At 60.4% G+C, this 92,714-nt stretch carries 87 protein-coding genes, 1 tRNA gene and 1 pseudogene (1 of these 89 only partly in view); 27 read left to right on the forward strand and 62 right to left on the reverse strand.

From position 1 onward, the window contains the following. Together recJ and ACI77I_RS08335 are read right to left on the reverse strand one after the other, a co-directional pair. Window positions 1-161: the start of a single-stranded-DNA-specific exonuclease RecJ gene (gene recJ / locus ACI77I_RS08330; protein WP_406997308.1), read on the reverse strand. Its footprint begins 1,549 nt before the window's first position; 161 of the gene's 1,710 nt are visible here — the first part of the coding sequence; the start codon lies at window positions 159-161; its stop codon lies beyond the left edge, outside the window. Window positions 162-334: 173 nt separating this feature from the next. Next, entirely contained in the window at window positions 335-877 is a 543-nt protein-coding gene (locus ACI77I_RS08335) for a YaeQ family protein (protein ID WP_003193952.1), read from the reverse strand. A gap of 148 nt (window positions 878-1,025) precedes the next feature. Between ACI77I_RS08335 and ACI77I_RS08340 the strand changes: the two genes are divergently transcribed. After that, window positions 1,026-2,225: a CaiB/BaiF CoA transferase family protein gene (locus tag ACI77I_RS08340; protein ID WP_406997309.1), complete on the forward strand. Its 1,200-nt coding sequence runs from the start codon at window positions 1,026-1,028 to the stop codon at window positions 2,223-2,225. Then, on the forward strand, window positions 2,225-3,109 hold the full coding sequence (locus ACI77I_RS08345) for a TIGR02285 family protein (protein WP_094951954.1): 885 nt from the start codon (window positions 2,225-2,227) through the stop codon (window positions 3,107-3,109). Before ACI77I_RS08340 ends, ACI77I_RS08345 begins: the two co-directional genes overlap by 1 nt. 182 nt (window positions 3,110-3,291) lie before the next feature. On the opposite strand, the gene ACI77I_RS08350 is transcribed toward ACI77I_RS08345, so the two are convergent. Next, complete coding sequence (locus tag ACI77I_RS08350; protein WP_094951953.1) at window positions 3,292-3,576, reverse strand: DUF3509 domain-containing protein; 285 nt, start codon at window positions 3,574-3,576, stop codon at window positions 3,292-3,294. A 296-nt stretch (window positions 3,577-3,872) separates the two neighbouring features. Between ACI77I_RS08350 and ACI77I_RS08355 the strand changes: the two genes are divergently transcribed. Continuing rightward, window positions 3,873-4,526: a response regulator transcription factor gene (locus tag ACI77I_RS08355; protein ID WP_094951952.1), complete on the forward strand. Its 654-nt coding sequence runs from the start codon at window positions 3,873-3,875 to the stop codon at window positions 4,524-4,526. Here the strand turns inward: ACI77I_RS08355 and ACI77I_RS08360 are convergent. The 12 genes and pseudogenes from ACI77I_RS08360 to ffh all read right to left on the reverse strand — a co-directional run bounded on the left by ACI77I_RS08360 (window position 4,495) and on the right by ffh (window position 18,420). Then, window positions 4,495-5,739 carry an EAL domain-containing protein gene (locus ACI77I_RS08360; RefSeq protein ID WP_242152350.1) on the reverse strand — a complete coding sequence of 415 codons (1,245 nt, stop codon included), beginning with the start codon at window positions 5,737-5,739 and terminating at the stop codon, window positions 4,495-4,497. The two genes, ACI77I_RS08355 and ACI77I_RS08360, sit on opposite strands and share 32 nt — an antisense overlap. A gap of 71 nt (window positions 5,740-5,810) precedes the next feature. After that, window positions 5,811-9,362, reverse strand: coding sequence for a transporter substrate-binding domain-containing protein (locus tag ACI77I_RS08365; protein WP_406997332.1), 3,552 nt, complete (start codon window positions 9,360-9,362; stop codon window positions 5,811-5,813). A gap of 139 nt (window positions 9,363-9,501) precedes the next feature. After that, window positions 9,502-10,911, reverse strand: coding sequence for a threonine synthase (gene thrC, locus ACI77I_RS08370; protein ID WP_094951950.1), 1,410 nt, complete (start codon window positions 10,909-10,911; stop codon window positions 9,502-9,504). A 103-nt stretch (window positions 10,912-11,014) separates the two neighbouring features. Next, window positions 11,015-12,319 (reverse strand): homoserine dehydrogenase, encoded by a 1,305-nt coding sequence (locus ACI77I_RS08375; protein ID WP_094951949.1) that lies wholly within the window; start codon window positions 12,317-12,319, stop codon window positions 11,015-11,017. 122 nt (window positions 12,320-12,441) lie between these two features. After that, window positions 12,442-13,179: a thioredoxin fold domain-containing protein gene (locus ACI77I_RS08380; RefSeq protein WP_094951948.1), complete on the reverse strand. Its 738-nt coding sequence runs from the start codon at window positions 13,177-13,179 to the stop codon at window positions 12,442-12,444. A 152-nt stretch (window positions 13,180-13,331) separates the two neighbouring features. Further along, entirely contained in the window at window positions 13,332-14,228 is an 897-nt protein-coding gene (gene xerD, locus ACI77I_RS08385; protein WP_094951947.1) for a site-specific tyrosine recombinase XerD, read from the reverse strand. A 124-nt stretch (window positions 14,229-14,352) separates the two neighbouring features. Beyond that, window positions 14,353-14,767, reverse strand: a pseudogene (locus ACI77I_RS08390) (acyl-CoA thioesterase). Between the two features lie 81 nt (window positions 14,768-14,848). After that, complete coding sequence (gene rplS, locus ACI77I_RS08395) at window positions 14,849-15,199, reverse strand: 50S ribosomal protein L19 (protein ID WP_003175895.1); 351 nt, start codon at window positions 15,197-15,199, stop codon at window positions 14,849-14,851. A gap of 45 nt (window positions 15,200-15,244) precedes the next feature. Next, window positions 15,245-16,018, reverse strand: a complete 774-nt coding sequence (gene trmD / locus ACI77I_RS08400) for a tRNA (guanosine(37)-N1)-methyltransferase TrmD (protein WP_016977714.1) — start codon at window positions 16,016-16,018, stop codon at window positions 15,245-15,247. After that, window positions 16,000-16,536: a ribosome maturation factor RimM gene (gene rimM / locus ACI77I_RS08405; RefSeq protein ID WP_003175898.1), complete on the reverse strand. Its 537-nt coding sequence runs from the start codon at window positions 16,534-16,536 to the stop codon at window positions 16,000-16,002. Before rimM ends, trmD begins: the two co-directional genes overlap by 19 nt. A gap of 5 nt (window positions 16,537-16,541) precedes the next feature. After that, the gene (gene rpsP / locus ACI77I_RS08410) at window positions 16,542-16,793 is read right to left on the reverse strand and encodes a 30S ribosomal protein S16 (protein ID WP_003238923.1); all 252 of its coding nucleotides are present in this window, start codon (window positions 16,791-16,793) and stop codon (window positions 16,542-16,544) included. 250 nt (window positions 16,794-17,043) lie between these two features. Then, window positions 17,044-18,420 (reverse strand): signal recognition particle protein, encoded by a 1,377-nt coding sequence (gene ffh, locus ACI77I_RS08415; protein ID WP_406997310.1) that lies wholly within the window; start codon window positions 18,418-18,420, stop codon window positions 17,044-17,046. Window positions 18,421-18,654: 234 nt separating this feature from the next. Here ffh and ACI77I_RS08420 point away from each other — a divergent pair, with 234 nt between their 5' ends. The 3 genes from ACI77I_RS08420 (at window position 18,655) to ACI77I_RS08430 (ending at window position 22,399) form a co-directional block, all read left to right on the forward strand. Next, the gene (locus ACI77I_RS08420; protein ID WP_406979764.1) at window positions 18,655-19,467 is read left to right on the forward strand and encodes an inner membrane protein YpjD; all 813 of its coding nucleotides are present in this window, start codon (window positions 18,655-18,657) and stop codon (window positions 19,465-19,467) included. Window positions 19,468-19,479: 12 nt separating this feature from the next. Further along, the gene (locus ACI77I_RS08425; RefSeq protein WP_406997311.1) at window positions 19,480-20,718 is read left to right on the forward strand and encodes a transporter associated domain-containing protein; all 1,239 of its coding nucleotides are present in this window, start codon (window positions 19,480-19,482) and stop codon (window positions 20,716-20,718) included. A gap of 370 nt (window positions 20,719-21,088) precedes the next feature. Beyond that, the gene (locus ACI77I_RS08430) at window positions 21,089-22,399 is read left to right on the forward strand and encodes an MFS transporter (RefSeq protein ID WP_094951942.1); all 1,311 of its coding nucleotides are present in this window, start codon (window positions 21,089-21,091) and stop codon (window positions 22,397-22,399) included. 121 nt (window positions 22,400-22,520) lie between these two features. Here ACI77I_RS08430 and purT read toward each other — a convergent pair whose 3' ends face one another. From purT to ACI77I_RS08455, 5 genes are all read right to left on the reverse strand, one after another. Continuing rightward, window positions 22,521-23,702 carry a formate-dependent phosphoribosylglycinamide formyltransferase gene (gene purT / locus ACI77I_RS08435; RefSeq protein ID WP_094951941.1) on the reverse strand — a complete coding sequence of 394 codons (1,182 nt, stop codon included), beginning with the start codon at window positions 23,700-23,702 and terminating at the stop codon, window positions 22,521-22,523. 69 nt (window positions 23,703-23,771) lie between these two features. Further along, on the reverse strand, window positions 23,772-24,239 hold the full coding sequence (locus ACI77I_RS08440; protein WP_056858699.1) for a VUT family protein: 468 nt from the start codon (window positions 24,237-24,239) through the stop codon (window positions 23,772-23,774). 163 nt (window positions 24,240-24,402) lie between these two features. Continuing rightward, the gene (locus ACI77I_RS08445; protein ID WP_263273929.1) at window positions 24,403-24,618 is read right to left on the reverse strand and encodes a DUF1289 domain-containing protein; all 216 of its coding nucleotides are present in this window, start codon (window positions 24,616-24,618) and stop codon (window positions 24,403-24,405) included. Continuing rightward, window positions 24,615-25,139, reverse strand: coding sequence for a gamma carbonic anhydrase family protein (locus ACI77I_RS08450; protein ID WP_406997312.1), 525 nt, complete (start codon window positions 25,137-25,139; stop codon window positions 24,615-24,617). Before ACI77I_RS08450 ends, ACI77I_RS08445 begins: the two co-directional genes overlap by 4 nt. A gap of 36 nt (window positions 25,140-25,175) precedes the next feature. Next, window positions 25,176-25,778, reverse strand: coding sequence for a CoA pyrophosphatase (locus tag ACI77I_RS08455; protein WP_094951938.1), 603 nt, complete (start codon window positions 25,776-25,778; stop codon window positions 25,176-25,178). Window positions 25,779-25,923: 145 nt separating this feature from the next. Here ACI77I_RS08455 and ACI77I_RS08460 point away from each other — a divergent pair, with 145 nt between their 5' ends. From ACI77I_RS08460 to nagE, 7 genes are all read left to right on the forward strand, one after another. Next, the gene (locus tag ACI77I_RS08460) at window positions 25,924-26,472 is read left to right on the forward strand and encodes an NUDIX hydrolase (protein WP_406997313.1); all 549 of its coding nucleotides are present in this window, start codon (window positions 25,924-25,926) and stop codon (window positions 26,470-26,472) included. Between the two features lie 40 nt (window positions 26,473-26,512). Continuing rightward, a complete protein-coding gene (locus tag ACI77I_RS08465; RefSeq protein ID WP_094951936.1) occupies window positions 26,513-27,016 on the forward strand; it encodes a murein L,D-transpeptidase family protein in 504 nt (167 codons plus the stop codon). A 263-nt stretch (window positions 27,017-27,279) separates the two neighbouring features. Continuing rightward, a complete protein-coding gene (locus ACI77I_RS08470) occupies window positions 27,280-28,038 on the forward strand; it encodes a GntR family transcriptional regulator (protein ID WP_094951935.1) in 759 nt (252 codons plus the stop codon). Window positions 28,039-28,048: 10 nt separating this feature from the next. Further along, entirely contained in the window at window positions 28,049-29,155 is a 1,107-nt protein-coding gene (nagA, locus tag ACI77I_RS08475; RefSeq protein ID WP_406997314.1) for an N-acetylglucosamine-6-phosphate deacetylase, read from the forward strand. After that, entirely contained in the window at window positions 29,136-30,158 is a 1,023-nt protein-coding gene (locus ACI77I_RS08480; protein WP_094951933.1) for an SIS domain-containing protein, read from the forward strand. The genes nagA and ACI77I_RS08480 overlap by 20 nt, the downstream gene beginning before the upstream one ends. Before the next feature lie 29 nt (window positions 30,159-30,187). After that, window positions 30,188-32,698 (forward strand): phosphoenolpyruvate--protein phosphotransferase, encoded by a 2,511-nt coding sequence (gene ptsP / locus ACI77I_RS08485; RefSeq protein ID WP_263273931.1) that lies wholly within the window; start codon window positions 30,188-30,190, stop codon window positions 32,696-32,698. 27 nt (window positions 32,699-32,725) lie between these two features. Next, window positions 32,726-34,432: an N-acetylglucosamine-specific PTS transporter subunit IIBC gene (gene nagE / locus ACI77I_RS08490; protein ID WP_094951931.1), complete on the forward strand. Its 1,707-nt coding sequence runs from the start codon at window positions 32,726-32,728 to the stop codon at window positions 34,430-34,432. A 198-nt stretch (window positions 34,433-34,630) separates the two neighbouring features. On the opposite strand, the gene ACI77I_RS08495 is transcribed toward nagE, so the two are convergent. From ACI77I_RS08495 to purL, 3 genes are all read right to left on the reverse strand, one after another. Beyond that, window positions 34,631-35,098 (reverse strand): Rid family hydrolase, encoded by a 468-nt coding sequence (locus tag ACI77I_RS08495; protein WP_242152370.1) that lies wholly within the window; start codon window positions 35,096-35,098, stop codon window positions 34,631-34,633. 197 nt (window positions 35,099-35,295) lie between these two features. Beyond that, window positions 35,296-35,607 carry an NGG1p interacting factor NIF3 gene (locus ACI77I_RS08500; RefSeq protein ID WP_406997315.1) on the reverse strand — a complete coding sequence of 104 codons (312 nt, stop codon included), beginning with the start codon at window positions 35,605-35,607 and terminating at the stop codon, window positions 35,296-35,298. 4 nt (window positions 35,608-35,611) lie between these two features. Then, complete coding sequence (purL, locus tag ACI77I_RS08505; RefSeq protein WP_094949454.1) at window positions 35,612-39,508, reverse strand: phosphoribosylformylglycinamidine synthase; 3,897 nt, start codon at window positions 39,506-39,508, stop codon at window positions 35,612-35,614. A 286-nt stretch (window positions 39,509-39,794) separates the two neighbouring features. Between purL and mltF the strand changes: the two genes are divergently transcribed. Next, window positions 39,795-41,255: a membrane-bound lytic murein transglycosylase MltF gene (mltF, locus tag ACI77I_RS08510; RefSeq protein ID WP_094949453.1), complete on the forward strand. Its 1,461-nt coding sequence runs from the start codon at window positions 39,795-39,797 to the stop codon at window positions 41,253-41,255. 134 nt (window positions 41,256-41,389) lie between these two features. Here the strand turns inward: mltF and ACI77I_RS08515 are convergent, their stop codons facing one another. The 5 genes from ACI77I_RS08515 to treP all read right to left on the reverse strand — a co-directional run bounded on the left by ACI77I_RS08515 (window position 41,390) and on the right by treP (window position 48,801). Then, window positions 41,390-41,668, reverse strand: coding sequence for a PTS glucose transporter subunit IIB (locus tag ACI77I_RS08515; protein ID WP_406997316.1), 279 nt, complete (start codon window positions 41,666-41,668; stop codon window positions 41,390-41,392). A 2-nt stretch (window positions 41,669-41,670) separates the two neighbouring features. Further along, window positions 41,671-44,202 (reverse strand): phosphoenolpyruvate--protein phosphotransferase, encoded by a 2,532-nt coding sequence (gene ptsP / locus ACI77I_RS08520; protein WP_242152382.1) that lies wholly within the window; start codon window positions 44,200-44,202, stop codon window positions 41,671-41,673. Between the two features lie 152 nt (window positions 44,203-44,354). Continuing rightward, a complete protein-coding gene (locus ACI77I_RS08525) occupies window positions 44,355-45,575 on the reverse strand; it encodes a maltoporin (RefSeq protein ID WP_406997317.1) in 1,221 nt (406 codons plus the stop codon). A gap of 72 nt (window positions 45,576-45,647) precedes the next feature. Continuing rightward, window positions 45,648-47,294: an alpha,alpha-phosphotrehalase gene (treC, locus tag ACI77I_RS08530; protein ID WP_094949449.1), complete on the reverse strand. Its 1,647-nt coding sequence runs from the start codon at window positions 47,292-47,294 to the stop codon at window positions 45,648-45,650. Between the two features lie 64 nt (window positions 47,295-47,358). Further along, on the reverse strand, window positions 47,359-48,801 hold the full coding sequence (gene treP, locus ACI77I_RS08535) for a PTS system trehalose-specific EIIBC component (protein WP_406997318.1): 1,443 nt from the start codon (window positions 48,799-48,801) through the stop codon (window positions 47,359-47,361). A gap of 253 nt (window positions 48,802-49,054) precedes the next feature. Between treP and treR the strand changes: the two genes are divergently transcribed. The 3 genes from treR to ACI77I_RS08550 all read left to right on the forward strand — a co-directional run bounded on the left by treR (window position 49,055) and on the right by ACI77I_RS08550 (window position 51,066). Then, a complete protein-coding gene (gene treR, locus ACI77I_RS08540; RefSeq protein ID WP_406997319.1) occupies window positions 49,055-49,759 on the forward strand; it encodes a trehalose operon repressor in 705 nt (234 codons plus the stop codon). Beyond that, window positions 49,756-50,550, forward strand: coding sequence for an APH(3')-II family aminoglycoside O-phosphotransferase (locus ACI77I_RS08545; protein ID WP_406997333.1), 795 nt, complete (start codon window positions 49,756-49,758; stop codon window positions 50,548-50,550). Before treR ends, ACI77I_RS08545 begins: the two co-directional genes overlap by 4 nt. A 204-nt stretch (window positions 50,551-50,754) precedes the next feature. Further along, window positions 50,755-51,066: a hypothetical protein gene (locus ACI77I_RS08550; protein WP_094949460.1), complete on the forward strand. Its 312-nt coding sequence runs from the start codon at window positions 50,755-50,757 to the stop codon at window positions 51,064-51,066. 182 nt (window positions 51,067-51,248) lie between these two features. Here the strand turns inward: ACI77I_RS08550 and guaA are convergent, their stop codons facing one another. The 4 genes from guaA to ACI77I_RS08570 form a co-directional block, all read right to left on the reverse strand. After that, on the reverse strand, window positions 51,249-52,826 hold the full coding sequence (guaA, locus tag ACI77I_RS08555; protein WP_094949445.1) for a glutamine-hydrolyzing GMP synthase: 1,578 nt from the start codon (window positions 52,824-52,826) through the stop codon (window positions 51,249-51,251). A gap of 82 nt (window positions 52,827-52,908) precedes the next feature. Further along, entirely contained in the window at window positions 52,909-54,378 is a 1,470-nt protein-coding gene (guaB, locus tag ACI77I_RS08560) for an IMP dehydrogenase (RefSeq protein WP_094949444.1), read from the reverse strand. 272 nt (window positions 54,379-54,650) lie between these two features. After that, window positions 54,651-55,199, reverse strand: a complete 549-nt coding sequence (locus ACI77I_RS08565) for a hypothetical protein (protein ID WP_015885727.1) — start codon at window positions 55,197-55,199, stop codon at window positions 54,651-54,653. 144 nt (window positions 55,200-55,343) lie between these two features. After that, window positions 55,344-56,111 (reverse strand): sulfite exporter TauE/SafE family protein, encoded by a 768-nt coding sequence (locus ACI77I_RS08570; RefSeq protein ID WP_242152388.1) that lies wholly within the window; start codon window positions 56,109-56,111, stop codon window positions 55,344-55,346. Window positions 56,112-56,210: 99 nt separating this feature from the next. Here ACI77I_RS08570 and ACI77I_RS08575 point away from each other — a divergent pair, with 99 nt between their 5' ends. The 4 genes from ACI77I_RS08575 (at window position 56,211) to leuA (ending at window position 61,420) form a co-directional block, all read left to right on the forward strand. Further along, a complete protein-coding gene (locus ACI77I_RS08575; protein ID WP_406997320.1) occupies window positions 56,211-57,101 on the forward strand; it encodes a LysR family transcriptional regulator in 891 nt (296 codons plus the stop codon). Window positions 57,102-57,111: 10 nt separating this feature from the next. Beyond that, the gene (gene xseA, locus ACI77I_RS08580; protein ID WP_094949441.1) at window positions 57,112-58,491 is read left to right on the forward strand and encodes an exodeoxyribonuclease VII large subunit; all 1,380 of its coding nucleotides are present in this window, start codon (window positions 57,112-57,114) and stop codon (window positions 58,489-58,491) included. A 3-nt stretch (window positions 58,492-58,494) separates the two neighbouring features. After that, window positions 58,495-59,316: a peptidoglycan DD-metalloendopeptidase family protein gene (locus ACI77I_RS08585; protein ID WP_406997321.1), complete on the forward strand. Its 822-nt coding sequence runs from the start codon at window positions 58,495-58,497 to the stop codon at window positions 59,314-59,316. Between the two features lie 424 nt (window positions 59,317-59,740). Next, entirely contained in the window at window positions 59,741-61,420 is a 1,680-nt protein-coding gene (gene leuA / locus ACI77I_RS08590) for a 2-isopropylmalate synthase (RefSeq protein WP_083356880.1), read from the forward strand. A gap of 179 nt (window positions 61,421-61,599) precedes the next feature. Here the strand turns inward: leuA and ACI77I_RS08595 are convergent, their stop codons facing one another. The 21 genes from ACI77I_RS08595 to trmJ all read right to left on the reverse strand — a co-directional run bounded on the left by ACI77I_RS08595 (window position 61,600) and on the right by trmJ (window position 80,360). After that, window positions 61,600-62,391 (reverse strand): amidohydrolase, encoded by a 792-nt coding sequence (locus ACI77I_RS08595; RefSeq protein WP_094949438.1) that lies wholly within the window; start codon window positions 62,389-62,391, stop codon window positions 61,600-61,602. Next, window positions 62,379-63,527 (reverse strand): pyridoxal phosphate-dependent aminotransferase, encoded by a 1,149-nt coding sequence (locus tag ACI77I_RS08600; protein WP_242152392.1) that lies wholly within the window; start codon window positions 63,525-63,527, stop codon window positions 62,379-62,381. The genes ACI77I_RS08595 and ACI77I_RS08600 overlap by 13 nt, the downstream gene beginning before the upstream one ends. 134 nt (window positions 63,528-63,661) lie before the next feature. After that, complete coding sequence (gene der, locus ACI77I_RS08605) at window positions 63,662-65,131, reverse strand: ribosome biogenesis GTPase Der (protein WP_094949436.1); 1,470 nt, start codon at window positions 65,129-65,131, stop codon at window positions 63,662-63,664. A 134-nt stretch (window positions 65,132-65,265) separates the two neighbouring features. Then, complete coding sequence (bamB, locus tag ACI77I_RS08610; protein ID WP_094949435.1) at window positions 65,266-66,417, reverse strand: outer membrane protein assembly factor BamB; 1,152 nt, start codon at window positions 66,415-66,417, stop codon at window positions 65,266-65,268. Next, on the reverse strand, window positions 66,410-67,051 hold the full coding sequence (locus ACI77I_RS08615; protein WP_094949434.1) for a YfgM family protein: 642 nt from the start codon (window positions 67,049-67,051) through the stop codon (window positions 66,410-66,412). The genes bamB and ACI77I_RS08615 overlap by 8 nt, the downstream gene beginning before the upstream one ends. Before the next feature lie 41 nt (window positions 67,052-67,092). After that, window positions 67,093-68,382: a histidine--tRNA ligase gene (gene hisS, locus ACI77I_RS08620; RefSeq protein WP_242152394.1), complete on the reverse strand. Its 1,290-nt coding sequence runs from the start codon at window positions 68,380-68,382 to the stop codon at window positions 67,093-67,095. Between the two features lie 21 nt (window positions 68,383-68,403). Next, the gene (gene ispG, locus ACI77I_RS08625; RefSeq protein WP_094949432.1) at window positions 68,404-69,513 is read right to left on the reverse strand and encodes a flavodoxin-dependent (E)-4-hydroxy-3-methylbut-2-enyl-diphosphate synthase; all 1,110 of its coding nucleotides are present in this window, start codon (window positions 69,511-69,513) and stop codon (window positions 68,404-68,406) included. A 2-nt stretch (window positions 69,514-69,515) separates the two neighbouring features. Then, window positions 69,516-70,514 carry a RodZ domain-containing protein gene (locus ACI77I_RS08630; protein WP_406997322.1) on the reverse strand — a complete coding sequence of 333 codons (999 nt, stop codon included), beginning with the start codon at window positions 70,512-70,514 and terminating at the stop codon, window positions 69,516-69,518. Beyond that, entirely contained in the window at window positions 70,514-71,272 is a 759-nt protein-coding gene (pilW, locus tag ACI77I_RS08635; protein ID WP_406997323.1) for a type IV pilus biogenesis/stability protein PilW, read from the reverse strand. The genes ACI77I_RS08630 and pilW overlap by 1 nt, the downstream gene beginning before the upstream one ends. 12 nt (window positions 71,273-71,284) lie before the next feature. Beyond that, entirely contained in the window at window positions 71,285-72,433 is a 1,149-nt protein-coding gene (rlmN, locus tag ACI77I_RS08640; protein ID WP_242152399.1) for a 23S rRNA (adenine(2503)-C(2))-methyltransferase RlmN, read from the reverse strand. Window positions 72,434-72,462: 29 nt separating this feature from the next. Further along, a complete protein-coding gene (ndk, locus tag ACI77I_RS08645) occupies window positions 72,463-72,888 on the reverse strand; it encodes a nucleoside-diphosphate kinase (RefSeq protein WP_083356869.1) in 426 nt (141 codons plus the stop codon). Between the two features lie 91 nt (window positions 72,889-72,979). Next, window positions 72,980-73,180: a Fe-S cluster assembly protein IscX gene (gene iscX, locus ACI77I_RS08650; protein WP_083356868.1), complete on the reverse strand. Its 201-nt coding sequence runs from the start codon at window positions 73,178-73,180 to the stop codon at window positions 72,980-72,982. Between the two features lie 14 nt (window positions 73,181-73,194). After that, on the reverse strand, window positions 73,195-73,536 hold the full coding sequence (gene fdx, locus ACI77I_RS08655; RefSeq protein ID WP_083356867.1) for an ISC system 2Fe-2S type ferredoxin: 342 nt from the start codon (window positions 73,534-73,536) through the stop codon (window positions 73,195-73,197). Window positions 73,537-73,539: 3 nt separating this feature from the next. Then, window positions 73,540-75,402 carry a Fe-S protein assembly chaperone HscA gene (gene hscA, locus ACI77I_RS08660; protein WP_406997324.1) on the reverse strand — a complete coding sequence of 621 codons (1,863 nt, stop codon included), beginning with the start codon at window positions 75,400-75,402 and terminating at the stop codon, window positions 73,540-73,542. A gap of 48 nt (window positions 75,403-75,450) precedes the next feature. After that, window positions 75,451-75,972: a co-chaperone HscB gene (gene hscB / locus ACI77I_RS08665; protein WP_094949427.1), complete on the reverse strand. Its 522-nt coding sequence runs from the start codon at window positions 75,970-75,972 to the stop codon at window positions 75,451-75,453. 8 nt (window positions 75,973-75,980) lie between these two features. Further along, complete coding sequence (gene iscA / locus ACI77I_RS08670) at window positions 75,981-76,304, reverse strand: iron-sulfur cluster assembly protein IscA (RefSeq protein WP_003209680.1); 324 nt, start codon at window positions 76,302-76,304, stop codon at window positions 75,981-75,983. A gap of 28 nt (window positions 76,305-76,332) precedes the next feature. Further along, complete coding sequence (gene iscU, locus ACI77I_RS08675) at window positions 76,333-76,719, reverse strand: Fe-S cluster assembly scaffold IscU (protein WP_003175965.1); 387 nt, start codon at window positions 76,717-76,719, stop codon at window positions 76,333-76,335. 99 nt (window positions 76,720-76,818) lie between these two features. After that, entirely contained in the window at window positions 76,819-78,033 is a 1,215-nt protein-coding gene (locus ACI77I_RS08680; RefSeq protein ID WP_242152402.1) for an IscS subfamily cysteine desulfurase, read from the reverse strand. Window positions 78,034-78,083: 50 nt separating this feature from the next. Continuing rightward, window positions 78,084-78,575: a Fe-S cluster assembly transcriptional regulator IscR gene (gene iscR, locus ACI77I_RS08685; RefSeq protein ID WP_003194020.1), complete on the reverse strand. Its 492-nt coding sequence runs from the start codon at window positions 78,573-78,575 to the stop codon at window positions 78,084-78,086. 226 nt (window positions 78,576-78,801) lie between these two features. Beyond that, window positions 78,802-79,587 carry a serine O-acetyltransferase gene (gene cysE / locus ACI77I_RS08690; RefSeq protein ID WP_406997325.1) on the reverse strand — a complete coding sequence of 262 codons (786 nt, stop codon included), beginning with the start codon at window positions 79,585-79,587 and terminating at the stop codon, window positions 78,802-78,804. A gap of 2 nt (window positions 79,588-79,589) precedes the next feature. Next, entirely contained in the window at window positions 79,590-80,360 is a 771-nt protein-coding gene (gene trmJ, locus ACI77I_RS08695; protein WP_003210307.1) for a tRNA (cytosine(32)/uridine(32)-2'-O)-methyltransferase TrmJ, read from the reverse strand. Window positions 80,361-80,505: 145 nt separating this feature from the next. On the opposite strand from trmJ, the gene suhB reads away from it, so the two are divergent. Next, complete coding sequence (gene suhB, locus ACI77I_RS08700; RefSeq protein ID WP_003175971.1) at window positions 80,506-81,321, forward strand: inositol-phosphate phosphatase; 816 nt, start codon at window positions 80,506-80,508, stop codon at window positions 81,319-81,321. Window positions 81,322-81,526: 205 nt separating this feature from the next. On the opposite strand, the gene ACI77I_RS08705 is transcribed toward suhB, so the two are convergent. From ACI77I_RS08705 to queA, 6 genes are all read right to left on the reverse strand, one after another. Beyond that, window positions 81,527-82,069, reverse strand: a complete 543-nt coding sequence (locus tag ACI77I_RS08705) for a glycine zipper 2TM domain-containing protein (protein WP_065908615.1) — start codon at window positions 82,067-82,069, stop codon at window positions 81,527-81,529. 123 nt (window positions 82,070-82,192) lie between these two features. Then, window positions 82,193-83,107, reverse strand: a complete 915-nt coding sequence (gene secF / locus ACI77I_RS08710; RefSeq protein ID WP_094949424.1) for a protein translocase subunit SecF — start codon at window positions 83,105-83,107, stop codon at window positions 82,193-82,195. Window positions 83,108-83,116: 9 nt separating this feature from the next. After that, window positions 83,117-84,988, reverse strand: a complete 1,872-nt coding sequence (gene secD / locus ACI77I_RS08715; protein ID WP_406997326.1) for a protein translocase subunit SecD — start codon at window positions 84,986-84,988, stop codon at window positions 83,117-83,119. Window positions 84,989-85,050: 62 nt separating this feature from the next. Then, on the reverse strand, window positions 85,051-85,389 hold the full coding sequence (gene yajC, locus ACI77I_RS08720; RefSeq protein ID WP_003175975.1) for a preprotein translocase subunit YajC: 339 nt from the start codon (window positions 85,387-85,389) through the stop codon (window positions 85,051-85,053). Window positions 85,390-85,432: 43 nt separating this feature from the next. Beyond that, window positions 85,433-86,548, reverse strand: a complete 1,116-nt coding sequence (gene tgt / locus ACI77I_RS08725) for a tRNA guanosine(34) transglycosylase Tgt (protein WP_162490598.1) — start codon at window positions 86,546-86,548, stop codon at window positions 85,433-85,435. Between the two features lie 5 nt (window positions 86,549-86,553). Next, window positions 86,554-87,603: a tRNA preQ1(34) S-adenosylmethionine ribosyltransferase-isomerase QueA gene (queA, locus tag ACI77I_RS08730; RefSeq protein ID WP_094949422.1), complete on the reverse strand. Its 1,050-nt coding sequence runs from the start codon at window positions 87,601-87,603 to the stop codon at window positions 86,554-86,556. Window positions 87,604-87,711: 108 nt separating this feature from the next. Here queA and ACI77I_RS08735 point away from each other — a divergent pair. Both ACI77I_RS08735 and ACI77I_RS08740 read left to right on the forward strand, forming a co-directional pair. Continuing rightward, window positions 87,712-87,796: transfer RNA gene (locus ACI77I_RS08735), tRNA-Leu, on the forward strand. A 94-nt stretch (window positions 87,797-87,890) separates the two neighbouring features. Beyond that, the gene (locus ACI77I_RS08740) at window positions 87,891-88,220 is read left to right on the forward strand and encodes a hypothetical protein (RefSeq protein WP_406997327.1); all 330 of its coding nucleotides are present in this window, start codon (window positions 87,891-87,893) and stop codon (window positions 88,218-88,220) included. Here the strand turns inward: ACI77I_RS08740 and ACI77I_RS08745 are convergent. Together ACI77I_RS08745 and ACI77I_RS08750 are read right to left on the reverse strand one after the other, a co-directional pair. After that, window positions 88,170-88,829 carry a LysE/ArgO family amino acid transporter gene (locus tag ACI77I_RS08745; protein ID WP_094949420.1) on the reverse strand — a complete coding sequence of 220 codons (660 nt, stop codon included), beginning with the start codon at window positions 88,827-88,829 and terminating at the stop codon, window positions 88,170-88,172. The genes ACI77I_RS08740 and ACI77I_RS08745 overlap by 51 nt on opposite strands. A gap of 24 nt (window positions 88,830-88,853) precedes the next feature. Next, entirely contained in the window at window positions 88,854-89,660 is an 807-nt protein-coding gene (locus ACI77I_RS08750) for a 2OG-Fe(II) oxygenase (RefSeq protein WP_406997328.1), read from the reverse strand. A gap of 231 nt (window positions 89,661-89,891) precedes the next feature. Here ACI77I_RS08750 and ACI77I_RS08755 point away from each other — a divergent pair, with 231 nt between their 5' ends. After that, a complete protein-coding gene (locus ACI77I_RS08755; protein WP_094949419.1) occupies window positions 89,892-90,584 on the forward strand; it encodes an NBR1-Ig-like domain-containing protein in 693 nt (230 codons plus the stop codon). A gap of 112 nt (window positions 90,585-90,696) precedes the next feature. Here ACI77I_RS08755 and ACI77I_RS08760 read toward each other — a convergent pair whose 3' ends face one another. After that, window positions 90,697-91,332 carry a LysE family translocator gene (locus ACI77I_RS08760; RefSeq protein WP_406997329.1) on the reverse strand — a complete coding sequence of 212 codons (636 nt, stop codon included), beginning with the start codon at window positions 91,330-91,332 and terminating at the stop codon, window positions 90,697-90,699. A gap of 134 nt (window positions 91,333-91,466) precedes the next feature. On the opposite strand from ACI77I_RS08760, the gene ACI77I_RS08765 reads away from it, so the two are divergent. Continuing rightward, a complete protein-coding gene (locus ACI77I_RS08765; RefSeq protein ID WP_094949417.1) occupies window positions 91,467-91,838 on the forward strand; it encodes a PH domain-containing protein in 372 nt (123 codons plus the stop codon). A gap of 261 nt (window positions 91,839-92,099) precedes the next feature. Continuing rightward, the coding region (locus tag ACI77I_RS08770) for a peptidase M12 (RefSeq protein WP_406997330.1) at window positions 92,100-92,714 on the forward strand (615 nt) is incomplete at its 3' end.

Genomic DNA, 92,714 nt, shown 5'->3' on the forward strand with positions numbered 1-92,714 from the left:
TCGATGCCCTTGAGCTGCTGGTAAGGAATCAACCGCGCCAGGCTCTTGTCCAGCTCGGCTTCAGACTGCACCCCGCGCGCGGCGTAGAGACGGGTCAACAGCGGTGGCAGTTCACCGAGAAACGGCAGGACGGCGGGCAACGGGCGAGGATCGATACGCATGAGGTGGCGGGTGCTTCTCTTCTAATACAACGGTTAAACAGGGATGTTGAAATGCAGTGGATCAAATGTGGGAGCTGGCTTGCCTGCGATGCAGGCGCCTCGGTCAAGCAGTTACGCGGCGTTGATGCTTTCGCGAGCAAGCCCGCTCCCACACAAGCCAGCTCCCACAGTTTTCAACCGCGCTCGCCAACCAGCCATTGCAGTTGCACTTCGTGCTGGCCGCGATCATCAGTCACAAAAATCGTGCCTTCACTGATCATCACGTCCCACTTGATCACGCGCGGCATGTCCTTGGCCAGGGTCTCGAGGACTTCCTGCGGCACGGCGGCGATGTGTACGTTTTTCAGGTTGTTGGCCACCGGCACCACTTTGCCTTCCCATACACGCAGGCTGCCATAGGCCAGCAGGCTGGTGCGTTCGGTACGGCGCGAGCACCAAGTCAGGCGGTCGGCGTCAGGCTGGCCGACTTCAATCCAGTGCAGAACCCGATCATCCAGGCTTTTTTCCCACAGGGCTGGTTCATCCACATCGGACAGACCACGACCAAACGCCAGTTGCTCGTTGTACCAGAGGGCATAGGCCAGCAGGCGCACGGTCATGCGTTCTTCGGTTTCCGAAGGGTGGCGGGCGATGGTCTGTTTGACGCTCTCGTACACCGAACGATCGAGGTCGGTGAGATTGAGTTCGAATTTGTAGGTCGTGGACGGCTGGGCCATGAACGGGCTTCTAGAGACAGGGAAAGGCGGCCAGTCTAACCGATGGCGGGGCCAATCAACGAATACTGCGCTGCATCATCCTTATCCCAAGGGGGCTCGCCTATGTTAAAAGGCATCACACCACCGCCCACGCTTGCTAAGGATCCTCATGTCGCTTAATGCCAAACCGCTTGCCGGCCTGAAAGTCATCGAACTGGGCACCCTGATCGCCGGCCCGTTTGCGTCGCGAATCTGCGCCGAGTTCGGCGCCGAGGTGATCAAGGTTGAATCCCCGGACGGCGGTGACCCGTTGCGCAAATGGCGCAAGCTGTATGAGGGCACCTCGCTGTGGTGGTTTGTGCAGGCGCGCAATAAGCAGTCGCTGACCCTCAACCTCAAGCACCCCGATGGCCTGGCGATCCTTAAACAGCTGTTGGCAGACGCCGACATCCTGATCGAAAACTTTCGCCCCGGCGTGCTGGAAAAACTCGGCCTGAGCTGGGAAACCCTGCATGCACTGAACCCCAAGCTGGTGATGGTGCGCCTTTCGGGCTTTGGCCAGACCGGGCCGATGAAAGACCAGCCGGGGTTCGGCGCGGTGGGCGAGTCGATGGGCGGTTTGCGCTATATCACCGGTTTTGAAGACCGCCCGCCGGTACGCACCGGGATCTCCATCGGCGATTCGATCGCCGCCTTGTGGGCGGTGATCGGCGCGCTGATGGCGCTGCGTCACCGCGAGGTCAACGGCGGGCTTGGCCAGGTGGTGGACGTGGCGCTGTATGAAGCTATTTTCGCAATGATGGAGAGCATGATCCCGGAGTTCGACGTGTTCGGCTTTATCCGCGAGCGCACCGGCAACATCATGCCCGGCATCACGCCTTCGTCGATCCATACCAGTGCCGATGGCAAGCACGTGCAAATCGGCGCCAATGGCGATGCGATCTTCAAGCGTTTCATGTCGGCGATTGGCCGTGAGGACCTGGCCAATGACCCGGTCTTGGCCAGCAATGACGGGCGCGACAGCCGCCGTGACGAGCTGTACGGCGTGATCGACCGCTGGGTCAACTCACTGCCGCTGGAGCAAGTGGTTGAGCAGCTCAACAAGGCTGAGGTCCCGGCCAGTCGTATCTACAGCGCCGAAGACATGCTCGGTGACCCGCAGTTTCTGGCGCGGGAAATGTTTCTGAAGGCCAAGTTGCCGGGCGGCAAGGATTTCAAGATGCCGGGGATCGTGCCCAAGCTCTCGGACACGCCAGGCAGTTGTGAGTGGGTCGGCCCGCAGCTGGGTGAACACAACAGCGTAGTGCTCAATGCGTTGGGCTATGACACGACCGCCATTGCCCGCTTGCGTGAGGACGGCGCGATCTGATGGCTCACCCGCGCACGCGTCGGTTCATTCAGCTGTGCCTGCTCGGCTCAGTATTCGGCGTATGGCCGCTCACCTCGCATGCTCAGGACACCTTGACCTGGCTGCTGCGCGACCTGCCGCCAGTGACCATCTTCGAGGGGCCAAAAAAAGGCCAGGGCGTACTGGATCAGTTGCTACCGATACTCAGCGAGCGCCTGCCGGAGTACCGTCATACCATGATGCACGTCAACCGCGCCCGCAGCATTCAAATGCTGCGCGCAGCCTCGCTGACCTGCGACCCGGCGCTGCTATGGACGCCGGAACGCGCGACATACGTTGTGTTTTCGGCCCAGGCCTTCGTGGTGGCGAGCAACGGGGTGACCCTGCGACGAAGCCAGTATCAGCAAATGGCGCCCTTTATTGCCGAGGGCCAATTTGACCTGCAAGCCTTTCTCGACTCGCATAAAGCACGCATTGGCGCGACCGCCGAACGCAGCTACGGCCCGGTCATCGATGCACAGCTAAAAGGCGTCGACTCACACATCCTGGCACTGCATTACGGCAATGACGCGCTTGGCAGTCTGCTGCAAATGCAGCGCCTTGGGCGGCTGGAAGCGGTGCTGGGCTACTGGCCGGAAATCCGCTATCACGCCACACAGCAGGGCATTGCGCCGCAGGACTTGATGTTCTATCCCATCAAGGGCTCAGCGCCTTACCAGCGTACGCATATCGGTTGCTCGGACACGCCCCAAGGTCGCCAGGCGATCGCGCGGATCGACCAGGTACTACGCGAAATCCCACAGGAACAGCTTCTGCAGTCCTACTTGTTGTGGTTGGACCCGGTCATGCGCGAGCAGTATTTGCGCGACAACCCGAGCTTTTTCCAGGATTCGCCGGAGCGCTGAGCAATCACAAGGCAAATCGCAGGCAAAAAGAAACCCCGAAGAGTGGGGAGACACTTCGGGGTTAAACGTGGCCTACAAAGACCAGTACAACAAGCCACAAACACCGGAGCACAATGTTCGCTCTTGCTGTTACAAAATCTGACCGGCCATGCTGTAGGAAGTTTCCCTAGATAAACAATTCTTCATGCAGCGGCGCCATTGCGCGTCTGGGCAGCGTTGCGCAATGCCGCGATGACGGAAGGCTCCAGGCGCCCTTCGGCGATTTTCAGGTCGCGCAGCAGGCAATCCACCACATCCACCAGCACGCGTTTATCAGTCAATTGCGCGCGGTCGACTTCACGCTCGACAACGATGGCGCCGGCCGGGTTCTTCACGGTCACCAGGCATTCGCCCTGCACACCTGCGGTGGTCAATGTCACCTGATAAGGGCTCAGTGCTTCTTCGAGCAATAGGCTGATACTTTCCATCTCGATCACCACTCAATAGTTCGGGAACAATCGTTTCAACGGCAGCTGCCTCTATCCTAAGTGACTGGTTATGACGTAGGAAAGTTCGCTTTATCGTCTTTATGGGGTCGTCAGGGAGTGACGTGAACCAGCATGCGCTTGCAACATGACAAGCAAAAAACGGCCGCACCTAACTGCTTACGCAAAGGGTGGCTGTTTTGCGGGGAAAACGGCGTTTTACACAGTGCTTGACCCTGCCCTCATGCCGCTCCTGCGCTTTACAGGCTAAAATCCCCGAATTATCCCGGGAGCCTGTCTTGAGAGCTGCGTCTGAATCGCCACTTCGCATCGTCTTGGCCGATGACCACCCGATTTTCCTCATCGGCCTGCGGGCGGTGCTGGAGCGCGACGAACGGCTGACGATCGTCGGTGAAGCCAATTCCCCCGAGGCCCTTGCCGAGCTGTTGCGACAGTGCGCCTGCGATGTGCTGGTCACCGACTTCATGATGCCCGCCGCCCCACACGCAGACGGCTTGCGCCTGATTGAACAGGTGCGCCGACATTACCCGGCTCTGCCGATTGTGGTGGTGACCATGCTCAATAACGCGGGGTTGTTTCATGCCATCCTCGAACTGGGCGTCATGGGCCTGTTGAGCAAGGCCAGCCTCGCCGATGAGCTGCCGCAAGCCATCCGCCACGTGCGGCAGCGGCGACGCTACGTAGCCCACGCGATCCGTCAGGCATTGAACCTGGGCGGTGACGATCGTGTGCACTCCCTGGACGCGCTGTCACCCCGCGAATTGGAAGTCATCCGCCTGCTCGCGGGAGGGTTGACGGTGGGCGAGATCGCCGCGCACCTTCATCGCAGCAAACAAACCGTCAGCGCGCAAAAAGTCAGCGCCATGCGCAAGCTTGGCTTGAACAACGATGCGGCCCTGTTCATCTACGTACAGGAACACGGGCTGGCCTAGCCTGAGACGCAATCCATTGTTTCAGTGCCTCAGCGCCCATGGGCCGGGCAATAAAGCAGCCTTGCAGCCATGCCGCGCCCAGTTCACCCACCGCGTGATAATCGGCAGCGCTTTCAACCCCGGTGACCACCACACCGATGCCCAGTCGCCCGGCCATGCTCATGGCGCCGGCAACCACCGCCGCCTTGCGATCGTCACTGGCCATGCCGCTGGCAAACGCCGGGGGAATTTTCAGCTCGCTGAAGGGCAACTCCAGTAAGCGTTGCAGGCTGGTACCGCCCACGCCGAAATCACCGATGGACAGCTTGCACCCCATCATCCGCAACCGCAGCAAGCCGGTGACGTGGGCGCTGTCGGTCTTCAACCGCGAGGTTTCCACCAGTTCCAGGGTCAAGCTATGCGCGGGTACACCATGAAGCTGCAGCAAGCCTTGCAACACCTCGGGGAAGTGCGAGCGCTCCAGCATTCGCCCCGGAATGTTCACCGCCACCGGCAGCACTTGGCCGGTCTCGTGCTTCACTTGGCAGGCCAGGCCCAGCGCTTGTTCCAGCACGTGCCAGGTAAACGCCTCTTCCATTCCGGCAAATTCCAGCACCGGCAGGAATTCGTCAGGTAACAGCAACTCGCCTTGCGGGGCCTGCCAACGTGCCAGCGCCTCCACACCTTGCAACGCGCCTGCCTGGCTGACGATTGGCTGATACCAGACAGTGCCAGAGCGTGCGATCGCAACCTGGCTCACGTCCGCAGAGGGCGGCAACGGCTCGATGTCGCTCACCCCCAATAACTGGCGCACCCGCTCCCAGGACGTCCCCGGCAACCCCGGCCGCAAGCGTGCCTGGCAAGCCGTCAGCATTTGCCCGATCAGTGTTGCCGACGCAGGCTTGGGCAAGCAGCCGAGCACGTTGAGCCCCAACTGCCGCGCCATGTTCGCCACCCCGTCCAACACATCCGGCTCGGCGTTGCTCAGCAGGATCAATACTTGAGCCTGGCGGCGTTCGGCCATTTCGCGAATCAGCTCCAGACCATCGCCCTGCTCCAGGTACAGATCACATATCGCAATGTCCACCGCGCCCTTGCTTTCCAGGGACTGACGGGCAGCGTCAACCGTTTCGGCGGTGAGCACATTGAACACGCCGTTGGCATTGAGCATCTGATGCAGGGCCATCAGCTGGAAAGGGTTGTCTTCGAGAATCAGGACTTTGAGTGAGCGCATGGACACGTAACCGGGGAAAGCGAGAGTCTACAGACTAGTCAAAAACCCGCGCCTTCCCCATAGGACATGTCCTATTCAGGCTGATTCAGACAGGCGTCCAGCTCGCGCCGGAACTCGACCAAGGCTTCGCACAGCGTCACCCAGTGCACGTTGATCTGTGCGTTACGCGGATCCCGGATACAGGCTTCAAGCGCCACGCAGGCCTTGGCCAGCGGCAATGCATCCACCAGGCAGCAAATCCCCTTCAGCCGGTGCAAAGAGGCCGACAGCCGGGCCAGGTCGTGTTCCGTCATGGCGGCGGCCATCACGTTGTGTTCCTGCTCAAGGCTCCTGGCCAGTTCCTGCAACATGCGCTGCAACACTGGCCCGTCGGCCTGGGTCATGGCCCGCAGGGTCTGGATACTGAACGAGCGCGAAGGCGCCAAGCGGGCAAGCACGCGCGTCCAGTGTTCAAGGGTCACGGGCTTGACCAGCAGTTCATCCATTCCTGCCTCGCGGCAGCGCTGCTGTTCGTCATCGAAGGCATTGGCCGTGCAGCCCACCAGCGCACTGCGCGGTCGTTGCTCGCGCGCTTCAATTTGGCGGATCGTCTCGCTCAAGGCGTAGCCGGACATGCCCGGCATGTTGCAATCGGTGACCAGCACGTCAAACACCTCCCGTCGCCAGCACTGCAAGGCGGCCTCCGCCGAGTCGACGGCCACGACCTGATGGCCCAGAAACTGTAGCTGCTGAACCAGCACCAGACGATTGGCCGGCAGGTCATCGACCACCAGCACCGAAAGGCTGCGGCCAGCGACAGGCAACGACGCAGCAAGTGCCGCAGGCACATCGTCACTGCTGACCCGGTCCAGATACAGGTCGATACACACTGCCGTGCCTTCCCCCACCACACTGTTCAAGGTGATGCGCCCGCCCATCAATTCCACCAGCTGCTGGCAGATGCTCAAGCCCAGGCCGGTCCCACCGTGCTCGGCAGCCGTCAGCGCGCTGACCTGTATAAACGGCTTGAACACCCGCGCCTGCTGCTCAATACCGATGCCGGGGCCGCTGTCTTCCACACACAGATGCAAGTATTCAGCACCCACCGGATCACGCTTGCACTCGACACTGACGCGAACCTCACCGCGCTGGGTAAATTTGAGCGCGTTACCCAACAAGTTATGGAGGACTTGGCGCAGGCGCAGCGGGTCGAACCAGTAGTGCCCTTGCGCAGCGGGATCAAAAGCCAGTGTCAAATGCAGGCCTTTTTTTTGCGCCATGGCTTCAAACAGCCGCTGTATGCCCTCAAAGAAACTTCTCAAGTCCGTGGTCTGCGGCGCCAGTTGCAGATGGCCGGCTTCAATCTTCGCCAGGTCCAGGCTGTCACCGATCAGGGCAATCAACTCTCGTGCAGAACGATGGGCCACCTGCAGTGCCTCGGACACGGTATTACCTTCGGCCAGTGCCCGTTCTTGCTCCAACTCAAGCAAACCAATAATGGCGGTCATCGGTGTGCGAATCTCGTGGCTCAGGGTCGAAAGAAAGGCGCTTTTGGCGTAGTTCGCTTCGTCAGCGGCCTGGCGTGCGTCCATCAACTGGTGTTCCAGGAGTTTGCGCTCGTTGATGTCGATCCAGCCACCGAGCAACCCCTGCAATTGGCCCTTCGCGTCAAAGAACGGCACCGTCCATTGGTAGACATGAAAGGTCCCACCGTTGAACTCCAATTGCCGGTCTACGAACAGCGACTGTTGCGTTGCCAACTGCTCCATGTGCTCGGCGTGCAAGCGCGCAGCAACGGCTTCGGGCAACAGGCCGCTCTCCATCAGCGTCAGGCCCTTGATCTGTTCACGCGTGGTCGCCAATTGCTGCTCATAGCGGGTGTTGCAGGTCACCAGCCGCCCGGCCAGGTCGCGAACGAACACCGGGTTGGGCATCCCGTCCAGCAGTGCGCTCTTGAACGCTAACTGGTCGTTAAGCCGTTGCTCGGCCTGCAGGCGCTGACGAATCTGGCGCTTAAGCCGGCTGTTCCATGCCAGCGACACCAGCACAAACAACAACGCCATGGCGACCGTCCAATAGGCCCAGGGCGGCACACGTTGCCAGGCGGGCACCAGGACCGGCAAGGCCCCAAGCCAACGCATACGCAGGGCGCTCAACTCCGCTACCGGAAGCGCCTCCAACGCTTTGTTCAGAATGCTCAGCAGTTCGGGCTGATCCTTACGCACCGAGAAGCAGTTGGCCGACCACTTGCCCTCGACACTGCGACCGATGCGCAACTCATCGGCCGGGTAGCTCTGTACTTCCACTTCACTCTGGATAGTCGCCGCCGCATCGCCCCGCGATACCAGTTCGCGGGCCTGGGCGTAAGTATCGACCGAGCGCAGCTCGATCCCAGGGTGTTCGCGACGAATGTACCCTTCCAGGACATGCCGTGACGGCAGCGCCAGCACCCTGCCTGAAAGCTCGCTCAAACTGGCCACTGGCGGCTCGTCCGCGCGCTGGATAAACACCCAGCCGGAGCCACCAAAACCATGGCTGAAATTGAGGAATGCCTTGCGCTCCTGACTCTCGGCCAGGGTGGTGTTCATGTCCGCCCTGCCCGTTTCCAGCAACGCCAGGGATTGTGCCGTGGACGCCACTTCCTCCATGACAAACTGCAAGCCGGTCGTGCGTGAAATGCGGTTGAGCAAGTCCACATTCAGCCCCACCCACTGGCCGTCCTTGTCCTTGAATAGGTACGGCGAGAGTGGCAGGGACGCCACCACCACATGGGGATGCTGGAGCACCCATGCGCGTTCCGAGGCCGACAGCGCTATGCGCTCAGCGACCACCCCGACGCCCAGGCCGGTGGTCCAGCGCGCGAGGATTTCGCGCTGCACGGACTCGTCGATACTCGACAGCGCCTGGTCCATCATCGCCCCCAACTGCGGGTCGGCCTCGCGCGTGGCAAAGGCAAAACCAATGGGCGCCAGCCGGCTTTCCACTTTGATCTGCAAGCCCAGATGGGGCCGCAGCGACGTGTACGCACGCACGATCACTTCGTTGCCGATAAACGCATCGGCATCGCCTTGTGCCAACGCTTCCAAACCGCTGTAGAGATTCGGCGCCAGCATGATGTGGCTGCCGGGATACGCCTGATGGACGTTCTTGACGTTGGCGTAGCCGTCCAGCAACACCACCTTCTTGTCCTCAAGGCTCTCGTTCTGGGTGGTGTCATCCCGACGCACAACCACCACCGAACGGTCCGGCATATAGTCTGCGGTAAAGCGCAGCCCCGGCACGTCACGCTCGTAGCCATTGGCGCTGGTGAGGATATCGATGGCACCGGTCCGCAACGCTTCTACCGCCTGCGCCCGTTCGGAAAAACCCAGTACTTGCATCGGCGCATTCAAACGCGCGCCGATCAGGCTCAGGTAATCGGCGCTGATGCCTTGGTAGCGATTGCGGTCGCGTGTGATATCAATCGGTTGATAGTCATCAATCGAGATGCCCACTTTTAATGGCCGATGCGCTGCAAGCCATTGTTGCTCGCTGGCCGTCAGGGGCATGGGCTCCATGGCTATAAACGCCGGCACCAGTTTGAACGGCAGGCTGACAGCGGCCAGGCTTGCCGAGACCGGCAATAGCAACAACACGCACGTCATCCACACGCGTGCTCGGGTCGATATACTCACCGGTTGGGTTTCCTTGATTGTTCTTGTCAGTCGCCGCGCAAGTATGGCTCGCCAGAATGAAAAAGCCCGTCACGAAGACGGGCTTGGTCCACCACGCAAAACCGCTGGGTCAGAGTGGCTTGCCGCGGTTGCCATGCTGGCTGACAAACGCCTGCACGGCCTTCAAGTCATTGGCCAACACCGTACAGCGCTCTTCGCGTTCGAACAGGTCGGCCAAGTGCTCCGGCAATTCCAACGCTTTGCCCACACCCGCCTTCTCTACCGCTTCCGGGAACTTGACCGGGTGAGCCGTACCGAGGATCACCATCGGGATGTCCAGGCTGCGTCGGCATTCGCGTGCGGCCTTCACGCCGATAGCGGTGTGCGGGTCCAGCAGTTCGCCGGTCTGCGCAAAGACCTCAGCAATGGTTTCACAGGTCTGTGCATCGTCCACCGCCAAGGAGTCGAACAGTTTGCGGGTTTCGGTCCAGCGCTCTTGCTCGACGCTGAAGCCGCCACCGCTCTTGAAGCTGCTCATCAGCTCGGCCAGCGCGGCGCCGTTGCGACCGTGCATGTCGAACAGCAGGCGTTCGAAGTTCGACGACACCATGATGTCCATGGACGGCGACAGCGTGGCGTGCAGGGTTTCCTTGACGTACTGGTTGCCGCTCATGAAGCGGTGCAGGATGTCGTTGCGGTTGGTGGCGACGATCAACTGGTTGATCGGCAGGCCCATGTTGCGCGCCAGGTAGCCGGCAAAGATGTCGCCGAAGTTGCCGGTCGGCACCGAGAACGACACCGAACGTGCCGGGCCGCCCAACTGCAGGGCTGCGTGGAAGTAGTAAACGATCTGGGCCATGATCCGCGCCCAGTTGATCGAGTTTACGGCGACCAGGCGCGTGCCTTTGAGGAAGCTCTGGTCAGCGAAACTGTTCTTGACCATTTCCTGGCAGTCATCGAAGTTGCCTTCGATGGCGATGTTGTGGATGTTCTCGCCAAAAATGGTGGTCATCTGGCGACGCTGCACTTCCGACACGCGCTTGTGCGGGTGCAGGATAAAGATGTCGACGTTTTCGCAATGCTTGCAGCCTTCGATGGCCGCCGAGCCGGTATCACCTGAGGTAGCGCCGATGATCACCACGCGCTCGCCGCGCTTTTCAAGCACGTAATCGAGCAGGCGACCGAGCAGTTGCAGGGCGAAGTCCTTGAACGCCAGGGTTGGCCCGTGGAACAGCTCAAGCACCCACTCGTTGCCGTTCAGTTGGCGCAACGGGGCAATGGCGCTGTGGGAAAACACGCCGTATGTCTCTTCCAGAATCTTCTTGAAATCCGCATCCGGAATGCTGCCGGTGACGAACGGGCGCATCACCCGGAACGCCAGCTCGTGGTATGGCAGGCCAGCCCACGAAGCGATTTCTTCCTGAGTAAAACGTGGCAGGTTTTCCGGCACGTACAGGCCGCCGTCAGTGGCAAGGCCGGCGAGCAAAACGTCTTCGAAATTCAGGGCCGGTGCCTGGCCGCGGGTGCTGATGTAACGCATAGGGGCAAACCTTCGGTTTGGGCTTCAAGCTTCAAGTGACAAGCTTCAAGTTAAAGCAGCTCTGCTTTTACTTGCAGCTTGCAGCTTGGCGCTTGCAGCTGAATTAATTTAGATGTTCGACGCGAATACGAACGACCGGCCCAACCACGCCCTGAAGAGATTCGAGCGCCCGGATGGCATCGTTCATGTGCTGCTCGAGCACGCGGTGGGTCAGCAGGATCATCGGCACTTGGCCGTTTTGCTCCTCGACTTCCTTCTGCATGATCGACTCGATGTTGATACCGCGCTCCGAGAGGATGCTTGCGACCTGAGCCAACACGCCCGGATGGTCTTGGGCCTGGATGCGCAGGTAGTAGGCGCTTTCGCAGGCCTCGATCGGCAGGATCGGGTGAGCCGACAGCGAATCCGGCTGGAAAGCCAGGTGCGGCACGCGGTTTTCCGGGTCGCTGGTCATGGCGCGAACCACGTCCACCAGGTCGGCGATCACCGAGGAAGCGGTTGGCTCCATGCCGGCGCCGGCGCCGTAGAACAATGTAGAACCGGCAGCGTCACCGTTGACCATCACCGCGTTCATCACGCCGTTGACGTTGGCGATCAGGCGGTCGGCCGGGATCAGCGTCGGGTGCACACGCAGCTCGATACCAGCCGCAGTGCTGCGCGCCACGCCCAGGTGCTTGATGCGGTAGCCCAGGGCCTCGGCGTAGTTCACGTCGGCAGTGGTCAGTTTGGTGATGCCTTCGGTGTAGGCCTTGTCGAACTGCAGCGGGATACCAAAGGCGATGGATGCCAGGATGGTCAGCTTGTGCGCAGCGTCGATGCCTTCCACGTCGAAGGTCGGGTCGGCCTCGGCGTAACCCAGGGCCTGGGCTTCGGCCAGCACGTCTTCGAAGGTACGGCCCTTCTCGCGCATTTCAGTGAGGATGAAGTTACCGGTGCCGTTGATGATGCCGGCTACCCAGTTGATACGGTTGGCCGACAGGCCTTCACGGATCGCCTTGATCACCGGGATGCCACCGGCCACGGCGGCTTCGAACGCAACGATCACGCCCTTCTCGCGCGCCTTGGCGAAGATCTCGTTGCCGTGCACGGCGATCAACGCCTTGTTGGCGGTGACCACGTGCTTGCCGTTCTCGATGGCCAGCAGCACCAGATCACGGGCCACGGTGTAGCCGCCGACCAGTTCGATGACAATATCGATTTCAGGGTTGGTGGCCACAGCGAAGACATCGTTGGTAATCGCAATACCGGTCGTTTGGAACTGAGGCTTTGGCGTACGCGTGGCAATTTGCGCCACTTCAATCCCACGCCCTGCACGGCGGGAAATTTCTTCAGCATTACGCTGAAGTACGTTGAAGGTGCCGCCACCGACGGTCCCTAACCCACAGATGCCTACTTTGACCGGTTTCACTGAAGAACTCCCCATGAAACGGCCGACTCAAGGCCGGCCGTGAAAAACAGCCGCACAACTGCGGCTCTCAATTAATGCCCCGCCGACTGTTCGACGGGGCAAGATCGTCAAAGGCTCGACGATTACTGCTTACTCGCACCCAGTGCCAGTTTGGCAACTTGTGGCGCCGGCTGGTAGCCCGGAATCACTTGGCCGTCAGCCAACACGATGGCCGGTGTACCGTTCACACCAATGGACTGGCCCAAGGCAAACTGCTTGGAAACCGGGTTGGCGCATTTGGCCGCCTTGATTTCCTTGCCATCGACCATTTTGTCCAAGGCGGCTTTCTTATCGGCCGAGCACCAGACTGCCTGCAACTGTTCGTCACCCGGCGAGCCCAGGCCCTGGCGCGGGAACGCTACGTAACGCACTTCCACACCCAGCTTGTTCAGCGCAGGCACTTCGGCGTGCAGCTTGTGGCAGTACGGGCAGGTGGTGTCGGTGAACACGGTGATGTGGGTCTTGGTCTCGCCGATGGCCGGATAAACCACGGTTTCAGCCACCGGAATACCATTGATCAGCTTGGACACGCCCAGGCGCTCGGCTTTCTCGGTCAGGTTGACCGGCTTGCCGTCTTTCAGCTGGAACAGGTAGCCCTGGACGATGTACTGGCCATCGGCGCTGGCGTACAGCACGCGGCTGCCCTTGAGCTTGACTTCATACAGGCCCGCCATCGGGCTGGCACTGATGCTTTCGATTGGCGTGTCGAGCGCCAGGTTGGCCAAGCTCTTGCGAATCGTTTGCTCGGCGGCGTCATCGGCGACAACAAAGGTGGAAACCAACGCAATCGCTGCGGCGGCAATAATCTGGGTCAAGCGCATGGGAACTCCTGAAGGCAGATACAGGGACGGGTGTGGAACACCGATCTGGAAATACGGGCTGAGGCCGTCCCCTTTGCTAACCGGCAAAGCCTACCACAGTTGGGCCGCAGGGCAGACTGCGGTGGGTAAATAGGGCCTTTTCCGACATTATTTTATCCGCGTGGGTGGTGCTTGGCGTGCATATCCTGCAAGCGTGCGCGTGCCACGTGGGTGTAGATCTGGGTTGTGGATAAGTCACTGTGACCCAGCAGCATTTGTACGACGCGCAAGTCCGCACCGTGGTTGAGCAAATGGGTGGCAAACGCGTGGCGCAATGTGTGCGGCGAAAGCGCCTTGCCGATCCCAGCCACCTTGGCCTGGTGCTTGATACGGTGCCAGAAGGTCTGGCGGGTCATCTGCTCGCCGCGCAGGCTGGGGAACAGCACATCGCTGGGCCGTCCACCGAGCAACTCACCGCGGGCATCACGCATGTAGCGCTCGACCCACACAATCGCCTCCTCGCCCATGGGTACCAAGCGCTCCTTGCTGCCCTTGCCCATCACCCGGAGCACGCCCTGGCGCAGGTTGACTTGCTCCAGGGTCAGGCTGATCAGCTCGGTCACGCGCAGGCCGCAGGCGTAGAGCACTTCGAGCATGGCGCGGTCGCGCTGGCCGATGGCTTCGCTCAGGTCGGGGGCGGAGAGCAAGGCGTCGACGTCGGCTTCCGACAGGGATTTGGGCAATGGCCGACCCAGCTGCGGCATGTCGATTTGCAGAGTTGGGTCGACGGCGATGAGTTTTTCCCGCAGCAGGTAGCGATAAAAGCCACGCACGCCGGAGAGAAAGCGCGCCGTGGAGCGCGGTTTGTAGTTCTGTTCCAAGCGCCAGGCCAGGTGATCGAGGATCAGCTCACGACCGGCATTGATCAGTTCGAGGTTTTTTTCCTGCAACCAGCCATTGAACAGCGCCAGGTCGCTGCGATAGGCCTGGCGGGTGTTGTCCGACAGGCCTTTTTCCAGCCAGAGGGCGTCGAGGAAGCGGTCGATCAAAGGGTGGTCAATGGCGGGCATAGGGGCTCAGGCGAATGAAGGTGGTGGCTGGTAGATCCTATCGCAGGCACGCCAGCGCCCACACTGAAAATGCATTTCCTTGTGGGCGCTGGCGTGCCTGCGATGGCTGCGACTCGGTCTCGGATCAGCCCACAAACCCAGGCAACACCGGCACCGGCCGCTTGTCGGCATCGATCGCGACAAAGCTAAACACGCCTTGGATGGCTTTTTCGCGGCCATCAGCACTCATGCTTTTCAACAAACACTTCGACTTCGACCTTGAGGCTGGTATTGCCCACCTTGATCACACGGCCAATCAACTCAACGATGGAGCCGGCCGGGATCGCATGGTTAAAGTCGATACGATCGGTGGAGACCGTCACCAGCGGCAAACGGCAAAACCGCGTAGCGGTGATGAACGACACTTCGTCCATCCAGGCTAACGCAGTGCCGCCGAACAGCGTGTTGTGGTGGTTGGTGGTCGGCGGAAACACGGCCTTGGTCACGTGGGTCACGGACAGGTCGGTGCGACGCTGGATTTCTTCGAGGCGGGTGGTCATGGGCAAATACCGGCAATGGACAAATTTCAGGCACAAAAAAGCAGCCCGTAGGCTGCTTTTTTCTGCATCGGGAAGCTGGACTTAAGCCAGTTTTTCCTTGATGCGAGCTGCTTTACCGGACAGGTCACGCAGGTAGTACAGCTTGGCTTTACGTACGTCACCGCGACGCTTAACGGCCATGCTGTCGATTTGCGGGCTGTAGGTCTGGAAAGTACGCTCTACGCCAACACCGTTGGAGATTTTACGAACAGTGAAAGCACTGTTCACACCACGGTTACGCTTGGCGATTACCACGCCTTCGAACGCTTGCAGACGCGAACGGTCGCCTTCCTTCACTTTCACCTGAACGACAATAGTGTCGCCCGGGGCAAAGGTAGGGATCTCTTTGGTCATCTGCTCTGCTTCGAGTGCAAGGATGATTTTGTTAGTCATGCTGTGCTCCTAAGGTAAGTCGTCGGACCTACCATCGATACGTTGTTAACTATCGTCCCGCGCGAGGATGTATTCCTCGAGCAGCTTCTTCTCTTCTCCAGAAAGCGAGCGGCTTTCCAGAAGATCGGCGCGTCGTTCATAGGTCCGACCAAGGGACTGCTGTAAACGCCAACGCCGGATGTGTGCGTGATTGCCACTTAGCAATACGTCGGGAACACGCTGATCCGCATACACCTCCGGTCGGGTGTAGTGCGGGCAATCCAGCAAACCATCCGTGAAGGAATCTTCCTCCGCGGAGTCCGCATGCCCTAAAGCTCCAGGCAGCAGTCGTGTAACCGCATCTATCAGGACCATCGCCGGCAGCTCGCCGCCAGACAGGACATAGTCCCCAATCGACCACTCTTCATCGACATGAGCTTCAATAAACCGCTCGTCAATGCCTTCATAGCGACCGGCAATCAGGATCAGTGCTTCCTCATTCGCCAGTTCGCGGACCCCAGCCTGTTTCAGCTGACGGCCTTGAGGGGACAGGTAAATTACCTTCGCCTTCTCCCCGGCGGCAGCCTTGGCCTGAACCAACGCGTCTTCCAGGGGCTTGATCTTCATCACCATGCCCGGGCCACCGCCAAATGGGCGGTCATCCACAGTGTGATGTCGATCTGTCGTGTAGTCTCGCGGGTTCCAACAGGTGAGCTGCAACAGCCCCTGTTTCACCGCCCGACTGGTGATGCCGTACTCGCTGATGGCGGAGAACATCTCGGGAAACAAACTGATCACTTCAATGCGCAAATTAGCCACGCTTAGAAGTCCGCGTCCCATTCCACCTTCATCTCGCCCGCTGCCAGGTCGACGGCCAACACGCATTGCTCGGTATACGGCAACAAGCGTTCGCGATCATCCAGGCTGCCAGCGCAAGGCTTGACCACCATTACATCATTGGCGCCGGTTTCCAGAAGATGATCGATTTTCCCGAGCAATTGCCCGAGTTGATCAATAACCTTCAGACCTTCCAGCTGGTACCAGTAGTACTCGCCGTCGGTCAATTCAGGGAACAGGTTGCGCGGCACGCAGATCTCATAACCGGCCAGAAGACGCGCTTCTTCACGATCATCAAGACCCTTGAGCTTTGCGACCAGGAACTTATCGCTCCCGCGTCCACTGACCAGCTCGACCTGTTTCACACTACCTTCGCGCTTGAGCGTCCAGGTTTTGTACTGCAACAGGTTTTCAGTCGGATCAGTAAAGGAATACACCTTCACTTCGCCGCGAACGCCATGAACAGAGTAAATCTTGCCGATAACGATCAAATCATCAGCAACAGCTGGCGTCGCGTTCATATTGCTCAGGCTGCGGCCTTAGCCGAGTCCTTCAACAACTTAGCAACACGCTCAGACGGTTGTGCACCAACGCTCAGCCAGTAGGCTACGCGCTCTTGGTTCACGGACAGACGAACTTCTTGACCACGAGCGATCGGGTTGAAGAAGCCAACTTGTTCCTTGTGAGAGCCGTCACGTGGGTTGCGGCTGTCAGTTACGGTCAAGTGGTAAAACGGGCGCTTTTTGGAGCCGCCAAGGGCAAGACGGATTGTTAGCATGTGAACATCGTTCCTGTAGTCGGTGCTGCAAATCTAAATGCACAGCGGGCATAGGTGCCCGAAAGGCCGCATATTCTAAGGAATATCCGGACTTTTGCAAATGTCTTTTTCTGGCGCCTATCAGCGTGCCACTCAGATCTGCTATAGAGCCGTCGGTTAAAACGGCGAGTCAGCTCCCGCCAATGGCGGGTTTGCTGGAGATCCCACTTCCTTGTGGGTCGGAGCGCAAGCGTGCTTGCGCTCGAATACTTTACATTTTCGGCATGCCGCCGCCGGGCGGCATACCGCCCATGCCGCGCATCATCTTGGCCATTCCGCCTTTCGCGGAGAATTTCTTCATCATCTTCTGCATCTGCTTGTGCTGCTTGATCAAGCGACCGATGTCCTGCACCTGGGTGCCGGAGCCCATGGCGATCCGACGTTTGCGCGAACCGCTGATCAGCTCAGGGTCGCGGCGCTCGGCCGGGGTCATGGAATTGATGATGGCTTCCATCTGCTTGAACTGCTTCTCTGCCGCGCCCTGGGCATTGCCCATTTGCGCCAGGTTCACACCGCCGATGTTCGGCAGCTTGTCCATCAGGCCGCCGAGGCCGCCCATGTTCTTCATTTGTTGCAGCTGGTCACGGAAGTCTTCGAGGTCGAAGCCCTTGCCCTTCTTCAGCTTCTTGGCCAGCTTGTCGGCCTTGTCTTTGTCGAGCGTAGCTTCGGCCTGCTCGATCAGGCTGAGCACGTCGCCCATGCCGAGGATACGCGAGGCGATCCGCTCAGGATGGAACGGCTCGAGCGCGTCGCTCTTCTCGCCCATACCAATAAACTTGATCGGCTTGCCGGTGATGGCGCGTACCGACAGCGCGGCGCCGCCACGGGCGTCGCCGTCAACCTTGGTCAGGATCATGCCGGTCAGCGGCAGTGCGTCGCCGAAGGCCTTAGCGGTGTTGGCCGCATCCTGGCCGGTCATGGCGTCGACCACGAACAGCGTCTCGACCGGGTTGATCGCGGCATGCAGCGCCTTGATCTCGCCCATCATCTCTTCGTCGATGTGCAGGCGACCGGCGGTATCGACGATGACCACGTCGATGAATTTCAGCTTGGCTTCTTTAATGGCCGCGTTGGCAATGTCGACCGGCTTCTGGCTCAGGTCGGACGGGAAGAAGGTCACACCCACTTCGCCCGCGAGCATTTCCAACTGCTTGATGGCCGCCGGACGGTACACGTCGGCCGACACCACCATCACGGATTTCTTCTTGCGCTCTTTAAGGAAGCGCGCCAGCTTGCCGGCGGTGGTGGTCTTACCCGCACCTTGCAAACCAGCCATCAGCACGACGGCCGGTGGCACGGCGCTGAGGTTCAAATCTTCGTTGGCCGCGCCCATCAGGCTTTCGAGTTCGGCCTGCACGATCTTCACAAAGGCCTGGCCCGGGGTCAGGCTGCGGGACACTTCGGTGCCGACCGCACGCTCCTTGACCGAGTTGACGAAGTCCTTCACCACCGGCAAGGCCACGTCGGCTTCCAGCAACGCCATGCGTACTTCACGCAGGGTGTCTTTAATATTGTCCTCGGTCAGCTTGGCCTTGCCGGTTACGTGGCGCAGCGTCTGCGAGAGACGGTCAGTCAGGTTTTCAAACATGCGCGATCCTTTCAGGCCCTATTCATCGAAATGCATTGGTAGACCGAGGTAATGGCAGCCCAGGCTGTGGTAAATCGCTATTAAAAACAGCGCTCGGCGAGCCTGCGGCGTGGGCAGGTCGCGGATTATAGCGAAGACTGCGCCTGTGCACACCCGCTGTCTGGCCCGGGAGTCTTTCGTGCAGCGTTGGTGTGTGCCAAACTCAGCGCCTTTCGGGCTTGTCTATCAGGATTTATGGTCCCCTTGTCACCCAGTTTGCTACCCAGCCTCGCCGCCGCACTCTTGTATGCCGCTGCGACTCTCTATCAGGGCACTCGCCTGGCCCAAGGCACCAAGGCGGACAAACGCCTGCTGGTGAGCCTTGGCGTCGTGGCCCTGCTGGCCCACGCCGCCAGTCTGTTCACCCACCTAATGACGCCGGTTGGCCTGGGCCTGGACTTTTTCAGCGCCGCCAGCCTGATCGCTGCTGCCGTGATCGCGCTAACCCTGCTGGCCTGCTACCGCATTCCGGTGGAAAACCTGCTGGTGCTGCTATTCCCGCTGGGAATGCTGACGGTGCTGCTGGCGCAATTCACCCCGACCGGCACCGTGCAGGTGATCGACGAGGAGCCGGGCATCCTCGCCCACATCCTGTTGTCGATCCTGGCCTACGGCATGTTCACCATCGCGGTGTTCCAGGCGTTGCTCCTGCTGCTGCAGGACCACCAGCTTAAAAACAAGCACCCGTCCGGGCTGATCAAGAACTTCCCGCCGCTGCAAACCATGGAAAGCCTGCTGTTCGGTTTCCTGTGGGCCGGCTGGACCCTGCTGTCGCTGTCGCTGATTTCCGGCTGGCTGTTCGTCGAAAACCTCTTCGCCCAACACCTGGTGCACAAAACCCTGCTGGCGTGCCTGGCCTGGGTGGTGTTCAGCGTGTTGCTGTGGGGGCGTAACCGCCTCGGCTGGCGTGGGCACAAGGCGATCCGCTGGACCCTGGCCGGTTTCTGCCTGCTGATGCTGGCCTATTTCGGCAGCAAGCTGGTTCGCGAATACATCCTGCATATCTGACGGGCAGCGATCATGGACAACTTGCCCCTTGGGCCGATGCTCGCCGTAATCGCCTTGCTGGTGTTATGGGCGGCGCTGTTTACCGCCATCGAAGCCGCGCAACAACACTTGCTGGCCCTGCGCCCCGGTACACGCCAGGGCGACAAGGCCGCCGCCCGCCTGAACTTCCCGCGTCACAGCCTGATTCTGTGCAACAGCCTGTGTCGCGCCGCCGTGGTAATTCTCTGCACGCTGCTGGCGATCTACGCCTGGGCTTTGAACGGCCCGTGGCTCGGCTGGCTGATCTCCTGCGCAATCTTGCTGGTGCTCGCCGACTACCTGCCCCGCGCCCTCGCGGTTCGCCACCCGCAAGCCGTGCTGGGCTTTGGCAACACCCTGCTGGGCGTGCCGCTGAAAGTGCTCTACCCCGTGGCCTGGCTGCTCAATGGCATCAGCCTGTTGCTGCTGCGCCCATTCGCGCGCAAATCCGGCGTGGTGAAAAAGAGCGACGAGCCGCTGCCTGACCATGACGACGAACCGGAGTCCGAGGCCGACGACAATCGCACGCCCGGTATGCCCGGCATCCATGCCCTCGACAACATCACGGTCAACGACATCCTGGTGCCGCGCAGCGAAGTGGACGGCATCAACCTGGATGACTCGATCAAAGAGATCATCGAGCAACTGCGCACCTCCCAGCGCACCCGCCTGCCGGTGTTCCACAGCGATATCAACCAAGTCGAAGCGGTGCTTAATACGCGGCAGATCCAACACCTGCTGCCCGACGCCAGCCTGACCAAAGAAGCCCTGCTCGCCGCCTGCCACGAGCCCTACTTCGTCCCCGAAAGCACGCCCCTGCAACTGCAATTGCTGAACTTTCACAAGCAGCAGCGGCGCCTGGGCATGGTGGTGGACGAATACGGCGAAGTGCTCGGTATTGTCACCCTGGAAGACATCCTCGAAGAGATCGTCGGTGAATTCGAAAGCGATCAGGCGGCGGACAACCCCCATGTCGAAGCGCAGCCGGATGGCCGCTACATCATCGACGGCGCCGCTTCGATCCGCGAACTGAACAAGAGCCTGGGCTGGCACCTGCCCAGCGACGGCCCCAAGACCCTCAATGGCTTGGTCACCGAGGCGCTGGAGACCATTCCTGACTGCGCGGTGTGCCTGAAAATCGGCCGCTATCGCCTGGAAATCCTTGAGACCGAGGACAACCGCGTGAGCAAGGTGCTGATCTGGCACACCAGCCGCGTGCCGGTCGCCGCATAACTTTCTGGCACAGCACACTCCAATGTGGGAGCAGGCTTGTGTGGGAGCTGGCTTGCCTGCGATGGCATCACCTCGGTACTCCTGATGCACCGAGGCGCCTGTATCACAGGCAAGCCAGCTCCCACATTTAGCTTATCTGCGTGCCAGCACCCCTTGTTGGATCCGCAACCCCCTTCCTATAATCGGCACGGCTTACCCAAGCCCCGCCCGACCGCGTGCTACCCGCACTCAGCGCGTCCAGGCACTGCGTTACCATGTCTTACCGGTGTTTGCTCCCATCCCGAGCCGCTCCGCCTACGCCCCTGATCCATGGGTGTTCGACCAATAATAATCCGCGTCCAAACGCGCAATGACCGTCAGGGATACCTCCATGAGCACCACCTATAACGAGGCCGCGACCGCCGCCCCGCTCAACTCGACCGCACGGGTCGCCACGGCGAGCATCGTCGGCACCGCCATCGAGTTCTACGATTTCTATATCTATGCCACCGCTGCGGCGCTGGTGATCGGCCCGGTATTCTTCCCGCAAACCTCCGGCACCGCACAGATGCTGGCGTCGTTCCTGACCTTCGGCATCGCCTTCATCGCCCGCCCGCTGGGCTCGGCGCTGTTCGGCCACTTCGGTGACCGTATCGGGCGTAAATCCACCTTGGTGGCATCGTTGCTGCTGATGGGCGTGTGTACCACCCTGATTGGCCTGCTGCCGGGCTATGACAGCATCGGCGCCTGGGCACCGATCCTCTTGTGTGTGCTGCGTTTCGGCCAGGGCCTGGGGCTTGGCGGGGAATGGGGCGGCGCGGCGTTGCTGGCAACCGAAAACGCGCCGAAGGGCAAGCGCGGCTGGTTCGGCATGTTCCCACAACTGGGGCCCTCGATTGGCTTTCTGGCGGCCAACGGGCTGTTCCTGATCTTGGCCATGAGCCTGAACGACGAACAGTTCCGCAGTTGGGGCTGGCGTATTCCGTTCATCCTCAGCGCCGCGCTGGTAATGGTCGGCCTGTATGCACGCCTTAAACTGCATGAAACCCCGGTATTCGCCAACGCCGTGGCCAAAGAAGCCCCGGTGAAAGTGCCGTTGGTGGAGTTGTTCAGCCAGCATTGGCTACCAGTGCTGCTGGGCGCCGCGTCGATGGTGGTGTGTTATGCGCTGTTCTACATCACCACCGCGTTCTCCCTGAGTTATGGCGTGTCGACGCTGGGCTACAGCCGCGAGACGTTCCTCGGTTTGCTGTGCTTTGCGGTGCTGTTCATGGGCTTGGCTACACCGCTGGCGGCCTTGGCCAGTGACCGTTACGGGCGCAAGCCGGTGCTGATCGTCGGCGCGGTCCTGGCCATTCTGTCGGGCTTTACCATGGAGCCGCTGCTCACCCACGGTTCGACTTGGGCGGTGGCGTTGTTCCTGGCGCTGGAGCTGTTCCTGATGGGCGTGACCTTCGCCCCAATGGGCGCGATGCTGCCGGAGCTGTTCCCCACGCGCGTGCGTTATACCGGTGCTTCGGCGGCGTATAACCTGGGTGGGATCGTCGGGGCGTCGGCCGCACCGTTCTTCGCGACCAAGCTGGTGGCGATGGGCGGGCTGAGTTATGTCGGCGGGTATGTGTCGGCGGCAGCGTTACTCAGCTTGATTGCTGTGCTGTGCCTGAAAGAGACGCGGGATAACGATTTGAACAAGGTCGCCTGAGCGCAGATCGTTCCCACGCTCGGCGTGGGAACGCCTCTTGTGACGCTCCGCGTCACGCTTTGGGACGCAGAGCATCCGGGGCTGCATTCCCACGCAGAGCGTGGGAACGATCTGCGTGGGGTTACAGCTCTACAACAACAGCCTTCGAAGCACGAGTCGCCTTAGCCCGAGCCGCCTCAATCGACTCATCCCGCGCCAACGCCACACCCATCCGACGCTGACCATTAACTTCTGGCTTACCAAACAGACGCAACGCCGTGTCCGGCTCGCTCAAGGCCGCGCCGAGGTTGGCAAAGGCGGTCTGGGTCGACTGCCCTTCCACCAGAATCACCGCCGAAGCCGAAGGCCCGAACTGACGGATCAACGGAATCGGTAGGCCCAGGATGGCGCGAGCGTGCAGCGCGAACTGCGACAGATCCTGAGAAATCAACGTCACCAAACCGGTGTCATGCGGGCGCGGCGACACTTCGCTGAACCACACCTGATCGCCCTTGATGAACAATTCCACGCCAAACAGGCCACGGCCACCCAGGGCCTCGGTCACGGCTTTGGCAACCCGCTCGGATTCCGCCAGGGCAATCGGGCTCATGGCTTGCGGCTGCCAGGATTCCTGGTAGTCGCCCTTCTCCTGACGGTGGCCGACCGGCGCGCAGAAGGTGGTGCCACCGATGTGGCGTACGGTCAGCAGGGTGATTTCGTAGTCGAAGTCGATAAAGCCTTCGATGATCACCCGGCCTTTACCAGCACGGCCGCCTTCCTGGGCGTAATCCCAGGCTTTGCGCACATCATCAGCGCTGCGCAGCAGGCTCTGGCCCTTGCCCGAGGAGCTCATCACCGGCTTGACCACACACGGGAAGCCCAGGTCTTGCACGGCCTTGCTGTAGTCTTCGAAGGTGTCAGCGAAGTGGTACGGCGAGGTCGGCAGGTCCAGCTCTTCAGCGGCCAGGCGACGGATGCCTTCACGGTTCATGGTCAGCGAGGTGGCGCGCGCGGTCGGGATCACGGTGAAGCCTTCGGCCTCCAGCTCCACCAGCGTAGCGGTGGCGATGGCTTCGATTTCCGGCACGATGAAGTGCGGTTTCTCGGCTTCGATCACGGCACGCAGGGCGGCGCCGTCGAGCATATTGATCACATGGCTACGGTGCGCGACCTGCATGGCCGGGGCGTTGGCGTAGCGATCCACGGCAATCACTTCAACGCCCAGGCGTTGCAGTTCGATTACCACTTCCTTGCCCAGCTCACCGCAGCCACACAGCAAAACGCGGGTCGCGGTTGGCGACAGTGGAGTTCCGATTCGGGTCATCTCAGGTCCTCAGGGGAGCGGATCATGGGGAGAAAGGCCGGCATTTTACATGAACTGTAAGAATTGGCCTCAGTTGGCGACGGCGCGTTTGCGCATACGCCAGGCCATGATCAGCCACACCACCGTGACCCCGGCGAATTTCGACACCAATGCAGTGCCCGCGACCGCCGGTGTCAGGGCACCGATCAGGCCGAAGAAAATGAAGGTATCAAGGGGAATGCTCAGCGCCGAACTTATCCACAGGCGATCGTGCAACGGGCGCTTGGTAATGCTGAAGACCAGCCAGTCAATGCACTCGGACACCGCAAATGCCGTGGCGCTGGCCAGGGCGATGGACGGGTCAGAGGTGATATACGACAGCACCAGCGCCGCCAGCATGGCGATGATTGCGCCATGGCCGAAGCGGGTTTGCACCATGTCGCGCAGGATAAACACCAGGCCACCCCAAGCCGACCAGATGACATCCAGGTGCGGGGCGGTGGAAAAGGCGAAGTTGATCAGCACGACGCTGCTGATGTAGGCGATCAGGAAGAGCATGGCGGATGGACCTGTGAGCAATCGGCACAGGTTACTTCACATTTGGAAATATGTCGTCTCGCCGGGCCTCATCGCAGGCAAGCCAGCTCCCACATTTTGGCCGCATTCCTACAGGTTCAACGCGGCCACCTGTGGGAGCTGGCTTGCCTGCGATAGCGGTGGTTCAGGCGCCCGATTTCCCCGGCATCATCCACACCAACCCACTTACTTTCGCCCGCTCATGGCACAACCCCAGCACCACCCGGCGCTCGGCATTGTCCATGCGGCTCCACCGCGTGATCTCATCCACCGTACGCTGGCAACCGGTGCAAACGTCGTCATCGTCCAGCGCGCAAATGTTCACGCACGGCGAGGCGACGGGGCGTTCAATCGGGTTCATTCTGCCTGCTCAACCAAATCGCGCGCATAGCGCTGCGCGTTATGCACATAGTGCGCGGCGCTGGCTTCGAGCATGCGTTTTTGCGCCTCGGTCAGCTCACGCACCACCTTGCCCGGCGAGCCCATTACCAGCGAACCGTCGGGAATTTCCTTGCCTTCGCCGATCAGCGAGTTGGCGCCGATGATGCAATGCTTGCCGATCTTGGCACCGTTGAGGATCACCGCGTTGATGCCGATCAGGCTGTAGTCGTCGACGGTGCAACCGTGCAGCATCGCGTTGTGGCCGATGGTCACGCCGGTGCCCAGGGTCAGCGGGTAGCCCATGTCGGTGTGCATCACGCTGCCGTCCTGCACGTTGCTGTTCTTGCCGATCAGGATCAGCTCGTTGTCGCCACGCAATACCGCGTTGAACCACACGTTGGCTCCCTCTTCAAGCTTGACCTTGCCGACCAGCGTGGCATTCGGCGCCACCCAGCTGTGCGGATGAGTCTCGACGCGGGCGTCGCCCAGGCGGTATTTCATGGTGTGTCCTCACGGCGGTGCCATTCAAACGATGGCTTACGTATTGATGAAGCTCTTGGGTGGCTGGTGCAGGCTGATCTTGGCGTCGTCATAGAGCAGGTTGATCAGCTCGACAATCATGATCGCCGTCAGCCCCCAGATCTTGTATTCGCCAAACCGATAGCTGGGCACATACCAACTGCGGCCCTGGTAATCGATGCGGTGGGTATGTTCGCGCGGGTCCTGGCGGAAAAACTCCAGGGGCACGCTGAACACGGCGGCGATTTCGGCGTCATTGGCCAGGTATTCGACGTAATCGGGGATAACACCGACATAGGGCGTTACACGAATGCCGTGCAAGGAGATCAGTGGGCTCAACGGGCCGATGACTTCCACCAGGCCGGGCGGCAGGCCGATTTCTTCTTCGGCCTCACGTAGCGCGGTAAAGATCAGGTCCGGGTCTTCGGGGTCACGCCGCCCGCCCGGGAACGCCACTTCGCCGCCGTGGGTCGACAGGCCGCTGGCGCGCAGGGTCAGGATCAGCTCAGGTTCGTCGCTGCGGGTGATTGGCACCAACACGGCGGCCTCGGGGAAACGCCCGTCAGTTTCAAGCCGATGAGGGGTGTGGTTGCTTACCCGGCGAAGTAGCTCGTCCAGCATGAGTCATCTCGGTCTGTTGGCTACCTTGCATCATGCACCAAAGCTGGCAGGCACCCAACCCCAAACCCTGCGCATGTCGCGAAACGACAACTTGCAGGGCCCTGCCCGCCAAGCCAAGATAGGCCCACTCTCCAGGAACCCCAGCATGAACTTCTGCAGCCAGTGCGGCAAACCGGTTACCCAGCGCATTCCCGACGGCGACGCACGCCTGCGCTATGTGTGTGATCACTGCTCAACCATCCACTATCAGAACCCCAATATCGTCGCCGGCACCGTGCCGGTCTGGGGCGATAAAGTGCTGCTGTGCCGCCGTGCCATCGAGCCGCGCCTGGGTTACTGGACCCTGCCCGCAGGCTTTATGGAAAACGGCGAAACCGTGGAACAGGCCGCTATGCGCGAAACCTTGGAAGAAGCCTGCGCCCACGTGCGCAACCTGAGCCTCTACACCCTGATCGACGTGCCGCACATCAGCCAGGTGCATATCTTCTACCGCGCCGAACTGGTCGACCTGGACTTCGCCGCCGGCCCCGAAAGCCTTGAAGTGAAGCTGTTCGATGAAGCCGACATCCCTTGGTCAGAGCTGGCTTTCCGCACGGTCGGGCGTACCTTAGAATGCTTCTTCGCCGACCGTAAACAACAGCTGTTCCCGGTACGCAGCGAGTCGGTGCCGCCGATGACGCGGCCGGCCACATAACAATTCCAGGCAGCACCGTCTAACAAGGGAAACCGTTTTAATGCGTTGGTTGCTCGCTTTTATCTGCCTGTCGTTCGCTACCCTATCTTCGGCCTCCACGGTGGAAACCCTGGGCGGCAAACCTGTCGAGAAAGTCCTGGTGCTCAAGTCGGCCCACCAGTTGCAGTTGATCAACGACGGTAAGCCGCTGAAGACCTATCGCATCTCGCTCGGCAAAAACCCCAAGGGCACCAAGCTGTTCGAAGGCGACCGCCGCACGCCGGAAGGCTTGTATTGGATCGACTGGCGCAAAACCAGCGACCGCTTCAACCTCGCCATGCACATCTCCTACCCGAATATCAGCGACTCCGCGCGCGCGCGCCGTGAAGGCGTGAAACCGGGCAGCATGATCATGATCCACGGCACCCCCGACACCGAGGAATACCCGGAGCAGTGGTTCCACACCCTGGACTGGACCGACGGCTGTATCGGCATGCGCAACGTGGACATGCGCGAAGTCTGGAACTTGGTCAAAGACGGCACCCTGATCGAGATTCGGCCGTAAACACCTACCGTTGGTAAAATAATCTGAAAATAATTCCTGCCCTTGGCAGCGCCTGCCGGTGAATACCAGTTCACCGCGCCGGGCTGCGTAGTTCTGCGCGCGATACAGACCTCTCTAATACCACTTGATACCAGGCACCAATAAAGCGCCCTAAAACCGGGTTCCGCACCGTTTTGGCAGCATTGACATGGTATTTAAGTGGTATTAATTTCCGGCCATTACCGGGCGACAACACTCCAATAACCGCATCGGAAACTTCACAGATGAACCCCATCCAGACGCTGCGCCCCGACGACAAACAATCCACGCCGCTGTACCTGCAACTGGCCCGCAACCTTGAAGCGGCGATCCATGCCGGCCAGTGGAAATCCGAGCAGGCTTTGCCCTCGGAACGTGCCCTCAGCGAGCAACTGAGCATCTCGCGGGTGACCGCGCGTAAAGCGCTGGAAGTGTTGTTTGCCCAAGGGCTGATTCGCCGCAGCCAAGGCTCCGGCACCTTTATCACACCGCGCCTGGAACAACCGCTGTCACGCCTGTCGGGCTTCAGTGAAATGCTGCGGCTCAAGGGGTTTGTGCCCACGTCCCAATGGCTGGAGCGCGACATCACCCCGCCGACCCACGAAGAGCTGATCCGCCTGTGCCTGTCGCCTACCGACAAAGTCGCGCGCCTCAAACGTCTGCGTAAGGCCGATGACACGGTGATGGCAATTGAAATGACCGCCATGCCCGCCTCGGTGCTGCCGCACCCGCAAGCCATCGGCAATTCGCTGTACGAATACCTGGAAAGCATCGGCAAGCCTATCGTGCGTGCCCTGCAGCATATCCAGGCGATCAACGCCTCGGATGAGTTCGCCAAGCTGGTGGGCATTGCCCCCGGCACCGCCATGCTGCTGATGACGCGGGTCGGCTACACCGCCGACAACACCCCGATTGAAATCACCGACACCTACTGCCGCAACGACTACTACGACTTCGTCGCAGAGCTGCGCCGCCACGACTATTGCGCCGAACTGCGAATTTAGAGAACTGCCCATGTCCGAAGACAATATCCTCACGCCCAGCGGCTGGATTCGCGGCCGCCTGGTGCACGAACACGGCAAGGTGGTCGCCATCGACGGCACGCCGTGCGACCCGGCTGACAACGAGCTGCCCTACCTGCTGCCAGGTTTCATCGACCTGCACGTACACGGCGGTGGCGGCAAAGACATCATGGAAGGCGTGGCAGCCTTCGAGACCATCACTCGCACCCACGTGCGTTTTGGTACGACGTCACTGCTGGCTACCACCATGACCGCACCGGTGGACGAAATCACCCGCGTGCTCGGTGAGCTCGGCATTTTCTGTGAACAGCGCCCAACCGGCAGCGCTCGCGTACTCGGCGTACACCTGGAAGGCCCTTACATCAACCCAGGCAAACTCGGCGCCCAACCCAACTTCGCGCACACCGCGCTGATGGCCGAAGTGGAAGCCTACCTGCAATTGGCGCCGATCCGGGTGATCACCATCGCCCCGGAAATCGCCGGGCATGACGGCCTGATCCGCGCCCTCAGCCAACGCGGCGTGCGCATGCAGATCGGCCACACCCTAGGCAGCTATGAAGAAGGCGTCGCCGCCCTCGCCGCCGGCGCCACCAGCTTCACGCATTTGTATAACGCCATGAGCCCGCTGCATCACCGCGAGCCGGGCATCGTCGGCGCCGCCTTGGCCCACGCCAAGTACGCAGAGTTGATCCCCGACCTGCTGCACGTACACCCCGGCGCCATGCGCGTGGCCCTGCGTTCGATCCCATGCCTGTACTGCGTCACCGATTCCACCGCCGCCGCCGGCATGCCCGACGGCGAATACAAGCTGGGCAGCCACACCGTGACCAAATGCCTGGGCGGCGTGCGCCTGGCTGACGGCACCTTGGCCGGCAGCACCCTGACCATGGATCAGGCGCTGCGCAACCTGGTGAAAATCGGCCTGCCCATCAGCGAAGCCTCACAACGCCTGTCGCAATTTCCTGCGGACTACCTGGGCCTGGAAGAACGCGGGCGCCTGCAACCCGGCAGCTTTGCCGACTGCGTGCGCATGGACCGCTCCCTGCACCTCACCGACGTAATGGTCGAAGGAGAAACCATTGACTTCAAAAATGCTTGAAGAGGCCCTGGCCTCTTGTGATGCCGTCGCGGCGCAACTGCAACGCCTGGACCCGATGCTCGAAGAGATCGCCGGGCGCCTGCGCCGTCAGCCACCGCAAGTGGCGATGACCATCGCCCGTGGCAGCTCGGACCATGCCGCCAGCTACTTCGCCTACCTGGCCATGCAGCACGTGGGCATCCCGGTGGCGTCGTTGCCGATGTCGGTGGTGACCTTGTTGCAAGCACCGTTGAAGGTCAGTGGGCAGGTGGCGTTTGGTTTCTCGCAGTCGGGGCAAAGCCCGGACCTGGTCAACAGCCTGCGCCTGTTGCGCAAACGCGGTGCCCTGAGCATTTCGCTGGTCAACGCCGAAGAGTCACCGCTGGAAGCCGCCTGCGAATTCCACCTGCCACTGTGCGCCGGGCCGGAACTCAGCGTGGCCGCGACCAAAAGCTTTATCGCCACCCTCAGCGCCAGCGCGCAGTTGATCGGCCACTGGAACCAGGAAGCCGACTTGCTGCAAGCCTGCCGCGCCCTGCCCGATGAATTGCGGGCAGCGGCCAAACAGGATTGGAGCAGCGCCATCGAGGCCTTGCGCGGTTGCCAGCAATTGATGGTGATCGGCCGTGGCGCCGGTTTTGCCATCGCCCAGGAAGCCGCGCTCAAGCTCAAGGAAACCTCGGCGATCCAGGCCGAAGCCTTCAGCAGCGCCGAAGTGCGCCACGGGCCGATGGCCCTGATCGACGAGAACTACCCGCTGCTGATATTCGCCCCACGCGGTGCCGAACAGCCCGGCCTGTTGAGCCTGGCCGCCGACATGCGCCAACGTGGCGCCCGCGTGCTGCTGGCTGCGCCGGACGATATCGCCGAACGCGACCTGACCCTGAGCCGCGCCGAACACCCAAGCCTGGACCCAATCCTGGCGATCCAAAGCTTTTACGTAATGGCCGCTGGCCTGGCTCAAGCCCGGGGCATGGACCCGGACCAGCCGCGCCACCTGAGCAAAGTTACCCGCACTCACTGAGTCGCGTTTTCCTGATGAGTACCGTGCCCATGTCCAACAACAATAATGAATTGACCCTAAGCGCCCCACTCAGTGGCCCGGTGCTGACCCTGGGCAACGTTCCCGACGAAGTGTTCGCCAGCGGCGCCATGGGCGACGGTATCGCCATCGACCCGCTCAACGATTGCCTGCACGCCCCCTGCGACGGCGTGATCATCCACGTCGCCCGCACCGGGCATGCTGTAACCATTCGCGCCGAGAACGGTGCCGAGGTGCTGATGCACGTGGGCATCGACACGGTGGAGCTGAATGGCGAAGGCTTTGCGCTGCTGGTGAAGGAAGGCGCACGGGTGAGCAAGGGCCAGGCCCTGGTGCAGTTTGACCTGGACCGGATTGCGCGCCAGTGCAAAAGCCTGGTCAGCCTGATTATCCTGACCAATGGCGAGCGCTTTGAGCTGCGGCCGGTGGCAGGAAAAACCGTCAAGGTCGGTGAGCCGTTGCTGCACATCGTGGCGCGCTCGGCGGCAACGGCGCAGGCGGTTGTGGATAACTCGGTCACCGAAGTCCGCGCCAGCGTGCGCATTACTCACCGTGGCGGTTTGCATGCGCGCCCCGCCGCGCTGGTCCGCAAAACCGCCCAAGGGTTCAGCAGCCAGGCGCAGCTGCACTTCGCCGGCAAATCCGCGCCGTGCGACAGCCTGATTGGCTTGATGGGGCTGGGGATCGGTGAAGGCGACGAGGTGCGCGTCACCTGTCGCGGCAAGGATTGCGAGGCGGCGTTGCAGGCGTTGGTTGCCGCGCTGTCCGTGGCCGTCAGTAAAGAACACCACGCGCCGGTGGCCGTGGCTCCGCGCCGTGCGAATACCGAAGTCGGTGTGTTGCAAGGCGTATGTGCTGCACCGGGCCTGGTGTGTGGGCCGTTGTTCCGCCTTACCGGTATTGAACTGCCGGCAGACGCCGGCAACCACTCGGCCGACGAACAACTGCAACGGCTGGACACGGCCCTTGAGCAAGTACGCGGCGAGATCCGCAACACCTTGGACCACGCCCGCCAACGCAAAAATATCGAAGAAGAAGAGATCTTCGCCGCCCACCTCGCCCTGCTGGAAGACCCGGCCCTGCTGGAAGCGGCCACCGCCGCCATCGAACACGGCAGCGCCGCCACCCACGCCTGGCGCGATGCGATCCAGGCGCAATGCGCGGTGTTGCTGGCGTTGGGCAAACCGCTGTTCGCCGAGCGCTCCAATGACCTGCGCGACTTGCAACAGCGGGTGTTGCGCGCACTGCTCGGCGAGGCCTGGCACTTCGAGTTGCCTGCCGGGGCGATTGTCAGCGCCCATGAACTGACGCCATCCGACCTGCTGCAACTGAGCACGCAACAGGCCGCTGGCATCTGCATGGCCGAAGGCGGCGCCACCTCCCACGTGGCCATTTTGGCCCGCGGCAAAGGCTTGCCTTGTGTGGTGGCGTTGGGCGCAGACGTGCTCGATGTGCCGCAAGGCCAGCGCGTGGTACTCGACGCGGTCAATGGGCGCCTGGAACTTGCGCCCAGCGACGCGCGCCACGCCGAAGTGCACCAGATTCGTGATGCACAGAAACTGCGCCGCCAGCAACAGCAAGCCCAAGCGCAGGAACCGGCGCGCACCACCGATGGCATCAGCATCGAAGTCGCCGCCAATGTCGCCTCCAGCGCCGAGGCCCAAGTGGCGTTTGAAAACGGCGCCGATGGCGTCGGCCTGTTGCGCACCGAATTCCTCTTCGTCGACCGCCGCACCGCGCCGGACGAACAGGAACAGCGCCAGGCCTATCAAGCCGTGTTGGATGCTATGGGCGACAAGGCAGTGATCATCCGCACCATCGACGTGGGCGGCGACAAGCAGCTCGACTACCTGCCACTGCCCGTGGAGGCCAACCCGGTGTTGGGCTTGCGCGGTATTCGCATGGCCCAGGTGCGCCCCGAATTGCTCGACCAGCAGCTGCGCGCGCTGCTGCAAGTCAGCCCGCTGGAACGTTGCCGCATCTTGCTGCCGATGGTCAGCGAAGTGGATGAACTGCTGCAGATCCGCCAGCGCCTGGATGAGTTGTGTGCCGAGCTGGGGCTGACCCAGCGCCCGGAGCTGGGCGTGATGATCGAAGTACCCGCCGCCGCGCTGATGGCCGAGCAGCTTGCGCTGTATGCAGACTTCCTCTCCATCGGCACCAATGACCTCTCCCAGTACACCCTGGCCATGGACCGCGACCACGCAGGCCTCGCCGCACGGGTCGATGCCTTACACCCGGCGCTGCTGCGGTTGATCGCACAGACCTGCGCCGGTGCGGCTAAACATGGGCGTTGGGTGGGTGTTTGCGGCGCCCTCGCGTCCGACCCGTTGGCCACGCCAGTGCTGATCGGCCTGGGCGTCAGCGAGCTGTCGGTGAGCCCGCCGCAAATTGGAGAAATCAAGGACCGCGTCCGCCACCTGGACGCGGCTCAATGCCGGCAACTCAGCCTGGGCCTGCTCGACCTGAGCAGCGCGAAGGCGGTTCGCCAAGCCTGTCAACACCACTGGCCGCTGAGCTGACAACAACAAGAAAAAGGGAGACACGCCATGTACCAACATTTTATCGAAGGCTTACAACGCCTGGGCCGCGCGCTGATGCTGCCGATCGCGATCCTGCCGATCGCCGGCCTCTTGCTGCGCCTGGGCGACACCGACTTGCTCAACATCGCGGTGATGCACGACGCCGGGCAAGCGATCTTCGCCAACCTGGCGTTGATCTTCGCCATCGGTATCGCCGTGGGGTTTGCCCGCGACAATAACGGCACGGCAGGGTTGGCCGGGGCGATTGGTTACCTGGTGATGGTCTCCACGCTCAAGGTGATGGACACCAGTATCAACATGGGCATGCTCGCGGGTATCGCCAGCGGCTTGATGGCCGGTGGGCTGTACAACCGCTTCAAGGACATCAAGCTGCCGGAGTACCTCGCTTTCTTTGGCGGGCGACGGTTTGTGCCGATCGTCACCGGCTTTTCGGCGGTGGCCCTGGGTGTGATCTTCGGCCTGATCTGGCCGCCGATCCAGCACGGCATCAACAGCTTCGGCGTGCTGCTGATGGAAAGCGGCAGCTTCGGCGCCTTCGTGTTCGGCGTGTTCAACCGCCTGCTGATCGTCACCGGCCTGCACCATATCCTCAACAACATGGCGTGGTTCGTGTTCGGCACCTTCACCGACCCGGCGACCGGCGCCGTGGTGACTGGCGACCTGACCCGCTACTTCGCCGGCGACCCCAAAGGTGGCCAGTTCATGACCGGCATGTTCCCGGTGATGCTGTTCGGCTTGCCCGCCGCGTGCCTGGCGATGTACCGCAACGCCCTGCCGGAACGCCGCAAAGTCATGGGCGGGATTTTCCTGTCGATGGCGCTGACTTCGTTTTTGACCGGCGTGACGGAGCCGATTGAGTTCGCGTTCATGTTCCTTGCGCCGTTTTTGTACCTGATTCACGCGGTGCTTACCGGCCTGTCGATGGCCGTGACCAACATGCTCAACATCCACCTCGGTTTTACCTTCTCCGGTGGCTTTATCGACATGGTGCTGGGCTGGGGCAAGTCCACCAACGGTTGGCTGGTGTTCCCCGTCGGCTTGGCTTACGCGCTGATCTACTACAGCGTGTTCAACTACTGCATCCGCCGCTTCAACCTCAAGACGCCTGGGCGTGAAGACATCCAGGTGGTGCAGGCCGAGGCGATGAGTGATAACCAGCGGGCCAGTGCATATATCCGTGCGCTGGGCGGTGCGGCTAACTTGCTGAGTGTCGGCGCCTGTACCACGCGCCTGCGGTTGGACATGGTGGATCGCAACAAGGCGGTAGATGCGGAGCTTAAAGCCCTCGGCGCCATGGCCGTGGTACGGCCGGGTAATGGCGGGAGCTTGCAGGTGGTGGTCGGGCCGATGGCCGACAGCATTGCCGATGAGATCCGCCTGGCGATGCCATCGTTTGTTGCCGCTGCACCTGTGACGGTCGCGCCTGTGGATAAGCCAGTTGCAGTGAATGTGCAAGAAGCCGAGAAATGGCTGAGCGCTTTGGGTGGTCGAGGGAATGTACGGCAACTGGACGCCGTGGCGATGACCCGGCTGCGGGTGGAGTTGGGGGATGATTCGGTGTTGTCAGAAGCTGAACTCACGGCGCTGGGCTGCCAGGGTGTGAGCCAGCTGGACAGCGGTGTTTGGCACCTGTTGATTGGTGACAAGGCATCGGGGTTGGGTGAGGCGCTGGAGCGGTTGGTCAGTGGCCGTGAGGTCGGCGTCAGGGCGTAAATCATCACGGCCTGAAGTGGCCTCATCGCAGGCAAGCCCGCTCCCACATTTTGATCCGTGCCCGACTTGGCAATGCGGTCGAATGTGGGAGCGGGCTTGCCCGCGATGACGACCGTATAGCCAACAAAAAACCCGCTGACCGAACCGGCCCAGCGGGTTTCTTTTATTCACAACCGGCGGATCAACAACCCAGCCGCATCACTTCGCCGCGATGCACTCGATTTCCATCCGGGCATTCCAGGCCAGTTCGGTACCACCGAACGCGCTACGCGCCGGGTAGGGCTTTTTGAAATACTCTTTGTACACTTCGTTAAAGGCTGGCCATTCCTTGATGTCGGCCAGAAAAACCGTGCACTTGACCACATCCTTCAGCTCATAGCCGTTGGCCTTAAGCGTGGTCTTGATGTTTTCCAGGGCCTGCCGGGATTCCGGCACGATACCGCCTGACACCACTTTGTCGGAACCGTGCGCGTCGCCGATTTCCCCGGCGGTGTAAAACACATTGCCTACACGTACGCCATCGGAGAATGGCAGGTCAAAACGCCCTGAATCATAGAACTGGACGTTACCCTTGGCCTTAACCTCGGGTTTGCCGGCCCACGCACCACCGGCTCCAATCAACATTGCCGCCAGAGCACTGCCTGCGATCCACTGGTTTTTCTTCATGTAGGAACACCTTCTCGACTGGGTCTAAGCCCGAGACATCCACGCGCCCGCCGATGCGGATGCGCTGTCTCGAAGCACCTGCGCGGCACACTACCGTCGCTGGCGACTTAGCCTCTGTAGGGGGTTTCTGTTTTCCAGGCACAAAAAACCCGCTGTCCGTGAAGGCCCAGCGGGTTTCTCGTTTCACCGCCGTCGGATCAAAAATCCGCCAGCTGCCACACCTCATACGCCGGTGTCTCGTAGGGATGGCTGAGTTTCAACGCAGCTACAACCGCCACGATCAACTCATCCGCCACCACCAGCTCAACTTTCCATTCTTCCACCACTTCAACCTGGCCGACTTGCCCGATAAACGGCTGACTGCCGTCCAATGCGCGAAATTGGCCCTGGCCCAGCACTTGCCAGGCGCAGCTGTCGTAGTGGCCGATGCGCCCGCCGCCTGCTGCGAAGACGGCGGTTTTCACCGTCTCAACAAAGCTTTCGGGCACAAAGAAGCTGAGCTTGTACACCGCCTTAGTTCACCCACACGCGCGCGTTGCGGAACATGCGCATCCAGGCGCCGTCTTCGTTCCACTCTTCCGGGCGCCACGAGTTCTGCACAGCGCGGAATACACGCTCCGGGTGCGGCATCATGATGGTCACGCGGCCGTCGCGGCTGGTAAGGCCGGTGATCCCGCGCGGCGAGCCGTTCGGGTTGGCCGGGTAGCTTTCGGTGACCTTGCCGTGGTTGTCGACGAAACGCATCGACACGCAGCCGGACAGGTCGGCTTCGAGCAGGGCTTCTTCGCTTTCAAACTCGGCATGGCCTTCACCGTGGGCGATGGCGATTGGCATGCGCGAACCGGCCATGCCTTGCAGGAAGATCGAGTTGGATTCCTGCACTTGCACCATGGCGACACGGGCTTCGAACTGCTCGGAACGGTTACGCACAAAGTGCGGCCAGAACTCGCTGCCTGGGATCAGTTCGCTGAGGTTGGACATCATCTGGCAACCGTTGCACACACCCAGGGTGAAGCTGTCGTTGCGCTCGAAGAAACCTTGGAACGCATCACGGGCACGGCTGTTAAACAGGGCCGACTTGGCCCAGCCTTCACCGGCACCCAGCACGTCGCCGTAGGAGAAACCGCCGCAGGCCACCAGGCCTTTGAACTCGTTGAGGTCAACGCGACCGGCGAGGATGTCGCTCATGTGCACGTCGATCGCATTAAAGCCGGCACGGTCGAACGCAGCCGCCATTTCCACCTGGCCGTTGACGCCCTGCTCACGCAGTACCGCCACTTGTGGGCGAATGCCTTTTTTGATGTAAGGCGCGGCGATGTCCTGGTTGACGTCGAAGCTGAGCTTGGTGCTCAGGCCCGGGTTGTCTTCTTCCAGGATCACGTCGAATTCCTGCTCGGCGCAGTCGGCGTTGTCACGCAGGCGTTGGATCTGGTAGCTGGTCTCAGCCCACTGGCGCTGCAGCAAGCGGCGCTGGCCGGCAAACACCGTATCGCCATTAAAGGAGATATTGATTTCACCGTTGTTGATCGGCTGGCCGATCACCGCCACGCAGTCGTCCAGGCCAGCAGCGCTGAACTGTGCGAGTACGTCTGGGGTAGCGTCCTGGCGAACCTGGATCACGGCGCCCAACTCTTCGTTGAACAGGATGCCGTTGATTTCGCGAGCATCCTCGGCAACGCTGTCGAGCACGATGTTCAGGCCGCAGTGACCGGCAAACGCCATCTCTACAACGCTGGTCAGCAAGCCGCCATCGGAACGGTCGTGGTATGCCAGCAGGTGGCCGTCGGCATTCAGGCCCTGGATCACGGCGAAGAAGGCTTTCAGGTCTTCGGCGTCATCCACGTCCGGCGCGTGCTTGCCGAGCTTGCCGTGGGTTTGCGCGAGGATCGAGGCGCCCATGCGGTTCTGGCCACGGCCCAGGTCGATCAGGATCAGATCGGTGGTGCCCTTGTCCATGCGCAGTTGCGGGGTCAGGGTCTGGCGAATGTCAGTGACCGGTGCGAAACCGGTGACGATCAGCGACAGCGGCGAGGTAACGCTCTTGTCGGTGCCGTCTTCGTTCCAACGGGTGGCCATGGACATCGAGTCCTTGCCCACCGGAATGGTGATGCCCAGTTCCGGGCACAGCTCCATGCCGACAGCCTTGACGGTGTCGTACAGGCGCGCGTCTTCACCCGGGTGGCCGGCAGCGGACATCCAGTTAGCCGACAGTTTGATGTCGGACAGCTTGCCGATGCGCGACGCGGCGATGTTAGTGAGCGTTTCACCAATGGCCATGCGGCCCGACGCCGGAGCGTCCAGCAGGGCCAGCGGCGTGCGCTCGCCCATCGCCATAGCTTCACCGGTGTACACATCGAAGCTGGTGGCGGTGACGGCAACGTCGGCCACCGGCACTTGCCATGGGCCAACCATTTGGTCACGGGCAACCAGGCCGGTGATGGTGCGGTCGCCGATGGTGATCAGGAAGCTTTTGCTGGCAACCGCCGGGTGGTGCAGCACGCGTTCGATGCTGTCGGCCAATTCCAGTGCGCTTGGGTCGAAATCATCGCCCAGCTCGGCTTCACGTACCGCCGAACGGTGCATGCGCGGGGCTTTGCCCAGCAGCACTTCCAGTGGCATGTCGACCGGGCTGTTGCCGTAGTGGCTGTCGGTAACCGTCAGCTGCGGCTCAGCCGTGGCTTCGCCAACCACGGCAAACGGGCAACGCTCGCGTTCGCAGATGGCCTGGAAGCGCGCGAAGTCTTCAGGGCCAACGGCCAGAACGTAGCGTTCCTGGGATTCGTTACTCCAGATCTCGTGCGGGGCCATGCCCGGCTCGTCGTTTGGAATGTTGCGCAGTTCGAAACGACCACCGCGCTCGCCATCGTTGACCAGTTCCGGGAAGGCGTTGGACAAACCACCCGCGCCGACGTCGTGGATGAAGCTGATCGGGTTCTTGTCACCCAACTGCCAGCAACGGTCGATAACTTCCTGGCAACGGCGTTCCATTTCAGGGTTTTCGCGCTGTACGGAAGCGAAGTCCAGGTCAGCCGAGCTGGTGCCGGTGGCCATGGAAGAGGCTGCGCCGCCGCCCAGGCCGATCAACATCGCCGGGCCGCCGAGCACAATCAGCTTGGAGCCGACCAGAATCTCGCCTTTCTTGACGTGTTCTTCACGGATGTTGCCCATGCCGCCGGCCAACATGATCGGCTTATGGTAGCCGCGCACTTCATCGCCACGCGGGGTGGTGATGGATTGTTCAAAGGTACGGAAATAGCCGGTCAGCGCCGGGCGGCCGAACTCATTGTTGAACGCGGCGCCGCCCAGCGGGCCTTCGATCATGATGTCCAGCGCGGTAACGATGCGTTCAGGCTTGCCGTACGGCACTTCCCACGGCTGTTCAAAGCCCGGAATCTGCAGGTTGGACACGGTGAAACCGGTCAGGCCAGCCTTTGGCTTGGCGCCACGGCCGGTCGCACCTTCGTCGCGGATCTCACCGCCGGAACCGGTGGCTGCGCCCGGGAACGGGGCAATCGCGGTCGGGTGGTTGTGGGTTTCAACCTTCATCAGGATGTGCACCGGCTCCTGCACCGCGCCGTACTGGCGGGTTTCAGGGTCCGGGAAGAAACGGCCGGCGACGGAGCCGACGATCACCGAGGCGTTGTCTTTATAAGCCGACAGAACGCCTTCGCTGTGCATCACGTAGGTGTTCTTGATCATGCCAAACAGGCTTTTTTCCTGGCTCTGGCCGTCGATATCCCAACTGGCGTTGAAGATCTTGTGACGGCAGTGCTCGGAGTTGGCCTGCGCAAACATCATAAGCTCGATGTCATGCGGGTTGCGCGCAAGGCCGGTGAAGGCGTTGACCAGGTAGTCGATCTCGTCTTCAGCCAGGGCCAGGCCCAGTTCGGTGTTGGCCTTCTCGAGGGCGGCGCGGCCACCGCCAAGCACATCAATCGCGGTCAGCGGTTTGGGCTCGGCATGGCTGAACAGGCCGGCAGCCTGTTCCAGCTGGCTGACGATGATCTGGGTCATGCGGTCGTGCAGGCTGCTGGCGATCAGCTCGGCTTCGGCATCGCTGAACTGGCCGGCGACGTAGAAAGCGATACCGCGCTCCAGGCGCTGGATTTTTTCCAGGCCACAGTTGCGGGCGATATCACTGGCCTTGCTCGACCAGGGCGAGATGGTGCCGAACCGTGGCAGAACCAGGAACAAGCGGCCGTTAGGCTCTTGAACGGGAACGCTTGGGCCGTACTTCAGAAGGCGTGCCAGCACTTGCTGTTCGTCGGCGGTCAACACGCCGGTAACGTCGGCGAAGTGAGCAAATTCAGCATACAAGCCTGTAACCGCTGGAACCTTTTGGCTCAGTTGCTCAAGGAGTTTGCTGTGGCGAAAGGCAGAAAGGGCAGGAGCGCCGCGCAGGATCAACATCTTCGGGACAGCCTCGGGAAGGGGTGTGCTTTGAGGCCGTGCATTCTAGCGTAAACCGTCGCCAACGGCACCCGAAACGGCACGGCTGGCCGCTGCCGAACGTCAGTTGGCAGGGTTTGCACGGTATCGGGGCGTTTTCCAAGGGTTGGCGCGCAGTTATTTTAACCGTCATAAACCCTCGCCAACCCGAGTTTCTGCGGGCTGCAGCCCAGTTTTGAGGGTGCTAGCAGACAAGTCCCCTGCTGTCGAGATATGGCGCCGTGGGCCGTTTGCGTATACTGCGCAGATGTTCTCCCCTACTGCTTTGCGCCCGCGATGCGCCAAATGGCTTATCGCAACCGGACTCTTCCTGATGCTCAGCGCCTGTGTTGATAAACCCAGCACGCTCGAGCGAATCAAGGAGGATGGCGTATTGCGGGTGATTACCCGGAACAGCCCCGCTACTTATTTCCAGGACCGCAACGGTGAAACCGGTTTCGAATACGAACTGGTCAAGCGCTTTGCCGACGACCTGGGCGTTAAGCTGGAGATCGAGACGGCCGACAACCTCGATGACCTGTTCGGCCAATTGGGTAAACCCAACGGCCCGGTTCTGGCTGCCGCCGGCCTGGTCAGCAGCGAGCAGCGCAAGCAGCAGGTGCGTTTCTCCCATCCTTACCTGGAAGTGACCCCGCAGATCATCTACCGCAATGGCCAGTCCCGGCCTACTGCTCCGGCAGACTTGGTGGGCAAGAAGATCATGGTGCTCAAGGGCAGCATCCACGCCGAGCAATTGGCGGCGCTTAAAAAGCAGAACCCTGCGATTGAATACGAAGAATCCGACGCCGTTGAGGTGGTCGACCTACTGCGCATGGTCGACGAGGGTCAAATCGACCTGACCCTGGTGGACTCCAACGAAGTCGCGATGAACCAGGTGTACTTCCCCAACGTGCGCGTGGCCTTCGACCTCGGCAATGCCAGCAATCAGAGCTGGGCCGTGGCGGCCGGTGACGACAACAGCCTGCTCAACGAGATCAACAGCTACCTGGACAAGGTCGAGAAGAACGGCACCCTGCAGCGCCTTAAAGACCGCTATTACGGGCACGTGGATGTACTCGGTTATGTCGGCGCCTACACCTTTGCCCAGCACTTGCAGCAACGCTTACCCAAATACGAGAAGGACTTCCGGGCCTACGCCAAGAAAGAAAAAGTCGATTGGCGCCTATTAGCAGCCATCGGCTATCAGGAATCGCTGTGGCAACCGACCGTCACCTCCAAGACCGGCGTGCGCGGCCTGATGATGCTGACCCAGAACACCGCCCAGGCGATGGGCGTGTCCAACCGCCTGGATGCTAAGCAAAGCATCATGGGCGGCGCCAAATACCTGGCCAAGATCAAGGATGAGCTGGACGATAGCATCGCCGAGCCGGATCGCACCTGGTTCGCCCTCGCCGCCTACAACGTCGGCACCGGCCATCTGGAAGACGCACGCACGTTGGCGAAGAAGGATGGCCTGAACCCGAACAAGTGGCTAGACGTTAAGAAGATGTTGCCGCGCCTGTCGCAGAAGCAGTGGTACAGCAAGACCCGTTACGGCTATGCGCGCGGCGGCGAGCCGGTGCACTTTGTGGCGAACATCCGGCGTTACTACGACATCCTCACCTGGGTGACCCAGCCGCAGCTGGAAGGCAACCAGGTGGTCGAAGGCAACTTGCATGTGCCGGGTGTGGACAAGACCAAGCCGCCGGAAGATAACCCGAAGCTGTAGCGCTCTCCCAAACATCACAAAACTAATGTGGGAGCGGGCTTGCTCGCGAAAGCGGTGGGTCAGTCGATACATCTGGTGACTGACACTCCCTCTTCGCGAGCAAGCCCGCTCCCACATTTAGATCTGCTCTTGGCTTAGAGACCGGTGATCAAATGAACGACCCCACCGGTCAATACCATCACACCCGGCACACCCGCCGCCTTGAGTGCCGGTTCATCCAACCGCCCCGCATCCTGCAATTGCACACGCACCCGCGTCAGCGCCACGCGTTGTTGTGACTTGAGGTTATCCGCGCCGCCCAATGCCTTCAGTACATCGGCCGACAACAGACTCGGGATCGCCGTCACCGCCGTCTCGGCAATCAAGTCCGGGGTCAGGGCTTTCCAGAACGCCCGCTGCAATTTCTCGAACATGCTCAGTGCTCCACAACAGGTGAGGTTTCAACAGTGGCCGCGTGGTACAGGCGCAGGGCCTCGCGTACTTGGGCGGCTTCTTCCAAGCCCAGCACCTGGCGGGCGATGCTCTGGCAGTCGGCCAGGTCCAGCTCGCGCACGGTGGCCTTGATGGTCGGGATCAGCGGCACGCTGACCGACAATTCATCCACGCCGAGCCCGATCAACACCGGCACCGCCAGCGCTTCGGACGCCAGCGCACCACATACACCGACCCACTTGCCATGGGCATGCGCGGCCTTGACGGTGGTGGCAATCAGGCGCAGTACCGACGGGTGAAAGCTGTCGGCCTGGCTCGCCAAACGTGGATGGTCACGGTCCATGGCCAGGGTGTATTGGGTCAGGTCATTGGTGCCAATGGAGAAGAAATCCACATGCGGGGCAAAAACGTCGGCCATCAGCGCCGCAGACGGCACCTCGATCATGATCCCCAGCTTTGGCAGTTCCTTGAGCCCCAGCGCCAGCGCTTCCTCCTCAAGAATCTTGCGCGCCAGGTGCAGCTCCGACAACAGGCTGACCATCGGCAACATGATATGCAGCCGCGCGAAACCGGCGCTGGCGAGGATCGCGCGGAACTGTTCGCGCAGCAGCTCCGGGCGCTCCAGGCACAGCCGAATACCGCGCAAGCCGAGGAACGGGTTGGTTTCGCTTTCCATCGGTACATAGGCCAACGGCTTGTCGCCACCGACGTCCAGGGTGCGCACCACCAAATTACGCTCGGTGCCCAGGGCGCGGGCGATGGCGGTGTAAGTGCCGGCCTGCTCCTCGGGGCTGGGTGCGCGGTTGCGGTCCAGGTAGAGGAACTCCGAACGCAACAGGCCGACGCCTTCACCGCCCAAGGCCAGGGATTGCTCGACCTCCTGCAACGACGCGACGTTGGCCGTGACCTCGACGTGATGGCCGTCGCGGGTGGTGGCCGGCAAGGCGGCTTGCGCCACTTCACGCTGACGGCGCTGCATTTGCTGATAGCGGGCAGCCTGCAGTTTTTCGATTTCAGCCAGGTCCGGCACCAGGTGCAGCTCACCTTTGTCGGCGTCGAGCAGGACTTGTTTGCCATTGGCCAGCGTCAGCACGTGCACCGGCACACCGCAAATCGCCGGCAGGCCGAGCGCGCGAGCGAGGATCGCGACATGGCTGGTCGCCCCGCCGCCGACGGTGACAAACCCCAGCACCTTGCGCGTATCCAGGCTGGCGGTTTGCGACGGGGTCAGTTGCTCGGCGATCAGGATGGCCTGCTCGGGTAAATCCCATGCCCGGTCCTGGATACCGAGGATCAGTTTGAGCACGCGCTGGCCCACATCGGCCAAGTCCGCCGCACGTTCGGCGAGCAGTGCATTGCCCAGGCCCTGGAACAAGGTGGCAGTGGTCACCGTGGCCCGGTTCCAGGCAAAAGCAGCACTTTTGCCATTAGCCAACTGGGCATGGGCTTGCTCGAGCAAGGTTGGATCTTCGAGCAGTTCTTGATGGGCGCGAAAAATCTCCGCCTGGGCACTGCCGGCCGCTTTGGCTTGCAAGGCTTGCAGCGCCTCGGCGGCCGCCAACAGGCCACGCGCCAGTGCGGCACGCTCAATCGCCTCGCCACTCCCGGCTTCGGTAATGTTCAGTTCCGGCTCAGCCACTTGCACCACCTGGCCAAACGCCGAACCCGGCGACGCACACACGCCGCGCAACAAGGTGGCCGACGATACCGGCGCGACAGGTTTGACCACTTCACGCGTTGGCGCGATTGTCTCGCCACAGCCCTCGGCCAACAGCGCCACCAGCGCGTTGATTGCCGCTTCGGCATCGTCGCCGGCCGCGCTCACCTGCAAGGAATCGCCCTGCACGGTTTGCAACGCCATGATCGCCACCAAGGATTTTGCGTTGGCGCTCTGGGTTTGCTTGTGCAGGTAAATGCTCGCGCTGAACCCCTTCGCCGCCTGGGCAAACACCGCCGCAGGACGCGCGTGCAAGCCGTTGGCGTTGGGCAAGGTCAGCGGTTTGGAGAACAGTGCATCGCCCTCCTCCTCATCCACTGTTGCAGCCGCTTCGCCAGGTGACACACGCAGCAGCGGCTGGCCCACATCCACCAGAGCACCGTCCGGCGTCAGCAGCGTAAACGGCTCGCCGCTGACCACCAGCATCAAGGTCAGCAAACTGCGTGCATTGAGCGCCACGTAGTCAGCATCGAATTCAATCAGCGGCTGCCCGACCTCCACCCGCTGGCCTTCCTTCACCAGCGGCGTAAAGCCCTGGCCCGCCAGGTTTACGGTGTCCAGGCCGATATGCATCAGCACCTGGACGCCGTTGTCGTCGGTAACGCTGACCGCATGACCACTGTCCTGGATACTGCTGATCACCCCGGCCAACGGCGCGCAAAGGGTCTGCGAGGTGGGATCGATGCACAGGCCGTCGCCGATCATGCGACTGGCGAACACCGGGTCGGGCACCTGATCCAGCGCCAGCAGCACACCGGACAGCGGCGCCAGCAGTTCCAGGGGTTGAGTTGTGGTCATGACTTCACCTGCTGTTTTGTTCTGTAAAAATCATAGGGCCAACAACGGTCCAATGTGGGAGCTGGCTTGCCTGCGATAGCATCGCCTCGGTGTCACTGAAAAACCGAGTCGCTCGCATCGCAGGCAAGCCAGCTCCCACAGTGAGTCCGTGTTTATTTCCACCAGTATTCGACCTGCACACCCACGTTCGAGCCATGCCGCGCCGTGCCGTAGGCGCCGGTGTCGGACAACGCCGAGCCCGCCGCCAGTTCATTTGCCGCACGCTTGGCCGCTTCGTTCCAGGTTGCATAGGTGTAGTACAAACGCACTTCCGGCCGTGCCCAGAAATCTGGGCCTTTAGGCGACCAGGTCGGGGCAAAGGTAAATTTGCTCAGCTTGCGCGTACCGCCGGCAGCGTCGACCTGATCATGCCCAAGTTCGGTGACCAGCTTGAACTGTTCGCTGATGGCATACGCCGGGCGCACACCGATGGACATCCAGGTCTGGTCCTGGCTGCCTGGGCGAATGTCTTTCTGGTACACCGCCTCGACCTGCCCGCCGAAACGCGGGGTGATCTGCCAGTCGAAAAACTCCACGGCGCGGTAGCTTTTGCTGCTGTTATCCAGGGCCGTATTACCGGTGTAGCCCAAGCCGGTGCCGGGGCCTTCGCCGTACTGCAAGGCGAATTTGTTTTTACCGCCAAGGAAAGCTTTTTGCACATGCTGCGCCGTGATCGCCCAGCCACTGTTGGCATCACGCCCGCCGGCTTTTTCAATGTAGCTCAAGCCCAACTCGAGCTCACCGCCGGGGTTGGTCTTGAAGCCCGCGACGTTGAAGTCGTGGCGGGTGGCGTATTCCTTCTGGTACAGGTTGTCTTTGCGCGACAGGGCGTAGCTGTATTTGAGGTCGCCGATTTTTACGTCCTCGACACCGCCGCCGGTGGCGCTCTGGTTCCAGTAGTAGAAGTCGGAGATATGGATGTCGTTACGTTTGTAGTAACGCCGCCCGGCCCACACCGAGCCGCCATTGAGGCTGGGCAGGTTGGACCACTGCGCATACATCTGCGGCATGCGCGCCGCGCCGTTGTCTTCGCCCTGGAATTTCAGGGCACGGTCGTACTTGTTGTACAGCGATGCCATGGCATCGACGCTGAGCACCGAGCCGTCGTCGAGGGTCAGCAGGTCCTGGCGCAATTCAAGTTCGGCGTATTGCTCGCATTCGTTGCCCAAGCGGTATTTGGATTGCGCCCCCGGCAGTTGGAAGCATTGCTGCTTGCCGCTGCCCGTTGAAGTGCCCGCGCCGCTGCGCAAGTAACCAGCAAACTCGAGGGCCTGAGCGGCAAAAGGTGCGCTAAGACATGATGCAATGAGGCCCAGCTTTATTGTTGTTTTCATGAAGCACTCCGGTATTTTTATTATGATTTTTTCGAGCGCCCCCGCACGCTCATACGGGGGTTACAGCGGGCCTCAATCCTTGAGGTGCAGCACAAACGATTCGTAAGGTCGCAACACCACCGTGCGCGTACGCACCGGGCAGTCGGGGTAGTTGCTGATCAGCAGGCGTTGCTCGCTCGTCGCGTCGATGACGCCTTGGGGCAGTTGGATTTCGCAGGGCTTGGCATAAAAGTTATTCAGCACCAGCAAGCGCTCGCCCTGCCCTTCGCGCACGTACGCCCAAACCTGGAGATGGTCTTGTAGCAACTGGCGATAAACGCCTTCCTGGATCAGCGGCTCAAGGCGACGCAGCGCGATCAGCGCGCGGTAGTGATGCAACACCGAGTCCGGGTCATCCAGTTGGCTCTCGACGTTGATCTGCTGCGCATTCGCCGGGATGCCGATCCACGGTTCACCCGTGCTGAAACCGGCGTTGGCGTTGCTGCTCCATTGCATCGGCGTGCGGCCGTTGTCGCGGGACTTCTGCATGATCGCCGCCATGCTCGACGCCTCGGATTCACCCGCATCACGCTTGAGACGGAAGATGTTCAGGGTCTCGACATCGCGGTACTGTTCGATTCTGTCGAAGCCCGGATTGGTCATGCCCAGCTCTTCGCCCTGGTACACATACGGCGTGCCTTGGAGGAAGTGCAGCGCGGTGGCAAGCATCTTGGCCGAGACCACACGGTGCTCGCCGTCGTCACCAAAACGCGAAACCACCCGCGGCTGGTCGTGGTTACACCAGAACAGCGCGTTCCAGCCGCCACCGGCCTGCATGCCCAGTTGCCAGTCGGAAAAAATTTGCTTGAGTTGCAGGAAATCGAAGTCGGCCTTCACCCACTTTTGCAGGTTCGGGTAATCCACTTTCAGGTGATGAAAGTTGAAGGTCATCGACAGCTCTTTCGACGCCGGATTGGAGTAGCGAATGCAGTGTTCCAGGCTGGTGGACGACATCTCGCCGACGTTGATCAGGTCGTGCCCCTCGAAGACTTCGCGGTGCATTTCCTGCAGGTATTCGTGCACGTTCGGGCCGTCGGTGTAGAAGCGGCGGCCGTCGGTGTTGTCTTCGGGGAAATCGGCGGGTTTGGAAATCAGGTTGATCACGTCCAAGCGGAAACCACCCACGCCTTTGTCGCGCCAGAAGCGCATCAGCTTGAACACTTCGGCGCGCACCTTGGGGTTGTCCCAATTCAGGTCGGCCTGGGTGTGGTCGAACAGGTGCAGGAAGTACTGGCCGGTTTGCGCCTCGTATTCCCAGGCCGAACCGCCGAACTTGGATTCCCAGTTGTTCGGCTGGTCGCGCCAGATGTAGAAGTCGCGGTACGGGTTGTCGAGGCTGCTGCGCGCTTGCTGGAACCACTCGTGCTCAATGGAAGTGTGGTTGACCACAATATCGAGCATCAGCTTGATGCCGCGCTTGGCCGCCTCGCTGATCAGCAGGTCGCAGTCGGCCATGGTGCCGTAGCTGGGGTCGATGGCGTAGTAGTCGCTGATGTCATAGCCGTTGTCGCGTTGCGGCGAGCGCAGGAACGGGGTGATCCACAGGCAATCCACGCCCAGCCACTTGAGGTAATCGAGCTTGTCCACGATGCCCAGCAGGTCACCGGTGGCGTTACCCGCGTGGCTATGGAAGCTTTTAGGGTAGATCTGGTAGATCACCGAGTGTTGCCAGTTTTGCATGGAGACTCCTTCAGCTTGGAATGCGATCAAATGTGGGAGCGGGCTTGCTCGCGAAAGCGGTCGGTCAGGCGACGCGATACCCCGGCCGCACAATTTTCATGCTTAACGCACAGGTCAGAACAAACGGCACCACAATCGCGATGACCATCCCGATGACAAAAACCGGGATGTACTGCGGAAGGATTGAGATAAACGCCGGCAAGCCACCCACGCCGATGGCCGAGGCGGTCACCTTGTTCAGCGACAGGAAAATGCTGCCCAGTGCCGACCCCAACAGGGCGGCGTAGAACGGAAATTTGAAGCGCAGGTTCACGCCAAACATCGCCGGCTCAGTGATGCCGAAGTAGGCAGAAATCGCCGAGGTCGAGGCCATGCTTTTGTCCCGCGCATTGCGGGTCATGTAGAACACGCCAAGTGCGGCGCTGCCCTGGGCCAAGTTGGACATGACGATCATCGGCCAGATAAAGGTGCCGCCCTGGGTAGAGATGAGCTGCAGGTCCACAGCGAGGAACATATGGTGCATGCCGGTGATCACCAGCGGCGCGTACAGCAGGCCGAAAATCGCACCGCCGACCATGGGTGCCAGGTCAAACAAGGTGACCACGCCTTCGGTAATCAGGATGCCCAGGTGACGAGTGACCGGGCCGATGATCGCCAGTGCCAGCACGCCGGTCACGACGATGGTGGTGATCGGCACCACCAGCAGTTGAATCGCGTTAGGCACGCGGGCCCGCAGCCATTTTTCGATGACGCTCATCACATACGCCGCCATCAGGATCGGCAGGATCTGCCCCTGATAACCGACTTTTTCAATCTTGAACCAGCCGAAAATATCGAAGTACGGCAGGCTCTGGCCGTCGAGGCCGGCCACCGCCTTGCCGTAGTTCCAGGCATTGAGCAGGTCGGGGTGTACCAGCATCAGGCCGAGCACGATGCCGAGGATTTCACTGCCGCCAAACCGCTTGGCCGCCGACCAGCCCACCAGCGCCGGCAGGAACACGAACGAGGTGTTGGCCATCAGGTTGATCAGGCTCCACAGGCCATCCAGGTTCGGGTACGCCTCCAGCAGCGTCTTGCCCTCGATGAACATGCCCTGGGCGCCCATCAGGTTGTTAATGCCCATCAGCAGGCCGGCGATGATCAGCGCAGGCAGAATCGGCATGAACACATCGGAAAATACGCGCACCAGACGCTGCATGGCGTTGGTCTTGTCGGCGCCCTTCTTCTTCACGTCAGCGATGGTGGCGGCGGCAAGGCCGGTCTGTTCGCGCAGGGCGGCGTAGACCTTTTCCACCTCGCCAGGGCCGATCACTACCTGGAACAGGCCGCCAGTGAAGAACGAGCCCTTGACCAGGTCGACCTGGTTCAACGCGCTGCTGTTGACCAGACTCGGGTCCTTGAGCGCCAGTCGCAGGCGGGTCACGCAGTGGGCTGCTTGCTCAAGGTTGTCGCGGCCCCCGAGGTTCTCGAGAATCTGGTGGGCAATAATCGAATAGTCGTGGCTCATGCTTGGTTTCCACTTTAATTTTTTTATTTGGGGGCAGTCATTGGCAGCACGCCGAGGCCAAAAGTACTCGTCTGTACGAGTTAAATCAACAACTCGTCTGTACGAGTAACAAATTGTTTATATTTCTGAATTTTGAGTCAGATATTTCCCTTTCTTCCATGCGGGTCCAATGGACAAACTTCACCTCTGCCACTAAGGTTCCTGCCTTGAACTGCGCAGTCCACCTTCATCAAGTCGGGCATAGAGCCAAACCATGAGCAAATACAACCAGATCTATACGGATCTGCTTGCCAGCATCACCACCGAACGCCTGCAACGCGGCACGCGCCTTCCCTCCGAAACCGAACTGATGGATGCCTACCAAGCCAGCCGTGGCACCGTGCGTCGTGCGATCGAGCAGTTGCAGGAACGTGGGTTTGCGCAAAAAATCCACGGCAAGGGCACCTTTGTGTTGTCGCCCAACCCCATCGAGTTCCAGTTGGGCGGCATCGTTAGCTTCCACGAAACCCATGCCGACCTGGGCGATGACGTACGCACTGAAGTCGTCGATTTCAGCCAATTCCCGCTTGAAGGCTCGCTGCTGCAACACATCGAAGCCGAACCCGGCACCCTGATCACCCGCATCAAACGGGTACGGCGCATCGGCGGCAAACGGGTGATCCTCGACATCAACCACTTCGTCGCCGAGCTGATCCCAGGCCTTGACCACGACATCGCCGAGCAGTCGATCTACGCGTTTATCGAGCAAACGCTGCAGCTGCACATCAGCTTCGCCCAACGTACCATCGAAGCCCTGCCGCGCAGCAAAGACGACCAGGCACACCTGGACCTCGATGGCCAAAGCCATGTGATCGTGGTGAGCAACCAGACGTTTTTGCAGGATGGGCGGCAGTTCGAGTACACCGAATCACGGCATACGTTGGATAAGTTTTACTTTTCGGACATCGCGCGGCGCTGAGGCGAAAAAGGGCAAACACCGTGAATATCCCCAGCAAGTGGCGCGAACAGTTCCCGCAGGCGCTGATTGAGCAACAAGCCATCGGCGAATCGCGGGCGGACGTGTTTCGGCTGCGCCAGGACGGTGGAGCAGACCTGTTCCTGAAGGCTGAGCCTGTGGGCGAATTCGGCGAACTTGCGCACGAAATCGAACGCCTTCGGTGGCTCCAGCAGGTTAATTTGCCTGCGCCCGTCGTGCTCGATGCGCTCACAGAAAACCATCACCACTGGCTGCTGATGACCGCCGTCCCAGGGCAGGATCTGGCCAGCGCGAACACGCTGTCAGCCGCCCAAATTGTCGACATTTTGGCGACAGCTCTGGGTACCTTGCACCAGATACCTATTGCGCAATGCCCCTTCGATCACACCCTTGACCAGCGCATCGCGCTCGCTCGGCAGCACCTCAGTGCCGGGCTGGTCGATGCGGCGGATTTCGACGACGAACGCCTCGGACGCAGCGCCGAAGATGTGCTCGCCGAACTCTTGTCGACTCAGCCAAACACCCATGATCTGGTGGTGGCCCACGGTGACGCCTGCCTGCCAAATTTCATGGTGCAAGGCGGCCGTTTCAGCGGCTTTATCGACTGCGGGCGCCTGGGCGTCAGCGACCGTTATCAAGACTTGGCGCTGGCGGCGCGCAGCATCGAACGTAACCTTGGACCGGAATGGGTGAAGCCATTTTTCGAGCGTTATGGTGTTGAGCCTGATGAGCAGCGCATGAGGTTTTACTGCTTGCTGGATGAGTTTTTCTGAAATGCGTGGAGCCCAAAATGCAAAGCCCCAGCACATGGCCGGGGGTTGTTATGGCTTCATGGTCTCGCTGCGCGGTCATGCTGGACAGCGATAAAACAATGCTCAACGGCCATGACGATGATGGAGCCGCTCGCAAGCCTTTCTGGAAAGATTCACCCCACGGTATCTCATACTTATCCGAGTCAAAATATGAAGAATAACGCCATGTGCACGAGAAGCCTGTTGCTGAGTTTTTGCGCTGTATTACTGGTTGGCTGCACGGGAAGGGGCTTTCAACCGCCGCCTCCGGAATTTACCAATTGGAAGAAGGCCGGGGTGTCTGAAAAGGGCGTCAAGAACGCTATGACCGCATGCGGCTATACCAACCTCACAGGGACGGGGGACAGAACGCCGATCGACCAGGTACTCACGCAGTTTTATTGCATGAAAGACTCCGGCTTCAAGCGCACAGATAACATTGACCTGTGCAAGGAAGGCCGCATCGGAGAATCACCGGTGTGCGAAGGCCGCCGGTAATCCATTAGGGATTGAGCCATCTGGCACCGCAGGGATGTCGGCGGTAGCAGCGCTGGGCAGTTGCGCCTTCTCGACCGCCAGCATCGGCGAGCCAGGGGAGCCCCAAAAAGCCAAAAGCCCGCAATTACGCGGGCTCCAGGGCATTTCTTGCTAGATAGTGCCGGGCAATGCCGGACGTCCCATCATTCCCACTCAATCGTCGCCGGCGGCTTGCTCGACACGTCATAAGTAACGCGCGAAATACCTTCGATCTCATTGATGATACGGCCGCTGACAGTTTCCAGCAGCTCATACGGCAGGTGCGCCCAACGCGCGGTCATGAAGTCGATGGTTTCCACCGCACGCAGGGCCACAACCCAGGCGTAACGACGGCCATCGCCTACAACGCCAACCGATTTCACCGGCTGGAACACCACGAACGCCTGGCTGACTTTGTGGTACCAGTCGGCCTTGCGCAGTTCTTCGATGAAGATGTGGTCGGCACGACGCAGCAGGTCGGCGTATTCCTTCTTCACTTCACCCAGGATACGCACGCCCAGGCCCGGGCCTGGGAATGGGTGGCGGTAGACCATGTCGTACGGCAGGCCGAGTTCCAGGCCCAGACGGCGGACTTCGTCCTTGAACAGTTCACGCAGCGGTTCTACCAGCTTGAGGTTCATTTCCTCAGGCAGGCCACCCACGTTGTGGTGGGACTTGATCACGTGGGCCTTGCCGCTCTTGGCGCCGGCCGACTCGATCACGTCGGGGTAGATGGTGCCCTGGGCGAGGTACTTGATGTTGTCCAGGTGTTTGGCCTGGGCATCAAATACGTCGATGAAGGTGCGGCCGATGATCTTGCGCTTCTTCTCTGGGTCGGACTCGCCGGCCAGGTTGTTCAAGAACTGATCTTCAGCGTTGGCGCGGATCACCTTGACGCCCATGTTCTCGGCGAACATGGCCATCACTTGCTCGCCTTCGTGCAGGCGCAGCAGGCCGTTGTCGACGAAGACGCAGGTCAGTTGGTCGCCGATGGCTTTGTGCAGCAGCGCGGCAACCACGGAGGAGTCAACGCCGCCGGACAGGCCGAGCAGCACGTTGTCGGTGCCGACTTGGGCACGCACATTGGCGATGGCGTCTTCAGCGATTTTCGACGGGGTCCACAGCGCTTCGCACTGGCAGATGTCGAGGATGAAGCGCGACAGGATGCGCCCGCCTTGCTTGGTGTGGGTCACTTCCGGGTGGAACTGCACGCCGTAGTAGCCGCGCTCGTCGTTGAACATGCCGGCGATCGGGCAGCTCGGGGTGCTGGCCAGGATGTGGAAGTCTTCCGGCATCTTGGTGACCTTGTCACCGTGGCTCATCCACACGTCGAGGCCGAACAGGCCGTCGGCGTCGATGTGGTCTTCGATGCCGTCCAGCAGGCGGCTCTTGCCGACTACGTCGACACGGGCGTAACCGAATTCACGCAGTTCGGAACCTTCAACCTTGCCGCCCAGTTGCTCGGCCATGGTCTGCATGCCGTAGCAGATACCGAAGACGGGCACGCCCAGGTCAAATACGGCTTGCGGGCAGCGCGGGCTGTTGGCTTCGTGCACGGACTCAGGGCCACCGGCGAGGATGACGCCTTTAGGTGCGAATTCGCGGATCGCTTCGTCATCCATGTCGAACGGATGCAGTTCGCAGTACACGCCGATTTCACGCACGCGGCGGGCGATCAGCTGGGTGTACTGGGAACCGAAGTCGAGGATCAGGATGCGGTGGGCGTGAATGTCGAGGGCCATGAAGTCAGTCTCGTCTAATGAATCAGAAACAACTCGGGGCTGAATAAAACAGCCCCGGTTACTTAACGTTTTGCTGGAAGCCTCAACCTACGCGGTAGTTTGGCGCTTCCTTGGTGATCTGCACGTCGTGGACATGGGACTCAGCCATGCCAGCGCCGGTGATCCGCACGAACTCTGGCTTGGTGCGCATTTCTTCGATGTCGGCGCTGCCGGTGTAACCCATCGAGGAACGCAGGCCGCCCATCAGTTGATGGATGATCGCGCTCAGGGTGCCTTTGTACGGCACACGGCCTTCGATGCCTTCCGGTACGAGCTTCTCGGCGCCTGCCGAGGAGTCCTGGAAGTAACGATCGGAGGAGCCTTGCGCCTGGGACATGGCGCCCAGCGAACCCATGCCACGGTAAGCCTTGTACGAACGGCCCTGGAACAGTTCGATCTCGCCCGGCGCTTCTTCAGTACCGGCGAACATCGAGCCCATCATCACGCAGGAAGCACCGGCTACGATGGCCTTGGACAGGTCACCGGAGAAACGGATGCCGCCGTCGGCGATCAACGGTACGCCCGTGCCTTCAAGGGCAGCGGCGACGTTGGCGATGGCGCTGATTTGCGGCACGCCCACACCGGCGACGATGCGCGTGGTGCAGATCGAGCCAGGGCCGATACCGACCTTGACCGCATCGGCGCCGGCTTCGGCCAGGGCCTTGGCGGCTGCGCCGGTGGCAATGTTGCCGCCGATCACCTGGACGTCAGGGAAGTTCTGTTTGACCCAGCGAACGCGCTCGATCACGCCTTTGGAGTGACCGTGGGCGGTGTCGACCACCACCACGTCAACACCGGCAGCAACCAGGGCCGCAACGCGGTCACCGGTGTCTTTACCGGTACCCACAGCGGCGCCAACGCGCAGACGACCTTGGTCATCCTTGCTGGCCAGCGGGTAGGCTTTGGCTTTTTCGATGTCGTTGACGGTCATCATGCCTTTGAGGGCGAATTTGTCGTCGACGATCAGCACGCGTTCGATGCGGTGCTTGTGCAGCAACTCACGAGCGTCGTCCTTGTCAGCACCTTCGCGGACAGTGACGAGGCGCTCTTTAGGCGTCATCACTTCGCGGACGGTGACTTCAAGACGGTTCTCGAAACGCACGTCACGGGAAGTGACGATGCCGACCAAGTCGCCATCGTGCAGTACCGGAACGCCGGAGATATTGTGCAGGCTGGTCAGTTCGAACAGGTCGCGCACGGTGGCGTCGGCTTCGATGGTGATTGGATCTTTCACCACACCGGCTTCGTAACGCTTGACCTTGCGCACTTCGGCAGCTTGCTGCTCGATGGTCATGTTCTTGTGGATGATGCCGATGCCGCCTTCCTGAGCCATGGCAATTGCCAAACGGGCTTCGGTGACGGTGTCCATGGCAGCAGAAACCAGGGGAATATTCAGCTCGATGCCACGGGTTAGGCGGGTCTTGAGACTGACTTCGTTAGGAAGCACCTCGGAATAACCGGGCACTAGGAGAATGTCGTCGAATGTCAGAGCTTCTTGGCTGATACGCAGCATCGCGGGGGCTCCCGAGCGGGAAAATGGAAGCGCGCCATTATATACATGCACCCTGTCAGGCTCAATGTAAAACTCTGACAAACTTGGTAATACTGATAGAAGGGTAATCTGATCGTCCCCACGCGCAGCAAAGGAACGCCTCCTTGGACGCTCCGCGTCCGGGGTCAGCGTAAGGTTAGAACCCTGCGCAATGGTGACGCACAGCGTCACGGGATGCATTCCCACGCAGGAGCGCGGGAACGATCAGAATCAGTACGAGCGCGACGATCGGGTTAGAGCTCGACTTTGACCCAACTCATCTTCTGGTCCAGCCAGTCGGCGAATTCATCGATAAAGCTCTGCTTGAAGCCCGCCTCCGCCCAGTTGTTGAAGATGAACCCCAGGTTGGAAAACCCGCATTCCTGCAGAAATAGAAACCCGTTGATGTCATCTTCATGCCCACACAGCGGGCAGGTGAAGTTGTCGGTGTGGCCGGGCATCCAGTCTTCCAGGCTTTCGAACAGCGCCTCGCCGACCTCTTTAAGGCATTCCGGGCAGCCGGCTTCTTCGAGAAAGCCTTTGGCCGGCGTGTAGATGCAGCGCTTGTAGATGATCTCCAGGCCATTGATCGGCTCGTTGAACGGCAGCGCTTCGGGGTGCAGCACCACCGCGCGGGCGCCATCGGCCAGGGCGTAGGCCATGCGGTTGCCGGTGCGCCCGCACGTGGTCAGCTCTTCCTTGATGATGTTCTTGCGCACCAGCCAACGCACGATCGCCCGGGCGCGGGGTTCGTGGACGGGCAAGGTGGAGATTTTCGGGACAAGGATGCTTTGGGAGTTCATGAGGCCTGGGAGTCCTGCGGTGTGGCTTCTGGCCTCATCGCGGGCAAGCCCGGCTCCCACATTGGAATGCGATCAACTGTGGGAGCCGAGCTTGCCCGCGATGAGGCCCTAGAGCTCGGCAGCTTAATCCCTGACACCCACAGGTCAAGTACTCAAGTAACGGGCGATCAACGCAATACCGCTGGCCAACACCAACCACGTCACCAACCGCACAAAGGCTTCACGCGTCATGCGCATCGTCAGCCTGCGCCCGCACCACAGCCCCAAGGCCATCGCCGGTAACAGGCACAGCGCCAACATCAACAGCGGCAAATCAGCGTACACCCCGGCAATCAGGAACAAGCTCAAGCGCACCACCGTGCTGCAACTGATCAACGCGCTTTGCGTGGCCCGCGCCGCGTCCTTGGGCAAACGACTGTTCAGGTAGATCGCATATAAAAAGCCGCCACTGCCAAACAACGCACCAAACAACCCGCCCACGGTGCCCATGGGAATCGACCAGCCGGCCGCCAGCTGCGTCGGCCGGGCTTTCACCGCCAGGCTGTAAATCGCATAGGCGCTGATAAACAGCCCCATCAATAGCAGCAACAGGTCCGAATGCAGGTTGAGCAAGAAGATCACACCGAGTGTGCAACCGATTGCCATGCACGGCAGCAATCGCAGCAGCTCCGGCGTGTTCACGTCCCGCCGTGATTGCAGCAGGTTGCCAAAGGCCGCGACGAAATCCAGCAGCACCAGCAGCGGGATGATTTTCGACAACGGCATAAACACAATCAGGATCGGCCCGGCGACCAGCGCCGTACCAAAGCCTGCGATACCGAACACGATATAGGCGACGACAATGCCGACGCCGATCACCAGCCAATCAACGCCGCCAAACGACCACTGGCTCATCAGCTCAACCGGGTTCATGGGCACCTCCTTGAAAGAGTTGGCCCCCACTTTAGCCATCGTCGAGTGTTGCGACTAATATCTTCAAAGCCCTCCACCTATCTCGAAAAGGCATGACGCGTGATCTCCACTCGCCAACTGCGCTACTTCGTCGAAATCGCCGACAGTGGCAGCTTCAGCGCCGCCGCCGAACGTCTGTTTGTGGCGCAATCGGCCTTGAGCCGACAGATCAAAGAGCTGGAAACCCAGCTGCAAACCCCGCTGTTCGAACGCACCGCGCGCCAACCACGGCTGACGGCGGCTGGTGAAGCCTTCTACCCACGGGCGCGCAACCTGTTGGGCGAGTTGCTCAAGGCCAGCGAAATGGCCACACAGGTGGGCAACGGTCAGTTGGGCACGCTGCGCCTGAGCCATTCGAGCACCGTGCCGATGAGCGGCCCCTTGCTGCAAGGCATCAGCAACTGGCTGGAGCGCTGCCCTGGCGTGTCGATGGACATCGTCCAACTTTCCTCCGAAGCGCAGTTGGAGGAAATCGCCGACGGGCGCCTCGAAGTCGGGCTGTTGCGCCTGCCGGTGTTGCGCCAGCGCGAAGGCGTGCGAGTGGTGCCTTTATACAGCGAACAACTGTTGCTGGCGGTGCCGCCTGATCACGCGCTGGCGCGCAGCACTACGCCGGTGGCATTGGCGCAACTCAAGGACGAAGCGTTTATCTCGATCCCCCATCCCCAACGCGGCGGCCTGAGTTATCTGTCAGCCGAGTTGTGCATGCGCGCAGGGTTTTTCCCTAAGGCGGCACGGGTGATGTCGCGCAAAACCACGCAGTTGCAACTGATCCAGGCCGGCTTCGGTATTGCCTTGTTACCAAAATCCATGCAGGACATCGCCCCCGCCAACCTGCACTTTTTACCCCTGGCCGACCCGGACAGCCTCAGCACCGTGGCCCTGGCCTGCGCGCAGACGCCGAGCGCGCTGGTCGAGCAATTCTGCCAAACCTTGCACGAATGCCTATAAACTGCCGCCCATGATTAAAGATCCTTTTGCCCGTCTGGGCCTGGACCGCGAAGTCCTGACTGTCAGCCAGCTCAACGGCCGCGCGCGGGTGTTGCTGGAAGACGTGTTCACCAATATCTGGGTCGAAGGCGAGATCTCCAACCTCGCCCGCCCGGCCTCCGGCCACGTGTATTTCACCCTCAAGGACAGCGGCGCCCAGGTACGTTGCGCGTTGTTTCGCAACAATGCCGCCAGGGTGCGCCAGGCGTTGAAAGATGGCCTGGCGGTGAAGGTGCGCGGCAAGGTCTCGCTGTTCGAGGGCCGGGGCGACTACCAGTTGATCCTCGACACCGTGGAGCCTGCCGGTGATGGTGCGCTGCGCCTGGCCTTCGATGCCTTGAAGGAAAAGCTCAGCGCTGAAGGCCTGTTCAGTGCCGAACGCAAGGTGCCGCTGCCGGCGCACCCGCAGAAGATCGGCATTATCAGTTCGCCTACCGGCGCGGTGATCCGCGACATCATCAGCGTGTTCCGCCGCCGTGCGCCGCAGGTGCAATTGACGTTGATCCCCACCGCCGTGCAAGGCCGCGAAGCGATCCCGCAGATTGTGCGCGCACTGAAACTGGCCGACGCGCGCGGCTTCGACGCGTTGATCCTGGCCCGTGGCGGCGGCTCGTTAGAAGACCTGTGGTGCTTCAACGAAGAAGCCGTGGCCCGCGCGGTGGATGCTTGCGTTACGCCCATCGTCAGCGCCGTCGGCCATGAGACCGATGTGTCGATCACGGACTTTGTCGCAGACGTGCGCGCACCGACGCCCTCGGCCGCCGCGGAATTGCTCGCGCCGGACGCCAGCAATCTGGTGCGCCAGGTCGAAAGCCTGCATCGCCGCTTAGTCCTGTTGATGCGCAATCGGTTGAGCCACGACCGTCTGCGCCTGGAAGGCATGGCCCGCCGCCTGCGCCACCCTGGCGAACGGCTGCGCCAGCAGGCCCAGCGCCTGGATGACCTGGACATGCGCATGCGCCGCGCCTTCGAGCGCAGTCTCAATACCCGCCGCGAACGCCTGATTCGCCTGGAAACCCGCCTCGCCGGCCAACACCCGGGCCGCCAACTGGCCCTGCTGCGCCAACGCCTGGACAGCCTCGCCGAACGCCTGCCGCGTGCCATGCGCGAAGGTCTCAAGGCGCGGCGCCTGCAACTGCAAAGCCAGGTGCAGACGCTGCAAGTGGTCAGCCCACTGGCGACCCTCGGCCGTGGCTACAGCATTTTGCTGGACGACCGCGGCCAGGCGATTCGCAATGCCGCGCAAACCCACACCGGCCAGCGCCTGACCGCGCGCCTCGGTGAAGGCCAATTGCAGGTGCGGGTGGAAGACAACCACCTGACACCCGTCACCCTTTCGTTATTGGATTGATTGATGCCTCGTCTATTTAGCCTGCTGATGCTGTTGTGCCTCACCGTCAATGCCCACGCCGACAGCTACATCACTCGGCTGCTGAACAAGCCGGTGCCCGGTGGCGTTGCAGTGGTCGACCTGGGTGCTTCGGCAACGGCGCCGAAAGCGACCTACCAGAACCGACCGGTATTGGTGGTCAAGGAACAGAACAACTGGCTGGCGATCGTCGGGATTCCGCTTGCGGTTAAACCCGGCACCCAACGCATCGCCAGTGGCGGGCAAAACCTGCCGTTTGTGGTGGGCTTCAAGAAGTACCCCGAGCAGCACATCACGTTGAAGAACAAAAGCCAGGTGAACCCAGACCCGGCGCAGCTCAAACGCATCGAGGGCGAGTTGGCCGTGCAGCTCAAGGCTTACCGCAGTTTCAGCCCGAACACGCCAAGCAACTTGCTGCTGGATAAACCCGTCAATGGGCCGCTGTCGAGCAAGTTTGGTGTGCGCCGGTTCTTTAACGGCGAGGAGCGCAACCCGCATTCTGGCCTGGACTTCGCTGTCGGCGCCGGCACGCCGATCAAAACCCCGGCGGGAGGTAAAGTGATCCTGACCAGCAACTACTTCTTCAACGGCAACACCGTGTTCGTCGACCACGGCCAAGGCTTTATCAGCATGTTCTGCCACATGTCGAAGATCGACGTGAAGGTGGGCGATCAACTGGCACGCGGTGCGGTGGTGGGCAAGGTCGGCTCGACAGGCCGTGCGACCGGGCCGCACATGCACTGGAACATCAGCCTCAACGATGCACGAGTGGACCCAGCGATTTTTATCGGCGCCTTCCAGCCCTGAGATGATCGGTGGGGCCGCAAGCTTCATCGCGGGCAAGCCCGCTCCCACAGTTGAATGCATTCCAATGTGGGAGCGGGCTTGCCCGCGATAGCGTGAGCCTGTCACCGCAATTGCGCGCCTCGTTTAGCCTGCGCAAATAAAAATGTCATTAGCCACTAATACAGCTACAAAATCTCGCCCACTCACTCAAAGCAAGAACTTCTCTCAATTTTTAGCGACTGCTTGCCATCTTTCACCCCTGCGGTTAGGGTTGAGCTTATGAAAACCTCTCACACCCTCATTCAGCTCCGCCAGCACCGCAGCCTGTGCCTCGTCAGCGCACGACTGCCAGGCTGAATCGATCTGCCTCGTCCCACGCTTCATCCCCAAAAATAGTTACACGGCAGGCCGCCTTTTCTCGGCCCCTACAACAAAGGATTTCCCGATGAGCATGCTCAAAGACCCGTCTTCGAAGTACCGCGCGTTCCCGACCATCGATATCCCGGACCGCACCTGGCCGTCGAAAACCATCACCGAAGCGCCGATCTGGTGCAGCTCCGACCTGCGTGATGGCAACCAGTCGCTGATCGAGCCGATGGACGCCGCGAAAAAACTGCGTTTCTGGAAGACCCTGGTTGCGGTGGGCGTGAAGGAAATCGAAGCCTCGTTCCCGGCCGCTTCGCAAACCGACTTCGACTTCGTGCGTACCTTGATCGAAGACAATCACATCCCCGAGGACACCACCATCCAGGTGCTGACCCAGGGCCGTGAAGACTTGATCGCCCGTACCTTCGAATCCCTGCGCGGCGCCAAGAAAGCCATCGTGCATTTGTACAACGCCACCTCGCCGTCGTTCCGCCGCATTGTGTTCAACCAGGACAAGGACGGCATCAAGGCCATCGCCGTCAACGCGGCCAAGCTGTTCGTCAAATACGCCGCCCAGCAGCCGGAAACCCAGTGGACCTTCGAATATTCCCCGGAGACCTTCAGCGCCACTGAGCTGGAGTTCGCCAAGGAAGTGTGTGACGCGGTGATCGAGGTGTGGAACCCAACACCTGAGCACAAGATGATCCTCAACTTGCCAGCCACCGTTGAATGCGCCACACCGAACATCTATGCCGACCAGATCGAGTGGTTCGGTCGCCATATCAACCGCCGTGACAGCGTTATCATCAGCCTGCACACCCACAACGACCGTGGCACTGGCGTGGCCGCCACCGAGCTGGGCCTGATGGCCGGCGCCGACCGTGTCGAAGGCTGCCTGTTCGGCAACGGCGAGCGCACCGGTAACGTCGACCTGGTCACTGTGGCACTGAACATGTACACCCAGGGCCTCGATCCGCAGCTGGACTTTTCCGACATCGACGGCGTGCGCAAAGTCGTCGAGGAGTGCAACCAGATCCAGGTGCACCCACGTCACCCGTACGTCGGCGACTTGGTGCACACCGCGTTCTCCGGTTCCCACCAGGACGCGATCCGCAAAGGTTTCACCCAGCAGAAAGCCGACGCACTGTGGGAAGTACCGTATTTGCCGATCGACCCGGCCGACATTGGCCGCAGCTACGAGGCGGTGATTCGTGTGAATAGCCAGTCGGGCAAAGGCGGCATCGCCTACCTGCTGGAGCAGGAATACGACATCAGCTTGCCGCGTCGCATGCAGATCGAGTTCAGCCAAGTGGTGCAGGCTGAAACCGACCGCGTGGGTCTTGAGATGACCGCACCGCAGATCTACGCTTTGCTGCAGCGTGAATACCTGCAAGCCAACACCCCGTATGCGCTGGTCAGCCATCGCCTGCAGGAAGAGAACGGCAACAGCTTTGTCGAGGTGGAAGTCTCGGGCAAGGGCCAGGGCGAAACCAACCTGCACTGGAAAGGCAAAGGCAACGGCGCCCTGGAAGCGCTGGTGGCTGGCCTGCCGATTGGCGTGGAGATCATGGACTACAACGAACATGCCATCGGTGCAGGCACCAACGCCAAGGCGGCGGCCTACATTGAACTGCGTGTGAACGGCGAGCGCCCAGTGCATGGCGTGGGCATTGATGAAAACATCACCACAGCGAGCTTCAAGGCGCTGTTCAGTGCGCTGAACCGTTCGTTGAGTCAGCAGGAAGCGAAAGCGGCGTAAGCCGGTACGCTGAAATGCAAAAGGCCCCTGGGTGAGAACTCAGGGGCCTTTTTTGTTGGGTTGCAGATTTGTTTGGTTTGTAAGGGCCTCATCGCGGCATCTACACAACCGCCAGTGGACACAAAATCTGAAGCAACCGAGCTTTTGTGGCGGGCGGGCTTGCCCGCGATAGCGGTGTATCAGACAAACTGAAACCTATCGGCATCCAGGTTCGCCGGAAACTTGGTGCGATACGCCGCCAGCTCGGCCGCTTCCAGGCATACCTGAAACACCCCATCCGCCTCCCCCGCACTCAACAAGGTCTCACCCTGGAAATCCAGCACTTGGCTGTCTCCGGTGTAGGCAAAGCCTTTGCCATCGGTACCCACCCGGTTCACCGCCGCCACGTAGCACAGATTTTCGATGGCTCGTGCTGGCAATAACCGATTCCAGTGCTGGCGCCGTGCACCCGGCCAGTTGGCGGTGTACAGCAGCAAGTCCGTGTCCTGCGCATCACGGCTCCACACCGGGAAGCGCAGGTCGTAGCAAATCAACGGCCGAATACGCCAGCCCTTCAACTCGAACTGCACCTGACGCTCGCCCGGCGTGTAGTGGTCGTGCTCGCCGGCCATACGGAACAGGTGGCGCTTGTCGTAATGCAGCACCTCGCCATCCGGCCGCGCCCAGAGCAGGCGGTTGCGGTGGCTGCCGTCGGCGGCTTGGATGATCACGCTGCCGGTGATCACCGCGTTGTATTTGGCCGCCTGGGCCAGGAGCCACTCATGGGTGGGGCCATTTTCGCGCTCGGCGAGCGTGGCCGACTCCATCGAGAAGCCGGTGGTGAACATTTCCGGCAATACGATCAGGTCGGCGCCTTGGGCTTGTTCCAGCAGCAACTCGAAATGCTCGAAGTTGGCCTGACGGTCATGCCACACCAGGCTGGTCTGGACCAGGGCGATATTCAGGTCGGGTAATGCACTCAGATCACGCATAGTTTCTCAGCTGCTTGTTGCAGCGTTTCCTCGCGTTTGGCAAAGCACAGGCGCACCAGGCGCTGGCCTTGGGGTGGGTGCTGGTAGAACACCGAGACCGGAATCGTCGCCACGCCGTGCTCGCGGGTCATCCACAGTGACATGGCGACGTCATCCAGGTCCGGGCGAATCTGTGAGTAATCCACCAGTTGAAAGTAAGTACCGGTCACCCGGGTAAAGCTGAAACGCGACGGCGCCAGCAGGTCGCAGAACAGGTCGCGCTTGGCCTGGTAGAAGGCCGGCAGTTCTTCGACGTGTTCCGGGTGTTCGGCCATGAAGTCCGCCAAAGCGTACTGCAAAGGGGTCACGCCGCAGAAGTTGACATATTGATGCACCTTGCGCAGTTCAGCGGTCAGAGCGGCGGGCGCGACCACGTAGCCGGTTTTCCAGCCGGTGACGTGATAGGTCTTGCCGAAGGAGCTGACCACGAACGCACGCTGATACAGCTCTTCGTGGGCCAGCACGCTGACATGGGGTACGCCATCGAACACCAAGTGTTCGTAGACTTCATCGCTGACCAGATAGATATCGCGGTCGCGGATCAGTTCGGCCAACTGGTCCAGTTCGGCGCGACTGATCAGTGCGCCGGTCGGGTTGTGCGGGGTGTTGAGGATGATCATGCGCGTGCGCGGTGACAACGCGGCCTTGATCCTTTCGAAGTCCAAGGCGAAGCCTTGCAGGCTCAGTTGTACATGCACGCAGCGGCCACCGGCCAGTTCGACCGAGGGCTCATAGCTGTCGTAGCTGGGGTCGAACACGATGACTTCATCGCCGTTGCGAATCACCGCTTGAATCGCGCAGAAAATCGCGGCGGTGGCGCCGGGAGTGATGGTCACTTCGCTGTCGGGGTTGACTGTCGCGCCATAGCTACGGGCGATCTTGGCGGCCACTTGCTGACGCAGGGCCGGCAGGCCGGTCATCGGTGAATACTGGTTATGCCCGCTGGCGACGTGCTTACCGACCGCATCGAGTAATGCTTTAGGGCCATTGAAATCGGGAAAACCTTGGGACAGGTTGAGTGCGCCGGTCTCGGCAGCGAGTTGCGACATGGTGGTGAAAATGGTCGTGCCGACATTCGGCAGCTTGCTGGTGATCATCGGAGGCCCCTGCAGGTGAGCCTCAAGTTTTAAGCTGCCGGCTGCGTGGGGTCAAGGCACAAACCATCGCGCACAAAAAAGGGCTCCAAAGGAGCCCTCTCTTGCAGCGTGCAGCTTACGACCTGAAGCGGCGTTTATTTCTTGTCGCGGCGCTTCTTGTCGGCCTTCTTGTGGTGAGTCATCAAACGACGCTTCTTGTTCACCTGACGGTCAGTCAAGGTGTTCTTGTTGCCTTCGTATGGGTTCTCGCCACCTTTGAACTCGATACGGATCGGCGTACCGACCAGTTTCAAGACACGGCGGTAGGTGTTTTCCAGGTAACGCACATAGGATTTCGGCACCTTCTCGATCTGGTTACCGTGAATCACGATAATCGGCGGATTGGCACCACCCAAGTGGGCGTAACGCAGTTTGATGCGGCGGTTGTTAACCATCGGCGGCGCGTGCTCGCCAACTGCGTCTTCCAGGATCTGGGTCAGACGGTTGGTCGGCCAGCGGGTAACTGCGGACTTGAACGAGTTTTGTACGGAGGCGTAGAGGTTACCCACGCCGGTGCCGTGCAGGGCCGAGATAAAGTGAATATCGGCGAACTCAACAAAGAACAGGCGGCGCTGCAGCTCGATCTTGACGAAATCGCGCTCGCTCGGCGTCATGCCGTCCCACTTGTTGATCGCGATGACCAAGGCGCGACCGGCTTCCAGGGCAAAGCCCAGCAAGTTGAGGTCGTGGTCTACCACGCCTTCGCGGGCGTCCATCACGAAGATCACCACGTTGGCGTCTTTGATCGCTTGCAGGGTTTTGACCACCGAGAACTTTTCAACTTCCTCGTGGATCTTGCCGCGCTTGCGCACACCGGCGGTGTCGATCAGCGTGTACTTCTCGTCGTTACGCTCGAACGGGATGTAGATGCTGTCGCGGGTGGTGCCGGGTTCGTCATACACGATTACCCGGTCTTCGCCGAGCATGCGGTTAACCAGCGTCGACTTGCCGACGTTAGGGCGGCCGATGATCGCGATCTTGATACCGTCTTTTTCGCTCGGGCCAGGAATGCGCTTGGCTTCCTCACCTTCGGCGACGATCTCCTCGCTGCCCTCTTCTTCCTCGGCGTCATCCTTAGGGAAGTCGCGCAGGGCGATTTCCAGCATCTGGGTGATGCCGCGACCGTGAGCACCGGCGACCGGAATCGCGTCGCCCAGGCCCATCGGGCTGAATTCGGCACGGGCGGCCTCAGGATCGATGTTGTCGATCTTGTTGGCGACCAGATAGGAACGCTTGTTGCGCTTGCGCAGGTGCTCGCCAATCATTTGGTCGGCAGCGGTGTAGCCCGCGCGGGCGTCCACCAGGAACAACACGACATCGGCTTCTTCGATAGCGAGCAGCGACTGCTCGGCCATCTTTTCGTCCATGCCATGCTCGTCACCGGAGATACCACCGGTGTCGACAATAATGTAGGAGCGCCCTTGCCACTTTGCCTCACCGTATTGGCGATCACGGGTCAGACCGGACAAGTCGCCGACGATGGCGTCGCGAGTCCTGGTCAGGCGGTTGAACAAGGTGGACTTGCCGACGTTAGGTCGGCCCACCAGGGCGATTACGGGAACCATGCGGCTCTCCACTTCGTTATTTCAGAAAATACAAAAGCCGCTGCAAGGCAGCGGCTGGTGCTCGGGGCAGCATATTCAAATGCCGCATGCCCCGCCGAAGCGGGGCCGCCTGGGTGTTACCCCAAGCATAGTTCTTACTTGATGGTCAGGGCTTGCAGCTTGCCGCTGTTGCCAAACACATAAAGCATGTTACCCACAACCAGCGGACGGGCACGCAGGCCGTCGCTGTCGATACGCTCGCGGCCGACAAAACGACCGTCCACCTGGCTCAGCAGATGCAGGTAACCTTCGAAGTCACCTACCGCTACGTAGCTGGAGAACACTTCCGGTGCCGACAGTTGACGGCGGGCCAGGGAGTCGTTGCTCCACAGTGCGGTGGTAGAACGCTCGTCCACACTTTCAACGGTGCCGGACGCCAGGCTTACGTAGACGCTGCCAAACCCTTGGGCGACACCAGCATAGCTGGAAGCATCACGCTGCCAGTTGATGCGGCCGCTTTGCAGGTCCAGCGCCGCAACGCGGCCCTGGTAAGTGGCCACGTAAATGGTTTCGCCCGACAGCAGCAAGCCGCCGTCGATGTCCACAACGCGGTCCAGCTCGGAACGACCTTGAGGGATGGCCACACGGGTTTCCCAGGCCGGCACGCCGTTCTGAGTATCCAGGGCGACCACTTTACCGGTCGACAGGCCTGCGACGGCCAGGTTGTTGGTCACAATCGGACCACTGGTACCGCGCAGGGTCAACACCGCAGGGGTGCTGTCATACAGCCAGCGCTGGTTGCCGGTGGAGGCATCCAAGCCAATCACACGGTCATCCTGGGTCTGCACCACGACGATATCGCCGTTGGTGGCAGGCGCCGAGAGCACTTCACTGGTCACGCGAGCGCGCCATTTCTCTTCGCCCGTCGCCGAGTCCAGAGCAACCACGTCGCCTTTAAGCGTACCGATCAGCACCATGCCGTAGCCGACACCCACGCCACCGGAAACCGGCAGCTCGAGGTCTTTCTTCCACTTCACGTCGCCATTCATGCGATCCATGGCAATGATCACGCCCGTGGAGTCAGTGGCCACGATGTTGTCGCCGTCGATTGCCGGCTGCAACAGGTTGTACAGGTCGCCCTGGCCATCACCGACGGAGCGGCTCCACTGCTTCTGCAGGACCACTTCTTCCTTGAAGCTGGTCAGCTCGGCAGGAGGCAGTTCTTTTTTACTGTTGCTGCTGCAACCCGCGGCCAGAATGGCCAGAGCCAGCAATGCTGCATGTTTCCAACGGATCACGTCACGCATCCCCTTTGGCCAAGTCGTCCAGCTTGATTTGTAAGCCACCGACCGCCGCTTCATCAGACAGCGCCGCCTTGGCTTTTTGGTACGCAGCATGGGCTTCGTCGGTACGACCCAATTGGACCAACAGGTCGCCCTTGAGCTCTTCACGAGTGGCCACAAATGCCTTGTCAGCATCGCCGTCGAGCAATTTGAGTGCTTCGTCAGCCTTGTTCTGTGCCGCCAATACCTGCGCCAGGCGCTGACGCGCGATTTCACCCAGGGTCGGGTTGGTCGGCTTGTCGGCGATGGCCTTCAGCTCGGTGGCTGCGTCATCCAGCTTGCCGGTGTCGACCGCAACTTTTGCGACGAACAGGCTGCCGTACTGGGCGTAGGTGCTACCGCCGAATTCGGCTTTCAGCTTGCCGGCCAAGTCTGCCACTTGGCCAGGATCAGGCTTGCCGTCCGGCGTCAGCGTGGTTTCCAGCAATTGTTGATAGAGGATCGAGGCGCCTTGGGACTGGTTGGCCTGATACTTTGTCCAGGCTTGCCAGCCGAACACCACCACTAAAGCCAGCAGGCCGCCGGTAACCAGGGGCTTGCCGTTACGCTGCCACCAGTCCTTGAACTCGGCCAGCTGCTCATCATCAGTACTCGACACCCCAATACTCCTTAATCGCTAAATTCGGCTGTTCGACAGCTTCAACCCTGCACGACGCAGGTGGCCAAGTGCGCGGCGAGCGCATCAAAGGCAATGTTCTGTTGCTCGCCCTGGCCACGCAGGGGTTTGAAACCTATCACTTGCTGGGCCAGTTCGTCATCGCCGAGGATTAGTGCATACAACGCACCGCTCTTGTCGGCCTTCTTGAATTGGCTCTTGAAGCTGCCGGCGCCGGCATTGATCTGCAGGCGCAGGTTCGGCAGTTGGTCGCGCACTTTTTCGCTCAAGGCCAGGGCTGCCAGTTCGGCGGCCTCGCCAAAGGCGCACAGGTACACGTCCACCTGACGGGAGATTTCTTCCGGGACCTGCTCCAGGGTTTCCAGCAGCAGGATCAGCCGCTCGATGCCCATGGCAAAACCCACGCCCGTGGTCGGCTTGCCGCCCATTTGCTCGACCAGGCCGTCGTAACGACCACCGGCGCACACGGTGCCCTGGGCGCCGAGTTTGTCGGTGACCCATTCGAATACGGTTTTGCTGTAGTAATCGAGGCCACGTACCAGTTTCGGGTTGATCACGTACGGAATACCGGCCGCATCCAGGCGAGCCTTGAGGCCCTCGAAGTGGATGCGCGATTCGTCGTCCAGGTAATCGGCCATTTTCGGCGCGTCGACCAGTACGGCTTGGGTGTCGGCGTTCTTGGTATCCAGCACGCGCAACGGGTTGGTTTTCAGACGGCGCTGGCTGTCTTCGTCCAACTTGTCGAGGTGGGCGGACAGGTACTCGACCAGGGCGACCCGGTAGCGGCCACGGGATTCACTGGTGCCCAGGCTGTTAAGTTCAAGCTTGACCGCGTCGCGGATGCCCAGCAGGCCCCACAGGCGCCAGGTCAGCACGATCAGCTCGGCGTCGATGTCCGGGCCGTCGAGGTTGAACACTTCCAGGCCGATCTGGTGGAACTGGCGATAACGGCCTTTCTGCGGGCGCTCGTGGCGGAACATCGGGCCGATGTACCACAGCTTCTGCGGCTGGCCACCACCGGTGAGGCCATGCTCGAGCACGGCGCGCACGCACGCGGCAGTACCTTCCGGACGCAGAGTCAGGGAGTCGCCGTTGCGGTCTTCAAAGGTGTACATCTCTTTTTCGACGATGTCGGTCACTTCACCGATGGAGCGCTTGAACAGCTCGGTGAACTCGACGATCGGCATGCGGATCTGCTTGTAACCGTAGTTATCCAGCAGGCGCGCGACCGTGCTCTCGAAGTAGCGCCACAGTGGCGTCTGCTCCGGCAGGATGTCGTTCATGCCACGAATGGCTTGCAGAGACTTGCTCACATCTAATCCTTAAATTCGTTCTTAGCCGCGCGCGATCAGCGCTGCGTCAGCCGCGACCTTCTCGGCCGCTTTCTGGCGGATCAGTCTTTCGAGCTCATCCACCAGATTGTCATTCGTCAACTTCTGCGACGGCTTGCCGTCGATGTAAATCAGGTTCGGCGTACCGCCTGTCAGGCCGATGTGCGCCTCTTTGGCTTCACCCGGGCCGTTGACCACGCAACCGATCACCGCAACATCCAGCGGCACCAGCAGGTCCTCGAGGCGCCCTTCCAGTTCGTTCATGGTTTTCACCACGTCGAAGTTCTGCCGCGAGCAGCTCGGGCAGGCAATGAAGTTGATGCCACGGGAACGCAAATGCAGGGATTTGAGAATGTCGTAACCGACCTTCACTTCCTCTACCGGGTCTGCCGCCAGGGAGATGCGGATAGTATCGCCAATCCCTTCGGCGAGCAGCATACCGAGACCCACCGCAGATTTCACTGTGCCTGAGCGCAAACCGCCCGCTTCAGTGATACCCAGGTGCAGCGGCTGCACGATTTCCTTGGCCAGCAGGCGGTAAGCTTCTACGGCCATAAACACGTCGGAAGCCTTTACGCTGACCTTGAAGTCCTGAAAATTCAGACGCTCAAGGTGTTCAACGTGGCGCAGCGCCGATTCAACCAGCGCGGCTGGGGTCGGTTCGCCGTATTTCTTTTGCAGGTCTTTTTCCAGGGAACCGGCGTTGACGCCGATACGGATCGGAATCCCGCGATCACGGGCAGCATCCACCACCGCGCGCACACGGTCTTCGCGACCGATGTTGCCCGGGTTGATGCGCAGGCAATCGACGCCCAGCTCGGCAACGCGCAAAGCGATCTTATAGTCGAAGTGAATGTCGGCAACCAGCGGCACCTTGACCAGTTGTTTGATGCGACCAAAGGCTTCGGCAGCGTCCATGTCCGGCACGGAAATCCGCACGATGTCTACGCCGGCGGCTTCCAGACGGTTGATCTGGGCCACGGTGGCGGCAACATCATTGGTGTCGCTGTTGGTCATGCTCTGTACCGCGATGGGGGCATCGCCACCCACCGGCACCGAGCCGACCCAGATCTTGCGCGATACGCGACGTTTGATTGGAGATTCGCCGTGCATGACTATTGTCCCAACTTGAGGCGAGCAGTCTCGCCACTGGTGAACGGCGCTACGTCCACAGGCTGGCCGTTGTAGACCACTTGCGCGCCACGGGCAAAGCCCAGACGCAGCGTCAAAGGAGGCTTGCCGCCCTGGTCAAGCGTATCTCCCTTACGCTTCAAACCGCTAAACAGCACTTTGCCGTTGCCATCGGTGACTTGCGTCCAGCAGTCAGCGACGAAGGTAATCTGGATATGCCCGTCACCGGCGATCAACGCAGGCGCGGTAGCCGGCGCAACTGCCGGCGCAACTGCCGGCGCTGCCGGTGCAGCTGGCGTGGTGGCCACAGGAGCCGGTGCCGCGACAGCGGGTGTGTGGGCCTGGGCAGCCGGGGTTGCCGGCACAGTGGGAGCCGTCACGGCGGCGGCAGGCGCAGTGCCAGCTTCCGGCACTGGCTGCTCGGCGGTGGCCGGCGCTTGCGGCGCGGCCTGCCCTTCGGCAACGGCCTGGTCTTCTGGCTCGTCCAGCGGATGAATTTGGGTGGTGCCGTCAGCGCTTTCGACTTCGACGTGCTCCATGGCGTTGCTGGTCAGGTCCTTGCTGCGCTGGGAGGCCTGGTCTTGCCACCAGACGAAACCGCCGCCGATCACGGCAATCAGCAGCAACAGGCTGACAATTCGCAAAATTGTGTGGGAAACCCGCACCGGCTCTTCAATGCGACCCAGGCCATGCACATTGCTGCCCTGGGAATCGGTGCCGGTGAACTGGTCGAATTCCTGTACCAGCACGGTCTGGTCAATGCCCAGCAACTTGGCATAAGCGCGGATATAGCCGCGGGAGAAGGTATGCCCAGGCAGCTTGTCGAACGCGCCGGCTTCAAGGTTGCCCAGAGACGTCGTGGTCAAATTGAGCTTGAGGGCCACTTCTGCCAGCGACCAACCATTGCTTTCGCGGGCCTGACGCAAGGTCTCGCCTGGGTTTACGCGATTAGCTGCTACAACTTCCGGGTGCGACGCTTTCATCATTGCTCCGACAGGTATTGCTGATATTCCGGCGTACCGGGATAGAGTCGTTCGAGTTGCTGGCCAAAACGTGCGGCCGTGTCGCGTTCTTCATGAACCGTCGCTAGGCGCACACCGAGCAATAGACTACGTGCATTTTGCCCGCTGAGCAGGCTAAAACGCTCGTAATAGTCACGTGCCGGCACATAATGCCTGTCTTCGTAAGACATCTCAGCCATTTCGAGCAACGCACGTGGCTGGCGACTGTTCAGGTGCAGGGCTTTTTCCAGTTGCTGACGCGCGCTATCGCGCTGACCGAGGCGCACCGAGGTGACCCCAAGGTTCTCGAACACCCGCGACCGCTCCGGGTAGAGGGCATCGGAGGAAGCTTGCTGGAAATAACGGGAAGCCTGGTCATAACGTTTCTGCGCGAACAGGAAGCTGCCGTAATTGTTCAGCAGCCGAGGGTCAGCAGGACGCGCGGCCAAGGCCTTTTGGAAATACTGATCGGCCAGCTCAGGCTCGGCCTGCGCCTGGAACACCAAGGCCAATGCGGCATTCGCGTCGGCATCGTCGCCGTCCAGCTCAAGGGCCTTTTTCAACGGCACCTTGGCCTGCTCGCTCATACCTTGGCGCAGGTAACCCAGGCCCAGTTGCACATAGGCCACTCGCGCCTCATCACGGCCTTTATCGGTTTGCAAAAGGCTGTCATAGCCCGATGAAACACAACCGGCCACGAGGCCGGTAAAAAGTAAAAGCAGCGCAAGGCGCAAGGGCATAGAGATCCTCTCTCAGATTCGATTCACAGCAATTTGCGGCAAATCTTCGGCGGCGTTAAGTTCGCGCACGGCGATATAACGTTCGCTGCGACGGGTGCGATCCAGCACCTGCCCTACCAATTGGCCACACGCGGCGTCGATGTCCTCACCACGGGTGGTGCGTACGGTGACGTTGTAGCCCGCCTGGTGCAGTTGATCCTGGAAACGGCGGATGGCGTTGTTGCTCGGCCGCTCGTAGCCAGAATGTGGAAACGGGTTAAACGGAATCAGGTTGATCTTGCACGGGGTGTTCTTGAGCAGCTCGATCATCTCGACCGCGTGCTCAACCTTGTCGTTGATGTCCTTGAGCATGGTGTACTCAATGGTCAACACACGCTTCTCGCCCAAGGTCGCCATGTAACGCTGGCAGGATTCGAGCAGCATCTTAAGCGGATACTTCTTGTTGATCGGCACCAATTGGTTACGCAATGCGTCATTGGGTGCGTGCAGCGACAACGCCAGGGAGACGTCGATGTGCTTGGCCAGCTCATCGATCATCGGCACCACGCCTGAGGTCGACAGGGTCACACGGCGCTTGGAAATGCCGTAGCCCAGGTCGTCCATCATCAAATGCATGGCCGCAATCACGTTGTCGAAGTTCAGCAGCGGCTCACCCATGCCCATCATCACCACGTTGGTGATGGCACGGTCGACGGTTGCCGGGACGCTGCCAAAGGATTTGTTGGCAATCCACACCTGGCCGATGACTTCGGCGGCGGTGAGGTTGCTATTGAAGCCTTGCTTGCCGGTGGAGCAGAAACTGCAGTCCAGGGCACAGCCTGCCTGGGACGAAACGCACAAAGTGCCGCGCTTGCCCTGGGGAATGTACACGGTCTCGACGCAGCTGCCGGACGCCACGCGCACCACCCACTTACGGGTGCCGTCGCTGGAGATGTCCTCGCTGACCACTTCGGGGCCACGGACCTCAGCAATGACCTTGAGCTTGTCGCGCAGGGCCTTGCTGACGTTCGTCATGGCATCGAAATCGTCGACGCCAAAGTGGTGAATCCACTTCATTACCTGACCGGCACGGAAACGCTTCTCCCCGATTGAGTCGAAGAATTTCTCCATTTCCGGCTGAGTCAGACCCAGCAGGTTGGTTTTTACAGTCGATGTAGTCATGGATTCACCCTCACTCTTTAAGCCGATGCTTAGCGAGCGGTTACTTCAGTAGCAGCGAAAAAGTACGAGATTTCGCGAGCAGCAGCGGCTTCGGAGTCCGAACCGTGAACAGCGTTGGCGTCGATGGATTCAGCGAAGTCAGCACGAATGGTGCCGGCAGCTGCTTCTTTAGGGTTGGTAGCGCCCATCAGCTCACGGTTCAGAGCGATAGCGTTTTCGCCTTCCAGAACCTGAACAACAACAGGACCGGAGATCATGAAGGAGACCAGGTCGCCGAAGAAGCCACGAGCGCTGTGCTCAGCGTAGAAGCCTTCAGCTTCAGCTTTGGACAGTTGCTTGAGTTTCGAAGCTACAACCTTCAGGCCGGCTTTTTCGAAACGAGTGGTGATCTCGCCGATGACGTTTTTTGCAACAGCGTCAGGCTTGATGATGGAGAAAGTACGTTGAACAGCCATGGTGTAACTCCAGAAACGGTAATTTACGAAAAATTAAACCCGCGAATTATACGCGGGTTATTGGGTATTGCCTAACTGCGTAAGGGAGGCGTCAGTCCTGCTCTTCTTTCCAGGCAGTCTGGATAGCTTCCAGGACCTTTTCACCGCCACGATCCCGCTCATCTTCAAACCCTGGCAACGCCATGACCATGTCACGCAAAGCTACAAAGTTCAGGGAGTAAGGATCCAGATCCGGGTTGCCGTCGGCCAACAGGATAGCGATCTCTTGCACATCAACCCATTTAAGAATCATGACACTTCCTTGAATCAATGCGGCGCTTCGGCCGCATGGTTGAGCGAGTACTTCGGAATTTCGACCGTGATGTCTTCAGTCCCAACCTTTGCCTGACAGCTTAGGCGAGAAGTCGGCTCCAGGCCCCACGCGCGGTCGAGAAAATCCTCTTCCAGCTCATCGGCTTCTTCCAGAGAGTTGAAACCCTCGCGAATTACGCAGTGGCAGGTGGTGCAGGCGCAGACACCGCCGCAGGCACTCTCGATCTCGATGTGGTTGTCATGGGCAACTTCGAGGATGGACTTGCCGGTCTCAGCCTCCACGACCATACCGTCCGGGCAATGCTCGGCGTGTGGCAGAAAAATGACCTGCGGCATTAATTATTCCTCGATTTCATTCAGATTGCGTCCCGCCAGGGCGGCTTTTACCGACTGGTCCATACGACGGGCGGCAAAAGCATCGGTCACTTGCGACAGACGCTTGGTCTGTTGCTCGATGGCATAACCATCAGTGCTTTTCATCAGTTCGGCCAGTTCCTGCATCTGCAGGTCGATGACCATGCGCTCCTCGGCATCCAACAGGCGCTCGCCGTCAGCATCAAGGGCACCCTGCACGGCTTCGAGCAGGCGCTGGGCGTCGACTTGCTGCTCGCGCAGTACGCGGGCGACCTTGTCGTCACCGGCATACTGGAACGAATCCTTGAGCATCTTGGCGATTTCGCCGTCGGTCAGGCCGTAGGACGGCTTAACCTGGATGCTGGCTTCAACGCCCGAGGCCAGTTCACGCGCAGCCACGCTGAGCAGGCCATCGGCGTCGACCTGGTAGGTCACGCGAATCTTCGCCGCGCCCGCAACCATCGCCGGAATGCCGCGCAATTCAAAACGCGCCAGGGAGCGGCAGTCGCTGATCAGCTCGCGCTCGCCTTGCAGCACATGAATCATCATGGCCGTCTGGCCATCTTTATACGTGGTGAAATCCTGGGCGCGGGCGACGGGGATGGTGGTGTTACGCGGAATCACCTTCTCCATCAAGCCACCCATGGTTTCCAGCCCCAAGGACAGCGGGATCACGTCGAGCAGCAGCAATTCGCCACCATCGCGCTTGTTGCCGGCCAAGGTATCAGCTTGGATCGCGGCACCAATGGCGACGACTTGATCCGGGTCGATTTCAGTCAGCGGCTGGCGACCAAAGGCTTCGGCAACGGCTTCGCGAACCCGTGGGAGGCGGGTCGAACCGCCGACCATGACCACGGCGGCGACGTCTTCGAGCTCAACACCGGAATCACGTACGGCACGGCGGCAGGCTTTAAGGCTACGGGCGACCATCGGCTCGATCAGCGCGTCGAACGCTTCGCGGGTCAGTTGAGCCGACCAGGAACCGTGGGAAACGTCTACAGAACGGGCGTCAGTCAGCGCTTCTTTGGCCGCACAGGCGGTTTGCAGCAGATTACGCTGCTCGCCCGGGTCCAGGTCGGCCGACAAGCCGGCGCTGGTGATGATCCAGCCGGCAATCGCGTGATCGAAGTCATCGCCGCCCAGGGCAGTGTCGCCACCGGTGGCCAGTACTTCGAACACACCGCCGGTCAGGCGCAGGATCGAAATATCAAAGGTGCCGCCGCCCAGGTCGTAGATAGCAACCAAGCCTTCGGCGTGCTGATCCAGGCCATAGGCCACAGCGGCCGCAGTCGGCTCGTTGAGCAAGCGCAGCACGTTGAGACCGGCGAGTTTCGCCGCGTCTTTAGTGGCTTGGCGCTGAGCGTCGTCGAAATACGCCGGAACCGTGATCACCGCGCCGACCAGTTCGCCGCCCAAGGTGGTTTCCGCGCGCTGGCGCAGTACCTTGAGGATATCGGCCGACACTTCCACCGGGCTTTTTGGGCCCTGGACAGTGTCGATGAACGGCATATGCGATTCGCCGCCGACAAAGCGGTACGGCAGCTGCTCGCCTAATTGCTTGACGTCGGACAGACCACGACCCATCAAGCGCTTGACCGACAGCACGGTGTTCAGAGGGTCGGAGGACGCCGCCAGCTTGGCTGACTCACCGACCTCGATGTGGTCAGCGTGATAGCGCACGGCGGACGGCAGGATAACCTGGCCATCGGCGTCGGGCAGCGGCTCGGACAGGCCGCTGCGCAAGGCGGCGACCAGGGAATTGGTGGTGCCCAGGTCAATCCCGACCGCCAGGCGACGCTGGTGCGGTTGAGGGCTTTGGCCGGGTTCGGCGATCTGCAGTAGGGCCATGGTAATCAGGTCTTATCTGTCTATCAGGCGTGCACGGGCAGCACTGGGTTAATCGTCGAGGCGCTCTTCTAGCTGGCGCACTTCGTAGGTGAGCTTGTCGAGGAACTGCATGCGCCGCATCAGGCGTTCGGCCTGTTCACGTTGCGCTGCATCATCCCAACAGGCTGCGAAGCTTTCGTTGAGCTCATCCTGGGCCACTTTCAGACGGCGCTTGAAGACTGCGACACCGGCCACATCGGCTTCGTCCTGTAAGTCTTCGAGTTCTTCGCGCCACTGCATCTGCTGCATCAGGAAGTCCGGGTCGTGCACCGTGACTTCAATCGGCAACTCACCACCGTTCATCGCGAGCAGGTAACGCGCGCGTTTCGGGGGGCTTTTAAGCGTCTGATAGGCTTCATTGAGGCTGGCCGATTGCTCCAGCGCCAAGCGTTGCTCACGCTCGGAAGCGTCAGCGAAGCGGTCCGGATGCACACCACGCGCCAATTCTCGGTAGCGCGTGGCAAGCTGCTCGAGGTCCAGCCGAAAGCTCGGCTGCAGCTCGAATAAAGCGAAATGACAAGGAGTACCCACAAATAGCCTCAGATGTTGAAGCTTTCGCCGCAGCCACATTCACCGCGTACGTTGGGGTTGTTGAACTTGAAGCCTTCGTTCAACCCTTCCTTGACGAAATCGAGCTCGGTGCCGTCCAGGTAGGTGAGGCTTTTAGGGTCGATGATCACTTTCTCGCCGTGACTTTCGAACACCTGATCCTCTTCAACCACCTCGTCGACAAACTCCAGCACGTAGGCAAGGCCGGAACAGCCCGTGGTGCGAACACCCAGACGAATCCCCTCACCTTTACCGCGCCCATTCAGGGAGCGGCGAATGTGCTGCGCAGCCGCTTCTGTCATGCTGATAGCCATCGTTGACTCCTTACTCGTCGCCAAATGCCTAGATCAAGCCTTTCTTCTGCTTGTAGTCGCGAACGGCCGCTTTGATAGCGTCTTCTGCGAGTACGGAGCAGTGAATTTTCACCGGCGGTAGGGCCAGTTCTTCGGCCAGCTGAGTGTTGCTGATAGTGACAGCCTCATCCAGGGTCTTGCCTTTCATCCACTCGGTAGCGAGGGAGCTGGAGGCAATGGCGGAACCGCAGCCGTAAGTCTTGAACTTGGCGTCTTCGATAACGCCTGCGTCGTTGACCTTGATCTGCAGGCGCATAACATCGCCGCACGCCGGAGCGCCGACCATGCCAGTGCCGACATCAGGGTCTTCCGCGTTCATCTTGCCGACGTTGCGCGGGTTTTCGTAGTGGTCGATGACCTTTTCGCTGTAAGCCATGGTACTGAATCCTCACTCATCAGGGCCGCTCTGGAACCCTGTAAAAACGCCTGCGTTTTCCGCCACGTTCCTACAGAGCTTGGGTGGCGGCTTCTATATTTAGTGTGCCGCCCACTCGATCTTGGAAATGTCGACACCGTCTTTGTACATGTCCCACAGCGGCGACAGAACACGCAGCTTGTTGACGGCTTCGCAGACTTTCTGCGCGGCGTAGTCGATTTGCTCTTCGGTGGTGAAGCGGCCGAACGTAAAGCGGATCGAGCTGTGTGCCAGTTCGTCGTTGCGGCCCAGGGCGCGCAATACGTACGAAGGCTCAAGCGAGGCCGAGGTGCAGGCCGAACCGGACGAAACCGCCAGGTCCTTGAGCGCCATGATCAGCGACTCGCCTTCGACGTAGTTGAAGCTCAAATTCAGGTTGTGCGGTACACGGGCGGTCATGCTGCCGTTGATGTACAGCTCTTCAAGGTTCTCGACCTGCTTGTAGAAGCGATCGCTGAGGGCCTTGATGCGCACGTTTTCGGCAGCCATGTCTTCTTTGGCCACGCGGAATGCTTCGCCCATGCCGACGATCTGGTGGGTCGCCAGGGTGCCCGAACGCATGCCGCGCTCGTGACCGCCACCGTGCATGGTGGCTTCGATACGCACGCGAGGCTTGCGGCTCACGTACAGGGCACCGATGCCTTTAGGACCGTAGGTCTTGTGGGCCGAGAACGACATCAGGTCGACTTTCAGCTTGGACAGGTCAATGTCGACCTTGCCGGTGGACTGAGCAGCGTCGACGTGCAGCAGGATGCCCTTGGAGCGGGTCAGCTCGCCGATGGCCTCGATGTCGTTGATGGTGCCGATTTCGTTGTTCACGTGGATCACGGAAACCAGGATGGTGTCTTCACGCAGAGCGGCTTCGATCATGGCCGAGGTGACGATACCGTCGGTGGTTGGCTCAAGGTAGGTAACCTCGAAACCTTCACGCTCCAGTTGGCGCATGGTGTCGAGGACAGCCTTGTGCTCAATCTTGGTGGTGATCAGGTGTTTGCCTTTGGTCGCGTAGAAATGCGCCGCGCCCTTGATTGCCAGGTTGTCGGACTCGGTAGCACCGGAGGTCCAGACGATCTCGCGTGGGTCAGCGCCCACCAGGTCAGCAACTTGGCGACGAGCGTTCTCGACCGCTTCCTCAGCTTTCCAGCCGAATACGTGGGAACGGGAGGCCGGGTTGCCGAAGTTTCCGTCAACCAGCAGGCATTCACTCATTTTTTGCGCGACACGCGGATCAACCGGGGTGGTCGCTGAGTAATCAAGGTAAATCGGCAATTTCATGGACTTTCTCCTAAATCAGGCTGGCTGGCGTGCCGTTAGCTCTGCGGCTGTCACTCGACGGCGGACGCTTCGATCTTGTCCAGGCGCGGCGCCTTGGTGTTGCAACGGCGCTGATCCTGACGCTGGGCTACTTCTTGCACCTCACGGCGAGTCACAAGATCAGCCAAGCTGATACCACTCAAAAACTCATGGATCTGCAGGCTCAAGTCACACCACAAGTGGTGTGTCAGGCAGGTGTCGCCAGCGTGGCAATCACCCAAACCCTGGCATTTGGTGGCATCGACGGATTCGTTGACCGCGTCGATCACCTGGGCTACCTGGATGCCCTGCATGTCACGGGACAGTTGGTAGCCGCCACCCGGCCCACGTACGCTGGAAACCAAATTGCTACGGCGCAATTTGGCGAACAGCTGCTCGAGGTAGGACAGGGAAATGCCTTGGCGCTCGGAGATATCGGCCAGGGACACCGGCCCAGTTTGCGCGTGCAAGGCCAGGTCTAGCATGGCGGTTACCGCGTATCGGCCTTTTGTAGTCAGTCTCATGGACAAGTACCAAGGTGTTTCAGAATGGGAGCAAGTATGCGATTCCCGAGTATTTAAGTCAACTATAAGACCTAGTACTTTAGTCAGGATTACCCGTAAAAAGGGCGCGCGAATCATAGCAGGATGGGGTGGGATCGAACAGCAGGAACGGGGCCAGCGCTCAATCTCAAGACTAATGGAGATCAAATGCGGGAGCTGGCTTGCCAGCTCCCACAGGGGACCGCGCTCAGCCAGCCTTGGTGGTGGCTGCTTCGCTCTTGATCTCAGCGAAGTCTTCTTCGCGCAGCTCAGGCAGGTCCTTGGCGCAATAGCTGCTGCCCAACTCCTTCAGCGCACCACACATGCCGTCCAGCTTGCCGTCCACCGCCTGCAGGTGATCAAGCAACTGCCCAATGGCACGGGCCACCGGGTCGGGCATGTCTTCGCTGACGCCGTAGGCATCGAAGCCGATCTTCTCGGCCATGGCCTTGCGCTTGGCTTCCTGCTCGTCGCCGACTTCCGGCTTGACGATGATGCGCCCAGGAATACCCACCACGGTGGCGCCAGGCGGTACAGCCTTGGTCACTACGGCATTGGAACCGACTTTGGCACCGGCGCCGACTGTAAATGGACCGAGCACCTTGGCGCCCGCCCCCACCACCACGCCGTCACCCAGGGTGGGATGGCGCTTACCCTTATTCCAACTGGTGCCGCCCAGGGTCACACCCTGATACAGCGTCACGTCGTCGCCGATCTCGGCGGTCTCGCCAATCACGATGCCCATGCCATGGTCGATAAAGAAGCGACGCCCCACCTTGGCGCCCGGGTGGATCTCGATCCCGGTCAACCAGCGGCCGAAGTTCGACACCAGCCGCGCCAGCCATTTCCAGCCCATGCTCCACAAGGCGCCGGACAGGCGGTGAATCCAGATCGCATGCATGCCCGGGTAGCAGGTCAGCACCTCAAAGGCGTTGCGCGCCGCCGGGTCACGGTGGAAAACACTCTGGATATCTTCTCGCAAACGCTCGAACATTTTTAATCCTTCCGCTTAAGAAGCTCGCCACGGGCCGCCTTCTGGGTTTCCGTGAGGATGCCACGCAATATATTCATTTCCGCTCGGCTGACCGAACTGCGCCCGTACAGGCGACGCAGGCGCGCCATCAAGTGCCGTGGTTTTTCCGGATCAAGGAATTCGATGGCCACCAGGGTTTGCTCCAAGTGCTCATAGAACCGCTCCAGCTCGTCCATCGTGGCCAACTCGCCACTTTTGGTCGAGGCGACCTCATCCTTTTCTACCTTGCTCGGCTGGCCTTCAGCGGCCAGCCAGGCCATGCGCACTTCATAACTCAACACCTGCACCGCTGCCCCGAGGTTCAGCGAACTGAACTCAGGGTCTGATGGAATGTGCACGTGGTAATGACATCGCTGCAGCTCTTCATTGGTCAGGCCGGAGTCTTCACGGCCGAACACCAAGGCGATTTCAGCGCCGCCGGCAGCCTCTTCCACGACTTTGGTGCCGCACTCACGCGGATCCAGCAGCGGCCAGGGGATACGACGGTCGCGGGCACTGGTGCCGAGCACCAGATTGCAGCCGACCAAGGCATCTTCCAGCGTGGCGACGACCTGGGCTTTTTCCAGGATGTCATTGGCGCCGGATGCACGGGCATCGGCCTCGTGGTGCGGGAACACGCGAGGTTCGACCAGCACCAGGCGCGTCAGCCCCATGTTTTTCATGGCTCGCGCCACCCCGCCGATGTTGCCGGGATGACTGGTATTGACCAAGACGACACGAATGTTTTGCAGCAAGGGAGGCGCTCTCGGACACGGGAAAGGGGAGCAAATCTTACAGAACAGCCTAAGGTTATGCCATGAAAGCTGACGTCGTCCTTCACCTGAAGAAAGTTTCTGCTAGAATGCTCGGCTTTCTTTAACAACCTTAGGTGACACATCCATGCAGCCCATGCTGAATATCGCGCTGCGCGCCGCCCGCAGCGCCAGTGAATTGATCTTCCGCTCCATCGAGCGCCTGGATACCATCAAGGTCGACGAAAAAGACGCCAAGGATTATGTATCCGAGGTGGATCGCGCCGCCGAACAGAAAATCATCGACGCTCTGCGCAAGGCCTACCCTACCCACGGCATCCTCGGTGAAGAAACCGGCTTGCACAAAGGCAGCGGCGAAGGCGAAGACTACCTGTGGATCATCGACCCACTGGATGGCACCACCAACTTCCTGCGCGGCATCCCACACTTTGCTGTGAGCATCGCCTGCAAATACCGTGGCCGCCTGGAACACGCTGTTGTGCTGGACCCGGTTCGCCAGGAAGAATTCACCGCCAGCCGTGGCCGTGGCGCCCAGCTGAACGGCCGCCGCCTGCGTGTAAGCGGTCGTACCAGCCTGGACGGTGCCCTGCTGGGCACGGGCTTCCCGTTCCGTGACGACCAGATGGACAACCTGGAAAACTACCTGGGCATGTTCCGCGCCCTGGTTGGCCAGACCGCCGGCATCCGTCGCGCCGGCGCTGCCAGCCTGGATCTGGCCTACGTGGCCGCCGGCCGTTTTGATGCGTTCTGGGAGTCGGGCCTGTCCGAGTGGGACATGGCTGCAGGCGCCCTGCTGATCCAGGAAGCTGGCGGCCTGGTGAGCGACTTCACCGGTGGTCACGACTTCCTTGAGAAAGGCCACGTCGTTGCCGGTAACACCAAATGCTTCAAGGCAGTACTGACGGCGATCCAGCCGCACCTGCCGGCTTCGCTGAAGCGTTAAGCGAGCGAGCACAAAAAAGCACCCCCTAGGGGTGCTTTTTTTATGCCTGGGATTTGAGCAAACCCAATACCACTGACCCAAACACAAACCAATGTGGGCGCTGGCTTACCTGCGATAGCGGTCTGCCAGCTAACTCATTAGTTGCTGACCCACCGCTATCGCAGGTAAGCCAGCGCCCACATTTGGATCTATGTCAGGCTTGGAATTACTGCTGGTTCTGACCGAGAATCAGACGACCTTCTTTATCCACCGGAATCTGGCCACCTGGATCACGGTCCATGCGCACCGAACCTTCCTTGCCGTCCAAGTTGTACCGCACGTCATAGCCGACCACCTTGTCACTGATGTCGTTAACGGTATTACAACGGGTTTGCGTGGTGGTGTAGGTATCGCGGTTCTGCATGCCTTCCTGAACCTTGTTACCGGCGTATCCGCCACCGACCGCACCAGCCACAGTGGCCAGCTTCTTGCCATTACCGCCACCGACTTGGTTGCCCAACAGGCCACCGGCCAGCGCACCGACCACGGTGCCGACGATTTGATGCTGATCCTGCACCGGCTTCTGCCGGGTCACGGCGACATCCTTGCAGACCTCGCGCGGGGTTTTAATCTGGGTCTTCACCGGCTGCACCGCCAGCACTTGCGCATACTCAGGGCCGCTTTTTACCAGGCTGTAGGTGGCAACAGCACCCCCGGCAGTCACACCGACAGCACCCAATACTGCACCAACCAGCAACGACTTGTTCACGTGAACCTCCTGACCATCACAAGCGGACTGAAACGTCCGCGCTATACCCAGCCTTGGAGCAAAAAAAAAGGCGCGAGTTCAATACTCGCGCCTTCTTTGTAACAGCGTGTCAACAAGCGCCCATCAAGGGCGGTCGTCGACCTCCTTGCCGGTAGCGGCAGGAGGGATCAAGTCTTCGCTGTTGAGGTTCAGCCAGATCAGCACCACGTTGGCGATGTAGATCGACGAGTAGGTACCCGCCAGAACGCCGATGAACAGCGCCAGGGAGAAGCCCCACAGGTTGTCGCCACCGAAGATCATCAACGCACCAATCGCCAGCAAAGTGGAGATCGACGTTGCCATGGTCCGCAGCAGGGTCTGGGTGGTGGAGATGTTGATGTTCTCGATCAACGTCGCTTTACGCAGCACGCGGAAGTTCTCACGAACCCGGTCGAATACCACGATGGTGTCGTTGAGCGAGTAACCAATGATCGCCAGCACCGCCGCCAATACCGTCAGGTCGAAGGTGATCTGGAAGTAGGACAGGATACCCACGGTCACGATAACGTCGTGGATCAGCGACACAATCGCGCCGACGCCGAACTTCCACTGAAAGCGGAACGCCAGGTAGATCATGATGCCGGCCAGCGCCATCAGCATGCCGAGGCCGCCTTGGTCGCGCAGCTCTTCACCCACTTGTGGGCCAACGAACTCAACACGCTTTACCGACGCCGGGTTGTCGCCGCCGACCTTCTGCAAGGCCTCAGCTACCTGGTGACCCAGTTGCGGGTCTTCACCAGGCATACGCACCAGCAGGTCGGTAGTCGCACCAAAGCTCTGCACGATGGCTTCGTGATAGCCAGCCTTGACCAGCTCGTTGCGCACCAGGGTGACGTCGGCCGGCTTCTCGTAGGTCAGCTCGATGAGCGTACCGCCGGTGAAGTCCAGACCGTAGTTCAGGCCCTTATGGAACCAGCTGAACAACGCCAGAACGGTAAGGAGCACGGTGACGCCGAACGCAACGTTGCGAACGCCCATGAAGTTGATTGTACGTAACATGGCAGCCCCTTAAATCCACAACTTCTTGAAGTCACGCCCGCCAAAGATCAGGTTGACCATTGCGCGGGTCACCATGATGGCCGTGAACATCGAGGTAAAGATACCGAGGGACATGGTTACCGCAAAACCTTTGACGGGGCCGGTGCCCATGGCAAAGAGAATCCCGCCGACCAGCAAGGTGGTCAAGTTGGAGTCGAGAATCGCGGTAAATGCCCGGCCGAAGCCTTCGTTGATTGCACGCTGTACGGTCATGCCCGCCGCGATCTCTTCACGTATCCGCGAGAAGATCAGTACGTTGGCGTCTACCGCCATACCCATGGTGAGTACGATACCGGCGATACCTGGCAGGGTCAGCGTAGCGCCCAGCAGCGACATCAGCGCCAGCAGCATCACCATGTTGCCCGCCAAGGCCACGGTGGCGATCACGCCGAAGAAACGGTAGATGGCGATGATGAACAGCGACACAAACAGCATGCCCCACAAGGCTGCATCGATACCTTTGGTGATGTTGTCGGCACCCAGGCTCGGGCCAATGGTACGCTCTTCAACGAAGTACATCGGCGCCGCCAGGCCACCAGCACGCAGCAACAGCGCCAGTTCGGACGATTCGCCCTGACCGTTCAGGCCAGTGATACGGAATTGAGCACCCAGCGGCGACTGGATGGTCGCCAGGCTGATGATCTTCTTCTCTTCTTTGAAGGTCTGCACCGGCACGTCTTTCTCGACGCCGTTGACCATTTGCCTGGTGTAGGTAGTGACTGGGCGCTGCTCGATGAAGATCACCGCCATGCTACGACCGACGTTGCTGCGCGTGGCGCGGCTCATCAGTTCGCCGCCGTGGCCATCCAGACGGATGTTCACCTCAGGAGAGCCGTGCTGCGAGTCAAAACCCGCCTTGGCGTCAGTTACTTGGTCACCGGTGATGATCAAGCCACGTTCGATCAACGCAGGAGGACGGTTGCCTTCGCGGAACTCGAATTCTTCTGCAGTGGCGCGCGAAGCACCCGGCTCAGCCGCGAGGCGGAACTCAAGGTTGGCGGTTTTACCCAGGATACGCTTGGCTTCAGCGGTGTCCTGTACGCCCGGCAGCTCAACCACGATGCGGTTGGCACCCTGACGCTGAACGATCGGCTCGGCCACACCCAGCTCGTTGACGCGGTTACGTACCGTGGTCAAGTTCTGCTTGATGGAGTATTCGCGGATTTCCGCCAGCTTGGCTGGGGTCATCGCCAGACGCAGCACAGCTTGGCCATTGAGGTCAGCCGGTACGATGTCGAAATCGTTGAAGTTCTTGCGGATCAGTGCACGGGCCTGTTCGCGGGACGCTTCATCAGAGAAGCCCAGCTGGATGGCACCGTTGAGCTGCGGCAGGCTGCGATAACGCAGTTTCTCTTTACGCAGCAAGCTCTTCACATCGCCTTCGTAGACTTTCAGGCGTGCGTCGAGGGCTTTGTCCATGTCGACTTCCAGCAGGAAGTGCACACCACCGGACAAGTCCAGGCCCAGCTTCATCGGGTGCGCGCCAATGCTGCGCAACCATTTTGGCGTGGTCTGTGCCAGGTTGAGTGCAACAACGTAGTCGTCACCCATGGCCTTGCGCACAACATCTTTGGCAGGCAATTGGTCTTCTGCCTTGGTCAGGCGCAGCAAGCCGCCCTTCGCATCAGCCGCCAACGTTGCCGCTTTAACCTGGATGCCCGCGTCGGTGAGCGCTTTGCTCGCGCGTTCCAGGTCAGCCTGATTGACTTGCAGCGAAGTGCTGGCGCCAGTGATCTGGATCGCAGGGTCATCAGGATAGAGATTGGGAGCGGAATAAATAAAACCGATCGCCAGCACCGCCAGGATCAGTACGTATTTCCACAGAGGGTATTTGTTCAGCATCACGCCGCCCGCTTATAACGCGGGGCGCCTTGCGCGCCCCGTCGATTGGTAAAGGTTGTTACTCAGATCGCTTTGAGCGTGCCTTTTGGCAGCGTGGCGGCGATGGCGCCCTTCTGGAACTTCATTTCTACGGTGTCGGAGACTTCCAGAACCACGAAAGCATCGGAAACCTTGGTGATCTTGCCGGCGATGCCGCCAGTGGTCACAACTTCGTCGCCTTTTTGCAGGCTGCCCAGCAGGTTTTTCTGCTCTTTGGCGCGCTTAGCCTGTGGACGCCAGATCATCAGGTAGAAGATGACCAGGAAGCCGACCAGGAAAATCCACTCAAAACCACCGCCCATAGGGCCGGCAGCGGCAGGCGCAGCGGCGTCAGCCATGGCATTAGAGATAAAAAAGCTCATTTAGCACTCCAGTTGCAAATAGTGAATCTTAGGGTCGGAAACCTCAGTCCAAGGGCGGCACAGGGAGCCCGCGCTTGGCATAGAAGGCATCGACGAAGGCGGCCAATGTACCCTGTTGAATAGCCTCGCGCAAACCAGCCATCAGGACTTGGTAGTGACGCAAATTGTGGATGGTATTCAACATGCTACCCAGCATTTCCCCGCACTTGTCCAGATGGTGCAGATAAGCACGCGAGAAGTTCTGGCAGGTGTAGCAGTCACAGGTGGGATCCAGCGGCGAATCATCATGGCGATGGAACGCGTTACGGATCTTCAGCACGCCTGTATCGATGAACAGATGCCCATTGCGGGCATTACGGGTTGGCATCACGCAATCGAACATGTCCACACCGCGGCGCACACCCTCTACGAGATCTTCCGGTTTGCCAACGCCCATAAGGTAACGAGGTTTGTCAGCCGGCATCAGGCCCGGCAGGTAATCGAGCACCTTGATCATCTCGTGCTTGGGCTCGCCCACCGACAAACCGCCGATAGCCAGGCCATCAAAACCGATTTTATCCAGGCCTTCCAGCGAGCGCTTGCGCAGGCTTTCGTGCATGCCGCCCTGGACGATACCGAACAGCGCCGCCGTGTTGTCGCCGTGGGCGTTCTTCGAACGCTGGGCCCAACGCAGCGACAGCTCCATGGAAATGCGCGCCACGTCTTCATCCGCCGGGTACGGCGTGCATTCGTCGAAAATCATCACGATGTCGGAGCCCAGGTCGCGCTGCACCTGCATCGACTCTTCCGGGCCCATGAACACTTTGGAGCCGTCCACCGGCGAGGCGAAGGTCACGCCCTCCTCCTTGATCTTGCGCATGGCGCCCAGGCTGAACACCTGGAAACCACCGGAGTCGGTGAGGATCGGGCCTTGCCACTTCATGAAGTCATGCAGGTCGCCATGCTTCTTGATCACTTCCGTGCCCGGGCGCAGCCACAGGTGGAAGGTGTTGCCGAGGATGATCTCGGCGCCAGTAGCGACGATGTCACGCGGCATCATGCCTTTGACGGTGCCGTAGGTGCCCACAGGCATGAAAGCCGGGGTTTCGACGGTGCCGCGAGGGAAGGTCAAACGGCCGCGGCGAGCTTTACCATCCGTGGCCAGCAATTCAAACGACATACGACTCATAAGGTTTCCTCTGGGCCGCGCGGCGCCGGGTTTCGGGTGATAAACATCGCATCACCGTAGCTGAAAAAACGGTACTCGTTGGCGATGGCGGCTTGATAAGCGGCCATGGTCTCCGGGTAACCGGCAAATGCCGACACCAGCATCAACAGCGTGGATTCCGGCAAATGGAAGTTGGTCACCAGGCAATCGACCACATGGAACGGCCGGCCTGGGAAAATAAAGATATCGGTGTCACCACTGAACGGCTTGAGCACGCCATCACGCGCCGCACTCTCCAGCGAACGCACGCTGGTGGTGCCCACGGCAACCACCCGCCCGCCGCGCGCCTTGCACGCGGCCACGGCATCCACGACTTCCTGGCTGACTTCCAGCCACTCGCTGTGCATGTGGTGGTCTTCGATGTTATCCACACGCACCGGCTGAAACGTCCCGGCCCCCACGTGCAGGGTCACATAGGCGCTTTCGACGCCCTTGGCGGCAATCGCGTCCAGCAGCAGCTGGTCGAAATGCAGCCCGGCCGTCGGCGCGGCCACAGCACCCAGGCGCTGGGAGTACACCGTCTGATAACGCTCGCGGTCCGAGTCTTCGTCGGGGCGGTCTATATAAGGAGGCAACGGCATATGGCCGACGCGCTCCAGCAGCGGCAACACCTCTTCGGCAAACTTGAGCTCGAACAGCGCGTCATGACGCGCGACCATCTCGGCCTCGCCACCGCCATCGATCAGGATGCTCGAACCCGGTTTCGGCGACTTGCTGGAGCGCACATGGGCCAGCACGCGATGGCTGTCCAGCACCCGCTCCACCAGGATTTCCAGCTTGCCGCCGGACGCTTTCTGGCCAAACAGCCGTGCCGGAATCACCCGGGTATTGTTGAACACCATCAAATCGCCTGGGCGCAAATGCTCAAGCAAATCAGTGAATTGACGGTGTGCGAGGGCACCGCTCACCCCGTCCAGGGTCAGCAGTCGACTGGCGCGACGCTCGGCCAAAGGGTGGCGAGCAATCAGCGAATCAGGGAGCTCAAAAGTAAAGTCAGCAACGCGCATGATGGGGTTCGTCTAGCAGGGCCGGGAAGTCTAGCGGAAATAGTGAAAATAGACCATGAAACGTGATTGACCAACGGTAATCTCATCTCTATACTTCGCCGCCATTGAGCCCTGATGGCGGAATTGGTAGACGCGGCGGATTCAAAATCCGTTTTCGAAAGAAGTGGGAGTTCGATTCTCCCTCGGGGCACCATCTTAAAGAAAGACCTTGAAATTCAAGGTCTTTTTTTTCGCCTGTAAAAAAGTGAGTATGCGCAGGCCAACGCAGACGTTGAGGAGCCGAGACCATGGAATTGACGCTGGAAGCTGTTGCGCTTTTTGCTCTCAAGCTGGTGCATGAGACCGAAGGCGCGAGCCCGGTTCTGCGGGATGACCTGGTCATGGATGGGTATGAGCGCGAGGTGTTTGGGTTGTTGGTGCGCCAAGGGGATTTGGCCACGATTCAACGCAAGCTTGATGAGTGCATTGCCCAGACCTTGAATACCTTAGGCGGCGCCGACACCGTACTCGGTCGCGAGCTGCATAAGCTGGCCACTGATGTGCAACAGGCCCCCAGCCTTGATGAGCTAAGCGCGCCGCTGACCACCCTCCAGGACTATCTGAAAGATATCCAGTGAATCAATGATCAACACACCGGCCAAGTAAACCATCAGCACCGCAACACCAGCGTCCAAGCATCGCCAGACCACGGGCGCGCGAAACAGCCATGTCAAACGCTGACATCCCAACGCCAACAGCACAAACCACACCAACGATGCCGTCATGGCCCCTGTCGCGAACAGGGCTTGTTGGCCTGCGGGTTTGGCCGCACCGATAGAGCCGATCAGCACCACCGTATCAAGCCAGGCGTAGGGGTTGGCGAAGCCGAGCACTATCGCCGTGCGTAACAGCCCGCGTTGCGAGTTGCCGCCTTGAGTGTCCGGCATGGACTGGTTGCGGATGCAGGCCAGCAAGCGCTGACCACCGAACCACAGCAGATAAGCCGCGCCGGACAAGAGCATTATCGCCATCACCGCCGGCCAACTTTCCAGCACAGACCCTAACCCCGTCACGCCGATAGCGATCAGGAGGATATCGGCCAGCACACAAATAGCGACCACCCACCAGATGGGACCACGGCCGACACCTTGGCGGATTACCAAGGTGTCTTTTGGGCCGGGGGCGGCGAACAGTCCGATGCCCAGGAGCAAGCCTTCAAGGTACAGGGCGTTGAAGTGTGGAAACATGGAATGTTCGAGTCCGCGAGGCGATTAAAGAAGTTGAATAGGCTGATTGCCGAAACCGGTATGACGAGCGTTGACGGCGCTGTTCAGGTCAATGGGTTTGCGGCGGAAAAAGCTTGTCGGCAGCTGTTCCGGGCTCGGATTTGCAAAGTAAATCAACGAGCTTCTGGCGACCGGCTGCTTAGGCGCCAGCACAGCATGATAGGCAGCAGGAATGGACTGGTCGGAAAGCTCAGTGAGCAAAGAACCTGCCAGCACTGCAATCTCGCCTTCCAGAAGCCGGACCGGCTCTAATGAAGCGCCCTTCACCAACACCAGCCCTTCGCGGGTAGGCTTGATAAACGACAGCATGTGCCCATCTTCATGAGGGTCCTGAGCAAATTGACGCACGCCGTTTGTGGCCTGAGCACCGTAGACACAGAGTTGGATGTAAGACGCCAAACGCAAGGGCGCTAATGGAGCAACGCCAAACTCTGCACAAATGCCGTCCATTAACGCTTGGGCGAGCTCGCTGATCTGGCGCTCAAAACTATCCACTGCAGTGAAGAACGGGCTTTGGGTGAACTCCAGATCCGTTCGCTTCGACGCATGCGCAGGCCAGTAACAGAAGCGCTCACACAGGTCCGGGTGGTCTTCGATGCTCGAATACTCAGCGCCAAAAGGGAAAAAACCGTCAGTGTCTTCGGCAAAGGAAAATGATTGCTTAGTGGTTTGGGAAATTGCCGAGTACCCATCAATGATCTTTTTGTAGTCCTGCTGCATCGCATCTGAGATTTGCAGGGTGCCAAAGCCTGATCGAGCAATGGATTCACAGCACGCTTTTATCTGTTTCATAGCTATATCCAGAGATGGTTGTAAAGGAATGCAACAAACACGGGGTCGCAAGCATGCGAGAAACCGCGACACTGGATATAGCCAATCAAAACGCGGACTATCCATGTCCTTCACAACGTCGCCAGCAGGATGCGAGTGTGCATGGCCCATTACACGTTGCGGCGGGCAGGTTGTCCTTTTTAGCTAACAACGTAACGACTTTCACCAAGGATTGGGGATGAGTAATCAACTATGAGCATCAAGACGCGCGACACCCTCCGAGCGCTGGTCGTACGACGCAGCCGGGAACTGGGCAAATCCATGACCACCCTGGCCAAGGAAGCGGGCATATCCAGAACCTACCTCTACGGGTTGGCCGGTGGCGCCTCTAAAGATCCCTCGGTGCGCACACTGATCAAGTTGGCCAAGGCGCTTCACGTTTCACCGCTGCTACTGTTCCGCTACTTCGCCGATTTGGCAGGCGCTCCGGTTGACGCTCACTCGATGGCTACCACCAACCGTGCTATCGGCCTGCTAGCCCCCAACGACGTTGCCGTCTTCAACGCAGACGTCACCACGCCAGACCAAACCGTCGTGTTACCCGGTGAGACGTTTCAGAAGACCTGGGAGATCCAAAACCTCGGCACCCGCCCCTGGCGCGGCCGCAAGTTGGTGCGAGTAGACGGCGAATACGTGATCGCCCGACGCACCGCCACGGGTGCGCCATTGGAAGTGGTGATGGACACACACCTGCGCAGCCTGAACAACGAAATCCCGATTGCCGACACACTGCCCGGCCAGCCGGTGCACCTCACGGTGGAATTCGCCGCGCCCAAGGAAACCTGCACGGTCACGTCGATCTGGCGGATCGAGGATGAACACGGCCAGCCCTGCTACGGCCCCGCCTTCATCCTGCATGTGATCGTCAACGTCATGGCCCGCTGAGTAACTACCCATTAGCTATGGAACGAGCACCGCCATTGTGGCGAGCAGGCTTGCCACAACAAACCTGCTCGCCACAGGTTCCGGAACCAAACGCCGCGCTGCGACCACCCACTTACCGCCGCCCTTCAACCGCCATACGCACCGCCAAGCCCATCAGCACCGAGCCCATCAGCCAACGCTGCGCCACCTGCCAACCCGGCCGGGTGACGAAGAACACCGCGATAGAGCCCGCCATGATGGCGATCACCGAGTTAACGCTCACGCTGATGGCAATCTGCGTAAAACCCAGGATCAGCGACTGCGTCAGCACACTGCCATGGCCGTTCGGGTCGATGAACTGCGGCAACAACGACAAATACATCACCGCCACTTTGGGGTTCAGCAGGTTGGTCACAAAGCCCATCATGAACAGCTTGCGCGGGCTGTCCTGGGGCAAGTCCCGCACTTGAAAGGGCGAACGGCCACCCGGCTTCACCGCCTGCCAGGCGAGGTACACCAGATACACTGCACCACCGAGCCGCAGCACGTCGTACGCAAAGGGCACCGCCATCACCAACGCGGTGATGCCCAATGCTGCGCAAAACATATAAACCAGAAAACCCAACGCAACACCGCCGAGCGATATCAACCCGGCCTTACGCCCCTGGCAAATCGAGCGGGAAATGAGGTAAATCATATTCGGCCCGGGCGTGAGCACCATGCCGAGTGAGATCAGGCCATAAGCAAGCCAGCTGGACAGCTCGGGCATGGTGTCGCTCCTTAAGGTGTGTGCTGGGCGTCATGGTAGGGCGTTGAACAGCAGGCCGTTAGATACAGATCCGCGAGCAAAACGTCATACACACACGCAGGCGGTTACCGCCCCATTCACCCAAGGACAGGCACATGATCGACTTCAACAACAAAGGCTTCTTCAAACTCAAGCAAAACAACGAATACGCCGAACGCGTATCAGCCCTGCTGCTCGACGGCGAAGAAGTCATCGACGCCTACAAAGCCATGCGCGATGGCGTGGTCTTCACCACCAAACGCATCATCGCGGTGAACGTGCAGGGGATTACCGGCAGCAAGAAGGACTTCACCTCGCTGCCGTACAAAAACATCGTCGCGTACTCGGTGGAAACGTCCGGCACGTTTGATCTGGATTCGGAGCTGGAGATTTACTTTTCGTCGCTGGGGAAAGTGAAGTTTGAATTCACCGGGAAGACTTCGATTGTGGAGATCTCGCGGATCATCTCCAAACACTTGCTGGGCTGATCCCTTGTGCGCTTATTGTTTCTCAGTTGCTCAAGCCTGTCGCTCGGAAGCCCGCGACAGACAACGCAATTGACTGAAACAAGACTGCACAGGGAACTGTAGGCCTCAGCGGTACCACACAATGGTTCCTATAGCCTTTGGGTGATAAGTCTTTTGGTCAACGCTCCCAGTCTCCTTCAACCGTTCCATAGCGCCACCTACGCGGACAACGCCTCAAGCGCTGAGGCGCAGTCTGTCAGCCCGATACGAACCAAGCGCAACGTGATCGACAAAACCAAGCTCTGGCCCAATGGTTCGACGCTCAAGATAGCGCTCTATGACGTTAACGAGGAGGAGGCAAAGGCGATAAAGGATGCGATCAACGAATGGAAGCCTTACGTCAATCTCAAGTTCGATTTCGTCCTGGGCGAGGAAGGCGACATCCGTATCGCTCTCAACCATATCAATAACACCTACGGCACTGCGGCAGGAATAGACGCGAAAAAAATACCGCCACACCTGCCCACAATGATCCTGCTGGACGACATCCACTCACCCAAATTCCGCTTCGTGGCGCTGCATGAGTTCGGGCATGGCTTGGGCGCAATGCATGCTCACCAACACCCCGACTCAGGCATTCCTTGGGACAGGCAGAAGGCGTATGACCACCTGCTCAAGCGCTATGGTTGGACCCAGGATCTCGTCGACAAAAATATCTTGCCCTTGGAACGCAGTGATAAGTACAGCTACCAACCTTACGACGGCGATTCGATAATGCATTACGAGGTCACCGACGACTGGACATCCGGCGGCTGGGGTCAATCGGAAAACTGGGACATCAGCGACGGCGATAAAGCCCAAATGCAAGAGGCTTACCCCAAGCCAAAGCCACCTGTT

This window comes from Pseudomonas sp. D47 (assembly GCF_045447305.1).
Taxonomy (GTDB): Bacteria; Pseudomonadota; Gammaproteobacteria; order Pseudomonadales; family Pseudomonadaceae; genus Aquipseudomonas.

Coding starts and splice junctions, on each gene's coding strand:
- leuA (WP_083356880.1), top strand. CDS start 59,741: ATGAGCATGCTCAAAGACCCGTCTTCGAAGTACCGCGCGTTCCCGACC.
- ACI77I_RS08750 (WP_406997328.1), bottom strand. CDS start 89,660: ATGAAACAGATAAAAGCGTGCTGTGAATCCATTGCTCGATCAGGCTTT.
- ACI77I_RS08570 (WP_242152388.1), bottom strand. CDS start 56,111: ATGAACCCGGTTGAGCTGATGAGCCAGTGGTCGTTTGGCGGCGTTGAT.
- ACI77I_RS08745 (WP_094949420.1), bottom strand. CDS start 88,829: ATGTTTCCACACTTCAACGCCCTGTACCTTGAAGGCTTGCTCCTGGGC.
- ACI77I_RS08360 (WP_242152350.1), bottom strand. CDS start 5,739: ATGCGCTCACTCAAAGTCCTGATTCTCGAAGACAACCCTTTCCAGCTG.
- ACI77I_RS08340 (WP_406997309.1), top strand. CDS start 1,026: ATGTCGCTTAATGCCAAACCGCTTGCCGGCCTGAAAGTCATCGAACTG.
- ACI77I_RS08430 (WP_094951942.1), top strand. CDS start 21,089: ATGAGCACCACCTATAACGAGGCCGCGACCGCCGCCCCGCTCAACTCG.
- rplS (WP_003175895.1), bottom strand. CDS start 15,199: ATGACTAACAAAATCATCCTTGCACTCGAAGCAGAGCAGATGACCAAA.
- ACI77I_RS08565 (WP_015885727.1), bottom strand. CDS start 55,199: ATGAACTCCCAAAGCATCCTTGTCCCGAAAATCTCCACCTTGCCCGTC.
- yajC (WP_003175975.1), bottom strand. CDS start 85,389: ATGAGCTTTTTTATCTCTAATGCCATGGCTGACGCCGCTGCGCCTGCC.
- treC (WP_094949449.1), bottom strand. CDS start 47,294: ATGCAAAACTGGCAACACTCGGTGATCTACCAGATCTACCCTAAAAGC.
- ACI77I_RS08550 (WP_094949460.1), top strand. CDS start 50,755: ATGTGCACGAGAAGCCTGTTGCTGAGTTTTTGCGCTGTATTACTGGTT.
- queA (WP_094949422.1), bottom strand. CDS start 87,603: ATGCGCGTTGCTGACTTTACTTTTGAGCTCCCTGATTCGCTGATTGCT.
- ACI77I_RS08465 (WP_094951936.1), top strand. CDS start 26,513: ATGCGTTGGTTGCTCGCTTTTATCTGCCTGTCGTTCGCTACCCTATCT.
- ACI77I_RS08420 (WP_406979764.1), top strand. CDS start 18,655: ATGGTCCCCTTGTCACCCAGTTTGCTACCCAGCCTCGCCGCCGCACTC.
- ACI77I_RS08425 (WP_406997311.1), top strand. CDS start 19,480: ATGGACAACTTGCCCCTTGGGCCGATGCTCGCCGTAATCGCCTTGCTG.
- iscA (WP_003209680.1), bottom strand. CDS start 76,304: ATGGCTATCAGCATGACAGAAGCGGCTGCGCAGCACATTCGCCGCTCC.
- ACI77I_RS08460 (WP_406997313.1), top strand. CDS start 25,924: ATGAACTTCTGCAGCCAGTGCGGCAAACCGGTTACCCAGCGCATTCCC.
- cysE (WP_406997325.1), bottom strand. CDS start 79,587: ATGTTCGAGCGTTTGCGAGAAGATATCCAGAGTGTTTTCCACCGTGAC.
- ACI77I_RS08600 (WP_242152392.1), bottom strand. CDS start 63,527: ATGATCACCAGCAAGCTGCCGAATGTCGGCACGACCATTTTCACCACC.
- bamB (WP_094949435.1), bottom strand. CDS start 66,417: ATGCGTGACGTGATCCGTTGGAAACATGCAGCATTGCTGGCTCTGGCC.
- ACI77I_RS08740 (WP_406997327.1), top strand. CDS start 87,891: ATGGAATTGACGCTGGAAGCTGTTGCGCTTTTTGCTCTCAAGCTGGTG.
- ACI77I_RS08350 (WP_094951953.1), bottom strand. CDS start 3,576: ATGGAAAGTATCAGCCTATTGCTCGAAGAAGCACTGAGCCCTTATCAG.
- rimM (WP_003175898.1), bottom strand. CDS start 16,536: ATGAACGCGACGCCAGCTGTTGCTGATGATTTGATCGTTATCGGCAAG.
- trmD (WP_016977714.1), bottom strand. CDS start 16,018: ATGGGACGCGGACTTCTAAGCGTGGCTAATTTGCGCATTGAAGTGATC.
- der (WP_094949436.1), bottom strand. CDS start 65,131: ATGGTTCCCGTAATCGCCCTGGTGGGCCGACCTAACGTCGGCAAGTCC.
- iscR (WP_003194020.1), bottom strand. CDS start 78,575: ATGAGACTGACTACAAAAGGCCGATACGCGGTAACCGCCATGCTAGAC.
- ACI77I_RS08765 (WP_094949417.1), top strand. CDS start 91,467: ATGATCGACTTCAACAACAAAGGCTTCTTCAAACTCAAGCAAAACAAC.
- xseA (WP_094949441.1), top strand. CDS start 57,112: ATGATTAAAGATCCTTTTGCCCGTCTGGGCCTGGACCGCGAAGTCCTG.
- ACI77I_RS08495 (WP_242152370.1), bottom strand. CDS start 35,098: ATGAAGAAAAACCAGTGGATCGCAGGCAGTGCTCTGGCGGCAATGTTG.
- nagA (WP_406997314.1), top strand. CDS start 28,049: ATGTCCGAAGACAATATCCTCACGCCCAGCGGCTGGATTCGCGGCCGC.
- mltF (WP_094949453.1), top strand. CDS start 39,795: ATGTTCTCCCCTACTGCTTTGCGCCCGCGATGCGCCAAATGGCTTATC.
- treR (WP_406997319.1), top strand. CDS start 49,055: ATGAGCAAATACAACCAGATCTATACGGATCTGCTTGCCAGCATCACC.
- rpsP (WP_003238923.1), bottom strand. CDS start 16,793: ATGCTAACAATCCGTCTTGCCCTTGGCGGCTCCAAAAAGCGCCCGTTT.
- ACI77I_RS08595 (WP_094949438.1), bottom strand. CDS start 62,391: ATGCGTGATCTGAGTGCATTACCCGACCTGAATATCGCCCTGGTCCAG.
- ACI77I_RS08450 (WP_406997312.1), bottom strand. CDS start 25,139: ATGAAATACCGCCTGGGCGACGCCCGCGTCGAGACTCATCCGCACAGC.
- ispG (WP_094949432.1), bottom strand. CDS start 69,513: ATGCACGGCGAATCTCCAATCAAACGTCGCGTATCGCGCAAGATCTGG.
- ACI77I_RS08440 (WP_056858699.1), bottom strand. CDS start 24,239: ATGCTCTTCCTGATCGCCTACATCAGCAGCGTCGTGCTGATCAACTTC.
- purT (WP_094951941.1), bottom strand. CDS start 23,702: ATGACCCGAATCGGAACTCCACTGTCGCCAACCGCGACCCGCGTTTTG.
- ACI77I_RS08470 (WP_094951935.1), top strand. CDS start 27,280: ATGAACCCCATCCAGACGCTGCGCCCCGACGACAAACAATCCACGCCG.
- iscX (WP_083356868.1), bottom strand. CDS start 73,180: ATGATTCTTAAATGGGTTGATGTGCAAGAGATCGCTATCCTGTTGGCC.
- ndk (WP_083356869.1), bottom strand. CDS start 72,888: ATGGCTGTTCAACGTACTTTCTCCATCATCAAGCCTGACGCTGTTGCA.
- iscU (WP_003175965.1), bottom strand. CDS start 76,719: ATGGCTTACAGCGAAAAGGTCATCGACCACTACGAAAACCCGCGCAAC.
- ACI77I_RS08445 (WP_263273929.1), bottom strand. CDS start 24,618: ATGAACCCGATTGAACGCCCCGTCGCCTCGCCGTGCGTGAACATTTGC.
- ACI77I_RS08585 (WP_406997321.1), top strand. CDS start 58,495: ATGCCTCGTCTATTTAGCCTGCTGATGCTGTTGTGCCTCACCGTCAAT.
- suhB (WP_003175971.1), top strand. CDS start 80,506: ATGCAGCCCATGCTGAATATCGCGCTGCGCGCCGCCCGCAGCGCCAGT.
- thrC (WP_094951950.1), bottom strand. CDS start 10,911: ATGCGTTACATCAGCACCCGCGGCCAGGCACCGGCCCTGAATTTCGAA.
- ACI77I_RS08680 (WP_242152402.1), bottom strand. CDS start 78,033: ATGAAATTGCCGATTTACCTTGATTACTCAGCGACCACCCCGGTTGAT.
- ACI77I_RS08525 (WP_406997317.1), bottom strand. CDS start 45,575: ATGAAAACAACAATAAAGCTGGGCCTCATTGCATCATGTCTTAGCGCA.
- ACI77I_RS08755 (WP_094949419.1), top strand. CDS start 89,892: ATGAGCATCAAGACGCGCGACACCCTCCGAGCGCTGGTCGTACGACGC.
- nagE (WP_094951931.1), top strand. CDS start 32,726: ATGTACCAACATTTTATCGAAGGCTTACAACGCCTGGGCCGCGCGCTG.
- ACI77I_RS08760 (WP_406997329.1), bottom strand. CDS start 91,332: ATGCCCGAGCTGTCCAGCTGGCTTGCTTATGGCCTGATCTCACTCGGC.
- ACI77I_RS08455 (WP_094951938.1), bottom strand. CDS start 25,778: ATGCTGGACGAGCTACTTCGCCGGGTAAGCAACCACACCCCTCATCGG.
- ACI77I_RS08345 (WP_094951954.1), top strand. CDS start 2,225: ATGGCTCACCCGCGCACGCGTCGGTTCATTCAGCTGTGCCTGCTCGGC.
- secD (WP_406997326.1), bottom strand. CDS start 84,988: ATGCTGAACAAATACCCTCTGTGGAAATACGTACTGATCCTGGCGGTG.
- pilW (WP_406997323.1), bottom strand. CDS start 71,272: ATGCCCTTGCGCCTTGCGCTGCTTTTACTTTTTACCGGCCTCGTGGCC.
- ACI77I_RS08380 (WP_094951948.1), bottom strand. CDS start 13,179: ATGCGCTTGACCCAGATTATTGCCGCCGCAGCGATTGCGTTGGTTTCC.
- ACI77I_RS08630 (WP_406997322.1), bottom strand. CDS start 70,514: ATGAAAGCGTCGCACCCGGAAGTTGTAGCAGCTAATCGCGTAAACCCA.
- guaB (WP_094949444.1), bottom strand. CDS start 54,378: ATGCTGCGTATCAGCCAAGAAGCTCTGACATTCGACGACATTCTCCTA.
- ptsP (WP_263273931.1), top strand. CDS start 30,188: ATGTCCAACAACAATAATGAATTGACCCTAAGCGCCCCACTCAGTGGC.
- purL (WP_094949454.1), bottom strand. CDS start 39,508: ATGTTGATCCTGCGCGGCGCTCCTGCCCTTTCTGCCTTTCGCCACAGC.
- ptsP (WP_242152382.1), bottom strand. CDS start 44,202: ATGACCACAACTCAACCCCTGGAACTGCTGGCGCCGCTGTCCGGTGTG.
- ACI77I_RS08515 (WP_406997316.1), bottom strand. CDS start 41,668: ATGTTCGAGAAATTGCAGCGGGCGTTCTGGAAAGCCCTGACCCCGGAC.
- guaA (WP_094949445.1), bottom strand. CDS start 52,826: ATGGCCCTCGACATTCACGCCCACCGCATCCTGATCCTCGACTTCGGT.
- secF (WP_094949424.1), bottom strand. CDS start 83,107: ATGTTACGTACAATCAACTTCATGGGCGTTCGCAACGTTGCGTTCGGC.
- xerD (WP_094951947.1), bottom strand. CDS start 14,228: ATGCCCGCCATTGACCACCCTTTGATCGACCGCTTCCTCGACGCCCTC.
- tgt (WP_162490598.1), bottom strand. CDS start 86,548: ATGTCGTTTGAATTGCTGGCCACGGATGGTAAAGCTCGCCGCGGCCGT.
- ACI77I_RS08365 (WP_406997332.1), bottom strand. CDS start 9,362: ATGACGTGCGTGTTGTTGCTATTGCCGGTCTCGGCAAGCCTGGCCGCT.
- hscA (WP_406997324.1), bottom strand. CDS start 75,402: ATGGCCCTACTGCAGATCGCCGAACCCGGCCAAAGCCCTCAACCGCAC.
- ACI77I_RS08335 (WP_003193952.1), bottom strand. CDS start 877: ATGGCCCAGCCGTCCACGACCTACAAATTCGAACTCAATCTCACCGAC.
- rlmN (WP_242152399.1), bottom strand. CDS start 72,433: ATGACTACATCGACTGTAAAAACCAACCTGCTGGGTCTGACTCAGCCG.
- ffh (WP_406997310.1), bottom strand. CDS start 18,420: ATGTTTGAAAACCTGACTGACCGTCTCTCGCAGACGCTGCGCCACGTA.
- treP (WP_406997318.1), bottom strand. CDS start 48,801: ATGAGCCACGACTATTCGATTATTGCCCACCAGATTCTCGAGAACCTC.
- fdx (WP_083356867.1), bottom strand. CDS start 73,536: ATGCCGCAGGTCATTTTTCTGCCACACGCCGAGCATTGCCCGGACGGT.